The organism is Candidatus Saccharibacteria bacterium oral taxon 488 (assembly GCA_005697215.1).
GTDB lineage: Bacteria > Patescibacteriota > Saccharimonadia > Saccharimonadales > Saccharimonadaceae > Nanosynbacter.
Genome location: CP040003.1, coordinates 1 through 115,343, shown reverse-complemented (window position 1 = coordinate 115,343; position 115,343 = coordinate 1). Strand labels below are relative to the sequence as shown.

107 protein-coding genes and 6 tRNA genes (1 of these 113 running past the window's edge) are annotated in these 115,343 nt (G+C 50.4%); 39 read left to right on the top strand and 74 right to left on the bottom strand.

Annotation, left to right across the window (positions count from 1 at the left end):
* Nucleotides 1–138: the 3' portion of a hypothetical protein gene (locus FBF24_00565; GenBank protein QCT40399.1), read on the top strand. 783 nt of this gene lie to the left of the window's left edge; the window shows 138 of its 921 coding nt (coding positions 784–921); the start codon falls outside the window, past its left edge; it ends in the stop codon at nt 136–138.
* Between the two features lie 12 nt (nt 139–150).
* Here the strand turns inward: FBF24_00565 and FBF24_00560 are convergent, their stop codons facing one another.
* From FBF24_00560 to FBF24_00485, 16 genes are all read right to left on the bottom strand, one after another.
* Nucleotides 151–1,305, bottom strand: a complete 1,155-nt coding sequence (locus FBF24_00560) for a hypothetical protein (GenBank protein ID QCT40398.1) — start codon at nt 1,303–1,305, stop codon at nt 151–153.
* Nucleotides 1,298–2,032 (bottom strand): prepilin-type N-terminal cleavage/methylation domain-containing protein, encoded by a 735-nt coding sequence (locus FBF24_00555; protein ID QCT40397.1) that lies wholly within the window; start codon nt 2,030–2,032, stop codon nt 1,298–1,300. The genes FBF24_00560 and FBF24_00555 overlap by 8 nt, the downstream gene beginning before the upstream one ends.
* Nucleotides 2,016–2,576, bottom strand: a complete 561-nt coding sequence (locus tag FBF24_00550; protein ID QCT40396.1) for a hypothetical protein — start codon at nt 2,574–2,576, stop codon at nt 2,016–2,018. The genes FBF24_00555 and FBF24_00550 overlap by 17 nt, the downstream gene beginning before the upstream one ends.
* On the bottom strand, nt 2,560–3,297 hold the full coding sequence (locus FBF24_00545) for a type II secretion system protein (protein ID QCT40395.1): 738 nt from the start codon (nt 3,295–3,297) through the stop codon (nt 2,560–2,562). Before FBF24_00545 ends, FBF24_00550 begins: the two co-directional genes overlap by 17 nt.
* Nucleotides 3,298–3,324: 27 nt before the next feature.
* A complete protein-coding gene (locus FBF24_00540; GenBank protein ID QCT40394.1) occupies nt 3,325–4,191 on the bottom strand; it encodes a hypothetical protein in 867 nt (288 codons plus the stop codon).
* 79 nt (nt 4,192–4,270) lie between these two features.
* Nucleotides 4,271–4,744, bottom strand: a complete 474-nt coding sequence (locus FBF24_00535) for a type II secretion system protein (GenBank protein QCT40393.1) — start codon at nt 4,742–4,744, stop codon at nt 4,271–4,273.
* 65 nt (nt 4,745–4,809) lie between these two features.
* Nucleotides 4,810–6,021, bottom strand: coding sequence for a type II secretion system F family protein (locus FBF24_00530; protein ID QCT40392.1), 1,212 nt, complete (start codon nt 6,019–6,021; stop codon nt 4,810–4,812).
* A gap of 3 nt (nt 6,022–6,024) precedes the next feature.
* Nucleotides 6,025–7,095, bottom strand: coding sequence for a type IV pilus twitching motility protein PilT (locus FBF24_00525; GenBank protein QCT40391.1), 1,071 nt, complete (start codon nt 7,093–7,095; stop codon nt 6,025–6,027).
* 18 nt (nt 7,096–7,113) lie between these two features.
* Complete coding sequence (locus tag FBF24_00520; GenBank protein QCT40390.1) at nt 7,114–8,877, bottom strand: type II/IV secretion system protein; 1,764 nt, start codon at nt 8,875–8,877, stop codon at nt 7,114–7,116.
* Between the two features lie 12 nt (nt 8,878–8,889).
* Nucleotides 8,890–9,120 carry a hypothetical protein gene (locus FBF24_00515; protein ID QCT40389.1) on the bottom strand — a complete coding sequence of 77 codons (231 nt, stop codon included), beginning with the start codon at nt 9,118–9,120 and terminating at the stop codon, nt 8,890–8,892.
* Entirely contained in the window at nt 9,117–9,794 is a 678-nt protein-coding gene (locus FBF24_00510) for a hypothetical protein (GenBank protein QCT40388.1), read from the bottom strand. Before FBF24_00510 ends, FBF24_00515 begins: the two co-directional genes overlap by 4 nt.
* Nucleotides 9,794–10,525, bottom strand: coding sequence for a hypothetical protein (locus FBF24_00505; GenBank protein QCT40387.1), 732 nt, complete (start codon nt 10,523–10,525; stop codon nt 9,794–9,796). Before FBF24_00505 ends, FBF24_00510 begins: the two co-directional genes overlap by 1 nt.
* Nucleotides 10,522–11,568 (bottom strand): type IV pilus assembly protein PilM, encoded by a 1,047-nt coding sequence (gene pilM, locus FBF24_00500; GenBank protein ID QCT40386.1) that lies wholly within the window; start codon nt 11,566–11,568, stop codon nt 10,522–10,524. The genes FBF24_00505 and pilM overlap by 4 nt, the downstream gene beginning before the upstream one ends.
* Before the next feature lie 40 nt (nt 11,569–11,608).
* Nucleotides 11,609–13,618 carry a hypothetical protein gene (locus FBF24_00495; protein ID QCT40385.1) on the bottom strand — a complete coding sequence of 670 codons (2,010 nt, stop codon included), beginning with the start codon at nt 13,616–13,618 and terminating at the stop codon, nt 11,609–11,611.
* A complete protein-coding gene (locus FBF24_00490; GenBank protein QCT40384.1) occupies nt 13,619–15,277 on the bottom strand; it encodes a hypothetical protein in 1,659 nt (552 codons plus the stop codon).
* Nucleotides 15,255–15,749 carry a hypothetical protein gene (locus FBF24_00485; protein ID QCT40383.1) on the bottom strand — a complete coding sequence of 165 codons (495 nt, stop codon included), beginning with the start codon at nt 15,747–15,749 and terminating at the stop codon, nt 15,255–15,257. Before FBF24_00485 ends, FBF24_00490 begins: the two co-directional genes overlap by 23 nt.
* Before the next feature lie 64 nt (nt 15,750–15,813).
* Here FBF24_00485 and ychF point away from each other — a divergent pair, with 64 nt between their 5' ends.
* Entirely contained in the window at nt 15,814–16,893 is a 1,080-nt protein-coding gene (gene ychF / locus FBF24_00480; GenBank protein ID QCT40382.1) for a redox-regulated ATPase YchF, read from the top strand.
* Nucleotides 16,894–16,910: 17 nt separating this feature from the next.
* Here the strand turns inward: ychF and FBF24_00475 are convergent, their stop codons facing one another.
* The 5 genes from FBF24_00475 to rpsF all read right to left on the bottom strand — a co-directional run bounded on the left by FBF24_00475 (nt 16,911) and on the right by rpsF (nt 20,021).
* Entirely contained in the window at nt 16,911–17,693 is a 783-nt protein-coding gene (locus FBF24_00475; protein ID QCT40381.1) for a TlyA family RNA methyltransferase, read from the bottom strand.
* A gap of 432 nt (nt 17,694–18,125) precedes the next feature.
* Nucleotides 18,126–18,686, bottom strand: a complete 561-nt coding sequence (gene efp, locus FBF24_00470) for an elongation factor P (GenBank protein QCT40380.1) — start codon at nt 18,684–18,686, stop codon at nt 18,126–18,128.
* Nucleotides 18,687–18,959: 273 nt separating this feature from the next.
* Nucleotides 18,960–19,163 carry a 30S ribosomal protein S18 gene (gene rpsR / locus FBF24_00465; protein ID QCT40379.1) on the bottom strand — a complete coding sequence of 68 codons (204 nt, stop codon included), beginning with the start codon at nt 19,161–19,163 and terminating at the stop codon, nt 18,960–18,962.
* An 11-nt stretch (nt 19,164–19,174) separates the two neighbouring features.
* The gene (locus FBF24_00460) at nt 19,175–19,603 is read right to left on the bottom strand and encodes a single-stranded DNA-binding protein (protein ID QCT40378.1); all 429 of its coding nucleotides are present in this window, start codon (nt 19,601–19,603) and stop codon (nt 19,175–19,177) included.
* 37 nt (nt 19,604–19,640) lie between these two features.
* Complete coding sequence (gene rpsF, locus FBF24_00455) at nt 19,641–20,021, bottom strand: 30S ribosomal protein S6 (GenBank protein QCT40377.1); 381 nt, start codon at nt 20,019–20,021, stop codon at nt 19,641–19,643.
* 115 nt (nt 20,022–20,136) lie between these two features.
* On the opposite strand from rpsF, the gene FBF24_00450 reads away from it, so the two are divergent.
* A complete protein-coding gene (locus FBF24_00450) occupies nt 20,137–20,946 on the top strand; it encodes a chorismate mutase (protein ID QCT40376.1) in 810 nt (269 codons plus the stop codon).
* Nucleotide 20,947: 1 nt separating this feature from the next.
* Here FBF24_00450 and FBF24_00445 read toward each other — a convergent pair whose 3' ends face one another.
* The 8 genes from FBF24_00445 to FBF24_00410 form a co-directional block, all read right to left on the bottom strand.
* Nucleotides 20,948–21,637 (bottom strand): hypothetical protein, encoded by a 690-nt coding sequence (locus FBF24_00445; GenBank protein ID QCT40375.1) that lies wholly within the window; start codon nt 21,635–21,637, stop codon nt 20,948–20,950.
* Nucleotides 21,638–21,928: 291 nt separating this feature from the next.
* Entirely contained in the window at nt 21,929–24,148 is a 2,220-nt protein-coding gene (locus FBF24_00440) for a hypothetical protein (protein QCT40374.1), read from the bottom strand.
* A 70-nt stretch (nt 24,149–24,218) separates the two neighbouring features.
* On the bottom strand, nt 24,219–26,387 hold the full coding sequence (locus FBF24_00435) for a ribonuclease J (GenBank protein QCT40373.1): 2,169 nt from the start codon (nt 26,385–26,387) through the stop codon (nt 24,219–24,221).
* Nucleotides 26,388–26,530: 143 nt separating this feature from the next.
* Nucleotides 26,531–27,109, bottom strand: a complete 579-nt coding sequence (locus FBF24_00430) for a uracil-DNA glycosylase (GenBank protein ID QCT40372.1) — start codon at nt 27,107–27,109, stop codon at nt 26,531–26,533.
* Between the two features lie 63 nt (nt 27,110–27,172).
* Nucleotides 27,173–28,051, bottom strand: coding sequence for a hypothetical protein (locus FBF24_00425; protein ID QCT40371.1), 879 nt, complete (start codon nt 28,049–28,051; stop codon nt 27,173–27,175).
* Nucleotides 28,052–28,109: 58 nt separating this feature from the next.
* Nucleotides 28,110–30,227: a polyribonucleotide nucleotidyltransferase gene (pnp, locus tag FBF24_00420; GenBank protein ID QCT40370.1), complete on the bottom strand. Its 2,118-nt coding sequence runs from the start codon at nt 30,225–30,227 to the stop codon at nt 28,110–28,112.
* A gap of 127 nt (nt 30,228–30,354) precedes the next feature.
* Nucleotides 30,355–31,146 (bottom strand): hypothetical protein, encoded by a 792-nt coding sequence (locus FBF24_00415; protein QCT40369.1) that lies wholly within the window; start codon nt 31,144–31,146, stop codon nt 30,355–30,357.
* Nucleotides 31,147–31,155: 9 nt separating this feature from the next.
* Complete coding sequence (locus tag FBF24_00410; GenBank protein ID QCT40368.1) at nt 31,156–31,782, bottom strand: hypothetical protein; 627 nt, start codon at nt 31,780–31,782, stop codon at nt 31,156–31,158.
* Between the two features lie 123 nt (nt 31,783–31,905).
* Between FBF24_00410 and FBF24_00405 the strand changes: the two genes are divergently transcribed.
* Nucleotides 31,906–32,499: a sortase gene (locus tag FBF24_00405; protein QCT40367.1), complete on the top strand. Its 594-nt coding sequence runs from the start codon at nt 31,906–31,908 to the stop codon at nt 32,497–32,499.
* Nucleotides 32,500–32,559: 60 nt separating this feature from the next.
* On the opposite strand, the gene rpsO is transcribed toward FBF24_00405, so the two are convergent.
* Genes rpsO through FBF24_00385 form a run of 4 tightly spaced genes read right to left on the bottom strand, consistent with a single transcriptional unit; the run spans nt 32,560 to nt 35,819 of the window.
* Complete coding sequence (gene rpsO, locus FBF24_00400) at nt 32,560–32,826, bottom strand: 30S ribosomal protein S15 (protein ID QCT40366.1); 267 nt, start codon at nt 32,824–32,826, stop codon at nt 32,560–32,562.
* Between the two features lie 51 nt (nt 32,827–32,877).
* Nucleotides 32,878–33,372, bottom strand: coding sequence for a prepilin-type N-terminal cleavage/methylation domain-containing protein (locus FBF24_00395; GenBank protein ID QCT40365.1), 495 nt, complete (start codon nt 33,370–33,372; stop codon nt 32,878–32,880).
* Nucleotides 33,373–33,389: 17 nt separating this feature from the next.
* Nucleotides 33,390–34,046 carry a tRNA pseudouridine(55) synthase TruB gene (truB, locus tag FBF24_00390; protein QCT40364.1) on the bottom strand — a complete coding sequence of 219 codons (657 nt, stop codon included), beginning with the start codon at nt 34,044–34,046 and terminating at the stop codon, nt 33,390–33,392.
* A gap of 3 nt (nt 34,047–34,049) precedes the next feature.
* Nucleotides 34,050–35,819, bottom strand: coding sequence for a hypothetical protein (locus FBF24_00385; protein QCT40363.1), 1,770 nt, complete (start codon nt 35,817–35,819; stop codon nt 34,050–34,052).
* Between the two features lie 170 nt (nt 35,820–35,989).
* On the opposite strand from FBF24_00385, the gene rpsT reads away from it, so the two are divergent.
* The gene (gene rpsT, locus FBF24_00380) at nt 35,990–36,358 is read left to right on the top strand and encodes a 30S ribosomal protein S20 (GenBank protein ID QCT40362.1); all 369 of its coding nucleotides are present in this window, start codon (nt 35,990–35,992) and stop codon (nt 36,356–36,358) included.
* Nucleotides 36,359–36,413: 55 nt separating this feature from the next.
* Here the strand turns inward: rpsT and holA are convergent, their stop codons facing one another.
* Genes holA through polA form a run of 5 tightly spaced genes read right to left on the bottom strand, consistent with a single transcriptional unit; the run spans nt 36,414 to nt 42,491 of the window.
* Nucleotides 36,414–37,319, bottom strand: coding sequence for a DNA polymerase III subunit delta (gene holA / locus FBF24_00375; protein ID QCT40361.1), 906 nt, complete (start codon nt 37,317–37,319; stop codon nt 36,414–36,416).
* Between the two features lie 51 nt (nt 37,320–37,370).
* Nucleotides 37,371–38,249 (bottom strand): hypothetical protein, encoded by an 879-nt coding sequence (locus tag FBF24_00370; protein QCT40360.1) that lies wholly within the window; start codon nt 38,247–38,249, stop codon nt 37,371–37,373.
* 26 nt (nt 38,250–38,275) lie between these two features.
* Nucleotides 38,276–39,253, bottom strand: a complete 978-nt coding sequence (gene mutM / locus FBF24_00365) for a bifunctional DNA-formamidopyrimidine glycosylase/DNA-(apurinic or apyrimidinic site) lyase (GenBank protein QCT40359.1) — start codon at nt 39,251–39,253, stop codon at nt 38,276–38,278.
* Between the two features lie 9 nt (nt 39,254–39,262).
* Nucleotides 39,263–39,910 (bottom strand): hypothetical protein, encoded by a 648-nt coding sequence (locus FBF24_00360; GenBank protein QCT40358.1) that lies wholly within the window; start codon nt 39,908–39,910, stop codon nt 39,263–39,265.
* A gap of 46 nt (nt 39,911–39,956) precedes the next feature.
* Nucleotides 39,957–42,491 (bottom strand): DNA polymerase I, encoded by a 2,535-nt coding sequence (polA, locus tag FBF24_00355; GenBank protein ID QCT40357.1) that lies wholly within the window; start codon nt 42,489–42,491, stop codon nt 39,957–39,959.
* Between the two features lie 191 nt (nt 42,492–42,682).
* On the opposite strand from polA, the gene FBF24_00350 reads away from it, so the two are divergent.
* Complete coding sequence (locus FBF24_00350) at nt 42,683–43,312, top strand: hypothetical protein (GenBank protein QCT40356.1); 630 nt, start codon at nt 42,683–42,685, stop codon at nt 43,310–43,312.
* A 138-nt stretch (nt 43,313–43,450) separates the two neighbouring features.
* Nucleotides 43,451–44,044, top strand: coding sequence for a dephospho-CoA kinase (locus FBF24_00345; GenBank protein ID QCT40355.1), 594 nt, complete (start codon nt 43,451–43,453; stop codon nt 44,042–44,044).
* A 63-nt stretch (nt 44,045–44,107) separates the two neighbouring features.
* Here the strand turns inward: FBF24_00345 and rpoD are convergent, their stop codons facing one another.
* On the bottom strand, nt 44,108–45,073 hold the full coding sequence (gene rpoD / locus FBF24_00340) for an RNA polymerase sigma factor RpoD (GenBank protein QCT40354.1): 966 nt from the start codon (nt 45,071–45,073) through the stop codon (nt 44,108–44,110).
* Nucleotides 45,070–46,803: a DNA primase gene (dnaG, locus tag FBF24_00335; GenBank protein ID QCT40353.1), complete on the bottom strand. Its 1,734-nt coding sequence runs from the start codon at nt 46,801–46,803 to the stop codon at nt 45,070–45,072. The genes rpoD and dnaG overlap by 4 nt, the downstream gene beginning before the upstream one ends.
* A 54-nt stretch (nt 46,804–46,857) precedes the next feature.
* On the opposite strand from dnaG, the gene FBF24_00330 reads away from it, so the two are divergent.
* The gene (locus FBF24_00330) at nt 46,858–47,478 is read left to right on the top strand and encodes a hypothetical protein (GenBank protein QCT40352.1); all 621 of its coding nucleotides are present in this window, start codon (nt 46,858–46,860) and stop codon (nt 47,476–47,478) included.
* A gap of 7 nt (nt 47,479–47,485) precedes the next feature.
* Here FBF24_00330 and FBF24_00325 read toward each other — a convergent pair whose 3' ends face one another.
* Entirely contained in the window at nt 47,486–47,821 is a 336-nt protein-coding gene (locus FBF24_00325; protein QCT40351.1) for an MmcQ/YjbR family DNA-binding protein, read from the bottom strand.
* Entirely contained in the window at nt 47,818–48,369 is a 552-nt protein-coding gene (locus tag FBF24_00320) for an oligoribonuclease (GenBank protein ID QCT40350.1), read from the bottom strand. Before FBF24_00320 ends, FBF24_00325 begins: the two co-directional genes overlap by 4 nt.
* Before the next feature lie 43 nt (nt 48,370–48,412).
* Here FBF24_00320 and pyrH point away from each other — a divergent pair, with 43 nt between their 5' ends.
* On the top strand, nt 48,413–49,117 hold the full coding sequence (gene pyrH / locus FBF24_00315) for a UMP kinase (protein QCT40349.1): 705 nt from the start codon (nt 48,413–48,415) through the stop codon (nt 49,115–49,117).
* A 93-nt stretch (nt 49,118–49,210) separates the two neighbouring features.
* Here the strand turns inward: pyrH and FBF24_00310 are convergent, their stop codons facing one another.
* From FBF24_00310 to FBF24_00270, 9 genes are all read right to left on the bottom strand, one after another.
* Complete coding sequence (locus FBF24_00310; protein ID QCT40348.1) at nt 49,211–49,645, bottom strand: hypothetical protein; 435 nt, start codon at nt 49,643–49,645, stop codon at nt 49,211–49,213.
* Between the two features lie 46 nt (nt 49,646–49,691).
* Nucleotides 49,692–50,762 carry a hypothetical protein gene (locus FBF24_00305; GenBank protein ID QCT40347.1) on the bottom strand — a complete coding sequence of 357 codons (1,071 nt, stop codon included), beginning with the start codon at nt 50,760–50,762 and terminating at the stop codon, nt 49,692–49,694.
* A 32-nt stretch (nt 50,763–50,794) separates the two neighbouring features.
* Nucleotides 50,795–52,426 carry an arginine--tRNA ligase gene (gene argS / locus FBF24_00300; protein QCT40346.1) on the bottom strand — a complete coding sequence of 544 codons (1,632 nt, stop codon included), beginning with the start codon at nt 52,424–52,426 and terminating at the stop codon, nt 50,795–50,797.
* A gap of 239 nt (nt 52,427–52,665) precedes the next feature.
* Entirely contained in the window at nt 52,666–54,267 is a 1,602-nt protein-coding gene (locus FBF24_00295) for a CTP synthase (protein QCT40345.1), read from the bottom strand.
* Nucleotides 54,268–54,316: 49 nt separating this feature from the next.
* Nucleotides 54,317–54,718, bottom strand: coding sequence for a hypothetical protein (locus FBF24_00290; GenBank protein ID QCT40344.1), 402 nt, complete (start codon nt 54,716–54,718; stop codon nt 54,317–54,319).
* Nucleotides 54,708–57,191 (bottom strand): SGNH/GDSL hydrolase family protein, encoded by a 2,484-nt coding sequence (locus FBF24_00285; GenBank protein QCT40343.1) that lies wholly within the window; start codon nt 57,189–57,191, stop codon nt 54,708–54,710. The genes FBF24_00290 and FBF24_00285 overlap by 11 nt, the downstream gene beginning before the upstream one ends.
* Before the next feature lie 293 nt (nt 57,192–57,484).
* Nucleotides 57,485–57,883 carry a hypothetical protein gene (locus FBF24_00280; protein QCT40342.1) on the bottom strand — a complete coding sequence of 133 codons (399 nt, stop codon included), beginning with the start codon at nt 57,881–57,883 and terminating at the stop codon, nt 57,485–57,487.
* Between the two features lie 5 nt (nt 57,884–57,888).
* Nucleotides 57,889–58,866, bottom strand: a complete 978-nt coding sequence (locus FBF24_00275) for a ribonucleotide-diphosphate reductase subunit beta (GenBank protein ID QCT40341.1) — start codon at nt 58,864–58,866, stop codon at nt 57,889–57,891.
* A 124-nt stretch (nt 58,867–58,990) separates the two neighbouring features.
* The gene (locus FBF24_00270) at nt 58,991–61,375 is read right to left on the bottom strand and encodes a ribonucleoside-diphosphate reductase subunit alpha (protein ID QCT41160.1); all 2,385 of its coding nucleotides are present in this window, start codon (nt 61,373–61,375) and stop codon (nt 58,991–58,993) included.
* Between the two features lie 173 nt (nt 61,376–61,548).
* Here FBF24_00270 and FBF24_00265 point away from each other — a divergent pair, with 173 nt between their 5' ends.
* Nucleotides 61,549–62,598 carry a hypothetical protein gene (locus FBF24_00265; protein ID QCT40340.1) on the top strand — a complete coding sequence of 350 codons (1,050 nt, stop codon included), beginning with the start codon at nt 61,549–61,551 and terminating at the stop codon, nt 62,596–62,598.
* A 13-nt stretch (nt 62,599–62,611) separates the two neighbouring features.
* Here the strand turns inward: FBF24_00265 and FBF24_00260 are convergent, their stop codons facing one another.
* Together FBF24_00260 and FBF24_00255 are read right to left on the bottom strand one after the other, a co-directional pair.
* Nucleotides 62,612–63,052, bottom strand: coding sequence for an NUDIX domain-containing protein (locus tag FBF24_00260; protein QCT40339.1), 441 nt, complete (start codon nt 63,050–63,052; stop codon nt 62,612–62,614).
* Between the two features lie 13 nt (nt 63,053–63,065).
* Nucleotides 63,066–63,157, bottom strand: a tRNA-Ser gene (locus FBF24_00255).
* Nucleotides 63,158–63,231: 74 nt separating this feature from the next.
* On the opposite strand from FBF24_00255, the gene FBF24_00250 reads away from it, so the two are divergent.
* Together FBF24_00250 and FBF24_00245 are read left to right on the top strand one after the other, a co-directional pair.
* Nucleotides 63,232–64,377, top strand: a complete 1,146-nt coding sequence (locus FBF24_00250; protein ID QCT41159.1) for an ATP-binding cassette domain-containing protein — start codon at nt 63,232–63,234, stop codon at nt 64,375–64,377.
* Nucleotides 64,374–65,591 (top strand): ABC transporter permease, encoded by a 1,218-nt coding sequence (locus FBF24_00245; GenBank protein ID QCT40338.1) that lies wholly within the window; start codon nt 64,374–64,376, stop codon nt 65,589–65,591. The genes FBF24_00250 and FBF24_00245 overlap by 4 nt, the downstream gene beginning before the upstream one ends.
* A gap of 95 nt (nt 65,592–65,686) precedes the next feature.
* Here FBF24_00245 and FBF24_00240 read toward each other — a convergent pair whose 3' ends face one another.
* Nucleotides 65,687–66,724 (bottom strand): SIS domain-containing protein, encoded by a 1,038-nt coding sequence (locus tag FBF24_00240; protein ID QCT40337.1) that lies wholly within the window; start codon nt 66,722–66,724, stop codon nt 65,687–65,689.
* Between the two features lie 77 nt (nt 66,725–66,801).
* Here FBF24_00240 and FBF24_00235 point away from each other — a divergent pair, with 77 nt between their 5' ends.
* From FBF24_00235 to FBF24_00225, 3 genes are all read left to right on the top strand, one after another.
* Entirely contained in the window at nt 66,802–67,272 is a 471-nt protein-coding gene (locus FBF24_00235; protein ID QCT40336.1) for a hypothetical protein, read from the top strand.
* A 56-nt stretch (nt 67,273–67,328) separates the two neighbouring features.
* A complete protein-coding gene (locus FBF24_00230) occupies nt 67,329–69,254 on the top strand; it encodes a hypothetical protein (GenBank protein QCT40335.1) in 1,926 nt (641 codons plus the stop codon).
* 118 nt (nt 69,255–69,372) lie between these two features.
* Nucleotides 69,373–70,515, top strand: coding sequence for a hypothetical protein (locus FBF24_00225; GenBank protein ID QCT40334.1), 1,143 nt, complete (start codon nt 69,373–69,375; stop codon nt 70,513–70,515).
* A gap of 63 nt (nt 70,516–70,578) precedes the next feature.
* Here FBF24_00225 and groL read toward each other — a convergent pair whose 3' ends face one another.
* Together groL and FBF24_00215 are read right to left on the bottom strand one after the other, a co-directional pair.
* Nucleotides 70,579–72,222 carry a chaperonin GroEL gene (groL, locus tag FBF24_00220; protein QCT40333.1) on the bottom strand — a complete coding sequence of 548 codons (1,644 nt, stop codon included), beginning with the start codon at nt 72,220–72,222 and terminating at the stop codon, nt 70,579–70,581.
* Between the two features lie 19 nt (nt 72,223–72,241).
* Nucleotides 72,242–72,508: a co-chaperone GroES gene (locus tag FBF24_00215; protein QCT40332.1), complete on the bottom strand. Its 267-nt coding sequence runs from the start codon at nt 72,506–72,508 to the stop codon at nt 72,242–72,244.
* A gap of 113 nt (nt 72,509–72,621) precedes the next feature.
* On the opposite strand from FBF24_00215, the gene FBF24_00210 reads away from it, so the two are divergent.
* Together FBF24_00210 and FBF24_00205 are read left to right on the top strand one after the other, a co-directional pair.
* Entirely contained in the window at nt 72,622–73,908 is a 1,287-nt protein-coding gene (locus FBF24_00210) for a UDP-N-acetylmuramoyl-tripeptide--D-alanyl-D-alanine ligase (GenBank protein ID QCT40331.1), read from the top strand.
* Complete coding sequence (locus tag FBF24_00205; GenBank protein ID QCT40330.1) at nt 73,908–74,438, top strand: hypothetical protein; 531 nt, start codon at nt 73,908–73,910, stop codon at nt 74,436–74,438. Before FBF24_00210 ends, FBF24_00205 begins: the two co-directional genes overlap by 1 nt.
* Here the strand turns inward: FBF24_00205 and FBF24_00200 are convergent.
* From FBF24_00200 to FBF24_00170, 7 genes are all read right to left on the bottom strand, one after another.
* Nucleotides 74,427–74,726, bottom strand: a complete 300-nt coding sequence (locus FBF24_00200; protein QCT40329.1) for a hypothetical protein — start codon at nt 74,724–74,726, stop codon at nt 74,427–74,429. The two genes, FBF24_00205 and FBF24_00200, sit on opposite strands and share 12 nt — an antisense overlap.
* Nucleotides 74,727–74,814: 88 nt before the next feature.
* Nucleotides 74,815–75,126 carry a hypothetical protein gene (locus tag FBF24_00195; GenBank protein ID QCT40328.1) on the bottom strand — a complete coding sequence of 104 codons (312 nt, stop codon included), beginning with the start codon at nt 75,124–75,126 and terminating at the stop codon, nt 74,815–74,817.
* A 98-nt stretch (nt 75,127–75,224) separates the two neighbouring features.
* Nucleotides 75,225–75,566, bottom strand: a complete 342-nt coding sequence (locus tag FBF24_00190; protein QCT40327.1) for a hypothetical protein — start codon at nt 75,564–75,566, stop codon at nt 75,225–75,227.
* A gap of 1,523 nt (nt 75,567–77,089) precedes the next feature.
* Nucleotides 77,090–77,389 (bottom strand): hypothetical protein, encoded by a 300-nt coding sequence (locus tag FBF24_00185; GenBank protein ID QCT40326.1) that lies wholly within the window; start codon nt 77,387–77,389, stop codon nt 77,090–77,092.
* Nucleotides 77,379–80,537, bottom strand: coding sequence for an SGNH/GDSL hydrolase family protein (locus FBF24_00180; GenBank protein QCT40325.1), 3,159 nt, complete (start codon nt 80,535–80,537; stop codon nt 77,379–77,381). Before FBF24_00180 ends, FBF24_00185 begins: the two co-directional genes overlap by 11 nt.
* 75 nt (nt 80,538–80,612) lie before the next feature.
* Nucleotides 80,613–82,769 carry a hypothetical protein gene (locus FBF24_00175; GenBank protein ID QCT40324.1) on the bottom strand — a complete coding sequence of 719 codons (2,157 nt, stop codon included), beginning with the start codon at nt 82,767–82,769 and terminating at the stop codon, nt 80,613–80,615.
* Between the two features lie 3 nt (nt 82,770–82,772).
* The gene (locus FBF24_00170; protein QCT40323.1) at nt 82,773–84,071 is read right to left on the bottom strand and encodes a UDP-N-acetylmuramoyl-L-alanyl-D-glutamate--2,6-diaminopimelate ligase; all 1,299 of its coding nucleotides are present in this window, start codon (nt 84,069–84,071) and stop codon (nt 82,773–82,775) included.
* A gap of 40 nt (nt 84,072–84,111) precedes the next feature.
* Here FBF24_00170 and FBF24_00165 point away from each other — a divergent pair, with 40 nt between their 5' ends.
* From FBF24_00165 to FBF24_00155, 3 genes are all read left to right on the top strand, one after another.
* The gene (locus tag FBF24_00165) at nt 84,112–85,356 is read left to right on the top strand and encodes a tRNA (adenosine(37)-N6)-threonylcarbamoyltransferase complex transferase subunit TsaD (GenBank protein ID QCT40322.1); all 1,245 of its coding nucleotides are present in this window, start codon (nt 84,112–84,114) and stop codon (nt 85,354–85,356) included.
* An 18-nt stretch (nt 85,357–85,374) separates the two neighbouring features.
* Nucleotides 85,375–86,298 (top strand): peptidoglycan bridge formation glycyltransferase FemA/FemB family protein, encoded by a 924-nt coding sequence (locus FBF24_00160; GenBank protein QCT40321.1) that lies wholly within the window; start codon nt 85,375–85,377, stop codon nt 86,296–86,298.
* Nucleotides 86,299–86,472: 174 nt separating this feature from the next.
* Nucleotides 86,473–89,028 (top strand): valine--tRNA ligase, encoded by a 2,556-nt coding sequence (locus FBF24_00155; GenBank protein ID QCT40320.1) that lies wholly within the window; start codon nt 86,473–86,475, stop codon nt 89,026–89,028.
* Here the strand turns inward: FBF24_00155 and FBF24_00150 are convergent.
* Nucleotides 89,015–89,368: a hypothetical protein gene (locus tag FBF24_00150; GenBank protein QCT40319.1), complete on the bottom strand. Its 354-nt coding sequence runs from the start codon at nt 89,366–89,368 to the stop codon at nt 89,015–89,017. The genes FBF24_00155 and FBF24_00150 overlap by 14 nt on opposite strands.
* Nucleotides 89,369–89,562: 194 nt before the next feature.
* Nucleotides 89,563–89,655: transfer RNA gene (locus tag FBF24_00145), tRNA-Ser, on the bottom strand.
* A gap of 108 nt (nt 89,656–89,763) precedes the next feature.
* Between FBF24_00145 and FBF24_00140 the strand changes: the two genes are divergently transcribed.
* From FBF24_00140 to FBF24_00110, 7 genes are all read left to right on the top strand, one after another.
* A complete protein-coding gene (locus tag FBF24_00140) occupies nt 89,764–90,171 on the top strand; it encodes a hypothetical protein (protein QCT40318.1) in 408 nt (135 codons plus the stop codon).
* Between the two features lie 31 nt (nt 90,172–90,202).
* On the top strand, nt 90,203–90,733 hold the full coding sequence (locus FBF24_00135) for a hypothetical protein (protein ID QCT40317.1): 531 nt from the start codon (nt 90,203–90,205) through the stop codon (nt 90,731–90,733).
* Between the two features lie 107 nt (nt 90,734–90,840).
* Nucleotides 90,841–90,917, top strand: a tRNA-Arg gene (locus FBF24_00130).
* A gap of 9 nt (nt 90,918–90,926) precedes the next feature.
* Nucleotides 90,927–91,014 (top strand) — tRNA-Ser (locus FBF24_00125).
* 22 nt (nt 91,015–91,036) lie between these two features.
* Nucleotides 91,037–91,126 (top strand) — tRNA-Ser (locus FBF24_00120).
* 11 nt (nt 91,127–91,137) lie between these two features.
* Nucleotides 91,138–92,010: an SGNH/GDSL hydrolase family protein gene (locus FBF24_00115; protein QCT40316.1), complete on the top strand. Its 873-nt coding sequence runs from the start codon at nt 91,138–91,140 to the stop codon at nt 92,008–92,010.
* Nucleotides 92,007–92,459, top strand: coding sequence for a 23S rRNA (pseudouridine(1915)-N(3))-methyltransferase RlmH (locus FBF24_00110; GenBank protein QCT40315.1), 453 nt, complete (start codon nt 92,007–92,009; stop codon nt 92,457–92,459). The genes FBF24_00115 and FBF24_00110 overlap by 4 nt, the downstream gene beginning before the upstream one ends.
* Here FBF24_00110 and FBF24_00105 read toward each other — a convergent pair.
* Nucleotides 92,392–93,156, bottom strand: a complete 765-nt coding sequence (locus FBF24_00105) for a ComF family protein (protein ID QCT40314.1) — start codon at nt 93,154–93,156, stop codon at nt 92,392–92,394. The two genes, FBF24_00110 and FBF24_00105, sit on opposite strands and share 68 nt — an antisense overlap.
* Before the next feature lie 95 nt (nt 93,157–93,251).
* Here FBF24_00105 and FBF24_00100 point away from each other — a divergent pair, with 95 nt between their 5' ends.
* A complete protein-coding gene (locus tag FBF24_00100) occupies nt 93,252–93,740 on the top strand; it encodes an Hsp20/alpha crystallin family protein (protein ID QCT40313.1) in 489 nt (162 codons plus the stop codon).
* A gap of 90 nt (nt 93,741–93,830) precedes the next feature.
* Here the strand turns inward: FBF24_00100 and FBF24_00095 are convergent, their stop codons facing one another.
* The 6 genes from FBF24_00095 to FBF24_00070 are packed head-to-tail and all read right to left on the bottom strand — an operon-like array spanning nt 93,831 to nt 96,155.
* On the bottom strand, nt 93,831–94,211 hold the full coding sequence (locus FBF24_00095; GenBank protein ID QCT40312.1) for a hypothetical protein: 381 nt from the start codon (nt 94,209–94,211) through the stop codon (nt 93,831–93,833).
* A gap of 58 nt (nt 94,212–94,269) precedes the next feature.
* Nucleotides 94,270–94,644: a hypothetical protein gene (locus tag FBF24_00090; protein ID QCT40311.1), complete on the bottom strand. Its 375-nt coding sequence runs from the start codon at nt 94,642–94,644 to the stop codon at nt 94,270–94,272.
* Between the two features lie 17 nt (nt 94,645–94,661).
* Complete coding sequence (locus FBF24_00085) at nt 94,662–95,027, bottom strand: hypothetical protein (GenBank protein ID QCT40310.1); 366 nt, start codon at nt 95,025–95,027, stop codon at nt 94,662–94,664.
* Nucleotides 95,024–95,323, bottom strand: a complete 300-nt coding sequence (locus FBF24_00080; protein QCT40309.1) for a hypothetical protein — start codon at nt 95,321–95,323, stop codon at nt 95,024–95,026. Before FBF24_00080 ends, FBF24_00085 begins: the two co-directional genes overlap by 4 nt.
* Complete coding sequence (locus tag FBF24_00075; protein ID QCT40308.1) at nt 95,320–95,778, bottom strand: hypothetical protein; 459 nt, start codon at nt 95,776–95,778, stop codon at nt 95,320–95,322. The genes FBF24_00080 and FBF24_00075 overlap by 4 nt, the downstream gene beginning before the upstream one ends.
* Nucleotides 95,778–96,155, bottom strand: coding sequence for a hypothetical protein (locus tag FBF24_00070; GenBank protein QCT40307.1), 378 nt, complete (start codon nt 96,153–96,155; stop codon nt 95,778–95,780). The genes FBF24_00075 and FBF24_00070 overlap by 1 nt, the downstream gene beginning before the upstream one ends.
* A gap of 97 nt (nt 96,156–96,252) precedes the next feature.
* Between FBF24_00070 and FBF24_00065 the strand changes: the two genes are divergently transcribed.
* From FBF24_00065 to FBF24_00015, 11 genes are all read left to right on the top strand, one after another.
* Nucleotides 96,253–96,330: transfer RNA gene (locus tag FBF24_00065), tRNA-Asp, on the top strand.
* Nucleotides 96,331–96,526: 196 nt separating this feature from the next.
* Complete coding sequence (locus FBF24_00060; protein QCT40306.1) at nt 96,527–97,534, top strand: hypothetical protein; 1,008 nt, start codon at nt 96,527–96,529, stop codon at nt 97,532–97,534.
* A gap of 86 nt (nt 97,535–97,620) precedes the next feature.
* Nucleotides 97,621–100,710, top strand: a complete 3,090-nt coding sequence (locus FBF24_00055; protein QCT40305.1) for a type IV secretion system protein — start codon at nt 97,621–97,623, stop codon at nt 100,708–100,710.
* Between the two features lie 42 nt (nt 100,711–100,752).
* Complete coding sequence (locus FBF24_00050; protein QCT40304.1) at nt 100,753–103,365, top strand: hypothetical protein; 2,613 nt, start codon at nt 100,753–100,755, stop codon at nt 103,363–103,365.
* Between the two features lie 24 nt (nt 103,366–103,389).
* Nucleotides 103,390–104,289 carry a PrgI family protein gene (locus FBF24_00045; GenBank protein ID QCT40303.1) on the top strand — a complete coding sequence of 300 codons (900 nt, stop codon included), beginning with the start codon at nt 103,390–103,392 and terminating at the stop codon, nt 104,287–104,289.
* Between the two features lie 647 nt (nt 104,290–104,936).
* A complete protein-coding gene (locus FBF24_00040) occupies nt 104,937–105,374 on the top strand; it encodes a hypothetical protein (GenBank protein ID QCT41158.1) in 438 nt (145 codons plus the stop codon).
* Nucleotides 105,367–107,229, top strand: coding sequence for a DUF87 domain-containing protein (locus FBF24_00035; protein QCT40302.1), 1,863 nt, complete (start codon nt 105,367–105,369; stop codon nt 107,227–107,229). The genes FBF24_00040 and FBF24_00035 overlap by 8 nt, the downstream gene beginning before the upstream one ends.
* Nucleotides 107,230–107,244: 15 nt before the next feature.
* Nucleotides 107,245–110,337 (top strand): M23 family metallopeptidase, encoded by a 3,093-nt coding sequence (locus FBF24_00030; GenBank protein ID QCT40301.1) that lies wholly within the window; start codon nt 107,245–107,247, stop codon nt 110,335–110,337.
* Nucleotides 110,338–110,340: 3 nt separating this feature from the next.
* Nucleotides 110,341–110,793, top strand: coding sequence for a hypothetical protein (locus FBF24_00025; protein QCT40300.1), 453 nt, complete (start codon nt 110,341–110,343; stop codon nt 110,791–110,793).
* Nucleotides 110,790–112,118 carry a hypothetical protein gene (locus FBF24_00020; protein QCT40299.1) on the top strand — a complete coding sequence of 443 codons (1,329 nt, stop codon included), beginning with the start codon at nt 110,790–110,792 and terminating at the stop codon, nt 112,116–112,118. Before FBF24_00025 ends, FBF24_00020 begins: the two co-directional genes overlap by 4 nt.
* Nucleotides 112,108–112,632, top strand: coding sequence for a hypothetical protein (locus tag FBF24_00015; protein QCT40298.1), 525 nt, complete (start codon nt 112,108–112,110; stop codon nt 112,630–112,632). Before FBF24_00020 ends, FBF24_00015 begins: the two co-directional genes overlap by 11 nt.
* Before the next feature lie 3 nt (nt 112,633–112,635).
* Here the strand turns inward: FBF24_00015 and dnaN are convergent, their stop codons facing one another.
* Nucleotides 112,636–113,736, bottom strand: coding sequence for a DNA polymerase III subunit beta (gene dnaN / locus FBF24_00010; GenBank protein QCT40297.1), 1,101 nt, complete (start codon nt 113,734–113,736; stop codon nt 112,636–112,638).
* Between the two features lie 260 nt (nt 113,737–113,996).
* The gene (gene dnaA, locus FBF24_00005) at nt 113,997–115,343 is read right to left on the bottom strand and encodes a chromosomal replication initiator protein DnaA (protein QCT40296.1); all 1,347 of its coding nucleotides are present in this window, start codon (nt 115,341–115,343) and stop codon (nt 113,997–113,999) included.

Below are 115,343 nucleotides of genomic sequence, written 5' to 3'. Positions count from 1 at the left end.
CTGATGAATGGAGCGGACCTACGGGCGGTACAATCAATGCTTGGTCATAGCAATATCGCCACGACCCAGATTTACACACACGTCACCGACCAGCACCTCAAAGACGTCCACGAACGCTTTCACAGTGATACGAGATAGGTCCCTAAGACACTACGGCCGACAGTTACCCGGCGTTACGCTGCCTTCGGTCACCGAAAAGTCTTTACAGAGGCTGTTCTCAAGGTCAATAGCATTTTCAGGATACGGGAAATCGTCACCTATCTGGAGACGCGCCTCAACCCGTCGAAACACATTACTGGCACGACCAGTCGCATCGACCGCCGGCTGAACACCATCAAACTTGACCGGTTCTGCACCATTATATAGGGCAATTCGCACGTGTGACATGCGATATAGCGGTGTCAGACGCAAGAATGAATTAACGCTGGCGGCGGCCGTAACAGGTGATATATCAATTATGGCTCGGCACGAATAGCCACTATTCGCAAAATCTGGAGAACAGCTCACCGGTGTCGGAGCATTGTTAAATTGCCCACCACCACCCGCTCGCGGTAGATTAATTGCCGATACACCTCCGTTCGTCGGCCCGGGGACACTCAGCGTCCGTGGATAGAGGAACATCGTCGCAACGCGAGAGCTATCAAGACTAGCAAGGTCGAATGTATCGCCTGGAAAAATCATCTGAGTGCGTAGTAGCGCGGGTGCGGGACGGGACGGCGACTCATCCCAGTCACTGTACGCTGGCAGCGAGGTTGACGCCGAAGCAGCATTTTTTACTCGCCCAGCGGCCACATTGCCATTCGCATCCTCTTTAGTAAACCACTCGAGGACAATTTTATTAAATTCAGCTTTGGCTTTCAGTGGTACGAGACGAGATGATCCTTCGGGTATGCTAACCAGGAAATCTTCCGTATCCATCGTAATATTGACACAGGTATAGGCTTGGTTGAACTCTTTACCGTCCCCTGAGCGACGCGATTGAATCAGTGTCTCGTTAGCGGTCACACTACCGGCAACGCCCGCACGTGCGACTACTTTGCAATCATTAGGCAATCGTAACTGCTCACAGGCCTTGCCACCGTTATCTCCTTTTTGACAGGCGCGCACGATTCGCTTAGCGTCTTCAATACCAGACAGGGCCGCATCGTACGCACTTTGTGACAGTTCATTGTTCAGAGCCTGTCGCTGATCAACCATTATGAGCCGCATGAAGCCGAGCATCAAAACCGTTAGTAACAGTGTCGCAAAAATCACTGCAAATAACGACACCGCACCTGATTGATTATTTCTCGCTATTTTATCCATTTGTCCTCACAATCATCTCAAAACTATTTACCGCGCAAAAATCGAGATTCTCACTGTTATCCGCCGGTGGCTTACAGGTACCGTTAGCTGTATTGACCGCCTCAAGCTGGCTGGTTCCAAGGACAAACTCCAAACGATACAGACTGTCTGCCCCACTACCACCCGCCACTCGCGCTGCTTTCATTTGATGAATTGCCAGCACCACATCATTCGACCCGGCTGGCTTGAGAAGATGCGTCACTTTATCCGTCGCGACCGTTGACATATACGCCCCCGTTGTTTCATTTTTTTGGCACAGCATACCATCTGGGTCAATCACTCGAGCAAAATTAATCGGACGACCAGAATGCGGCCCGCCAACCTCGGTAATAATACCCGCGCCGGACTTCACTTCTCCAGAGACAACCTTTGGCACATTCCAGACATATGAATAGTCACCGAGGCACAGTCGGCCGCTCCGATCAGCGCCACCCGCCTGCACCATGACAACGGCCGAACTAGCACTACCACTTATCTTGCCAGCATTAGCCTGCAAAAAGTCGCGCCGCAAGCTATCGCTAATTTCGCGGCCGGACTGATTGATACTTTTGAGCGTGAGACCTCGATTATACAGCTTGCCAGCCTGGATCGCTATCGTAGCAATCGCCAGTAGCAACACCGACACAAATGCCATCGCCAGCATCAGTTCAATCAAGGTAAACCCGTATCGTCTATACCGCTGTGTCATACATCCTCACAATCGTCCCCGTGGTCATTGGCCGGTCAGTCCCCACACTCATCCAGCAGGCCTGAATATACGCATCATAGGCGCGGCCGCCTTCAACACGCACCAGCTGAATTGAAATACCTAAAGAAATTGGATTTCGGGCAGTTGAAATCTTGGCATATGTCGGCGATAATTCATACTTATTAGTAATCAACTGAAAGGTATTTTTGCTGGGCGCTAGGGCAAATCCCCCACTCGGCATTGCCTCTGGACATCGATTAACATTCAATAGCGAATTAGCGTGGTCAATAGTCCGACCTTTCATCGCGTCCCAGAGGGTAGCAAATGAGCTACCGGCCTGAGACGACTTGTCGTGAATGTAGCGCAGCATTTCTGCTTGACTATCAATCTGTTGCCGCACAAGCGTCAACTCTAATGATCGCTGCGCCATAGCAATACCGCTGTTCATGAGTGCCATGATACCGATCGCCAGCATGCTAAACATTGCTACCGCCATTACCACTTCAATGATCGTATCGCCCCGCGCGCTATGCCGTCGCTTCATTATCGCACCCCTTTGTCGCATGACCGACCGTCACTGCCTCGCTCGAGCCGGCCTTTGCCCCCAGAAAGACTGACAGCCTCTGGCCAACTGACCAGCCAGTATCATAGATACAAAACTCTCGCTGCCGCAGCTGTAAATCGGCCGTATACATACCGCCATTCGGCTGCATATTGCGAATAAAATTATTAATATTAGCTGGTGAATACGGCGCGTCATTCGTGCGTACGACAACCTGCCCGCTATCTGGATCGCGGTATATTAATAGAGCCAGTTCTCTACCAATGGTATTAGTTGCCGTGAGCGAGCGTACCTGTGCACCCCAGCCAACCGTATAGGTATTTGCCTCACTTTCACTATAGCTATATGTCCACACTCCCGAGCGCTTCAGGGCGTACAGCGGATAGGCGGTAAATGAACGTGCCTCGGAATTCGCTGACTTGACATAGCGACCAACGACAACGCAATTCGACTGGCCCCGAGCTCCGTCGTTTGTTGCACCCTTAACAGGACATGTGTCGCGATCGCCTCGATCATTCTCGATGCTAATCACTCGGCTATACTGATCACGAATAAAGCCGGCAAACGATTGAACAGCGTCATGATATTGTTGTTGGCGCAGTGCAGCACTCACGCCAGCTAACAAGCCAACGGTCAACAGGCCAGTGATCGCCAAGAACAACACCACTTCAACGATTGTAAACCCGGATTGCCACCGCTTCATATGCTCATTATTATAGCATAAGCACTATCAAATCACGATAAGCCAATCCACGATCCTCACGCCAAAAAACCACGAAATAAGAAAGCCAACGATTAGTAGCGGCCCGAATGGGATTCGTGCTCCACGCTGCACTGTGCCTCGAAGCATCCCCGGCAGTACCAGTAGCGTGCCGAGTAAATTTGCTAAAAAGAGCGCGAGAAATGCTAGCCGCCAATCCATCAAAAAGAGGGCGAGACCGAGCGTCAGCTTGACATCACCAAACCCTATCCAGCGACCACTCGACACAACGTAGAGCAATGCGTATACGCCGCTAAGAATAATAGCCGCCGCTACCAACCCCAGCACCCCACTTGGCAACTGACCAGTCGCCACATGAATCCCAGCAAATAGTGCTCCCAACATCACGAACGGCCAATTTGCCACGTCCGGGAGCAAAAACCACCGCTTATCATACACGAACAGAAACGCTAGATATGATAGCCCCATCAGCATAATCGCGACCTTCGTTATCATTAGTGGCGCCGTAAACGTCATCATGCCATGCCACGTCACTGCCATAAACAACCCGGCCATCGCCACTTCGAGCCCCAGCTCCATCCAGCCAATCGGTGCCTGGCAATACCGACAGCGACCTCTAGCAGCCAGCCAGCTCACCACTGGCAGCAAATCATACCAGCGTAGCTCGTGCCCACAGGAAAGACACTGCGATCGATCTTTCTTGAGAGGTTTGAGCAGCAGCTTCAGGCGGCGTAGCTCCAGCGTATCAACCGGTTCGCCGGCCTGCTTGTCTTCAACGAGCTGCCGAGCACGGACTCGCCACACCTGAGCACCGATAAAACTTCCCATCACTGCGCCAAGAATCGCTACACCCACCAGTATTGTCACTACCATCATACTGTTAATGGTAACAAGAAATCATGAAAAAAGCAGCCCCCTGATAGTTAGGGGGCTGCTAATAATTTGTCGTCTCTGGTTAGTTCTGGTTGTCTTTACAAAACGCACCGCTTCCTTCTAGCTGCACCTTGACGGCGAACGAGCGCGGCGAACCACTTTTGGCAACAATATTTTCACCATCACATTGAGCGCTCGTGGCATATACCATCTTCTCGGTCGTTGCCGAACCCTGTTGGGCGACGCCAGTTACAACGCTGTAATTGTTGCCGGTCTGTGGGTCCTTGAATTCACCGTTGCCACGCTTCATATACGAATCGAGGAAACTATTAATCGACCCCGTATCGGTTTTCGGGATACTTCCCTTGTTATTTGTCGCATAACTATTTACCTGCGAGACAAACCTGGTCACATCACTCCGTCGTTGTGTATCGCGCTGACTGCGCTGCAAGGCCGGCCATGCCAAGAATACCATCAAGAATATCAGCCCAGCGATTGCCAGCACCAACACGACCTCGATGATTGTAAATCCTTTATTTGCTTTTTGCTGAGCCATGAAGTTGCCCACCTTTCTGTGACTTAACTTTCTCTTGCTATTATACTGTACTGCTTATGGATTGTCTAGAGGCTAATGTCTCCGACCAGATTATAAATTGGAAAGATTATTGCACCCACCATCACGCCGGCCACGACCGCCAAGACCACCATCAGCACCGGTTCAATCGTTGTCGTGATCGCCTTGATCTCCTCATCCAGCTCTTCTTCGTAAATCTGCGCGCACTTGCCCATCATCTCGTCGATTTTACCCGACTGTTCGCCAATCTTGATCATCTGCGGCACCATCGGCAAGATATAATCCTCATTTTTTAAGGACACCGACAGCGCCTTGCCACCCTTCACCTTCTCGCTAGCATGCTCAATGCCTTGACGGATAACTGAATTATTGACCGCCCGAGCGGTAATACGCAGCATGTCCAACATCGCCACCCCGCTATTAAGGAGCGTTTGACCGGTACGAGTAAAACGAGCCATGTACAGCTTGCGGAACATGGCGTCAAACACTGGTATGTTCAGCTTGAACGTATCTTTAGCGCGAATACCAGCCTCGGTTTTGAGATACTGCTGAAAGAAATATAAACCGATGCCAAGTAAAATCACCAACGCCCACCAAAACTGCGCCAAAAAACCAGCGACGCTGACCATGGCCTTCGTTGTGAACGGTAGCTCTTTGTGTAAGCTGCCATACAGTCCTTCGACCTGCGGCACTACCATCACGAGCATGAACACCACTACCGCGATGATCACCAGCAGCACAATCGCCGGATAGACCATGGCGCCACGCACCTTGCTAAGCATCGCTGCATCTTTTTCTTGCTGTGACGCGATGCGCTTAAGCGCTTCGTCCAACGTTCCTGACGCCTCACCGGCCGCCACCAACGCCACGTATACATTGTCAAATACTTCTGGATGCTTCTCGAACGCACTTGACAGTTGCCGACCGCCCTCAATATCAGAAATTATCTCCTGAATGATACTCTGCATCTGTTTATTCTGAGTTTGCTCCAGCACCGTATGCATGCTCTGCGCCAGCGGCAACCCCGCACCAATCAACGTCGCTAACTGCCGCGTAAAGACGATCTTGTCCTTGGACGATATTTTATTTGACAATCGCTGAAAGAAGCCCTCACGCTCATCTTGAAGCTCAATTTTCAGCGGCACGAAGCCCTGAGCGCTCAACAACTTCGCCGCGGCGACCTCGCTCTCAGCCTGCACAACCGACTTGGTAATCTTTTGCGTGGCTGAATCCCTGGCCTCATAGTAATATTTTTTCATGCGCTATCCCCTGATAAGCCGCTCAAACTCCGCTAGATCAACCGCAAACTCACGGGCACTATCATACGTAATCGTACCGTTTTGTACCAGATTGACCAATGTCCGATCCATCGTCTGCATGCCCTGATCAGCACCCGTCTGAATGACGGCATCCAGCTGATGACTCTTGCCCTCGCGAATAATGTTACGCACCGCTGGATTAGCAATCATGATCTCGGCCGCCACCACCCGACCGCCACCGATAGACGGCACCAGCCTCTGCGAACAAATTGCCATCAAAATGTTCGATAGCTGCGCCCGGATTTGCGGCTGTTGGTGCGGCGGAAAGACGTCAATCATACGGTCAATCGACTGCGCCGCCGAGTTGGTGTGCAGCGTCGCAAACACCAAGTGCCCGGTCTCGGCAATGGTAATCGCCGCCGATATTGTCTCGAGGTCGCGCATCTCACCGATCAGCACCACGTCTGGGTCTTGACGGAGGCTAGAACGCAGCGCCGCTGAGAACGAGTAGGTATCATAATGAACCTCACGCTGCACCACCACTGATTTTTTTGACTTGTGCGTAAACTCAATCGGATCTTCGATGGTAATGATGTGCTGCGACTTTTCGGCGTTAATTTTGTCGACCAGCGCCGCCAGCGTCGTCGACTTGCCAGAGCCAGTCGGCCCAGTCACCAGCACCAAACCGCGTGGAAAATCAGCAAATGTATTGACAATCGGCGGCATGCCCAGCTCCTGCGCAGTCTTGATCTCGTTTGGAATTAAGCGCAGCGCCGCTGCCAGGTTACCCCTCTCATGAAAGGCATTTACCCGGAATCGTCCTAGTGTACCGAACGCAAACGAAAAGTCAAACTCCTTATCTTTGAGCAGAATTTGCCGCTGATCCTCATCAAGAATCTGAAATACCAGCCGCTCCACGGTCGCCTCATCAAGCGGCTGCGTGCCCGTTGCTGCGACCAACGTTCCGTCAATACGCAGCATCGGTGGCAGGCCCACTTGAATGTGAAGGTCTGAGGCTCGCTTTTTGACCACCTCTTCTAGTAAAATCTCGATGCGTAATTCTTGATTGTTCATAATCGTCCCCCTTTTCTTTTATGCTGTATCGGCTGCTACCCGATTTACTTCCTCTAATGTTGTCACGCCACTGAGCGCCTTGAGATAACCGTCTTGACGCATCGTTATCATGCCCTGCTGAATGGCAAGCCGCTGAATCTCGGCGCTCGTCGCCCGCTTGACAATCAGGTTTTGAACTTCCTCAGTGACGTCCATCACCTCGTACAAACCACATCGTCCTGAGTAACCTTGCGGCGTCTGCGGCATATCGCGGCCCCTGACTAAAGTATAAGCGGCTTGACCAGATAATGGCAAGGCCTTGTAGCCCAAATCCTGCGAAACGGTCGATATGTCAGCCTGAGTTTTTGGCAGGAGGTGGCCAACCGTTGACTGAATAGTCTCCGTTTCAAGTGGTGACGATTGATATGAATCATACTTTGGCGCCACCCGCCTGACCAGCCGTTGACCAATAATGGTGTTCACGGTACTAGCAATCAAGAACGGTTCAATCCCCATATCCAACAGCCGCGGCAGCACACCCGCCGCCGAATTGGTATGCAGCGTCGAGAAGACTAAGTGTCCGGTCAATGCCGCCTGCACCGCCAAATTCGCTGTCTCGGTATCGCGGATTTCACCGACCATCACCACGTCTGGATCCTGCCGGAGAATTGACCGTAAGCCTGATGCAAACGTCAGTCCAACATCAGCGTGCACCTGAATCTGATTAACGCCGTCAATCTTGTACTCCACCGGATCCTCCAGCGTCACAATATTGATCGAGTCGTCCTTGATTTCCTTGATTAGCGCATACAGGCTAGTCGACTTACCCGAACCGGTCGGCCCAGATGTCAAAATCATTCCGCTTGGCCGCTTGATGCCTTTTTGGATGGCTCTCAGTGCGCGCCCGGCATACCCCATATCAGTCAGATCAAACGAGTTACCCGTCTTATCCAGCAGACGAATCACTACCTGCTCTCCCCATACCACCGGCGAAATCGCAATACGCAGATCGACGTCCTTGCCGGCCACGTTGACCGCGAACTGACCATCCTGCGGAATCCGATGCTCATCAATTTTGAGATTTGATAGAATTTTAATACGGCTGACCAGCGCCGGCTCAATACTCTTTGGTAGCTGCATAATTTCCCGCAACACGCCATCAACACGACAGCGAATTTTCAAGGCCTTTTCTAATGGCTCAATGTGTACGTCCGAGGCATGGCTCTTTACTGCATACTCTAGGATCGTACTAAGCGCCCGCGAAATCGGTGAATCTTGAACGATTGTCACAATGTTCTGCGACGACTCATCCAGTGCTTCGCGCTGCGAGTCCTCCGCTGCTTCATTGACCGATGATAAGTCTGTTCTGTACTGACCAAGGACGTGACGGATACTTTCTTCGGAGGCCATAAATACCTTGAGCGGTCGCTGGATACGATTTGCTAGGTAGTCAACCGCTTGGACATTATTGGCGTCAATCATCGCCACCGCCAAGCGCCCCTGCACCTCGGCCAGTGGTACCGCCATAAATCGCTCGGCAACATCCTCCGGCAGTAGGTTCAAGATGTGCTGCTCAATCACGCTGCTTGCGAGATTAACATACGGCACACCAGATAGTTGCGCCACCGCATGCACTAATAATTCATTCTCCAAAAGGTGCTCCTCAGTTAGCAGTGACAGTAGCGGCTTACCCGATTCGCTGGCGCGTTTTTGCGCCTCCTTAACAACCGACCGCTCAATCAAGCCCTCGCTCGTCAGCAAGCCAATCAATTTTCCCTGCATATCATCCGTCAGTAGCGCCATATCACCTCCGCGCTAACTACCAGTCGCTTTACCAACAATTGCTTCCACCGTTGGGTTAATAGCATCACGATTAAATACTGTCTTATCCGGCTGCTCAATATCTGGACTAATTTTTGATATCGTCTGCACTTCCACACCCGATGATGGTACGCGCAAGAATGGAATGCTGCTGGCAACGAAATATGCTACCACAACGCCGAGGCTGGCTATCAATACAACCATCGCTATATCGCTCTTCTTCATGGCTTGATCACCTTCTTTCCTAATCCAACTTTTTGCGCCGGCTCAAAATAGGCCTTGCCAGAGATATCCATCGTCATCTTGCCGTCCTCGCTGGCCTGCATCTCAATCTCGGTAATATTGATAACCCGAATTGATTTTTCAAAGCGCGTTAACAGCTCCTTGAGGCTTGACGACGTACCGCTCACTGTCATGGTGAAACTCACCGCCGAGCGACCATCACCAGCATCCTCTTGCTCCGCACCCGACTCATTTGCCGTATAGTGCACCGAGATGCTTTCCAGCGACAGACCGGCGATGCCATTGACAAACTTCTTCTGGATGGACGCACCAAGCGCATCGGCATTCGCACTAGCCGGCAGCGCATCAAGAATTGTCTGCAATGGACTACTACTATCCGTTAACTTCACTGAGTTAAGCGCCTCATTCGCCTCTAGTGAACGCACATTATCTTTGAGCGACTCGGCCGCCTTTTTATTATTCTCCAGCGTATTGATAGTGTCTTGCTTCGCGAGCACCACTGCGCCATGAAACAAAATCTGCCGCACGAGGAAGAACGACACCACAATTGCCACGCCACTCACAAATGCCGCACCCGCCACGAACAGAAACATGGTTTTTTTCGAGGAGTCAATCTGCTGGCGCTTACGGATGGCAACGTCTTTATTTTCAGGCATTAGTTTTTCTCCTTATTTGAAGCGTCTTTTGGCTTCTTGGCAAATAGGCTCTCTGGCACCCCCAGCCGCGAATCAGTCACATCAACTTTACCGTTTGGCGTCGCAATCACCACTGAGCCGCTCGTTTTCGAGAACAATTCTGCCGGATAGGTAAACGTGAACGAGAAGCGCAACACCTTCTTACCGTTGGCATCTTCACCAAAGCTAGCCTCACCCGCCTGTAGATTCTCAGCCAGCGGTTGTTTAACCTCTTGCCCATTTTGTGTTGTCTGCACAGTCGTATTAGTAATCGTCTTCTTAAATATCTCCAGCGCGATATAGCCATTCTCGGCTGATCCCTCAATAGTAATTGTCCGTGACTCTGGTTTGAGCTTTAGCGTCGCAATTTTAATACTATTTGGCGCCACCGGATTGACCGCCGTCATCACGTCAAATAGTCGTGAATCGGCCTGACGCTCACTTGATAGTTTGTTAATTGTCGCCAGCTGATGCTGAATGGTCACTAGCTTATCGAGATCTTCAATCGACGTCAGCTCACGTGTCTTGCTCTTAATTGTCCCATCATGCAGCGCCTCCAGGGCTACTTGACCGCCAAAGATCAAGCCAAGCGCAACTGCCACTCCGACCGCAATCATGCCAACGGTTATTGACATCGCTGTCACAGCATTGCGCATCATTTTTGCCCGAAGTAACTCGCGCTTGACATCAGGAATCAAGTTAATCTCAATCACGATCCGTTCCTCCGCTGCGCTAGACCAACAACCGTCGCAAACTCCGAGGCAATTGGTGCTAATTTTTGCTGATCGGCCTGCCCAAGACTGACATGCTGCCACGGATCAGCCGTAGTCGCTGGTATACCAGTCTTGTTAGCAATGTAATTATCCATCATCGGTATCGCTGCGCCAAAGCCCGACAGCAGAATTCCTGACACGGAAATGCTCGGATAGCGCGTCTGAAAGAACTTGATTGATTTGGTCAGCTCGGTCGCAAAATTATCCAGCACGCCGTCAATCGCCCTGAGGACTTGCCCCTCTAGCCGGTCAGGCGCCAAGCCAAACTTAATAATAAACTGGCGAGCCTGATCATCCTGCACGTTGAGGTTTTGTACCGCCGCTCGCACCAGCGCCTGCAGTCCGCTCGGCACCGTGCGCACCAACCGCGGCATATCGCCATAAATGACCGCCAAGTCAGTCGAGTGTTCGCCCATATCCAGCACTAGCTTTGCGGTCGCTCCATCAGTCGGTGCTAATGCCCGAAGCATCGCAATTGGATCCGGCTCCTCAGCGACCACATTAAAGCCGAGTCCTTCAATAAACTCGAGCCGCTCCTCGACATAACTGATCGCCGCACTCGTCAATAACACCTCATACTGACCCTGCTCACGCAAGCTGTCGCCGAGCAGCGCCCAGTCAACCTTGGCATCTTCAATCGCCATAGGAATGTACTGATCGACCTGGTATTTCATGGTCGCTTTTAACTCTTGGTCTGACACTTTTGGTACATCAATAATCGCCGTAAAGGTCTTGCTCGACGGTAAGCCAATCGCTACATTTTGCGTCTTGATACCGCTCTGTCCGACAGCGGTCATGATTACTTCACCAAGCTTACGCTGCGCCTCTGGCGAATCACTACCTGTAATCTTCGGGTCGACAGGCGCATAACCATAGTGCAGCAGATTCCATCCGTTGCTCGTTCGCGCCAGCTGAACGACACGCACCGCATTCGTCCCGATGTCTAATCCGAAAAAGTCGCCCAGCCCTTTTGCTATTTTCATACTATTCTATTATACATAAGCATATTAAAATGTAAAACCCTTAAAAACGTGGCGGCAATTCCTTTAGATGCATCGTTTTGATAGCCCCCGATTCTTTCGACCGCTCATTTCCCCATAAATATGCATCGGCACGCAAATTCAATATTTCCGCCGGCTCGCCCGGATTATTGCCAGAGGTATCGCCACCCTTGGTAAAGGTACGACGCAAAAAGAGGTGCTTCGCGATAATCGGACCGTTAATCCGCAGCTGTTTTTCGCAGGTTTTTGCATCCAGCCCCGACAGCCACTGACGACTATCACGAACTATGGTATCACAGGTGTTAATTGTACCATTCTTGGCCACCAGCCAAGCATCAAGCTGCGTCACATTCGGCTCAATGATAATATGCCGAGCGCTGATAATCAACTGCGGCAAATCCCGAGCCGCCGAATAGTTACCACCCTCCTGTTTTACGTCACCCTTGATAGTTACCACGCCGCCCGATTTAATAACAATTTGCCGGCCACGCTTAATTTCTCCACCGGTAATCGTCAGGTTGCCAGCCTGATACACGCCACCAGCCACGTCGCTCATAGACACCGCCCCAGACAAATTTCCCTTGTTCGTAAAATAGGCATCAGGTGTGCGTACGGTCGGCATCTTGTCGCGAAAATTACCAAACGGGGTGTTAGTGTTTTGAAATGTCAGATCATTATATTGCCGTGCCTCAATCGCCCCCGTTCGCCCTGTCGGCGTAGATGACAAGCCTGCCCCTGAGGAAGAAATAATTTGTCCAGGCGCACTAATGGCATATTCCGCCCACGATCCGTACAGCCGCGGCTCCCCCGGCACTGGCTGCCAACCCTTTGGCGCATACACACCGAGCAGCCACCGAGCAGCCGCATTAGCATTGGCGAGGCTAGCTGGAGCAACCGCATCTTGCACCTCTAAAGCAATCACATTATCACCAGCTCGTAAATAATCCGCGATGATTCTCTTCATCTCGACATCAGACGACGCTTTCGGATTGGCAAAGACTGGCTTGCCATTAATGTATACCGCGGCATAATCATCAACCGCCAAACGTAAGTATAGTCCCGATCGTCCGTCGTTCAACAAATCCAGCTGACGAATCTCTTCAAGCTGCTGGCTCGTCATCCGGAATTTCTGCCGAAATAGTGTTACGCCAGACGACTTCACGTAATTTTCACCATTGGTATCAGTTTGCGGCGCATTGTGACGCCGGGTCAGTGCCTCTTTCAGCTTTGTCTCGTCCTTGCAGCGTGCGCCCCAGAGCGGCTTCGACTGGCCACCTTGATCATATATCGACTGCCGAAACGCTCCATCAGTTGCCCACGTAGATGTTCCTGACTCTTTGATGACCCCGCCGCATTCGGCAAACTCGGCCGCCCCAGCCGCGCCCGATCGCTGGGCGGGCACACCAAACGGCACTTTCGTCGTGGCATTAGCATCCGTCGCCCAGCCACCATACGCTCGTGGATTAACATATGCTCCGCCCGCCAGACCACCGCTATTGGCCGCTACCACGTCGTCAAACCAACTCGGTGCTGGCGTTGCCGAAGATGTGCTATTTTCACCGTCCGGTGCCGTCCATGTTGACACCGATCCGCTACACTTATCCTGACCGACTGTCCGATTGCCGGACATCGGTGATGGCATCATCATAAACCCACCATAATTAAATGTCCCGCCAACACCATCGACCACTGTCGTGGCATTTGCGTTCACACGACAGTCAGATCCACCATCCCCGGCCGTTGGCCAACTACTAATCCGTTCTGGCATCCCACCGATCTGCTCTCTCTCGCCAACCGGATATTTCTCCCACGGCATGTGATACGACGTGGCTGGGTCATAACTACTGCCGCCCGGTGGCGTTGTCGTACTTGCTGCTAGCACCGCCCTCTCGACGTGAGTTACGTCAGGTGCTACTTGCGCCGTTACGCTGATATAATGACGCCAGATATACACTCCAAGGCTTCCGAATACCACTAGCCCAACGGCACCGACTCCGATCCACCACCTTCGGGTTTTTAACTGTAGCGCCATCTATCGCCTCACTCTAGTCAGTGATGTCCTGACTTCTGCATTATTGTTACCCGCGCTGCCGTCTATCCCGACACCAACTCGCACATCCGCCCCCCAAAACTGAACTTTTGGCCGTCCGGCAACCTTTGCACAATCTACCGCATAGCGAAACGTACTGGTATTCACATGTTGGTTGTATGTACTTACAATAGTCATATAGCACAACTGGTCACCAGTCGTCATCGTCACTCCGCTCAAGTTATCCTTGCCAAGCGGAATTTCCAGCCCACCTCGCTGGATAATTGTTCCCGCGCCATTACGTGCCAAATTATTTGATGTACAATCTGCCACCTGCAAACCCGGTCGACTATTTTTAATCGTGTTCTTGGCGATATAACAATCCCAATCGCCCACTAAATTACCCGGCGAACGTCTATCATGCGGCACAACAACTCCCTCACCGCCCGGCACGGTATAATTTCCACCACCCCTTAACACAAACCGCACTACAGCATAATTTGCCCGATTTGACCGTGTCGATCCTGTATGATTAATTCGCGCGGTCACGCCACTCACCTCAATCGTTCCTTCATTAATATAATCTGGCGCCTGCACCTCCGGCCGCAACTCATAATCATACGGCACCGATGCACAGGCATTTGATGAAACCCCCCAGCCGTCAGTATTCCACGCACCCGGCAGCCATAAAATCTTTTGACATACTGTTTTACCGACATCATCCTGCGTCACGATCCCCTCAGCCCCAAAGACATTATTATATGGCTTAACATCGCTCGGCTCATAAAACGTATTCCACGGGCTAGCACTACGCGTATACGGCGACGCCCACGCATGATGGGTTGTCGTGCCATTAACATCCTGATTAATACCTATGCGCTTTAGAGTATAGGGAGGAATTGTATATGAAGAATTATTTCTCAAGTAATGAAAAAATCGTATGCGCTGTCCTGGCGCAGCGGTCGCGTTTTGCACTAAACTACCACCATTGATTGACACTCGCGATTGCCCTTCAACAGTCCATTGATTTGGCGCCTGCTCACGCTTAATCCATACCTCGACATCTTGTGTCGCACAAGCACCGCTACCGCCTGGACTACTATAGAAACAGCGCCGCACCTGCAAAATGATACGGCCGGAGCTTCCTGGTGCAATTACGCCAGATATATCAATTCCATTTACTCGAATGCTACTACCGCCATCAACCCAGTGGTACGCGCCCGACGGATGCGTCCCACGATCAAGCGTACCGCCAGATAGTAATGTCCGACCATTCTGACTAACCGTTACATTTGTTGCCCACACCCGTGCTCGCGACTGACCATTACCATTCACTGACCCTCTCAAGTCAAGTGATAATGACGTCGCATTCCAGCTAACGGTGTTAATAACATCATTCGTATATGACGTCCCAGGCGACGACATCCACATCGCACCGCACCGCGTTCCACCGCCCTTACAGATATATTGTACCGCAAACCGTTCACCATCATTGCGTGCATTAATACACATCAAACGTCGTCGGCCGCTCAAACCGCTACAGTCCACCGCCTCTGCTTTATCCGCACCAATAATCGCCAACGTCGATGCGACAACCACAAGTGCCAGCATATAGCCAATAACAAGCCGTAGTCCGACCCTAACCCTGACCCGGTGTATCATCCTTATTCCCCGCACCCGCATCAGCCTTACCGATTTCGACTAGTGCTTTTACCGTATCCTGATTAATACCCAGTCGATAAAACGGCTCGACCGCCTGACGCATCTTCATCGAGTTGATCAACCCTTGATGAATCTGATCAATCCGCTGGCGATCATTCCGTAGCGATGCATCGTGAAGCACAATATAGTGACACACCGTATCGTCACCCGGGCCGCCACGTTCTGAGATCTTCTTCACCAGCCCTTCAAGCGCTGTCGGACCATACCCATTTGGCGCAGCGATAATTGACCGATATTCTTTTATCATATCCTCGCCACATATCATCTTAGCGGTTGGCGCGATATCTTGACTCGGCTCTTTTAGTCCAACATGCAATCGTCCCATCACCATCATGATAACGGCGACTATCGCCCCGACACTCAACATGATACCCACTATCATAAATATTCGCGAGACAATAACCTTATTCATACTGCTTATTCTAATACATATTATATACTGAGGCAAGTTTGTGTAATTTGTTATAATACACGATATGAGTCTATCAATCGGAATCGTCGGCCTGCCAAATGTCGGTAAGTCGACCATATTTAATGCACTTACTAACAATAATATTCTAGCGGCTAATTACCCGTTTGCCACCATTGAACCGAATACTGGCATCGTACCGGTTCCCGACGAGCGGCTCAATGTACTCGCAAAACTGTATGATACGCAAAAAATTATCCCCGCGACCGTAACGTTCGTCGACATCGCTGGATTGGTAGCTGGCGCCTCAAAAGGAGAAGGGCTTGGCAATAAATTCCTGCACAATATTCGTGAATGCGACGCCATTATCCACATCGTTCGCGCCTTTGAAAACTCAGATATATTACGACACGACAATACTCCGATTAACCCTCAGGCCGACATTGACATCATCAATACCGAACTTATCCTTGCCGACATCCAAACCATAGAACATCGTCTACCTCGTCTCCAGAAAGAAGCCAAAGCCAAGCCGGAGGCACGACAGGTGGCTACATACCTTGAAACGCTCCTGACGTCACTTAATTCAGGTATGCCGATAGCATCCATAGAAAATATCAAATATGAGATAATTAATGATCTTCATTTACTCACTGCCAAGCCAATTATTTATACATTTAATGTTGACGAGGCGGGACTCGGCGACCATGCCCTGCAGGAAAAGCTTGCCAAACTCGTCGCGCCAGCCCGAGTATTATTTATTTGTGCCAAGCTTGAAGAAGAGCTCAGAGAATTATCAAATAATGACGCCTTGGAGCTACTTGATAGCTACGGGGCTTCCGAAACCGGATTGTCGCAGCTTATCCATGCCGCGTACGACACACTTGGTCTACAAAGCTATCTCACGGCAGGTCAGAAGGAAGTCAGGGCATGGACAATACATAAAGGCTGGACGGCGCCACAGGCTGCTGGCGTCATCCACTCAGACTTTGAGCGCGGATTCATCGCCGCACAAGTCATTAGCTACCACGACCTTGCTGCCGCAGGTTCAGAAGCTAAGGCCCGTGAAGCGGGTAAAATACGTACTGAAGGTAAAAATTACATCATGCAGCCTAACGATGTTGTCGAATTTCGGTTCAATGTCTAACATTATTGTATATTATACTACGTTGATTTAAGTACAACGATGCCCTTTTTACTACAGCTATTACCTCTGTTATTTTTCAGTTGTAACTTATAAAAGCGCTCAACGTTGCCCTTACTGCCAGCGATGGTGCTATCCTTTTTATCAAGAACTACGAAGTACTGTCTTGCCCATTGTTCAAAATCGGTCAGGATCTTTCGTCGTATAGCAGCATTTTTTACAACACCCTTTTGTACCAAATGACGCCCTACCTCGAACTGCGGTTTTACCATCGCTACAAGCACCGTCGCACTGCCCATCAGCCGTTTTGCAACGTGTGGTAGAATGTCGCGCAGACTAATAAATGACACGTCTCCCACGATAATGTCTGGTGGACAATCAAGCTCAAAGTCACGAATGTCTGTCTTTTCGTGTAATATTATGCGCCGATCGTCACGCAGTCGATGGTGCAACTGATTCGTGCCCACATCAACAGCATACACACGTCGGGCGCCATGACGCAACGCAAAATCAGTAAATCCACCAGTACTCGACCCTATGTCCAGCACTGTTTTCCCCTGAAAGTCCAACTGAAAACTATCCGCCACACTCGCTAGCTTGAGGCCTGCACGCGAAACGTACCGCTCACGAGTCAGCAATGTAATGTCTGCTGTCTCGTTAACGAAACATCCGGAACGCGTCGCCACCCTACCATTGACCATGACTTGCCCTAAGCCTATCCAATTCTCTGCTTCTGAACGCGATTCAACCAACCCGCGTTCTAGTATCATTTTATCTAATCGCTGCTTCATGTCACTTCTCATTGTAGCCTGAATACATATTTTTCTCAATAACTAACGACCTACTGCGATAGCGAAACTGCTGTTATAAATACATCAATAGCTATTCTTGTTTTTACCTATTAGCCGATCTTTTCTATCGTTAATTCTACGTTAACTAAAATACAACGTTGTATACTACGCATCAGTGTAATTTATACATCAATAGTTATATTTACCCCTGTAGTGGCCAAGAAAACTCTCACCATTATCACAAATAGGCTCATATTTTTCATGAAAACAATTATTATATGTATCACCAAAAACACCCTACCAGCTATACATACATTACGTTGTATTTTTAGCATCAATACCTAAAATCTCGTTCCATTCTTTGTCGTTATTTGATGTATTCATGACAACAAAAAGCGTCGCCCGAACACCCTGGGCGACGCTTCCGGCAAGAAGGCCCTTTTGTTATTTTTTGCGCTCTCGATATTCACCCGTCGCTGTGTCAACACTGACAATATCGCCCTGTTTAATGAATGCTGGTACCTTAATAACAAGGCCCGTCTCAAGCGTCGCATCCTTAAGTACGCTTGAGGTTGTATCGCCCTTCACGACATCTTCGGTATATGTAACTTCGAGATAAAGATTTTTTGGTAGTTCAACATTAATCACTCGCCCGTCAAACACCTGGAGATTCAGCTCACAACCTTCTTTCAAATATTTTTTTGCCTCATCTACCACATCGTTAGACAGTTCAAATTGTTCAAAACTTCCTGGATCCATGAAGCAGAACATATCTCCGTCATGATATAAATATTGAACAGTCTTGCTAGTCACCTCAGCTGGCTCTATTTTGTCTTGACCCTTAAAGGTCTTCGGGATGACACTTCCATCCAGTAAGTTTTTCAATTTAACGTTCACAATAGAGCCTCCACGCCCCATAACCTTCTGTCCATATTCAATAACGCGATATGGCTTACCGTCAATCTGACAAACCGTACCCTTTTTAAGATCTGTAGGCTGATACATATTGTTTTTCCTTTCCTATAACTTTTAAGCTACCGTACCTAATTCTAACATTCTTTCGGACGGTAGAGTATTTCTTGTCGGCTGAACATATTTTTTACTCAAACATCCCACAGTGGGCTTGGCATTATAATACTATCCTGCATCAAAAATAAAAACGCGCTGTACAGCAGCCCACAAGCAATAGTGGCCTGTGCCTTACCCCTGCACAGACCACTCGACTTTCTCTCCTATCTATAAATACGTTTGGGATTAGAGAGTTCTCTCAACGTATACTTATTGCCCTTGCGACACAAACGGCAGCAGTGCTAAGTGCCGAGCACGCTTGATCGCCACTGCCAAGCTACGCTGCTGCTTGACACTGAGACCCGTCTTCGCTATCGGCTCAATTTGACCATACGCATTAACATAGCGCATTAATGTTTTGACATCCTTATAGTCAAAAACCGTTGGGGTATCTTTCTTTAATCGTTTTGCCATTTTGTTCTCCTTTAGAACGGTATCTCGCTAAGATCGATCGGCTTATCATCAATATCCGCTACGGTCTCAGCCTGCTTGGTATTAGTATTACGTGATGCGGTTGTATTCGCGCTATCACCGCTTGGAGCGTCAAGGAATGTTACGTCGGTCGCCGTCACTTCAATACGCGAGCGGCGCTTGCCGGTTTCTTTATCATCCCAGCTGTCCTGTCGCAACCGACCCTGCACCAACACGCGGCGGCCTTTTGACAGGTACTGCATCACCAGTTCGCCCAATTTTTCCCACGCGGTAACGTCGAAAAAATCAGCTTGATCATCCTGTCCGGCGCGATCAACCGCGATACTAAAGCTAACAACTGTCCGACCTGATGGCGTTGTCCGCTGTTCTGGATCGCGCGTTAACCGTCCCAGTAAAATAACTTGGTTGATACTTCGTGCCATGATGACCCTCCTTTTTTATTATGTATCGCGTCGAATATTAGGCTTCTTTATCAGCCGCCTCGGTAGCGGCCTTAGCTTCGCGCTCTTTCTGCTCAGCAAGCGCCTGGCGTGTTTTCTCGTCGGTCTTAACCAACAAATAACGAAGTACCTCGTCGGTGATATTTAGAACATTTGATATCTTGAGCGGTGCACTGCTTGGCAACTTCACCTCAAAGTAAACATACACCGCAAAGTCTTCACGGCGAATTGCATAGGCTAGTTTTTTCTTGCCCCAATTATCTTCTTTGGTAATTTCGCCACCATTGGTAGTGACGAGCGACCGGACCTTGTCTAGGGCCGCGTCCAGATTTGCTTCCAAATCTGGATGGACTAGAACGGTCAGTTCATATTCGTTCATGTTTCCTCCTTTGGAATCCATTACGGATGGTTATGTTATCGCACATAACCTTAGGTTATTATTCCTTCGTATTATACGGTAATCTAATGCAAAAGTCCAGTGATGCACCCCGCCAGACCATGCTACAATAGGGTTCATGCGTATCGCCATTCAAGGACAAGCTGGATCATTTCACGAACAAGCAGCAAAACAATGGTACGGACCTGACGCTACCATTGTTCCGTGCATGACCTTTGGCGACGTCTTTCAAGCCTATGCCCGCAATAAAGCCGACGCCGTTATCGTGGCAGTGGAAAATACCATTTACGGCACCATCAACGAAACCTACCGTCACATCGAATCTTGTAGCGCTCCCGTCGTCGGTGAAGTGACGCTTACCATTCAACAAACCCTCATCACCAATCCAGGCACAAAACTTGAAGATATCACTACTGTCTATTCACATCCTGTCGCTCTGTCGCAATGCCATCAATTTCTCCGAGAACACCTACCACAAGCCACACAAATTGAATATTTTGATACCGCTGGCGCTGTCGAATTTATCAAACAACAGGATTCACCACACCTGGCAGCCATCGCTAGCGAAGCCGCTGCCCAACTATACAATATGCCAATTCTCAAACACCACATCCAAGATGCCCAGGACAACATCACGCGTTTCCTGGTCCTCGACCAGATAACGACAGTGACTGATGCCAATCGAGCAACGCTCGTAGTGACCACCGCCCATCAGCCAGGCAGCCTCCTTGAAATACTCCACACATTCGCCGATCAGTCCATTAACCTCACCAGCCTCCAATCCCAGCCCATCGTCGGCCAACCGTGGAACTACAAATTCTTTATGACCGTTGACGCTGCCGGCCCGTCATTACACCGCGCCATCAATAAAATTACCTCAACTGGCCACAAAATAACATTACTTGGTGAATATCTGGCGGCACGTTAGTTTACTGAGAGGGCAAGATATCGGATATATCACCATCGGTCGCGAGCCGATCAAATAGGCTTTTTGCCGCATCATATACCTTAGCACTCTCCACGGCCCGACCATTAATCTCTCCCTTAGCCGGTACCGCCGCTATGCTTTCATAATCTGGTCTCGATGGCGAGACAGACTTTAGTGAAACGATTGTAATTTCCTTAGTCTCCGACCAACCATCAGCAGTCTGTCTGTGCGACCATTCCACTTTCGTCGGTAACACGCCTTCTAGAGCCGGTAGTAGTGCTTCTGGAGATTCGATATGCTGATGTGCCACAGGTTCTGGAGACAAAAAATCCAACCGCCACGTTATCCGATCCGTCTGTCTACTCTTTGCGCCGACCTCAATTATATCAGTGGTAACTTCTACTGCGATCTCACTTTCACCAAACCTTTTGTCGCCTTGAGCAACATCAACCGATACCACGTGTCCCTTATCATCTGTAATTGTTATTGACTGCTGTTTAGGCCTATTGTGATCATCATAATAATCTTGGCGAACGAGTCGAGCAGCATTACTATCAACCGACTTCCCTGCAGCAGTAAGCACTCGTCCAGCAACATCGCGCGCAGACTGGACTATATTGGGATCCTTTAAAAAGACCTCTGCCTCTCGACGGCCTTCGGTGTATGGTAGCGTAAATGTAATTTCTTCCACTCTCGAACTATCATTGGACTCTTTGGATGTTCCACCATCGGTATTTTCTACTGATGGTGCGGGCGGAACATCGTGTGACCGGCCAAGACTATACCCAAGTATACCCGATACGGCTAACGTGACTGCAGCAACCCCCAGCACAAGAAGCTTCCTTAACTTGTCGCCTTTACTATCAGGAGATAATTCTCCATTATTTCTACAACTTATGTGCGCCATGTAGCCATCCTTCCACATACAAATCAACTTCTCACTTAGAATATTATAACCTATAAAATAATTATGTCAAGCTAGCTATTGCCCTAGCTCGTCGACACTTGAAACCAAAACATCACGAGCTTTCGAGCCGTTCGCCGGGCCAACAATGCCACGCTCTTCCATCTCTTCAATCAGTCGCGCCGCCTTGCCGTAGCCAATCCGTAGCCGCCGCTGCAGATAGCTGGTAGAGGCCTTGCCGCCCTCGATCACCACCCGTACCGCGTCCATAAATGCTTCGTCTTCACTATTGCCGCTAAAATCAACTGCTATGCCACCCTTACCATTTAGTTGTACTGGCTGCGCCACCACCTCATCATTGTACTGCGGTGCTGACTGCATCCGCAGGTGATCAGTAATTTTATTGACCTCGTCATCGGTCACCCACGCACCTTGAATGCGCTTTGGCTTGCTCATACTCGGCGTATACAGCAGCATATCACCCTGGCCAAGTAGTTTCTCGGCGCCAATTTGATCAAGAATGGTCCGCGAGTCAACCTGCGACGCCACGGTAAAGCCGATACGCGCCGGCACGTTCGCCTTGATCAAACCAGTGATCACGTCAACACTTGGCCGCTGCGTTGCCAAGACCAGGTGGATACCCACCGCCCGCGCTTTCTGCGCCAAGCGAACGATCAGCGCCTCGACGTCGCGTGCTGCCACCATCATCAAATCGGCTAGCTCATCAATTACAATAACGATGTACGGCATCGCCCCGTCTTCGTGCTGTTGAATGTTGCCATCGGCGTCCGCTACCGGGATTTTTTTAGCTCGCGTGGCGAGGCGCTGATTATACCCCTTGATATCGCGAATCTTCTCGGCCGCCAACAGCTTATAGCGCCGCTCCATCTCATTGACCGCCCATTTCAAGGCCGAAATAGTCTTTTCTGGCTCAGTAATCACCGGAGTCAGCAAATGTGGGATGTCTTCGTACGGTGCCATTTCCACCTGCTTCGGGTCAACCAAAATCAACTTCATATCGCTTGGACTGTTGCGGTATAGCAAACTAGTCAGCAGGGTATTAATCATCACCGACTTACCAGAACCGGTCTGACCAGCGATCAACATGTGTGGCATTTTGTTGAGCTCACCGACCACTGCTTCACCAGAAATATCTTTACCGATAGCGAAACTCAACGGTTCACGAGCGTGTTTCCACTGCTTAGAGTCCAACACGCCATATAGTCGCACATCAGCGGCTCGGCGGTTCGGCACTTCAATACCAACGGCTTTTTGCCCAGGAATTGGCGCTTCAATCCGCAGGCTCTGCGCCGCTAGATTAAGCGCGATATTCGTCTCCAGTGCCGTGATCCGCGTCAATTTCACACCACTCGGCGGCCGCAAGGTATATTGCGTCACCTTTGGTCCAATATTTGCGTCTTCCATCTCTACATCAATGTTAAATTCCGCCAGCGTATCGTGAATGATCTGTGCGTTTTGCCGAATATCACCAGCGTCGGCCGGACTTTGCTTCTTCTCCAGTAGATCAAGGCTCGGTGCCTGCCAATTCGGGTCGTGTGCCGCCACTAGTGCTGCTTGCTCCTCAGCTGCCTTATCCCGCGCCACGCTACCGCGCAGACTGCTCAGCGGTGACGTCCTTCTATCTTTTGGTATGACGGGATCAACGGTCGGGACGCCGGCATTGAGCTTGATATCACTCGATGACTTGGCGCTGGCTGCATCTTCACGAGCCACCTTTTTCATCACCGCCGCATTGTTATCCTCCTCGGAATGGTCACGCTTGAACGCTTCGGCTACTTTCTTGATCACCGTGAACGGCGACGTCTGGGTAATAAATAGCGCCGTGATGATGATGAGCACCACATATATCAAAGCAGCGATGCCCGGGTCGACCATGGCACTCATCGCTCGATTAGCCGTATCGCCGATGAACCCACCAGCCTCCGGGCGGGCCGGTGTTTTTACTAGACCAAACAGCCCTGATAGCCACACTACCTCGAGGATGGCTGCTAATTTCATCGCCAGCGGTAACCGATTATTCTCCGCGCGGAAAATCTCCACAGCAATATATATCAGCAAGATCGGTAGCCCATACATCGCGTAACCAAGCATGCTCATGGTTGCTTTGTGTAGCCACCCCAGCACCGGACCACCAACACCAAACCACGCTACCACCAATAGAAGCGACAACACAACGAGAAGTACCGCGCCAACTTGCGCCCAAAAGCCACTCGGCACATCATGCTTTGGAGCTGTGGAAACTGATTTCTTGCGGGTAGATTTTCGTTTTTTTGGCATAACTATTTTTATTATATCACTTTACCGACATTCACATTGTAGCATATTTTACAACAAATAGCAAGCGTGGCTAGTATGCGCGCACTCGGCCGACCTCTCGAGCCTTGGTATCATTCGCCTCGGTGTCTGGCACCTGGCGGCGCGGGAAGCGGCGGCGCGGCATAGTTGACAGAGTCATTTTTGGCTCTTCCGCTGAAGCGGTGGCAGATTTTTTGCTGCGCACTGGTGTCTTTATAGTAGAGGTACTCGAAGCAGCAGTCGATTTTACCGTTTTTAGACCGCCAACCTCGTTAATGACTGGGATGACAATTGGCGTCCGGCGCGTCTGATCGTACAGAATGTGCGTAACTTCGTCCTTAATTTCCTTCTTCACCACATCGAGGTCGTACTTGCCAGCAAAACTCCGCGCTGCCTTCTGTTTCAAGTACTGGCGGATCATGTTCATCAATTCCTCGGAATCACGCAGATAGATGAAACCGCGGGAAATAATGTCTGGGCTAGTCAACAACCGACCCGTGCCGCGTTGCACTGTCAATACCACCACAAACATTCCCTCTTGAGACATATGAATGCGGTCTTTCAATACCACCTCAGACACAATAGCACCCGTATCGTCATACATCACGCCGCCAGCCTGAATTCGACCGGCTTTCTTAGCCTGCCGTTCAATATCAATTTCAATAATATCGCCAGCGTCGCACACAAAGATATTCTTCCTAGGAATGCCGCACTCTTTTTCTGCCAGCCGAGCATTATAGACCAGCATATGGAATTCGCCGTGAATTGGCATATAATATGTCGGATTCAAGGCGTTAATCAACTTGACGTGGTCATCATAATAACCATGTCCCGACAAGTGTAGCGGCCCAATCCCTGTCAAGTGCGTTTTACCGTTCTGAATCACATCAGAACCTTCGCGCATCAAGCCGTCAACCGTTCGCACCACGTTTTTCTCATTGCCCGGAATCGGATTGGAACTAAACACCACCACGTCAGAGCCTTTGATCTTCATGTATTTATGCGCGCCAGTCGCCATACGGCTCAGCACGGCATTAAACTCACCCTGCGAACCAGTACAAACCACGGTGATTTGGCTATCCGGCAGCTTGATGATATCTTCCATCTTCATGACGGTATTTTTCGGGATCTTGATAGTGCCTGAGCGCAGCGCCACTTCCAAGTTCTGAATCATCGAAAAGCCGGCAAATGCTACCTTGCGCCCGTGCTTATGCGCTTCTTCCAAAATCAATTGCAAACGGTGCACCTGTGATGAAAAGCAGCTTAAAATCACTCGGCTGTTACTAAATTTATCCATCACCTGACCGATGGAATATTGAATATCAAACTCGGTGTGGGTGTGCGTACCAGCCGATTCACAGTTGGTCGATTCGTTCATGAACATCAATACGCCCTCTTTGGCGGCGATTTCTGTCATACGCTCAAGATCAAACTTTTGGCCGTCAACCGGACTTTCCTCAAACCGCCAGTCGCCAGAGTCAATCACCACACCCAGCGGCGTCCGGATCACCACCGCCGTTGAATCTGGAATAGAGTGGTTCACCCGCACCAATTCCACGGAAAAATGCTTAGAAACCTGAACGATTTCGTGGCTCAATGGGTCCATTACCCGAAAGTCCGGCTGGAAATCAGTGTCGGCGTCAGCCAGCGACTTGTCCAGCATGCCGATGGTAAATTTCGACGCATAGACCGGTGCTGGAATCCGGTGAATAAAGTGCCGGAAAGAACCAATGTGGTCAAGGTGCCCGTGAGTGAACACGTGCGCCTTAATCTTATGTTTATTCTCCTCCAGCCAGGTGATATCTGGTGTGATGTAATTGATACCTGGATAATCGCTACCCGGAAATAGGAAACCCATATCCACAACGATAATTTCATCGTCATACTCAATGGCGTTCATATTTTTACCGATGCCCATTTCGCCGACACCACCGATTGGGATGATTCGTAGTTTTGGCTTGCCACCGCGAGTGCGCTTTGGCTGCATTTTGGCGCTAAATTGTTCGCCACCATAGCCGTTGTAAACTGATTTATTGACCGGAATATCGATCACGTGCTGCGACGCCCTGAGGTTAACATTCTCGCTCGTCCGCCGCTGCGCCCGAAACACTTCGCCTTTGCGAGTGGTGGTGCTATTCATCACCGCTGTGTTACTTTTTTTTGTAGCTGGTCGTTTTGACTGATCATCGCCCTTCGGCGTCGCAAGTCGTCTCTGGCCCATGCGTATTGTTCTCCTTTTATAAAAATAAATACCTTGCAAAATTAGAATGACAGGTGATAGACACGGGGGCAACGTACGACAAATCTATCCCCTAACAATTGTGTTCATTATAGCACGGGGCGCCAGCTCTTGTCAAAAATAGCTCAGGCGCTCGCCTGGGCGGCCAATTGCGCCGCCCGCACAAAATCATCAATTAACGTCTGTCGCAATGCCCCGTTATACAGCGCTGCTGCCGGATGATACAGTGGGATCACCAAGAACTTCAAACCGTTGAACTGTGCCCAGCGCGGATTACCATGATCACGCGAGATCGCCAAGTCAGGAATAAATGCCATGCCGCTATGCCGACCCAATGTGATGACTACCTTTGGCTGAATAATTTGCAGTTGACGCATCAAATACGGCCAAAAAGCGCGCTTCTCTTCTGGCAGCGGATCACGGTTGTTTGGCGGGCGATACTTAACGATATTGGTAATGTAGACATCTTGACGGCGCAACTGGGCTGCGGCTAACATCTCGTCAAGAAATGTACCAGCTGCCCCAACGAATGGTTTGCCCTGAAGGTCTTCGTTTTTTCCTGGTGCTTCACCGATAAATACAATGTCCGCGTCAGCTCGGCCGTCGCCCATCACCAGCTGCGTTGCCTGCAGCGCCAAGTCATGACAAATATCACCAGCGACAATCTCTGCCGCCAAAACCTCCAGTCGCGCTGCCTCATCCATATTTCTATTATACAAAACACCTCGTCACTATGCGAGGTGTTTTGCTTGATGCCGAGGCGAAAATTACTTTTCAGCTTTTTCTTTCACCAGGTTGACGAAGTCTTTCTCGTGCTTCTGCAAATTTGATTCTTGGATTTTCTTGGCAAAATTGGATAGCGGGTTTGACCTGCCTGACGACAGGCGCGGTGCCTGAACACTGTAATCTTTATTGGCGCGTGCTACAAAGAAATCACCTAACGCCTTGTAATACTCTTTCATCTGCTTACCAAAGTCCTGCACTTCTTTTTGCTCTGATTTGATAATGTTATCGAGTAACTGATAGCAGCCGCTCATTTTTTCATCGTAGAGCTTCCTAACTTCATCTGCTGGCTTACCGATATAGCTAAAATAGCTCGGTGAACACTTCTTGGAGAAGTCTTTCATATCTCCTATCAGACTGGCAATGGCAAGCATATTTGGGCGCACCTTCTCATAGGCAGTCTTGTACTCGCCAAAGGATTTTTTGGTCTCCTCGTCGCGCATAATCTTCGATGAATCAAGCTTCTTCATCATCAAATCAGCACGTCCCACCGCCTCTTCAATCAGCTTCTTTGCGTTATCAGCATTTGACGACTTGAGTGCCGAGTTGAGGCTGTTGCCGTCAAACTCCTTCAGTGTCTTAGCAGCTTCTTGGTAGTCGGCTTTTGATGGCCCACCAAGGAATATAACAGCCAGCACGATGCCAACCACGATAACTATCAAACCTATTGAACCGCCAATGATACCCCATAGCGCGCCCTTGCTCAACCCTTTCTTGGGCTGCATCGGTACACCTTGCTGCAGTGGCTGCTGTGGCTGCGGCACCGGTGGTACTGGCTGCGAGGGCGCCGGAGCAGTCTGCTCGGTCGCCACGGGCGATGTTGCTGTCGGTTGTGGTACGTTCTTATTATTCTTGTCGTCCATAATCCCCCTCAATTACTCTTACGTTCTCATTGTATCGTATTTTGCTAAAAAGCAAAAGTTACAACCCGATCATCGTCAAGTTAATCTTACCGCGCTCATCAATGCCGGTGATTTTTACGCGAACGGTTTGTCCTTCCTTGACCACATCAGTCACCTTAGCCACGCGGTGATCGGCCAGCTTCGAGATATGCACCATCCCGTCAACTCCCGGCAGAATATTCACGAACGCTCCGAAATCTTTGATACTGACCACCTTACCCTCGTAGATTTTGCCAACTTCTGGCTCTTCGACCAGGCTCTTGATCCAGTTTAGCGCTTTCTCGATCGATACACCGTCTGGACTGGCGATGGTAATCAAGCCGTCTTCCTTGATATCAACCTCAGCACCAGTTTCGCTAGTAATCTTGTTAATCACCTCGCCGCCCTTGCCGATGACGGCGCCGATTTTATCTGGATCAATTTTTAGCTTTTCAATCCGCGGCGCGTACGGACTAAGTGCTTCACGCGGCGCTGGCAGCACACTCAGCATATGCTCCAAAATATGCGCCCGGCCCGCCTTGCTCTGTTCAATCGCTTGGCGCAGCACTGCCACTGGCAAACCATGCACCTTCATGTCCATCTGCAGCGCCGTGATGCCCTTGGCTGTACCAGTCACCTTGAAATCCATATCACCAGCGAAATCCTCAGCATCAGCGATATCGCTCAGCACATACGGCGTCTCGCCGTCCATCATGAGACCCATAGCGATACCGCTGACCGGTGCTTTCAGCGGCACGCCAGCATCCATCAGCGCCAGACAGCTCGAACAGGTCGCTGCCATCGACGTCGAACCGTTCTGGCTCATGATTTCGGTGACACTACGGATGGCGTATGGGAAGTCTTCTTCACTCGGCAGCACCGGCGTCAAGGCGCGCTCCGCCAAGTAGCCGTGGCCAATCTCGCGCCGGCCTGGGCTGCCCATCCGCTTAACCTCGCCAACCGTATAGCCTGGCGCATTATAATGGTGCATGTAGCGCCGTTCGCCGTCGTTAACCTCCATGGTATCAACCAGCTGCGCGTAACTCAGCGGCGCCAAGGTGACAATATTCATACCCTGCGTCACGCCGCGGGTAAACAAGCTTGAACCGTGTGCTCGTGGCAGCAAACCAACTTCTGAACTTAACGGGCGAATTTCAGTTAGTTTGCGGCCGTCTGGACGCATATTATCCTCGACGATACCGCGGCGAACATCTTTATGCAACGCCAAGGTGAATGCTTCATCGTACTCGTCGCGTACTTCGTCGTATTCCTCAGCACCCAAGCCCAGCTTTTCGGCCATCGCTTCGTGGAATGCCCAGCGAATCTCATTGACCACCTCGTTGCGCTCTGGATACGGCCGGCGGATTTTCTCGCCTAATTTACCGTCAACCCATTCGTCAGCCGTCTGCTGAATTGCTTCATCAGGTAAAACTAATTCATATTCTTGTGCGGCTGGCGCAACTTTGGCAGCTAGCTCACGCTGCAGCTGAATCGCTGGTTGCATCATCTGGTGCGCCCAGGCCATGGCATCGACGATCACCTCTTCTGATACCTCCTTAGCGCCAGCTTCCACCATGGTAATGCCACTCTCAATGCCAGCTACTACCAAATCCAAATCAGATTGCTCACGTTCCTCTGGCGTCAAAAAGGCCTTAAACTCACCATTCACGCGGCCCACCCGCAAGCCCGCCACCGGTCCGTCAAACGGCGTGCCGGTCAGCATCAAGGCGCTCGACGCCGCAATCATCGCCACCACATCCGGACGGAAATCCGGATCCATGCTCAGCACTGTCGCCACGACTTGCACCTCTTGACGGTAGCCCTTTGGAAACAGCGGCCGAATCGGACGGTCAATCAACCGACCGATCAGCACTGCTTCGTCGCTCGGCCGGCCCTCGCGCTTGATAAATCGCGAACCAGAAATTTTACCCGCCGCATAAAACCGCTCTTCATAATCAATCGACAGCGGGAAATAATCCAACTGCACTGGCCGGCTGCCCACCTGCGCGCTACCCAAAACCACCGTATCGCCGTAGCGCACCAGCACGCTGCCCGTCGTCCGAAAGCCAACCCGGTTAACTTCCAGCGTCAGCGGCCGGCCGCACAGCTCGGTGGTAACGCTAAAAATCTCCTTGCCGCTCGGGTTAATAATTACCATAGATCCTCTCTTTCTCGCAAAGACAGTAACAGGTGTATGCATGCTGGTTTACTATCAACACACCACACATCCATCACCGTCTGCGGGTTATATTCGCACTTTCTATTATATCACAGGGCCGCATGCTTTATAGGAAGCCGGCCCGACCAAACGCATCCCGAACCGCAGCGAGCTGCTCACTTACTCGGTCCAAAACCTTTGGCGTTGGTAACAACACTTCCGGTGAGCTACCGCCAGCCGCACCAATGACTTGTTGTATCACATTAAAACTCTCCATTCCCGGCAGCATAGCAGTCCACTCATACGGCTGCTCACTAGTTGGCGCTGTCGGTTGCCTCTGAGATACTGGCACAAAGGATAGCATCAGCTCTTCCGGATCAATTTCATACAGTATATCCCGAAAGGCACGTTCTGTCGGTAACCCTCGCCTCGATACTCCCCAAACCGCCATCAGCTCAGCAATCTTAGCTTCGGGCTTACCTGCCAACAATTCAAACGCGACGGCCACGCGCACCCTACTATCATCACCCAAATCCGAAGAGACTCCCGTGCCTATCACTGCTCGCTCAGAATGACCGGCCTTACGCAGTAGCGCACTCCCCGTCATAAAACCGCGCTTACCCCCGCCTCGAGAGACAGATACCGATGCGGGTGGTGGTAATATCGGCGGCATTTCGCTCGTAAACACAGGCGCACCCTCAATACATCGCCGAAACATGTCACGGGCTTGACCATATATCTCATACGCCCCTTCAAGGTCAAGCTTCAAGGCATTCGTCTCTACCGATAGTATCCGTTGACTTTCATCGCCACGGTTCATAAGCAGCCCACCAGCCGTAGCCGCCACTGCTCCAGCCGCACCAAACAACAGACCGCGCCGACTTATCCTTGATGGCTCTGCATTTATGTTTCTTACCATACCGAACTCCTATTTGCACAAATACTCATGCGCACTTGAGCACTCAGCCTCAATAACATTTTGTTGAGTAACCGTACGCAGTGCCAGCTCATAGAGTATAAACATTGCCTCCTTAAGATCGGTAAGGTGCTCCTCACCAGCTGCTGACTCCAAGGCAGCAAGTTTGTGACTATCAATATTGGTATCCTTAAATAACATCCCAAACAGCCGCTGAACCGATGCGAGGAGTTCTCCTCCTGTTTCTTTAAGCAGCTTTCGCGGCGGTTTATTCAGGACCGTTGGCCCCAACAAGTCATCCTTAAACATTTCATCCGGAAAAAAGTACTGCCAAAAATTATTAACAAATTTACTCGGCAGTTTTTCAGATGTATCAGATTCGTCTTGCGACGAATTTGCTTGCGACGGATCCATGCCGTTTTCCCAAAAATCATCCGCATTCGTAAATCTAGAACCATGATCATTAGCGCGTAATTCTGAGTCTGGCTGCCCCTCGATATGCACTAAGTTATTGCTCAACCATTCACCAGACGGACCAACTTGCTCCCTAACAGCAATCATAATATCGCTAATATTCGCAATCTGTTCAGCCACATCTAGCGGTGGTAGTTTATCAGCCCGCGGTGCGTATTCATTCATACTCTGTAATTTAGCATAAAAACTATAAAAAGTCAATCAGCACCCCATCGAACAGATCGGCTCACCCCGATAAAACAACGGCCCATGCTGCTAGGCTGACCCCGCCCATGCTACAATTAACAAGTGAAGCAGATAACCCACGCCAAAAACCGCCGCCGATGGCTCAGTATGAGTCTGGCTATTATCATGCTCGCTGGTGGCGGCTACACGCTCATCACGGCGTTTAGTCCATTCTTTCGCGCTCAGCTCATTGATCCAACGCGTAACGAAACCACCCAGCTTCTCGCCGCTACGCCAGAAACCAAGATCACCGAGGACCGCCTCTACATCCCCAAAATTGACATTAGCGTACCGTACGCTACTGGCGGCGCCGAAACTATGGAGCGAGGTGCATGGTGGCGTCGGCCAGAGAATGGCAATCCAGTCGACGGCGGCAACTTCGTCTTGTCGGCCCATCGATTTATCATGGGCCTGACGCCGCAGCAAACCATCCAAAAATCACCATTCTACAATATTGATAAACTACGCATTGGCGATGAAATAATCATTGACTACCGTGGCAGGCGCTATACCTACGTCATATCCCGGCTATTTGATGTCAAGCCGGATGCCGTTCACATCGAAAACCGAACCAACAAGCCACAGCTCACCCTCTATTCATGCACGCTTGGCGGCGCAGCCGACGGCCGGACGGTTTTTGTAGCTACGCCACGTTAAATCAAAATATCCACCTCGTGATATATCAAGGTGGATATACGTACAACTACCGAGGCGCGACTATTTACGCAGACCCAGGGCAGCCACAACCGCTTTATAACTCTCAAAATCAGTTCGCTCCAGGTATTTGAGCAGGCGCTTACGCTTGCCAACCATCTGGATTAAGCCACGGCGTGCCATGAAGTCGTGCTTATTCGCCTTCAGGTGCTTGGTGACCTCTTTGATACGAGCCGTCAAGATCGACACCTGCGCCTGCGGGCTGCCAACGTCGTCCTTGTTGACCTGAGTCAAAGCAATTGCTTTCGCTTTATCGTCTTTGCTAATCATAGCCTCGTCATTATACCAATGCTACGCTAAAAACGCAAATCAGCTGCACTACTAAAAGGTCTGCACGTAGTTATAGGCTGGTCTACCCGTAGTCGGCACAGCTGCACCCGGAATGTTGCAGGTCGCCTTGACCGCATTAACCTGAGCCGACTCCTGCGGCTTGGCGGAATTAAGGGCCGCAAATACCGCAATACCTGTTATCTTACCAGAGGTATCTTTGCATGGATACCAGACAAAAATATCGTCTGGACTAGACGCGTTCTTGCTGCTGACACCCTCACGATACCCCGGCTGGATATACTGTGGTACAAGCGAGTCAACACCATTAGCGTTATTGAACGTCCCCTGTCCTGACGGCAGTGTTCGCTTCTGTGTATCATATATCTGCAGCGCATCCCCAGCGATCTTGACGATGGAACGAATCTTGGTATCGGTAGCGTCCTGGCGCACGCCCGAATACGCCACAATACCGATGGTCGCCAAAATCGCGATCACGACCATCACAATTAATAGTTCAACGATTGTAAAACCTGTCTGCCTACCCATGATTTGATAATAGCACTTCAAGACAAAATCCCAAAATCCGCTAATGGTTTTGCCTGAGCGACGTCATATTCAGCGATAGCCTGGCGGCGCAGCTGGCGGCAGTAGGCCCCTGTTTCCAGCTTCTGACCAATATCAACCGCTAAGCTCCGAATATACGTACCACTCGAAACATGCGCTCGAATTACCAAGCGAGGATACTCATAGGCGACAAGCTCCAAGGTGTAAATCGACACGGTGCGCTCCGGCATATCGACCGGCTGACCCTGACGTGCCAGCTGATAGGCCCGACGGCCATTGATCTTGATGGCGCTAAATATCGGTGGGCGCTGTTTAATTTCACCCACAAACGTACCGAGTACCGCTTCAACCTCACTGCGAGGCGGCTGCCGCTCCGACACGCGAGTCAGTTCACCCTCAGGATCACCGGTCGTCGATACCTCGCCAAGCATGATTTCTGCTTCATACCACTTATCAAGCTTCGTAAAGGTATCAGCCTCACGGCACTTCTTGCCGGTGACAATGATCATCAGACCGGTGGCAAATGGATCGAGCGTACCAGTATGGCCAACTTTCACTTTCTTGCCCACTGCCTGGCTGAGCACTCGCCGCAACCGCGCCACTACCCCGAAACTCGTCATACCAGCCGGCTTATCAATGAGCAGCACCTCGTCCATGGGCTATTTTTGCCCCGGGATCTGGAATTGGGACGGGTTAAAGGTGCGCGGCGGCGCCGGGGCGGACGGTGCTGAAGGTGATGTGTTCAACGCTGGCAGTCCACCATCGGCAGCACCAACCGGAGCTGGTGGCAGCGGTGGCAAGCCTGATCCTGAAAAGTCAGAGAAATCAGGCAGCGGCGGCAAGCCATGCATCACATTAGACTCAATGTCAGCGAGCGTAGCCGGAGCGGACGACACTGTCGGTAGCGGCGAAGAGGAGACTACCGGAGCAGGCGAAGCCGCGGGTTCAAGCGGCGGTGCAGCAGCCAGCGCCTCGGTAATTGCCGCGCGGGCGTCGCGCTCAGAATCTGGCGGCGATGGCGGAGCGGTAGATTGAGTCTGCTTGTCAGCCAGCGCCTGCGTTTCCTCCTTCAGCGCGGCAATGACCGCTTCGTCTTTGTTGGTGGTCGCAAACGGGTCAACGCTCGGCGGTTCATCAGACTTCCCCATGGCGGCATTCAACGGCGATTCGCCGAGGGCCGGCCGCGACGCACCGACATAGGTGCCGTGATGCAAGATAGTCTTGTTTTGATCAGTGTCAAGATCGCGGCGCTTATCCTCAGCCGCCCGCTCCGTCGTTGCGTTCAACGTTCCACCTAGTAGTGGCGTGGCCGTTTCTGGCTCAGCCGACACCGACGCACTGATTGGTTGCGATGTCGATGTCGCACTGCTCCGCCCGCTCGTCACTGACGCCGCTCGAAGGCGATCAAGCTGCGCCGTGGCCACACGAGCCGCTGCATCCTGCTCTTCGGCCCGAGTCTGTTTGGCCACATCATCAAGGCTACCCCGCCGCTCGTGGCTAATCGACAACGCGCCATCATCTCTTTTTGACTCAGCTGGCTTCGAGCGTTTTCCCCGTTCAACCTTAAAATTAGAGCCATCCTGGCCGTCATTATCCTGCGTCTCATCATCAGCTGCATCGGCCGCCTGCTTTGATTGCTCTGGCTCTGAGTGCTCCTCGGCTTTAATCGCCTGCCCCTCAGCCAACTTGGTAGCAATCAATTGCTGGTTCGCGCCAACCGCCATCAGCTCTGCCGCCAACGTCATCACCCGCGACGAGGTTAGGTTATTACTGAACCGCTCCGTCGCCGCCACAACACCGGTCAGCAGTGCTGTTGCGATCTGCTCATCCATGGTCACTTTCGGTGTTCGTAACTCATCAATCAGGTCAACCAGCATCTCGCTGACGCCTGACGCCTTATCGTCATGCCAATCAACCGTTCCGAGACTACTCCTCACCATACCGGCGGTCACCGTCGATACCACTGCATCATGTAAAATCTTGCCGTGGGCCGTCAGCGCCTTGTCGAGATGATCCTGGCTCTCAACATTCAATGCGAGCACCAGTTCAATGTTATAATCGCCCTGCGAAAACTCTAGATCAGCCTCGGTAATTGTCGCCCGGTATGGCGTGATAAAAATCTTCACTGCATCATCAACCACCTTGTAGCGCAGATGATCAGCCTTTTCCTTATCAAGCGCGATGATAAAATCACGCAGGCTGTCCGCCGTGGCTTCAAACGTCTCGTCAGGCTCGAGGAACGAAATCGCCGGCGGGACTTTGCCACTAAAAACAGCCGTGGCGTGCTTGCCCAGTTTATTTAGGAAAATTGTCAGCCCCAGTGCCGCCGACAGCTCGTCCACCGATGGATCAGCGCTTACCGTCACCAAGATATTAGTCACATCTTTGATGCTCTGAATGATCTGCTGCTTTTGTGACTGGCTCGCCATTGTTGTGTCCCTGTTTATTTTTGTTTATACCGTTGAATCACATTATACATAAGCATTTCAGGAAAGTCAATAGATTATCGTCAATACGAACCACTCTTTACTTTTATCGGGTTTTTCTGTATAATCCATCCTTGATTAGCGAAACAAATTTATAGAGGTAAAGGAAATCTATGCCAATCATCAAATCCGCCATCAAACGGGCCAAACAAACCCTAAAGCGCCGCGAGCGCAATATCGGCATCAAGCGCGACATCAAGTCAGCCGTCAAAGCTTTCATGGCTGAGCCGAGTGCTGAGGCGCTAGCCGCTGCTCACAGTGAGCTCGACACCGCTGTCAAGAAGAACCTGCTCAAGAAAAATACTGCCGCTCGGCGCAAGAGTGCCCTCTCAGCTATCGCGAAAAAAGCCGGTGTTAAGCTTGAAGCGACCAAAAAGCCAGCCGCCAAAGCCCCAGCAAAGACGACAGCAAAAACCACTGCGAAGTCAACTGCTACCAAAAAACCAGCCGCAAAAAAGCCAGCTACCAAAGAAGCTAAATAGCCATTCAGTTTGCATCAACAATACTCCCGTCGGTTGGCGGGAGTATTTTATTATGTTAATGTCTGGCAATATCAACCAGCGCTGCCTCGACCAACAGCCACGGCGACACACGAGTCGTTTTCATCTGTTCATCAGCCTGCGCCAAGGCAGAGTTAATTACCGCGAGCTGCGCTGGTGTCGTCCGCGCTGCATACGGCGCCACCTTTCGCAGTGCATACGGATGGGCCGCAAAATCACGAGCCACCGCCCCCGTGTTACCACCAGATAGCACCAACGCGTTCAGCTGCACCAATTGTGAAACTAGTAGCCCCAGCGTCTGGTACGCCCCATCATCACCGCTCTCCGCCTCAAGATAGGCAATGATCGCGCGCACTTTTCCCCGGTCGCCATCCAGCATTGCCGCAAACAACTCAAACGCACTTTCAGCCGGAGCCAGCGGCACCAGTGCATTAATTAGCTCATCATTCAGTTCGCCAGCCAACGCCAACTGCTGCAACGCCAAATCAAGCCGTAGCTGATCAAACCCCAGCCGATCGATCAGTGCCGTCGCCTGCGCCGCTGTCAACACTGCCCCATGCACCTTGGCCCGCTCAACACACCACGCACTCAGCTGCGGCTTTTGGTGTTCAGTGAAATGAGCGTATTCCCTTACCTCGGCATGACTTTTCAGCCACTTATACGTTTTTGTGCGCTTATCAAGCTTTGCCTCCAGAAGGACAACCGTGGTCGCCGTCTCACCAAGCAGCTCCGGCAACTCACGCCACAGCGCCACATTCTGACTCGCATCAGTAATGACCACTGCCTGCTCTAGCATGAACAAACTCTGCCCCATCACCACCTCACAGACCTCGGTGGCCGTCAGTTCTTCACCGTCGCGCCGCACCACCTCCATATCACCAACCAGCGCCGCAAGCGCCGCCCGTTTCTTAAATTCGTTGTCGCCGTAGAGGAGATAGATCACGACTTAATTATACCAAATACCCCCTTAAGCCATGCCTTTCGGTATACTGACTTATTCTTCCGCGTTATTCGGCTTTTGCATAATCTCTTTATGTGCAGCTATTAGCTCAGTGATTTGCTGATCGGATAAGCCAATACTCTTCAGTTCTGCCATATAATTTGAGTATAAGAGCCTCTCTTTATGATCCTGACCGCCCATCTCTTCTATCGTTGCAAGGCTGGTCACACTGCCTGCCACAGACAGCATCTGATCGTCAGAGAGCCCGCCACCAGTCTCCATAAATATACCGTCAAGAAGCTTGAGAAATTTAGCATCCTGATCCCCTGTCTTGTTGGCGGCAGCTTGAGCATTCATTTCCTTCTCTACCTGTCCTGACGAAACACCCTCACCACCAAGTGCTTCATTGAGAAACTTAAACCAAGGCGAGCTGGGTGTCTCCTTAAGGTCAAGCAGACGCTCTGTGATCACGACTATTTTCCTCATCGGTTCAATCGTATCACCTGTTATTGTACGAGAAGCCATTTCAACTAACGACACACCTATAGCAGACCTCTCCATAAAGACACGCTCGAGAATTTGATACATTATCACTTGTCGAGCAATTGTCCTCTTCAGCTCTAGATCATCATTGCGATAGCCTTCATAAGCTGATAAATCCAACATGCTAAAATCATTACTTTCTAAGCGTCGTAGACCACTATTAAGAACGCCCCTCCCTCGCTCAAGCAACTCTTCTCCGCTCAATCCTGGCCGATAAATTGTGTCCACTTCATGCTTGTCTAGCATGCTATTGACCCTCAGATTAGCCTCTCTAAGCCCGGGGGACTGCTCTTCTTCCCCTAGTGCTATCAGGTAGTTTACCCACTCTTGATCCAAGTTGCTACTTGGCCGATAAAATTCACCATGTAATGGGGGCTCTCTTCTTGTCATAATATTGTATTCTACACTATAAGCTACTATTTGTCAAATATCGGTGGCTTCTGACACACCGGACAAATATGCGTACCGCGGCCACCAACTTTTAGCTTAATGACCTCTTGGTCGGGGTGGTGGTGGCAGGCCTGACCTTCGCGGCGAAATACACGAGCAAATGTCAGATAATTGCCTTTCCGGCCCTCAGCATCAACATAATTTTTATCCGTCGAGCCGCCCTGGTCAATACTCAATTGCAAGATTTGCCGCAACTCGTTAAATAATGTATTCAGCTGCTGATCGCTGATGTTTTTTACCCGCGTTTGTGGATGGATCCGCGCCGCCCACAACGCCTCGTCAGCATAAATATTACCAACCCCGGCGATCACTGTCTGGTCAAGAAAAGCTGGCTTGATCATCGAATTCTGGCGGCGGCGAATCCGCTGGATGAAATCCTCGGCGCGTGTATTGGGATCAAGCGGCTCCGGCCCAACTTTTTGCATGAACGGCAAGTTCTTCACCTCATCAGTCGGCAGCAATTTTACCCAGCCAAACTTGCGCTGATCATTAAAAAACAGCCGCGACCCGTCCACAAAATCAATCTGCACCCGCGTCGACCGATCCGGCAGCTCGCCGATTAAGCTATCGTTCGGATGGCCGCCAGCGAAGTCGTCGATCTCGCGAGCGGTATCCGCAGAAAAATTACGGGCAAGGTTACGTGGGCCCCGAGATTTTTTTGGGGATACCCGAGCGCCATGGCTAGAACCTTGGCGAAAAACTAGCTGCCCCGTCATCTTCAAATGCACCACCAGCGAATAGCGCGTATCCAAATCAATCATCAGCACCTTTGCCCGCCGCCGCACCGCCGTCACGCGCGCGCCATACAAAAATTGTTCGACATCAGCCGGCGCATTCGGAAAACTCTTCGGCGAGTCAAACACTGCCACTCGCGCCACCACTCGGCCCGGCAGTAACTCTGCCAACCCGCGGCGAACCGTCTCGACTTCGGGAAGTTCCGGCATAAGACGCTCCTAAAACTTGAACAGCGTATCCCGCTGGTACAGCCCGATAGAGGTGGCCATTTTGCTACCGTCAGGGATTTGCTTGATAAACATATCGACGATTTCCTCGACATTAGCAACCGCCGAGCCTTTAGAACCACTACAATCCGACGTCCACAGCGCCTTGATCGATGTTCCATTCATCAACAATTCAAATTTATACACCTTGCCCGTCGCACAAATACCGCGCAGGTCATTCTGCTCATCGCTCAGTTGCCGGCCCTCCATCATCTTGCGCTTGTCCAGTGCGTACACCAACTCCTCATAAGCCTTGGCGTTATTATTCAGCTGCTTGGTATTCAGCTGCTTCTCGACATACCCCTCATACGTCGTCATCACCCGCGACGACGGCGCAATAGTTATTTGATACGAACGGAATTTCTCATTGGCGACAATCGGGCCACGCACTGTCAGCCTGACCGCTCGGCTCTCGTCGGTTTGTAGCAAGTCGCTTTTTTTCTGCTCAGTCGTCTCCTGCTGCTGTTTTTGCTCGTCGCCACCAAATATCGACCGGCTGATGCTGATAATTGCTACAATCGTCACGATAGTGATAATGATGACTAGTAAAATCGGCACAAACCGAGAAAAGGAATTAAAAGAATTATACGTACGCCTCATGGGTTGATTATACCATATTCTGTCAGTTTTGCACTCACCGCCCCGGCTACACCTCGTCCCAGTGTAGCCCCACGCCGACGTCCACTTTTAGCGCAATCGGTAGTTCCGGACAAATGCCTTCCATTTCTCTGCGCATGATTTCACCGACTCGCTCGGCATCTGCTGCCCGGCACTCCACTAAAATTGAGTCGTGAACCTGCAGAACCGGCTCAGCCAACCCGGCCAACTTATCCTCCAGCCGAATCATCGCCAGCTTCATCAAATCCGCCTCCGTGCCCTGAATTGGCATATTCATGGCTGCCCGCTCGGCCGCCGAACGCACCATAAAATTACTCGACTTGACGTCGGGCGTTGGTCGGCGCCGACCAAAATAGGTCTCGACAAAACCCTGTTCGCGCGCTTGAACTAAAATTGTATCCAGATAGTGGCGGATTGGCTGGCGCACCGCAAAATAGTGTTCAATAAACCGCTTCGCCTCAGTAAACGTCATGCCAGTGGCCGCCGCCAAGCCATGTGGGCTCATACCGTATAACACGCCAAAGTTAATCACCTTGGCCGCGCGGCGCTGTAATTTCGTCACCTCGGCCATCGGTACGCCATAGGTCTCGGCCGCCGTCTTGGTATGAATATCAACGTCACTGTTAAAATCGTCAATCAACTGCTCATCGCCCGCCAGTACCGCCGCCAACCGCAGTTCAAATTGTGAATAATCCGCACCAACGAAGACCTTGCCCTCGCTCGGCACAAACGCTTGGCGAATTTTCCGACCCAATTCCGTGCGCACCGGAATATTCTGTAGGTTGGGATTGGTGCTGCTCAGCCGCCCAGTGCTGGTGACGTCTTGGTTAAACGTGGTGTGAATCCGCCCGTCCTCGGCCACCAATTTCGGCAGCGCTTCAATGTAGGTGCTGATCAATTTAGTCAGCTCCCGATACCGCTCAATCAGCTCAATGATTGGGTGTTGCCCACGCAGTTTATCCAGCTCTTTCTGTCCCGTCGAATAGCCAGTTTTACCCTTTTTGATACCGGTCGTCGGCAGCTGCAACTTGGTAAATAACACCTCAGACAGCTGTGCTGGACTAGCAGCGTTGAACTCGCGCTCAGCCATCGCATACATTTGTTGTTCAAGCTGACTCACCTCCGTCCTCAGCTCCTGGCCCATCTGTTCAAGCAGCGCCGTGTCCAGCTTCATGCCGCGCTTTTCCATCTGAAACAGCGGCCAAATCACTGGAAAATCAAAGTCGCGAAGTACCCTGGCAATCTGCTGATGCGCCGCCATATAATCCTGCTGCTGGCGATAAATTTGACGGAGCCGTGCCAGCTGCCGCGCTGGGGAGTTGTCCTCAGAAAAATCACCCGCCAGCGCCATCAAACTACGGTCACGCCTCAGCGGATCGATCAAAAACGCCGCCTGCCCAACATCCCAGACCTCATGAAACCGCACCGTCACGTTATGGGCGTCTAGCGTGTGATACAGTACCTTGACATCCGCCGCGATCACCACACCCTGCGCCAACAATTGCCAAACCGACCAGCCAATTTCACTAACCTTTGCGCGCCACGCCACGTCAGATTTGGAATGGATATACACCATATCTGGCTCTAAGGGATCAATATAGATACTATTTTCCGCCTCAAACAGCGGCTCAGCCGGTAAATCTTCGACGCGCGGCAGCTCCAATTCCGCCGTCTTTACTGCCTCGTCCACCGCTTGCATTGTCCGCGGCAACCGCCCAATCAGCGAATGAAACTCCAATTTCCGCAAAATCTCCGCCACCCGCGCAAAGTCGCAGTCGTTAACATCAGCCACCTCCCAGTCTAGCTCCACCGGTGCATCTGTCCAGATTTCTGCCACCTGCTTGGTCAAATACGCCGACTCGCGGCCGTTCTCTAGCTTCGTCCGTAGAGCGCCTGTTTGCTCATCCACATGCGCATACACGCCGTCCAATGTGTCATATGCTTGCAATAATTTGACCGCCGTCTTTTCACCAACGCCCGGCACACCCGGCAAATTGTCGCTGGAATCGCCTTTTAGCGCCTTCAAATCTAAAAACTGGTCCGTCCGAATACCATATTTTTGTTCAAAATATTCTGCCGTAAATTCCTCGATGTTCCTCAGGCCATTTTTCATGGCGTAGACTTTGGTCAGCGGCGACACCAATTGCAGCGCATCCAAATCCGACGTCAGCAGACAGGTTTGCACGCCGCGCGCTTCCGCTTGCCTGGCAAACGCGCCCATGATATCGTCCGCCTCATAATCATCCAGCTCATACAGCGGCCAGCCAAAGGCATCCAGCAACTCCATCAAAATCGGAATTTGCTGATAAAAATCGTCAGGCGCTGGCTTGCGACCCGCCTTGTACTCTGGGTATAATTCCCGCCGCTTGCGGATATTGGTGCCGCGCTTATCCCACGCCACCGCCACATAATCCGGCTCCAATTTCTTGATCAGCTCAATCGCCAAACTGACAAACCCATACACCCCGCCAGTCGGCGTACCGTCCGCCGTACTGAGCCCTGGCATGGCATAATACCCTCGGTAAAACACTGATTTTCCGTCGATGACCGCCAAACGCTTCATATATTTAGTATAGCACTTGTACCAAGCGATGAATAACAACCATACCGCCCACCCACCTCGTCCGCCCCGATAGCATATCTGCTACCGACCAGTATCGCAAAGAGTCCAAGCAGGCTACATTATAATGCTATAATGAGGATATCGTGCGAGCCGCTAAAAGACAGTGGGGCCAATAAATCACGGTGGTAAGTATGTTTGAAGGCAAGACATTTGAATACGATCCGGGTTATGATCCGGAACGACTTGACGGTGGTGGCGAGAACACCGAATCTACACCAGAGCGCAACCGCGAAGTGACACCGCTCATCGTTAACGTTGATTGCCCAGAGTATAGCGTTACGCCCGAAAATCCATATCGTTACGATGCCAATCCACCCCGCCCACTTGACACTATAGCCGCTACAATCGAAGCACCAATTCGCCAACATTTTATGGGTCGGAATATACTGCTGCGTGGCATCCAATCGACACACTTTGACACAAGCGATCGCCAGCAACTCATCAAGGAAATAGTCGCAAGAGGAGGCGATATCTTCACAGTACGATCTACTGATCCAACCTATGACATGCATGCTCGGCGATGTGACAACTATAACGGCGAGGAAATTCTCACCCTGCTACAGGCGTTTCATACCTACAAACCCAAGTGCGATGAGCTACCGCTCGCTCCTGTTGATATCTGGCAGGTATTTGCCGCTGAGAGTTACGAAGAAATCGAGTATCTCCACCCTCGGCACAAGGTGTCTACACGCGACCGCTATAAACTGCGACCCGGTCTCAGCCCTCAGGATGCCCTGCTGGCAATCGTCGTGGTAAATTAACCGGGGGTCTAGCCGAGGCCGGCTGTTTCAGGTTGAAGTCAAAAGACACCCAGAACAAACTGCTCGCAGAAATCAACACAACCAACCGGCAGCTACACCCGTTTGCCAGCCGACTAAGAAGTTGTTACAATAATCCCCATGAGTATAAGCGAGCATAGCTGCAAAATCATCGCCCTGGTCGGTCTAGCTGGTAGCGGCAAAAGTTCGGCGGTCGAATATTTCACCAAAAAGGGCATTCCAAAAATTTACTTTGGTGGCATCATCTACAAAGCCATGGAAGAAGCTGGCATCGAACCAACCTGGGATAATCAGCAAAAATTCCGCGAGGAAATTCGCCGTCGCGAAGGCAAAGATTTCGTCGTCAAACGCGTCGTCAAATCAGCACATGACTTGATTGACGCTGGCCAAAAGCTCATCGTCCTGGACGGTTTGTATACCTGGAGTGAATATAAAATTCTCAAACACGAATTCCCTGGCCAAATGTCTGTCATCGCCGTCGTCACACCAAAACATCTGCGCTATCAACGTATGGCCAAACGCCCCGAACGGCCGATGCGGCCGCGCGAAGTTGACCAGCGCGATTGGTCGGAAATTGAAAATCTAGAAAAAGGCGGACCAATTGCTATCGCCGACTATTTCGTGATGAACGACCACGGACTGGACGAACTATATACACAGCTGGAGGCCGTCACTCACCACGAACATTTTTGTAAAGCACCTGAGCAGTGCTAAACACAACGCATCAAAAAAGCCGGGCACACATCCGCCTGGCTTTTTTGATTATTGCTTGCTCATTTAGCTCAAATACTCATATAACTTCTTGGCGTCTTTGTGCTTCCTCAGCTTCGCCAAAGCCTTGGCTTCAATCTGGCGAATTCGTTCGCGCGTCACGGCAAATTGTTGGCCGACTTCCTCAAGCGTATGGCTTTTGCCGCCATTGTCCAGCCCGAACCGCATGCGCACAATTTTTTGCTCGCGATCAGACAGGCTCGACAGCACCTCGGCGACCTTTTCTTTCAGCAGCTGATTGGTCGCTGATTCTTCTGGTGAAATCGTATCTTCATCCTCGATGAAATCACCCAGCACCGAATCTTCCTCGTCGCCATCACGCCCGATGCCAGCATCCAAACTCGACGTTTCCTGCCGAATTTTGTTGATGTACTCAATTTTTTCCGGCTCCATGTCCATTTCCTTGGACAGCTCTTCCATCGTCGGCTCGCGGTTCAGCTCTTGGGTGAGCCGTCGCTGCGTCCGCACCAGCTTATTAATTGTCTCAATCATATGCACGGGGATGCGAATCGTCCGCGCCTGATCAGCGATCGCCCGGGTAATCGCCTGGCGAATCCACCACGTCGCGTAGGTCGAAAACTTAAAGCCCTTGTCCGGATCGAATTTCTCCACCGCGCGCAGCAAGCCAGTATTTCCCTCCTGAATCAGGTCCAGAAAATCCAACCCACGGCCCGAATACCGCTTAGCAATCGACACCACCAAACGCATGTTCGCCTCGGCCATCTTGTCCTTGGCTTTCTTGTCGCCCTCGATGATCCGCCGCGCCAGCTCCATTTCCTCGTCCGAACTTAACAGCGGGATTTTACCAATCTCACGCAGATACAACCGCACCGAATCGTCCGAAATGTCATCCAGATACTGACCAGCGCTCAACGCCTCTAGGTCTTCTATCTCCTCGTCATCATGTACCGCCGTCAGATCTGGCTCGAGTGGATCGTCATTGGTCGGGGTATATTGCTGGTCGTTGTTCACGCATTCTCCTTAATCAGTGCGTTCAGCTGCTGTCGCAAGATGCGCGCCCGCGCCTCATCGCTGAGCTCCTCAGCCTCACGCAAATCTTCTAATAATTGTTGTTTTTTTGTGTCGCGGTGTTTACGTATCAGTTGCTTTACCAAACGCGCCATTTCACTGTCCAGAGCTTCTGGTTCCCAGTCCATGTAGCGGCGTTCACTTTTTAACTGTACTATTTTCACATACTGCTCAAATTTTTGCAAGGGGCGTGGCAATTTTTCTATGTCAAGTAGCGGCTCAGCCTGCAGCGCCGTCACCACTGCTCGAGCTGGCTCGTCCAAGCTTGCCGCCTCAAGCGCCCCGACCCAGCGCCGCGTCGATGGTTGACTAAGCGCCAGACCGACGATGATGTTCGCTAATTCGTCACGAGGTTTACTCGGAGTCGCCTTTTCAATCTTTGGTTTTTTAAGCTGAGCGGGCGGCGTTGATCTCTCAGCGCCCAGCTTCGCCCGCAAGGCCGCGAGACTGGCGCCAGTTTCTTTAGAAATTACCGCCAAGTAATGCTCTTGCTCCACCGGATCTTTCAAGCCGCGCACAATTCTCAATGCAGTTGTCGAAAATCGCCGCTTGCCCTCGGCCGTCGCCAAATCTTCCATTTCGGCGTGCCGAGCGATCACCCAATCCACCGCCGGCTGCGCCCGCTCAACCACTGCCTGCCACAACGCCGCATCCTTTTGGATCAATTCATCCGGATCTTTCACGCCGTCCGGCAGACTCACCACCTCTAGTTCCACGCCAATTTCCTGCGCCAAATTGATCGCCCGCTCCGTTGCGCTCACGCCCGCCCGATCGCCATCAAACGCCACACGAATCCGCCCTGCCAGCCGGCTCAGCGCCTTCAGATGTTGCAGTGTCATCGCTGTCCCCGCCGTCGCCACCACGTTTTTAATGCCAGCTTGGTGGCTGCTAACCACGTCCAAATTCCCCTCGACAATCACCGCCGCGTCGCTTTTACGAATCGCCTCTTTCGCCTGATACAGCCCAAAAATATGGCGCGATTTATCAAATAGCAATGTCTGTGGCGTATTCAGATACTTTGGCGCCCTGGGGTCATCACGAATAATTCGCCCTGTAAAGCCGACCACCTCGCCGCTGCCGTCGCTCAAGGCTACCATCATCCGCCCCCGAAACAAGTCGCCGCCAAACCGATTCACCAGCCCCGCGTCAGCCAGCTCCCGGCGCGAAAACCCCCGCTTCTCCAGCGCTTTCGTCAGCGCATCGCCCTGATCTGGCGCATAGCCAATGACAAAATCACCGATCGTCTGCCGATTCAGCCGCCGTTTTTTCACCGCGTATTCTAGCGCTGCCGGATTTTTTACCAAATTTTGCTGATAAAAATTCGCGGCCAATTTCAGCGCCTCCCGCGCTCTAGCTCGCCGCTTGGCCGTGCGCCCATCACCACCAGAAAACAAGCTCAAATCTACGCCCGCCTTGCGCGCCAAATGCTCCAGCGCCTGGCGAAAATCCATCCCCTCCACCAGCATCACGAACGTAAAAATATCGCCGCCCTTGCCCGAAGAAAAATCATGCCAAATCTGCTTTTCCGGACTCACCATAAAACTTGGCGTCCGCTCATCAGTAAACGGGCTGAACCCCTTCAGATTACGACCCGCCCGCTTCAGCTGAACATATTCACCGATCACATCCTCAATATTCAGCCGCGCCCGCACTTCTTCCTTGGCATCATTCATGATTTTTATTATATCACTCTTTACCTCTGTTGTTGTTTATGCTTTAATGGGTATATGCAGCCACACAATGACTATGACGTGCCAACCGGTATCGATTATCTCAATCAAATTTCTGCACCGCCAGCGCCGCAAGGCTTTGATAAAAAGTCAAAGATTATCTTGCTCGTTCTCGGTATCATCGGACTGCTCGGTCTGGTCTTTATCATCAACGCCGCCCAAAACGCCTCCCGCGGCCCCTCATTAAATAATCTCATTGCTCGTCTACAAAAACTCCAAACCGTCTCCGAGAAATTTACTTCCCGCCTCAAATCCAGCCAGCTCCAAGATGCTAATAGCTCGCTCACTGCCGTTCTCACCACTGCTAATAAGTCTATCGAGACACCGGCCGCTGCCCAGAATATCGACGTCAAAAAAGACCTCAAAAACATCACCGCGCTCGACCCACCAACAAAGCTCGAGGAAAAATTTGAGGAGGCCTATCTCAACGCTGACCTCGACAACACTTATGCTTACACCATGAATACCGAACTGGCCGACACGTTGTTGATGATGAATCGTATCAAAGAGGGCTCGCGCAGCAAAAGCACAATTGACTTTCTCGAAAAAACTATTTCCGACCTCACCAACGTACGCAAGCAGCTCATGGCGATCACCGGTGATTCGGAAAAGTCATAAGTTTTATTCACTCTGTCACCAGCCGATAGCTTAGCCGCACCAAGTCAAAAATTTCCTCATCACTCAGTTGCCCCGAGCAAATGATAGTGTTCCAGTGTTTCTTATTCAGATGATACCCCGGCAGGACCGTCTCGTACTTCTCGCGGAGATTCTCAGCCAGCAACGGGTCGCACTTCAGACTGACCCGCAAGGGCTTCGAGCCCTCGGTCACTAGTGCCACCATCTTCCCTGCGCCGTTATTGCTCTTGCCAAATTTATACACCGCAACATCCTCGCCAAACGGATAATCCAGCCACACACCGGGCAAACTTAGGATAAACTCTTCAAATTGTTTATGGGTCATGGTTTTACCTTTTCCAAATAATACTGAAGCTCCATGATACTACCGCGGATGTCCTCCAGCGCCCGATGGTCCTCTGGTTTGGCAAATTTCTTGCCATATTTGCCCTCAAATACCACTTTCCAAGCGCTGACATCCAGCATCCGATAATATAGTTTTTTTGACAACATAGGCCACCACTGATCAATAAACCGCCGGTCTTGGTGGATTGAATTACCGCCCAGTAAAATCCGTGGCTCATCCGCAAAATGTTCATCGCAAAATGCCAGCAATTCACGCTCCACTTCGGCTAGCGGCTTACCAGAGGCGTTTTGTTCCTCCAAACCACGCCGCGCTGCTGGATGTTCATTCCAAAAGCTGGCGTTTCGGTCCAGTAATTTCCTCAGCTTCTCTGAGTCGTGTTGTACAATTCCTTCATACGTCGCAATCTCTTTAAAGTCCCAATCCGTGACGATCGCCGCCACCTCCAAAATCTCATCATGCACCGGATCCAGCCCGGTCATCTCCAAATCCATCCATAAAATCTTTTTCGGCTTAAAACTGGCTTTCATGTTTCTATTTTACCACTTCCTTGCGGCGTGCTACACTAAAACCATGACCAAACGTATCCTTCTCAAACTCTCCGGCGAGCAGCTCCAGGGCGAGTTCACCAGCGGCTTCGATCCCAGGCGCGCCCGCTGGATTGCCGAACAAATCAAACCAGCGCTAGAAACTGGCGCTGAAATCGTCATTATGGTTGGCGGCGGCAATTACGTCCGCGGCAACCAAATCATTGGTCACGGCATTCAGCCCGTCTCAGCCCACAATATCGGCATGCTCTCAACCCTGATGAATGCCATTGCCTTGGCTGATGTCTTCAATGACACCGACCTACCGACCCGCGCTCTCTCTACTGTCGAGATTAATCAATTTATCGACCACTACACCTTTCGCCGGGCGCTCAGCCACATTCAAAAAGGCCGGGTGGTCATCGTTGCCTGCGGTACTGGCCGACCCTTCCTGACTACCGACACCGCTGCCTTGAATCTAGCTTTGGAAATGCAATGTGATGTTGTGATTAAAACAACGAAAGTTGATGGCGTCTACGACAAAGACCCAGCTAAATTCCCTGATGCCGCCAAATTTGATAAGCTCAGCTATCACGACGCTCTAACCAACCCCGATATCACCGTCATGGACAAAGCTGCCATCGGCCTAGCTATGGACGAGCACATCCCAGTTGTCATCTGCGACCTGCTCACCGACGGCAACATCGCCCGGGCCGCTCGCGGCGAGACAGTCGGTACACTGATTTCCTAGCCTGCTGAGTACGGTACGCATCTTGTTCCAGCATGAATCGTTTTACAAAAAAATCCGCCGTATTTATCCGGCGGATCTGTTTTTAAGGCCCAATTAGTCTTTTTTCTTGTCTAATTTATCCAGCTTCAAAAAGTGAATAATCGCATACACCACAAACGCCACCGCTAACAAAGTGATCAGCGAGCTAACAAACGCACCGTACAGGAATTCACCCTTGTGACCAGCAATCTCAACAGAGAATGATGCTGCCTGCAGGCCTTCCTGCGAGCCGACAATCAGCTGCACCAGCGGGTCGATGAACGCCGTCACCAACTTTTTCACGGTATCGCCAGCCGCTGTACCGATCGCCAGACCTACAGCCAGGCCAACCACACCTTGCTCACGGATAAAGGTCATAAAACCGCCGCCATGGCCCTTGACCGCCGCTGCCTTTTCTTTCAGCGCTGCCACGCTTGGTTTTTTCACAATCGATTTCTTAGTAGTCGTCTGTTTGGTAGTCGCCTTCTTGGCTACTTTCTTCTCTGCCATAAAAACTCCTTTACGTTAAGTAACATCTTGATTGTAGCATAAAACTTTACAAATTATTTAAAAGTTTTCTGGCTGCAGCAAGCTTACCGTTGCGCAGGCTATTTGGTGGATTCTCCCCGTATAGTTTAATAGCCCGCCAGGCAAGCTCCTTGTTTCCTGTCTGTTTGGCAATTTTTCGTATGATATCTGGCAAAAATAGCTTATTTTTCGATTTGTCGTCTGGGACCAAGCTCTCGTCCACCATAGTCGCTAACTCAATTGCTTCGTCATATTTTCCCGCCGATATTAGCCGACGACACAACTCATCGACTTCCTTCAGACCATTTCGCGAATCAACATCAAGATATATCCCTGATAATTCCGACAGTTCTTCGCTCGCTGCTTCAATGCTGCCCAACCCCGCTCGTCGGACGGCATTGTACTGCTGAATCAACAACATACGCCCCGGTACTGAGGGTAATGTTAAGAACTGTAATATCCGATTTCGGGGCTTATGTTCATGAGACTGTGCCGCATCAATAGCATCAAACGACAGCCATGGCCTTGAGCTCATAAACTTTTGCCTATCAATCGACGGTGGTAGTCGTTTCAAGAGTTCCTCTGAAAAAAATGAATTCACCGCCCGCAACTCACCCATCGCTAGCTGGTCAAGCGGGTTGGGCGCACCGCTGCCAAGCACGCCGGTCATATCACAACATAGCTCCTCCGTCGCCACATCGAGCAAAAAGGCTCGCTCACTGCCCCGATCAAATAGTGTCACCATGGCGTGCTGATTCGCATAACTGACAAAATGCTCAATTCCAAGCTGCTCCAGACACTCTGACGCAATAATGACATGGCCAAAACAATTTGTCGCCTCACAACCAGCAACTTCAACTGCATCCAGTAGCGGTGAATCAGCCGAAGTCGGAGCAAAATCCACCGTTTGTCGCACCACCTGTGCTATATTAACTGCCGCCTTCGTTGCAGCATCATACGTCTGCGGAGACTGTTCATACACCGCACGAATCAACTTCAGCTGCTGCGAGTCTAATAAAAGTTCACGTCGTAGTCCTGGCTCAGCCTTAACTAATCGCCGTTTAGGCGTCATCAAATTAGCAGAAAGATGCTCGTCCATCTCTGCTGTATCATACAATATTTACTAATATTTTACAATTTATCAGGGGCAACGATACCAAGAATGGTGAGTCCCGCCTTCAAAATATCAGCATACACCGCCACCAGACCGACGCGGTGCGCTTCTTTATCGCTGCCAACAACTTGATTTTTCTCATAGTAACGATTGAACTCCTGCGCCAACTCAAACAGGTAGGCGCAGACATGATGCGGCTCCAGACTTTCAGTAGCGCGATTAACCGCCCCCGCATATTCACTCATTTTCCTGACTAACAACCGGTCTTCGTCAAATAATTCCGTCGGGAACGTGGCTGCTTGCTCAGATTTTGCCAAAATACCCCGCGCTCGAGCGTGCGCGTATTGCAAATAGCTACCGGTATTACCGGTGAGACTCACCGCATCATTGATATCAAATACTACGTCGCTACCGATTTTTACCTTCAGGAATTGATAGCGCAGCGCGCCCGCCACTACTTCGTCGGTCGGCTCGCCGCCAGCTTGTGTGATGGCTTTCTTGAACTCGTTAAACAGCCAGTCAATGGTAATCACCTCGCCGGTACGCGAACTCATCTTGCCAGTCGTTAGTTTAACGAGGCCAGTCGCATAATTAAACAATTTACCTTTCAATTCTGGAATTGCTAATTCACTAGCCGCGATCACCCCGCGGAAATACGCCGCCTGCTCTTCGCCGTTGACGGTAATCGACAAGTCCAAGTTCGGATAATCCTGATGCTTCAGCTGAATTAACCCCATGTCGTGCGCGCCGTACAAACCGTTGCCGTGCGAACCAATGAATACGTTATCAAACGCACCGTACTGGCTGCCCTTGAAAATATACGCACCGTCGGACTTCGTAAAGACCTCTGGGGTTTTTGCTTTGATCAAGGCTTTGCCTGGCACTTCAGTCTCGCTCTCGACATAGCGCCGTTCAATTGGCACATTGCCCAGCCGCGCCACATTGGCATCAATTTCATCAAAGCTCCAGGCCTTACAAATCTCGTACACCTGCTTATACAGCGGATCGTCCAGCACGAAAGATTGCTTGGCCAGCTCATCAATTTCCGCTCGTGCCTTTGGCGATTCTTTGGCTGCCCGTGCGCCTTCAACGTACATACGGCTCATAAATTCGTTGCGCTTATCAGCCAGAATAGCCTCTAGTTTGCTGACATCACCATCAATTTCGCGAAGAATTGCCCACATACTCTTGCCGACGTGCGTGCCGACATCGCCGTGGTAACTCACCCGGTGTACCGCCGCGCCATCAACCGCCAGCAAATTCGCCATAGTATCCGCCAAAATCGCATTCAAAGCGTGGCCAATGTGCATGGCCTTAAACGGATTTGGACAATTGGTCTCAATGACCACTGTTTTTCCTGCACGATTAGTCGCTGGCCGCACTTTCAGCAATTCCAACACCGCTTGGTCGCTTAACGTCACGTTGATAAAGCCCGGCCCAGCCACGCTAACCTCGCTAAACTCCTGGCGGCCGCGCAGCTCTTCGGCAATCGCCTCAGCAATCTCGCGCGGGTTTTTACCCAAGGGTTTTGCTAACTGCAGCGCCACGTTCGTCGCAAAGTCGCCGAACTTCGGGTCGGGGCGCGTCAATTGCACCGATACATCTTGATCAAAAAGTTGCTTCACCGCCTGAGAAATAATCTGTTCCATACCTTCCAGTATAGCAGACGGCAAGCAGTTTTACTCCTGACCCATTTCCTCCAGCTGCAACAGCGTCACCGAGCTCGGACTCGAACCCTTGACGTGACGCAAAACATACCCAAGCGCCGAGGCATCATCATGACTCAGCGTCGTCTTATCAAGCGGATCATGTGTTTCAATTGTTTCTTCAGCCATTTTTATTCCTTTTTGTTTTAGGTACTATCTGGTCGTATGTTAGCATAAGTTTTTTACTTTGTCAAGGCAGCTCGAATCAGCCCGTCAAAGAGCGGATGCGGTCGGAATGGGCGCGACTTAAATTCAGGGTGAGCTTGCGTAGCCACGAAATACCGATGATGCGGCGCTTCGACAAACTCCACCAGCTGGCCATCCGGCGACGTACCGGAAATTACCAAACCACCCTTCTCAATTGCTTGAACAAAATCTTGATTCACCTCGTAGCGATGGCGATGGCGCTCAGCTACCTCTGTCTTGCCGTACATCTTAGCAACGAACGAACCAGATTTCAGCACCGCCGGATAATCACCGAGGCGCATCGTCCCACCAGTTGACTGCTTGCCCTGCTGGCCGTCCATGATGTACACCACATTTGCGCCAGGCTCAGCGCCGAACTCTTCGCTGTTAGCATTCGCTACGCCGCCCAAACGCGCCGCCGCAATCACCGCCGCCTGCAAACCCAGGCAAATTCCTAGATATGGCTTGTTGTTTTTTATACAATACTCTGCCGCTTTAATCTTCCCTTCAACGCCACGCGATCCGAAACCGCCCGGCACCACAATAGCGTCAACGCTGGCAAAATCAGCCTCACCAGCTGTCTCGGCATTAATCCACTTGATAGAAATTTCGCTTTTGTTCGCCCAAGCGGCGGACTTCAGCGCCTCGGTCACTGACAAGTAGGTATCAGAATTATCAATGTATTTAGCCACCAAGCCGACGGTCACCCGCTTGGCATATTCAGTAGTATCGCGCTGAGCTAGACGTTTCCATCGCTGTAAATTTGGCTCCACTGAATTGTCGGTAAATTCGCCCAATAACTTGCCCAAATCACGGTACACCGTCAATGGCACTTCATATACCGTATCGACATTTGGCATCATAATAATTCCCTCCTGGCGCACGCCAGACGAAATAGCAATTTTTTCGCCGATACTGCGCGGCGGCTTGTCATGGCCCTCCGTCCGGACTGCCACCACATCCGGCATAATGCCAAAACCGCGAAGATCCGCCAGCGCATTCTGAGCCGGCTTGGTCTTATACTCGTGCGACGCCTCCAAAAACGGCACATACACCACGTGCACGAACAGGCAATTTTCCCGCCCCACATCCAGCGCAAAACCGCGAATCGCCTCGATAAAACTTAGGCCTTCGTAGTCGCCGACCGTACCGCCAATTTCCACGATGTGGACGTCGCCTTCGGCCGCCTCGCAGATAGCCGCCTTGATAGAGTTAGTCAAATGCGGCACCATCTGTACCGTCTGGCCGCCAAACTTACCAGCCCGCTCATCGGCGATCAAATCGCGCAGCAATCGGCCTGACAGCGTGGTGTTTTTCCGCGTCAGTTCCAAATCCAAAAACCGCTCATAGTGTCCCAAATCCAAATCGGTCTCGGCACCGTCTTTGGTCACAAAACACTCGCCGTGTTCTTTTGGATTCAATAATCCAGCGTCAACATTCAGGTACGGATCACACTTTTGTACGGACACTGACAATCCTTTGGCTTGCAACACCGCACCGATACTTGCCGCCGTGATGCCCTTGCCAACGCCTGACAGCACACCGCCGGTTACGAAAATAAATTTTTGTTTTTTCCTCACAGTTTTATTCGCCTCCATGAGGCCCTATTGTAACACTTTTTGGTATAAAGCAGAAGATATTTAGCCATCACCGCTGCTGGCGCCGCCGCCACATATCAGCTTTTTCTTCCGGAGTTAAATGCGGAAAATCTGGCTTATTTGGATTCGCCGAATAGCCGGCCAGTTCAGCTTCATGGGGTGTACAGAAAAATTCAATAGAATTCAACAGAGATTTACTCCCGATAAAAGGGCCGCTGACGGTATAATAATCAACCTTTGTGGTAACGTAAAAAGACTGTCCTACGTACGGTCGCCTTCCGCACTGAACCCATTTCGTGTACAACTGAACATTGTTTGCGCCGAAAGGAGAAGCGTCCACGAGCAAGATGATGAACAGAAGTATACCAAATCCTAAGCATATCTTTTTCTTGTGCTTAGCTAGTTTTTTGAATAGTTGTTTATCTTTTTCTGAGATAATTTTAAAATGCATATAACAATCCCCCGATTACCATTATTATCAACGCTACGATTGAGCCATAGAAATATACTGCGCCCCGATAACCACCCTTTGTGATGACCGCAGCCCATAACCTTGTCTCAAGCCCGTCTCTGGAGCTATCCTTGTTTGTCTTACTTTGGACTACGCCACTGTCGGTTTGTCGCTCAACTGTAACAAAATCATAGTATGTAACTCTCTTTCCATCAGGAAGCATCCCCACAAGCACCAGTGTATGTCTTCCCGGCTGCACTCCATTAGGCAAATTCATTGTCAGGTCCAACTGACCACTCGCACTAACCATATGAGCACCTAGGTCGGTAGGCGTGGAATAAAGCGTCGCCCGTACAGTACTGTACGGCATGAGTTGATCATCCACTGAAGATATGCGTAACTTCTCGCCTAACTTTACACGTACAGGCGAAGCATTATTGATACGCCGCGTTATCGGTGCCGCCTGATAAAAATTTCCTTCCTTGGCGGCATTAACCACGTCTCCCCCAAAAGCTTTTTTCACACCTCCGACCTTTTCAGATATTTGTCTGGCAATTCTTAGATGTCCATTTGGATTCGGATGATAGAGATTTTGCTTTTGCTCATTAAGACGCGATAAAGAAATATTGTGAAGACCCGTCATATACTTATCACCACCACATAACCGACCACCAGATAGAGCATTTGTAATATCAACAAAGGGCACCCCGCTATCTGTCACCGCCCTCCAAAGTACTTCGTTCATTTCTTTCGTCATATCAAATATGGCTGCTCGTTCACGCTGGTTAAGAAGACCGCCATTAAGAAAACAATTCTGCTCCCCTTTTTCAATAAACTGCGGGTATCCAACAACGTAAATCTTACTCCCCGGTGAAGCCTCCTTTAACTTTTTAACCAATAGCTTCGTGACACCATACTGATTATGAATGCTGTCTTTCAGTAGTTGCTTCACACGATCATCCGCCGCGTATGAGCAAGTATCCGTATCATTACACGTCGCTAGTATATCGCCAAAGCCCACATCGTTACCACCACCAGTCAACGTGATAACTTTAGGCTTGTATTCTCTAACAAACTCTATCTGCGGTATATAGCCTGGCAGGAAGTTACTTTTTGTATTTTTAATAATTTCATCTCTATTTCCCTCAGTAAACTTCTTCTTTGTAACGGTATTCTGCCCAGAATAATACTTTAACCGAAAAATATAGTCGTGTATTACCCTTGCGCCGCTACATGCTATCGTATTAAATTTACCATCCGGAACGTTCCAAGCCTTAGCGAGCAGAAATGGATATGAGCGACTGCTGAGATGACAGTCCTCCTTACCTCCAGTTTCGCGAATATAATGACTTGACACCCCATTCTGAATATCCCCCTCCCCACTCGAATACGAATCGCCCATTGCGAGATAGTCGAGCCGAGAGGCTTGAGGTTCATCCTTGGTTATAGATATCGTCACCACTTCGTTGATCGCCTGACCCCGTAACGCCCGATGTTGATACGTTAATTCTGTAAAGTCATCGTTCGCAGATATTCGCTCATGTGACGCCTCAATATTTTTCCACTGATCACCATAAAACTTCGGGTATATCATCCTCGTCGGACACGGGTCACGAAACTCGTCCTTCATCGCATCACGATCAATAAGGCACTCGGGCGTAATCCGCCATACTTTGAATATCGCCGTGCCACCGATAACCACCTGCGTTCCATCATTTGACACCGCCACGCTCGGCTGCGGCTCTACGTTGTGCGTGTGATCATAATATCCTCTGCCGAATACCTTCCGCTCGCCCGTTTCTAGATCAATACGCGAGAATATATCATAGGCATTAACGTGTCTTGCGCTACCAGAATAGACGAGATATCGCCCGTTGTTAGAAATTCCCCAACTGATGGCGTACATAGGTTTTCCTTTATAATCAAGTGAAAATGCTGGATTTGACATATCAAAGTCAAAATATTTTTTATTACTACTCATCGTGAGGCGCTTGGTGAAATTATGGTATTTCTTTAGATGAGAGATTTCATCATAGTCAAACGCATACCCGCGGTGCATGCCGATAATTGTATCCGTCCCCCTGAACCAATGAACTGCGCTAAGATTGTTCACCTTATAAAAGAGACCGCCATTTGATGCATACACATCATACCACCCATTTGCCTGCCCAAACCGCCAGCCATTAAATTCATTCAGACAGAGCGTCAGCTTCATTGTCGGATCTTTATCATCATATGTCTTTACTACCGTTACCGCTTCCAATTTGCAGTGGCCGCGCACATTAGCATTTGGATCAACCGCCGAATCAAGCGGTCGCACGTGTTTTATCACCGGATCATTGTCCATCCAATTAGCCCCAGCAGCAGAAGCTGTCAACTGATGTAATAAAAACGACACTCCAATGAGTGCCGTCATGGCTACCAAGCCGATAGTTTGCAGGTTACTGTGTCGCTTTTTGATTGTTAGCCCCATACACCCCTTTACGTTGCCTTAAGTATAACATATCAACAACAAAGTATATTTTTGATCGCTTTATTCACAACCATCGCAAATCGTCAGACTCGCCGGATCAATGGGTGCAGCGACACCCCCGCTCGCCTTAGCCTGCTCATCAGCCACCGCCTGCGCTGCCTGCATCGCCGCATCGATGGCATTCAATTTTTCTTCCAATGTCATGTCGTCAGAAATAATTTGACTTGCGTTCATGTTCCTGTCTTTCTATATATTTAGTATCGCTTACGCTTATATTACGCTATATATAGCGCTTATGCAATATAGTGCAGCCAATTTCCTGTTGTAGTTTTTTCATCAATTTGACCGATTGGCATGATGTAAATTTGCCTATGTTCCACCCGCGGCATGAAGTCGCCCAGCTTGTTGGCATACACCTCCAAGGCCGCCGCCTCCTCTTCCTCTGGTAGCTCTCGCACCTTTGTTGTCAAAAATACAGCACTCTTTTGATCATTCCAAACGACAAATTCTACAACACCGCTGCGATAGGCGTTAACAGCATGGCGGGACTGTCGGTCAGAGATCCAAATAATGTTGTCATTTTTATAACGGACGAAGTGAAGTGGCGTAATCAAAGGTGTTCTATCACGATTGACGGTCGCCAAAGCGCCAACTTCCACGGTGTCTAAGATATCTGTTGTAATTTTGTCCATAGTGGTTACTTCGTGGTATTTACTTCATAGCTAGTATTAGTACTCTCAAAGAAATTAACCAATTCCAAAGTGTCATTTGCGGTGGCCATCCATTTGGCTGGGTTGGCTACGTTGTACTCCGGCTCAAATCCAAGTTCAACCAAGCGCCGGTCAGTCATGTGCATGACGTATTGATTGACATAATCAGCGTTTAGGCCCAAGATGCCCTTTGGCAGCATATCCTTGTTGTATTCTTTCTCCAGCTCAACTGCCTGCAGGATGAGGTTGCGGATTTCCTCAGCAAATTCCTGGGTTTGCAGTTCTGGGTTTTCGTCCAAGATGGTGAGCAGCAAGTTAATACCAAAGGTTAAGTGCAAATTCTCATCCTTGGTGATCCAGTCTAGCAACGTACCGACATTACGCAGCAAGTTACGCTGACGGAAACTCATGCCGACCATAAAGCCCGAATAGAACCAAATGCCCTCCAGCACAATATTATACGCCACCAGCGAGCGGACAAAATCTTTCTTACCCTCCAAAGAGTAAATATCCAAGTTTGGATCCAGCATCACATCCAGGTGCTTGTTCTGGAAATCTGCCTTGTCGGCCAGCGATTTTTTGCCAAAGCCCGCTGCATAAATCTCCTCACGATCAAACGGAAAGGTCTCAATAATATATTCAAATGTCATGAAGTGGTTAGCCTCTTCCCACATCTGCTTTGAAAGATAGAGCTGCGCTTCAGCGGCGTTGACATACGGGTAAATACCAAATGCCAGCGACTTGTTAATCAGTAGCTCGTTTGGGTTAAGATAACTAATGACCGTTTTGAGCGCATGCTTTTCCTCGTTGCTGAGTTTCTCAAAATCCGCCAAATCTTGCACCAACTGCACCTCGTTAGGAAACCAGGTATTAGCCACTGCTTGGTTGTATAAATCGTATGCCCATGGGTAGCGAATTGGATGCAGTGATAAGCCGTCGCGCAGCCCTGAACCTAAAATTCCCATTTAGTTGTCCTCCTCTATGGTGATGGCAAATAGCGCTTCCTGACCGATAGCTCGCTGCGCCGCCTCCTTCGCCAACAGATCAATTCCCGGTAATGTATCTTGATATTCCATATCGTTCCTCCTTTTATTTATTAACCTTAGCAAAGCCAAAACCGCGCGTTTTAGCGCCAGTTCGGATCTTCTGTTCTGCTAGTTTTTCTACCGACACGGTGGTCTGCTCTGATTGATGACGCGGCTTAACATGCAGATAATAAGTCGTTTTCAGACCGCGCCGCCACGCTTCAGAATAAATCTCCACGTATTCATCAATATCGCGAGTTTCCAGGTACATGTTGCGGCTAATCGCCTGGTCAACCCACTTTTGCGCCCGCGCTGCCACCTCGATAAAGGCATAAGGACTAAGCTGGAAGCTGGTTTTATAGACATCTTTCAGTTTCTGAGGAATGGCATCAATATTTTGAATGTCACCCTGATTAGCAAAAACCTCTTCTTTAATGTCATCCCACAGGTTCAATTGCTTAAGGTCGCGTACTAAATTATTGTTTACCTCCAGAAACTTACCATTCAAGGTCGAACGGCTAAAAATCTGGGCAAATTGCGGATCAATCCCCGGCGTTGTCCCCGCCACATGACCGATGTTGGCGGTCGGTGCAATGGCCATCAGTGTGGCGTTACGCATACCTTTTTTAACTTTTTTACGTAATTTCTCCCAATCTAGACGGGTTTTGCTGTCAATTTTCACCTTAACCTTTCGATTATTCGACAATTCCGCCACTGTATCAATCGGCAAAACGCCCTTACTCCAGCCGCTGCCTTTATATGTCGGATAGCTGCCTAGCTTGACTGCCAAATCCGCTGACTGGTCGATGGCGTGGTAACTGATAAACTCCGTCAATTGGTCAATCAGCTCATAGGCTTCGCTCGATTCATAGCAATAACCGAGTTTTTCCAATACATCCGAAAAACCCATCATGCCCAGGCCAACAGCCCTCGTCTGCTGGTTGGCGTGCATCGCCTCTTTGACTGGCGTCTCAGTAATATCGATCAGATTATCCAATTGCCGAATCGCCGCCCGTGAAGCCTCTTGTAAACGGTCCCAGTCCCACGTCTTATCCTCACGCAAAAACGCCGACAGATTGATACTAACCAAGTTACAGGTGGCGATATTATCCTTGTCTTGAGGCAGGGTAATTTCCGTACACAGGTTGGACAAATGAATTGTACCGGTGTTATTATTCAGCGCCCGCACATTAATGGTATCCTTCCAGGTGAGCCATGGGTGGCTAGTGGCCTGCAGGCTAGTCAAAATCTGCTTGAATTGCTGGCGAGCTGACATCTTTTCAAAGACCCGCAGTTTGCCAGCCTCCGCTAATTTGACATACTCTTTATAGCGCGCCGAAAACTCCTCACCGTATAACTCTGGCAAATCTGGCGTTTCCGCTGGGTCGAACAGATACCAATCTTGGTCTTTCTGCACCCGCTTCATAAATTCATCAGAGATAAATACCGCGGTGTTGGCAAAGCGCGTGCGCATATACGGGTCGCCAGAGTTAGAACGCAGATCAATAAATTGCCCGAAATTAAGGTGCCAGTTCTCCATATAAATGGCGGCTGCGCCAGCTTTCTTGCCCTTACGGCTAACCGCAAACAGTGCGGTATCAATCATTTTCATAAAGGGAATCGGGCCGGTTGACTCAGTGTTAGTGGTTTTAACCGGGCTGCCAGCTGCCCGCAACTTAGTAAAACCGATGCCGATACCGCCAGTACCCTTAGCGATAAACATCGTATCGCGCACACTCTTGGCAATTGACTCCATATCATCGTCGACATTTAGTAAAAAGCAGTTGCTGAGCTGCGGGAAGGAGCCGCCAGCATTAACCCGTGTCGAACCGCCCGGCAGGTACTCCAATTGGCTCATGTGTTCATAAAATTCAATCGCGGCCGCAGTTGGATCTGGCTCATTGTAGCTAAGTCCCATAGCGATACGCATATGAGTAAATTGCGGCGTTTCCAGCGGGTCGCCGCTTTGTTTGCGCAAGGCGTAGCGGTTTTTATTAGTCATCACACCGAGGTATTTACTGAGATCGTCGCGTTCTGGCCGTAATGCTTCGCCCAATTTTTTCAAATCAAATCGCCCGTCGCTCATCCGCTCATCAAGCAGACCGTCCTTGACCGCCGCTTTAACAAACTTCGGAAACTCCCGGGCATGCAATTTCTTTAACTCGTCTGCCGTCTCGTAATCGCCCAAAATACTCTTATAAATAGTCTTCAGTAGCAAGCGAGCTGCGATTTTATCATAATCTGGATCATCCTTAACATTCTGCAGCGTTGTCTGAATAACCGCCTCGTCCAGCTGCTCGGTCGTAATCCCATTGAACAGCGTCAGCTGCAACTCGGTCGCCACCTGTACCACTTTAGAAACCTGATCTGGCAGCCCGTCGCAAGCCTTCAAAATCGCCGCGTTAATTTTATTGGCATCAAACAGCTCTTTCGTACCGTCGCGCTTGATGACGTTGATTTGTTGCATGTACCCTCCTTAATTTGCCCTGCTAAAAATCAGCCGCCAGTCCCCTATCTGGTGGCCCTATGGAATAATTTGCCTTTTTGTTTATTTATGGGTTCGCTACATATATAGCGTACAACACTAACTATAGCCGCTACATATAGTGTTTTTCAAGACATTTGGTAAATTTTACAACCTATTTTTGCTATAATCAGATATGGTATGAAATTTGCCTCAATGCGCGACGTCACTTATTTTTTGAACGAGCTAAGCGCCCGAACAAGAATATCTGCATTACTTCCAAAAGTTCACCGACTTCTACGAGGCGAACAAAACTACACTTGTCATATTTTGAATTTTTGACGATTTTTAGTTTTTGGCTATTTAAGGAAATGGGAGTTGATTATATCATAATTGAGGTTGGAATTGGCGGACGGCTGGACACGACCAACGTGATTTTCCGTTCGCCAACTGTACGCGTCATCACTGATATCGGACTGGACCATACGGAATTATTAGGCAATACTCTGACAGAAATCGCCCAAGAAAAAGCTGGCATTATCCATCAAAGCGATTCAGTCGTGATGAACCGACAAGCTTCTGAGATTGAAATGATTGTTCGGCAACATGCAGAGTCACAGTTCTCGCAGTTTTCAATTGCTTCGCCAATTATTGACGATTTTCTGAAAATACTGCCGGATTTTCAGCAGCGGAATTGGGCATTGGCATACCGCGCCGTTGAAAAGCGGCTGGCACTAGATAAAAAGCCGCCTTTGTCAAAAGAGGTTCTGGAAAAATCCGTGCATATCGCTATTCCCGGACGATTAGAGAAACGTATCATTGATGGAGTTAACATCATATTTGACGTTGCGCATAATCCCCAGAAAATCCGCGCTTTGATTGATTCATTGCGGAAATTATATCCGGATAAAAAGCCTATCTTCGTAGTAGCATTCGGGCAAAATAAGCGGTCATCAATGGCAGAATCAATTGCCATAATTGACGGTCTGGCACAGCTGGCTTACGCCACCACATTTAGCGCCAATTACGGCAAAAACCACCGCAACGTACCGCCAGAAACCATCCAGCACCTCATGAAATCTGCAGTCGAGATTGAATATAATACAGACAAGGCCCTCGCGAAAGCCATCAAAAAAGCCCGGCAGCTTGATACTTACGTCGTTGTTACCGGGTCGTTTTATTTAGTGAGTGAATTCGCGGCAAGCTAAACCGCTACTATAACTAAATTATCTTGTGTTCGATTACGTGCTGAATTGCTCGATTGAAAAAAGGACGCATATCAGTGTTATGTAACTCAGCGGCAGATACCCACTTATAATCGCTATGCTCCCAGCTTAGCGTCACCGCCGGCGTATTATCCAAATGTGTGATATATAACAACTTTGTGACTGATTTATTCTCTTTTTTATCGTACGCAGTTTCGGTATATGCTAATTGTATTTTTGCTGGATCTAAGTCTATTCCGCATTCTTCCTGTACCTCGCGAATCACTCCCAGATGCTCCGGCTCGCCCGCATCCACGATTCCACCCGGTAAATCCGGCTGATATGACTTCTCTGGATGTTTTAAGTGTTCGCTCAAAGTCAAAGTTAAAATATTACTGCCACCATTGATGATTAGGATTTTTGCAATTGATTCTAATCTCGTGTTCTGCTTTGACATGAATTAATCCCTCTGGCGGAAGGACGGGGATTCGAACCCCGGAGGCCCCGTGAAGAGCCTACACACTTTCCAGGCGTGCCAGTTCAACCACTCCTGCATCCTTCCATGATGCATATTATAACAGAAAGTCCGCTAGCGGTTGCAACCGGAGCGGCTTTTTGTCTATAATAAAGGCAATGATGAACGATCCTTCAACGCGAATTAAACTTACTAATGTAACGAAACGATTTGGCTTCGGTGACGCCGAGCAGGTGGCGCTGGACAATGTCAATCTCGAGGTCAAAAAGGGCGAGTTCATTGCCATCGTCGGCCCGTCCGGCTGCGGCAAGACGACCCTGCTTAATATCCTCGGATTACTCGACCACCCGTCAGAGGGTGAGTATTACCTCGACAATAAATCAGTCGAGGACCTGACGGCAACCCACCACGCCACAATTCGTTCGCGCGATATCGGCTTTATTTTTCAACATTTCAATCTCATCCCGCGCCTGACGGTGATCGATAACGTTGCCCTGCCGCTCACCTACAAAGGCATCAGCAAAACCAAGCGCCTCCAAGAAGCCAGCCGGATTTTACGCAACTTCCATCTGGGCGAGCGCGAATATTATCTGCCACATCAATTATCCGGCGGTCAAGTTCAGCGTGTAGCGATCGCCCGAGCACTAGTCAACAGTCCATCAATCATCCTAGCCGACGAGCCGACCGGCAACCTCGATTCCAAGTCTAGCCACATCATCATGGAGGAACTGTCCGACATTCACCGCCGAGGCAACACGATTATCATGGTGACGCACAATCCAGAGCTGCTGTCCTATGCCAGCCGCGTGATTTCTATGCTTGATGGGCGCATTGATACCGATACGCACCACATCAAGAAGATCTTTAAGCAAAAGCTGGGCGGTGATGACCAACCAGCAACCCCAGTGAGTTCAACGCCGACACACACCGCAACTACCAAAGCTGAAAAAGCTGAGCCAGACGAGAAAACTGAGCCAGTAAAAGCCCCAGCTGAGAAACAGACACCCGAAGAGGCGACCCCGCCTGCTGCCACCAATAAGCCAGCCGACCCGATAAAGTCCCCAGACGATCTCCCACCAAAGCGGCCGCTTGGCGCCACCTCAGCCAAGACAACCGCAAAGACCACGAAAACCGATACCGAACAGAGTAAAAAATCAGCTGACCCTGATACTGCAAAAAGTTCTAGCACGCCAACCGAAAAGAAACCCGCCCCTAAGTCCGATAAAGCCGACGACGCAAAAACTGATGCCGCCAAATCAACGAAGAAACCAGTCAAAAAAGAACGGAAAGCTACGAAAAAGTCATGAAAATGCTCCTCAATAATCACTTCGAGAACGCGGTCGAGTCGCTCAAGTCAAATAAAGTCCGCACCTATCTGTCGATTTTTGGCATCATGGTCGGCATCGCCAGCATTACTATTATCCTGTCATTACTGACCGGCACGAGCCGCCTGTTTGGCGATCAGTCCGCCAAGATTTCTGACACCACCGCGCTAATTCGGTCTGGCAGCGAGGCGCGGCCAGATTCATTGCTGTCACTCAGCTCCGGACACGCCGCCCAGATGGTGAATACACTGACCGAGCAGGACGCCCGAGAAATTGCCAAGGCGACCAACAACAGCGCCGCACCACTGGCAACGTTTCGCACAAATATATCAACACCGGACGGCAAGACTAAACTAGAGCGCACCACCGTTATCGGTAGCTCGGGCGAACTGGCCAAACTCGCCGGCCTCAAGTTGCGCGAGGGACAATTCATCGACGAGGCCAACGGCGTCGTGATCGGTAAGCAGCTGTCAATTGACCTATTCGGCACCGAAAAATCCCTCGGTAGCGTCCTCAAGCTCCGCGGCGAAACGCTCACGGTGGTCGGCGTCCTCGACGAGCCGGAAACTGCGCCTAGTTACCTCGGTGTTGATTTTAATCGCTCCATCATCTTGCCGCTGGCCGTCAGCAAAAAGTTCACCCAAAACACCGCCCAGATCCAGCAAATCCTCATCACCGCCGACAATGGTACGGCGCTGCAAGCCAAAATTGATGCCGCCAAAAAAGTCCTCGCCCAGCAGCATCAAGGCGATACCGACTACCACACCTTGGTCGGCCAAGCCATCACCGCACCAAATTCACACCTAGTGAACGCGCTCTCAACAGCTATGGCGGTCATCGCCGGCATCTCGCTACTGGTCGGCGGCATCGGCATCACTAACATCATGCTGGTTTCGGTCGCCGAACGCCAGCGCGAAGTCGGTATCCGTAAAGCCGTCGGTGCCACCAACCGCACCATCGTCGCCCAATTCCTCATCGAATCAGCCATCATCGGTCTATTTGGCGGCATTCTCGGCTACGTTATCGGTCTCGGCGCGTCATTCCTCCTCGGTATGTACCTACCTTTCACTCCGGTTCTTGAATGGCAAGCAGCCGCCCTAACCATCGGCGGAGCGCTAATCATCGGTATGCTCTTTGGCATCTATCCAGCCAGCCGCGCTGCTGGTAAAGACCCAATCGAGAGCTTGCGCCACTAATTCGCACAAATCGACCACGGCCCTTAGTGGGCCCTTAAATAAAAGCGGTGCCCTCTCCCCGGGCGCCACTTTTTTATTCTCCGGCCCAAATGAGCCTACGACAATTCTTTCTTTAGCTGCTCCACCAGCGCCACCGGCTCTGGATTAACACCGTTGAGAATGCCCGCATAAATACTGACAATCTCGCCCAGCGCCAACCCCCACAGCAGCTGCTCAACCAGTGTCTCGCCTTGTAGCTCGACTACTTCGGCCTTCGGGCGCATACCCGATAATAACCGATCAGTTAACTCCATTCGCTCCCGAATTCGCGGACGCTCAAGGCTGCTCCGAAAATCCACAACCTTATACGGCTTATCGACCGGATGTGATGACCAGCCGATGAATTCATTGTGGCTGAACTCCGGATATTGATTCCAAAACGCCACGTTTTTCGCTGACTCGTTAAAGCTAATCTTCCACTTATACGCCAGCGGCCATGTCAATTCGCCCGCATAAAACACCTGTGTCGAGCCAACCAACTTGAGCGCCAGTTGCTTGGCATAATTATCCGCCGTCGGTACATCTTCAGCCCACTGGCTCAGCTGGTCCTTCAGCCACGTACCACTAGCTGCCACTGCTTGGTACAGACTATCGTCAATCACCTCAAACTGACTGAGCAGCTTTAGCAACCCGCGCAAATGATAAATCGTTGACATCCGCGGCTGACCGCCCGACGGAACGCGCACCCGCGGCAGATTATCTGTCTCGGCCGCCGCAAACAATTTTCCGCCCGTCGCCATCACCGCCAACTGACAGCCGCGCTGACGAGCCTGCTGATAGCAACTAATCGTCTCCTCGGTGTTTCCCGAGTGGCTGATAGCAATAACTAGTGTTTTTTCATTCACAAAATTCGGCAACTGATAACCCTTCGTCACTTCAAGTGGCACCGTGACCTGATCCGCCGCCAGCACCTTGACCATATCCGCCGCCAGCGCCGAGCCGCCCATGCCAGCCAGCACCACACTGGTTACTTCACCAGGGATCGCCGGTGACTCTACTTCGGCCGCAAAGTCCGTCTGTGTCGTCACTGCCACTGCACTCGTTCGTGTATTACCCGGGTCGCGCTGCGCTAAAAGATTTTTGTCGTCAAGCATCTTGAAATTCCTCCTTTTCCTGTGTTACAGTATAGCATAGAAAGCAAGCATAATCGTAATGTGAAAAGAGGTGGGGTATGACAATTCAAGACAGCGGACAAGTCAACAGCGATCAAGATCTAGCTAGCGTGCTGGCGGGCGTCTCTGGTGGCAGTGATGACAATTTACGATTTGAAGAAACCGGCGCTCAGGACGCTGACACGACCAGCCGCCCGACCAAGCCACAAACCAGCACCGCATCCGGGCCAGCCGCACCAGCACCGCGGCCAACCACCGACAGCACTAGTCGGTCATATGCCACGCCGACCGATATGTCGCTTGATGATATCAAGCAAAATGCTCTCAGCGAGCTTCGGCCACTGGTCGGCAAACTCAACGTCTCGCCCGAGGAAAAGTTCGACACCTACCTCCTGCTACTGCGCTCGACTGACGACACCTCGCTAATCGCCCCAGCACACGAAGCTGCCGTCGCCATCCCCGACGAAACCCGCAAAGCCCAGGCACTACTTGATATTATCAAGGAAATTGATTTCTTGTCGCAAAGCTGAGACTCATCATTCGTGTATAATTTGCTAATTTATTAGTTTTATTGTAAAATTCAGACATGTCTTTAGTTGCATCGGAGCGTAGCGACAGGTATTGTCCTATTTCTGAAACATCAAGCGTCAGTCCAGAAACTGTGCGGAATGTCGCTGCGGCAAAACTCCAGCTCTATGAAGAAACACTCCATGGCCTCCTCAACCAGCAATCCCCAGACCAATTATCAGGCCTGTATGACATGCCAAGTTACGACGCCCCCTTTGTTCACGACACACTAGGATTACGCGGCGGCGGTATCAAAGATTTTTCAGATATTGCCAAAACTTCCGCTGATCATACAGCCATCCGCAATGCAGCTCTCAAGCTGGGCTTTCTTCACAAAGAACTTGACAAAAAGCTAGAACATAGTGGTAGACAGCTCGATGTTGCACTGCCCCGCGACATGCAACCCATCGGTGGTGTATCTGCAATCATTGTACCAGGTGGAGCTGGCGCCACTAATGGTATCCGCCTACTCGGTGCTCTCACGGCAATACAAGAAGGTAAAATCAACACCTCAGAAATTATCCTCACCACCTGTGACCGTCCAACCACTGAAGCAGAGCGCGAGCGAGCCGAAGCACAGGGTTTTAAAAGCGATACAACTGAATTTGAACTATGTCTTGGCGCTGCAGCATCCCTTTTGGGGGACATTTCTTGGGAAGAAAGCACACTCCCAACTCCATACGAAAGTAATGATTTGACCAAAGTACATCAGGGGTGGGCAAGAATATCGACGCCACACGGCACGCAAATTATCAGTCTCAGTGTATTGTCAGCTCCAATTGACAGCAACCGTACCATGCCCGATGGCAGTAAGCCGCGTCGTGCCAATACTCAAGAAACCTTTAGGGCCGCCTTTCCTCTGCTCGACGAGGGCGGCAAGGTGGCGATCGTCTCTCACGATACTTGGATACCGTATCAAGAACTAGCGGGACTGGATACCTTTCTGCTCGAAAACAACACGGATGTTGTTGCATTTGGCCCACAAAAAACCGATCGCCTCGCGGATGGTGCTATCCGGCAGCCCGAGCAAGTCATCGATGAAATTGTCAAAGTATACACTTATTATGTCAATCTTTTAGTCAAGGCCGAGACCCGTATCGAGAACCAGCGCCGTACACAGCAATACGCCGAAACCGCCATCCCAGACATGACCGAACTACGCGACGCCAAAATGCGTATCGGCTATCGCGATATTCCATTTGCAGCGAGCAGTGGCTTACTTCATGAACTACGTCAAGAACCGTTGGTTGACCTAGCCAGCCATGGTATTGCCGGCCAATCTTATTATTCTCGGCGCAACGCCACGACCGGCGCACGTGTTCCTGGCGTCAACAAATCGATCTATATCCGAGAGTCAGTTGCAAGAAAACTGGCGGACATTAACACCTTTCTCCAAAGCCCCGAAGTTACCAAATTTTTTGGTAGTGCCGTGGAGGTATATGTTGAGGAGGGGCTACGCTCCACTGACATGCAGTCATCATTATATCACCAGCTCATACCAAATAGCATTCGACGCCATAACTCTGACCTCCAGGAAGATGATATCTATAAACGGCGCGACGAGATCATAGCCAAACCTTCGACTGCCGACAACCCGTCGCCACACGCAACGGGCGGAGCGATTGACATCCGCCTGCGCGTCAAGCCGAGCCCCTGGACACCAGACTTTGTAGCAGACAGCTTTATTGACATGGGTCATGTAGATGGCGACACCGGGCCGCGCAATAATCCTGATTATTTTGAGCAAGTAACGCCACTGGCGGACGAGGATATAACCGCTCAGCGAAATCGTCGCTTTCTGTATAATCTGCTGACCGCCTATGGGTTTACGGTCAATCCCCATGAATGGTGGCACTTCGACTACGGCAACCAGCTGTGGGCATTTGTGCAGAATTACCAGTTGGGCGAAAAAGCCATGCAGGCACTATTTGGAGCCGTGGAATAGTCATAAACGACACTTACGAGGTAATTCAGATATCTGTTAATTGACTTTTTATATTACTTATGCTATCGTAATACTATGCTTACTAACCAGAGAATTACTCTGGAAGAATTTTACAAACATGTCAGTATCAAAAATAGGCAGCATCTCAAAGGGGTTTAATCACCAAAGAACGAACCCAGAATCATCTAGCGGACGAGAGAGTCGCAGACTAGGCGCACAGACGCTCAGTAATGCTGGCATATCAATCGACGTAGACCCGACAGATAGCCCAGAGCAGCTTGGTAGTAATACTCTTATTTTTACCAAAATATTGGATCTTGATATTGCCATCAAGGAGCAGCTGGCTGATTTAGCCAATGATCCATCAATGGAGCTGATGGATAATGGCGCAGATAAATATGGAACCATCCTTCTAAAGGGGGCTGATAAGCTTACAAAAAATTTTGAGGAAATCTTTTCTTGTATTGACCACCTGCCCATAACAGAGAGTAACGACATAGTTACTAGTTTGAGGGCCAAGGTGAGCGAACTTGCTTTAGGGCTTAAAGGTGACGTGATAAAAGCAGGGCTAGACTGGCAACTCCTCCGATCAACCTATGCTAACGATGTCACCGCCATGAGTGCTGATTATGTACGTCGAGTTGCCGATACCATATATAGTTTTATGGACATGAGTGATGCCAATATCCAAAGCATACGGGAGCTTATTCACGATAGTCACTCTTTTAACGAACTGCTGCATCTAACCCATTCATACATCATGAATAACGATGAGCTAAGAGACGCATTGGAGTTGTGGTCAGATAGTAATAACGAGGGGCATTATATTCGCGGTCTCGGCAGGAGAAATGAAATAGCAGAAGATATATACCAAAAATTTTTAGAAGCATGGCGACTCGGAGATAACTACGCAAGAGAGGGCTGGAGACACAAGGCTCCAATCGCAGTGGATATTGTATTAGCAGGAAATATTCTACATATTGTTGTGCGAGACTATGGCCATTCTTTAAATTTGGTTATGAATACTGTTCCAGACCAGCAAGATAATATCCTCATACAATATCACATGTCAAAAGTACCAAATAAAGCTATGGCCTATCAGCTGCCGGGTATTAGTACGGTGCGACACGCCTACGCCGGTGGTCAATGGCTCGCCAGTAGTAAGAATCTCGGAGACGAAATCATCAATTTTGTCAAGCAAGTTCCCACGGATATCGACTCACCAATAACTCAGGCCATCCTTCACCCAAGGAATAAATAATTAGCGCCCTAAAACTCCCCGCCGTTTCCAGCGAGGAGTTCCATTCTTGATGAGATAGGAATACTACATCATCCCCATACCTGGCATGCCGCCAGGTGCAGCTGGAGCTTCTGGCTCTGGCACGTCGACGACCAGTGCACCCATGGTCGCTGCAGTTGAAGCGATAGATACCGCGTTCTGCACCGCTTCCTTGGTGACGCGCGCCGGGTCAATGACACCAGCTTTTTTGACATCCACCAATTCGTTCTCAGGCTTCATCACGTTAACGCCAAATCCAGCCTTGCCCGCCTCAACTTGTGCCAAAAGCGCGTCGGCGTTCAAGCCGGCATTGCGCATAATCTGTAGGAACGGCTGCTTTAGGGCGTCCTTCAGAATCTGCCGGCCGGCCGCGATGCTGTCTGCGCCAGTCACCTTCAGGCCGCCAGCCAAATTCACCAAGGTCACGCCACCGCCAGCGACAATTCCCTCGGCCAAGGCTGCTTTGGTAGCTGCCACGGCGTCGTCCACGCGGAACTTCTTTTCGTCAATTTCTGTCTCGGTCGCGCCGCCGACTTTGATGACGGCTACCTTGCCGCTCAGAGCAGCTGCTCGCTTGTCGAACTGTTCTTTTTCGTATTCGCTGGAGGCGTTGTCGGACAGAGACTTAATCTCAGCAATTCGCTCCTTAACACCAGATGGCTTGCCCGCGCCCTCAATGATAGTGGTTTCGTCTTTACCGACAATCACCTTGCGCGCCGAACCTAAGACCTCCAGACCAGTATTCTCAAACGTCAAACCGTGATCTTCAGAAATCACCGTTGCACCGGTCAAAACCGCGATATCGCGCAAAATTTCCTTACGACGGTCGCCAAAGCTTGGCGCCTTGACCGCCACGGTATTAAATACGCCCTTAAGCTTGTTCAGCACCAAAATACTCAGCGCTTCACCTTCAACTTCATCAGCGATCAGCACCACGTCCTTCTTGCCGCTTTGTGCCAATTTCTCCAGCATTGGTAGGAACTCTTGCACGCTAGAAATTTTCTTATCGGTAATCAAAATCGCTGGCTTTTCATAAACCGCCTCTTGCCGACCAGTGTCGGTAACGAAGAATGGACTGACCCAGCCCTTGTCCAAGCTAAAGCCTTCAACGACCTCAGCCTCCAGCTCCAAACCTTGGCCAGCTTCAACTGTTACCACGCCGTCTTTGCCAACTTTCTCTATGACACCAGCGATCAATTTGCCAATTTCCGCGTCGCCCGCCGAAATGGTTGCTACCTCTGCCACGCGCTCAGACTTACCCTCAATTGGCTCAGCTAATTTATTCAGCTCTTTGACGATTTCCGCGCCAGCCTGCTCGATACCCTTGCGCAGCTCCATCGGGTTGTGTCCCGCCGCAATTAACCGGTTAGCTTCCTTCAAAATCGAATACGTCAGCACCGTCACCGTCGTCGTACCATCACCGGCTTGCTTGTTCAAGTTCTTGGCCGCCTGCTTGATCAGGTCAGCGCCAACCTTGTAGCCTAGCGTCTCGTCGTCATTCTCTGGCAGTTCAATGCCTTCCGCCACCGTTACGCCGTCGTGCGTCACTGTTGGCCCGCCAAAACCCTTAGCGATCACCACATTGCGACCCTTTGGCCCGTAGGTTACCTTAACTGCGTTATATAGCGCTTCAGCGCCGCCCAACACGCGAGCACGCGCATCATCATCGTAAAAAACTTTTTTTGCCATAACGTAAACTCCTCTTTTCTCAAACAACCGTTGCTAAAATATCTTCCTCGCGGACGATCAAATATTCCGTGCCGTCAATCTTTAGATCCGTAGTCGAATATTCCTTATACACAATCTTATCGCCCACTTGCACATTCTTGACGTCGCCGCCAACTGCTTTAACCTCGGCCACCACCGGCTTCTCCTTGGCGTTGTCCGGCAAATAAATCCCGCTAGCCGTCTGCGTCTTCGCCTCCTCGCGCACCGCTACCACGCGGTCACCGAGAGGCTTGATGGGTGTATCCATATCATCCTCCATTTCGTTAACAATACACCCATTGTACCGCACTAAATTAGCACTCGTCAAGGGCGAGTGCTAGAAGATATGACTAACCCCACGGTCAATGCTATACTATATCCATGAGACTCTTCAAAACCCTCATCTCGCGCATTCTCGCCCGCTCTGTCACTACGTTCTTCCTGCATAATCCGCACATCAAGCTCGTTGCCGTCGTCGGCAGCGTCGGTAAAACCACTACCAAGTCAACCCTCGTCGGCGTCCTAAACTCCAGCTATAAAGTCCGCACCAACCGCGGCAACTTCAATGCCGAGTTTAGCGCGCCACTAGAAATCCTCGGTGTTGACTCACCGCAGAACCCCCGCTCGGTATGGAATTGGTTATCGGTCTTGGGCCGAGCCCGCCGCGCTGCCCGCCGCCAGCATGACATCGACGTTGTCGTCCAGGAATTTGGCATTGACCATCCCGGCGAAATGACTGCGTTTGGTCGCTATATTCGCCCTGACATCACCATCGTCACCGCCATCGCACCCGAGCACATGGAGTTTTTCGGCTCACTAGAAACCGTCGCCCGCGAGGAATTTGCGCTCGCTGAATATAGCGAAAAAGTGATCTACAACCGCGATGACATTCGCCCCGAGTTCGTGGACTTCGCCGATTGCGGCCAAATCATTTCCTACGGCACCGAGCCGGGCGCCGACTACCAGATGGCTATCGGTAAATTTACCAGTGGCAAGGGCTTTCAGTGCCGGCTCATCCACGCCGACCAAACCTCGCGTCCATTCATCATCCCCGTTGTCGGCGTGCATCAGCTCCGCGTTGCTGCTGGCGCGGCGGCGGTGGCGTTAGAGCTTGGACTTGACATTGAATGCGTGATGACCATGCTCGAGAATTTCACGCCAGTCAGCGGCCGCATGAATATCTTGCCCGGCATCAACGACGCAACCATCATCGACGACTCGTATAATTCCAGTCCCCTTGCCGTAAAATCTGCCTTGACGACGCTTTACCAGCTGCCCGCCAAAACTAAAATCGCTGTCCTCGGCGACATGAACGAGCTGGGCGAAACCACGGCTGACGAACACGCTGCCATTGGCGCGCTATGCGACCCAAAGCAGCTCGATCACGTCATCACCGTTGGTCGCTTGGCCGAGCAATTTCTCGCTCCAGTTGCTCAGCAAAACGGCTGTACCGTCACTTCGTTTACCAAGGCCACCGACGCTGCCAAGCTCCTCGCTCGCCTGGCCAATAAAGACACAATTTTACTCTTCAAGGGCTCCCAGGGCGGCATCTACCTCGAGGAGGCCATCAAGCCACTCCTCAAAAACCCCGCCGACCGCCAAAAACTCGTCCGCCAATCAGACGCGTGGCTCGAAAAGAAACGGCAGTTTTTTGAAAGTGACCATTGATGACCGAAAATGCTACATCAAAAAAATCAATTGCCACCCGCATTATACGTTGGCTTATTTACGGTCTGACAATTCTCGTTTTTGTGCTTGCAACTGCCCATAATGACCACCTACACAAGCTCAACTCCGACCAATTTGGTCCGCCTGACTATTATTATGATTACTATTTGCACGACTCAATGTGGTTCATTGTGGCCATGCTTATCACTTTGCTGATGATAGGGATAACGGACCGGTCAATCACCGCCGCCCGCCACCAGAATCTACGCAATCGCTGGCCGCTCGTCATAACGGGTATTCTGTTTTACCTCGCAATACTGATACTGCTTCTCGATGTGACAATCGGCGGGTGGGGTATTCCCGGGCACTGCGGCAGCGGATTTTCTACAGGTAACTGCTTTCTGGCTGATGGACTCGGGGAATTTGTATACCTGTTCTGTATGCCACCGCTTTTCATCTGCGGAACATCTCTTATGACTATCAATCGCCGCACCAAGTACCGCCAGAGTCATAAAAAATCACTGCGATAGCTTATAGAGGAACGCCAGCCAGAACAACGCCGCTACCGCGAGGCTGCTCAGCGCACAGAGTTTATATACACCCCGCAGCCACACCACCATCCACACTCCCGCCGCCGATAACAGCATCGGCAGCGCCATTGCTGCTATCTCAGTAACATGATATTCACGAATCCACCACGTATCCCACCTCGCCACAACAAAGAGCAGCACGCACAAAGCTACCGGTGCGACTACCAGTAAAATCACAACCGTATCGCTCAAATATGGCTTGTCCGTCGTCGCTACATTGTCTTTCATAACCTACCACCCTTTATGATAAATCGGCTACACTAGTTAATCAACCTATCACCGCGACCAAGCAGCCGCCAAATCATTGCACCTAAATTTATTTCTCACAGTTCACCCCCTTCGGTAGTCTATTTAATTTTATTAATCCTCGTGGTTTGTAACCGTTTGATCCTGGTTTGAGTGCTGGCGATAGGTAGTCTTCTGGTTTTAGGGCGTAGCACTTCTCGTTTATGTCTTTTACCAAAACTATAGGCATGCCTTTTGAAATATTATTCTCTTTATCGTCTTCTTCATCTTTGTTAAACTCTGATTTACCATTGCGATCGACATAGAGAATTGGGTCGGTGATTTCAGGGTCGCAGGCGTCGTCAATGCCGTCAAGGTCTTCGTCTTTTCCCGAAGCCTTCAAGAAGGCTCAGCGGAGTTGATTTTTATCTGGTGTACCGTTTTCGTCAATATCCTGGGATTTTGAGACCATAGCCATATATTCTCCTCTTTTTCCCACCGCTAAAAACGTATATCGCTATATAAGTCCCAGCCAATCCAATAAGTTAAGATTGCGACAAAAATAAGAACAATAAACACCCAGATAAGTCGTTGCCACCATTTTTTAAGTAGGAGGACATTTACAAGCGAGCACAAAATTACTACTCCTGCTATAATTTTATAGAACATAGAGGTTTGGTCACTTATTAGATTCGCTACCATCCAGCTATATAACCAGAATACGACTAGAAGTCCGGTGAACGTTTGAATATACAGACCAGCAACCCGTCTTTTTTTATTGACAGATTTTTTATTTATTAACTTACCAGATATATTATCATTAACCATTTCTTTATTCTTCACAATTAACCCCGTCAAGCTCCATCAACGATTCACTCTGAACAGCTGAATACTTGTCAATATTATAGCGACGATACCAATTATGACTCCGGTCCTCGCCCAATTAAAAAGCCCTTCAAAACCACTCCCAAACAAGGATGTTTGCAGTAGAAACAAAAATGACACGGGGACAAATAGCCACAAAATAGCCGCCAGATGTGAAAGTGGAAAATTCTTTCTTCTATTCGCAGAAGTAAACAATAATAACAGACTAATCACGGCGGCAATACATTCTATAATCAGCCCTATCTGATATGTATCACCTCGCACCACGAGTAACGGCATGGTAGCCATAACGGCCGTCAATAATATATTCTGCGTTATCTTTTTATTCTTTTTCACAACCAACCCCCTTCGGTAGTTTGTTTAACTTTATCAATCCTCGTGGTTTATAGTCTTTTGATCCTGGTTTTAGTGCTGGTGATAGATGGTCTTCTGGTTTTGGGACGTAGTAGCCTACGATAACTTCAGTATCGTTAACCCCAGAGCTTAGAACTGAAATTCCCTCAGCCCAATAGCTATGATGTAAGCTAATACCGCAATAATCCCAACAAGTATCCCAGGAATACACCATAATTTTACCTTGCCTCGACAACAAACTAGGATAGCTCCCCCGATGACAAAGGCTCCAATTCCTATGAGTAGATAACCGAAATGAGCTTCGGAGTAATGTGGAAATATGAATTTTTCAGCTATTATTTGATAGATTACGAGCGTGGGGATGGGAATTATCCCTATAATTATAGTGATTATGTTTTGACACGTTTGTCTATTCTTTTTCACAACTAACCCCCTTCGGTAGCTTATTTAGTTTTATTAATCTTCATAGTGTGATTAGCCATGTGCTACTTTACCGTCCCCCTGCGAATGGCTGTGAAAACCAAAAATAATGAAAACATCCTTCTGCCAGTGCAAATGTGCATACGATGAGCAGCACTACGGCAATGGAGCGTAGACTTTTTATAAAAATTACCGTGAGCAGGTTTATAGCTATACCGATCACACTTGCCCACACAAGAATGATCCCTAACAGTGAGTTAACTTGCCTCGGATTCATGTCTAGATTCAGTATTCCTACGAATAAGCAAAATGCCATTACCGCCAATAGACATGTATAAGTTGTCGTGGCGTATTTTACAATCTTATTTTTCTTCACAGCCCACCTTGTTGAGCATAACACATTTTACTTTCCAAGCTCACTAGAACCGTATCTCTTTTACAGCCTCGGACAAAAAATATCCAAAAACGAGTAATAAGCTGGCGACGATACTGGGTACACAACAAAATTTATAACCCCCAGAAGCTCTCACTAAAATGACAATGCCCGCTATCATAAATATAACACTCAAAGCTAGCAACGAGCATTGTGCAACAAATATACTGACACCATCAGCCAATAGCGGACCGATTATGTAGTATTCTAGCAACAATATTAACATTGGGACAATAATTGATAATCCCACAATTATTTTCTTATTCTTCACGGATCAACCCCATTTCCAGTTGATTGCTAAATAATAATGAAAACCACCGACCAAGCCAAACACGATGCACAACATTAGCAGGACAATGGCCAAGATCCTCAATGCCTTAAACCTTATCGCAATAATCGCATTTATAATAACTCCGGCCACACCTAACCACCATATAGTCGCTCCCAGCAACATCCTGTCGTGTCTTGAAGCTGTATCAAGGTTTGGTATGCCTAGAAACTGGCACAATCCTAAAACCGACAGTATACCAGTATACAGCATGATTGAGTACTTTATAACTTTCTTATTCTTCACAACTTGCCCCCTTCGGTAGTTTACTTAATTTTATTAATCCTCGTAGCTTGTAGTCTTTTGCTCCAGGTTTGAGTGCTGGTGATAGGTAATCTTCTGGTTTTAGAGCGTAGCACTTCTCGTTTACGTCTTTGGCGAGGATAATCGGCGTTCCTTTTTTGATGTCACCGTCAGCTTCTTTCATAACGACCAGCTTATTGAATGCAAGCCCGCGCGTCTCTTCGCTTAAAGTATGCCCAACCAGTGCATCAGCGTTATTCTGGTTTTTTGACTTGTCAACGTAATCGTTTGTGACGCCAGTCAGGTTGGCTGCTCGCGTATTGCGAAAGAGATAAATCCGATCCTCATCTTCGCCAAGTGATGACTTGCCGTTGCGAGCAGTATACAGGATGGGATCGGTGATCTCAGGGTCGCAGGCGTCGTCGATGCCGTCAAGGTCTTCGTCTTTGTTGGCGGCTTGGATAAATGCACCACAGGGTTGATTTTTATCTGGTGTGCCGTTTTCGTCGATATCGTCCGGGTTTGGACCTTTGATGAGAATGGTTTGGTAAAGATTAAGTTTGTGCCCTTTTTCGTCAACTCCAGACAACTCGAGGGTATGATAACCAGCCGGTATGGTAGCTGGAATAGTTACGGAACTATCTATTTTTCCATCAGCTCCCGCGAATACCTCACCTAGCTTTATTGGATTTGAATATAGGGTTATTTTTATCGGCGATAGTGATTTGTACGGTATTTCGTGTGTCTTAATAGTTAAAATCTCTTTTTTAACAACTTGACCACTAGCAGATTGATAATGTACCACTCGCATATCCTCATCTTCATTCTGCACGGTAAAATACTCTGTGTCAGGAATTGATTTTTTAGTAGCAGAGTCGTCTGGACAATATAACTTCCCAGTTCCGGGACAATTTTCGTAATGCAAAGGATTTTCGCCTCTTAATTCCTCTTTAAACCGTGCTGCTATCGCAGAGTGTCCTTTGGCATTTGGGTGGAAACTTTCTTGAAGTTCACTGCCGCTAAACGCTAAATCCCGAAGACTGGCCACACCGTTGACGTAACTATCAGTCTGGTCACACAGACGATGATTACCTAGTGCCGTTTCGGTATCAATATATTTCACCCCAGCAGCCCTGGCGGCCTGCTTTATGACACTGTTATAATACGTTACTGCATTTGTAATCATCTCTCGTTCTCTATTGTCAAGATTTAGAGTACTTTTACACTTTGCGTTTGGATCGCCATTTACAAATTGGGGGTACCCTAAGACATATATTTTGGCCTTATGACTAGAGGCCGACTTAAGCTCATCATAGAAGTTCTTAAGTTTGTCAAATTGATTTCGCAGATCATTTTTGAGCTCATTCCGCTTTGATGAAGTTGCCCAATTACACGATACGGGATATATGGCACAGTTCGCCAGTTTACCGCCAAAATCCACATCATTCCCGCCCGCCGTCAGCGTGATTACCTTTGGCTGGTATTTCTTCACGAACTCGATTTGCTTGACGCGCCCTGGGATCATCTCGTTGAGTGCCATCTTCTGCAACACTCCTTTATTGTCATAACCATGCAGCCGTCCGAGTGGGCTGCCCTGCCCCTCGTAGCCGCCCGAATTGTCCCAATTCATGTCGTACACCGTCGCCCCACTACACGCAACCGACGCCCACACCGCCGACGGGCCGCTACCCAGCCCCATCCAGTTCGCTAGCTTGTACGGATACGAACGCGTGCTGACATGGCACTTTTCCCTTGGCGCACCCTTCGCCTTATCTTCATTCACATCCGTCCACTGGCGATAATACTTCCGGTCAGTCGCCGGATTTTTGTCAGTATCACCCTCGCCGCTGGAGAAGGAATCGCCGAGAGCGAGGTACTTGATATTGCGTCGATCGCCAGGAATCGGCTTACCCCTGTAGCCATCTGGATACTCGACGTCGAAGGTTGAAGTGAAGATTTTCATATTATTGCCGCCGTACCACGGCATATACGACTCGTTGAACTGGGCAATGGGTACAGCGTTGTTACTATAATTCCCTTGTAAAAACTCAACCTCACAACCACCCTGATCCCAGAAAGGTTTGACACTACCGGCAAACATACCGTATAGTTTAGCATTGCTTCCCCATTTATGCGTGATGGTAGCTGTTCGATACGGGGCGTCACCATAAAACTTAATATGGAAATCTTTTCTATTTTCCGACCAATATACAATTATATACCGAGGGCCGCTAGGCTCAGCGCTATAGGCAACAGCGTACGCACCAGTTGCCATCGCCCGCTCAAGGCTCGTCATATAGTCCTTATGATAGAAATGGCCTTTCGCCATAGAAACATTTGCTCGTCTCAATGCTGTAAACCAACTATTTGAGTGGTCGGCCGGTGCACAAAATTTCTTATTACGATTTACGTAACTCACCAAATCCTTTGTCGTTATCTTCTCCGTAAAATCATCGTATTGAGACGAGTCTGGCCACCATCCGATCGCCGAACGATTATCTGGAAACTTGGGGCCTGCATAGCCACTTGGATAATCAACAGGAAACGTAGACGTGAAGAGTTTTTTATTTGATTCTGCAGATATATTCAGGTCAGATACAAAAGCCCGTGACTGTTTATGTCCCCATAAGTATTCGGGAGCACAATTGCTACCCCCTAAAACCAATTTAGGACTGGCAATAGTAGCCACATAAAGTTTTGTCCGACTACCCTCCTTTCTCGCTAGAGCAATCCCGCTTGTCTGATGATTTTTATAAAAACGATAAACATAATCGTCCTTACCATCTTCTGTCCAAAAGACTTTTATAAGGTACGCTGTGCCGTTATGTTTTTTATTCTGCTCATAAACAACCGCGTACGCACCCTTTGGTGACGACATAGCACGCTCTAAACTTTCTACCGCCGCCTGGTGGTCTTTGGGGTCGCCTGAATAATATCTCTTTTGCTTAAAGGCAAACAGCCACTTCTTCGCGTAATCGTCATCGGGACTTCCACAGGTTTTACCCGAATAATTATCAATGTGATGAATCAATGTTTTCGTTGATACTTTATCGATAATATCATCGTACTCAGAAGCAGCTCCAGCCGTCGCCGGCACCGCGATGCACGCCGCTAACGTAGCCCCAATAACACTAATAATAAGTTTCCACATAAGCGCCCCCTCCGTTATGCTTATGTCAAAATTGTACCAGACCGCCCTGCGTAGAACAAGAAACCAACCACTCGCCTACTCAAACCGTCGCCGCAGCGCGATAATGTCCATCCGCGCTAAGTCCTCGGCGGGTAGCTGCCGCATATATTCAATCACCCGGGCTGCCAGCGCCGGATCAGGACAATCGGGCCTCGTTGATGGCCGCCGACCAGCCTGCAGTGCCTCCAGCGCTGTTCGCATCTGCCGCCAAAAGGTATAATAATCAAGCTTGACCTTGACATGATGACCACCAGCATCTTCGAGCACAAAGCCCTCAATCCACTCGCCCCGCCACTGATACATCATGCCTTGAAGCTGATCGAGCCACGCCGCAAACTCCCTCCACGACGAAAACTCCGCCGCCAGACGCTTGCTGTTCGCCCCGATCTCACGCGCAAATCGCTCCCGCTCCTGCCGGTCGACCGCCTCGTATGCAACCTGCCGCTTGACGATATCGAGCAGCACCAGCTGATCCGACTCATACGCGATAATATGCGGATCAAATCGCGGCAACACGACCTCAAACAATAGGCACGCATTATGACGGCGCAGATAGTCACTGATATGCGGTAGCTTGGCTCGAAATTGCTCCAAAAACTCTCGCCGAAAGGCCGCCGCATAGTCACCCTCGGTCGTTGACTTTGACGCCATCACCAGCCCACCCGCTGCCGAATCATACCCGACCAACCCCAAAAAGCCATTCTCCTTCACCCACGCCCGCACCGGAAAGGCCATCGTCTGCTCCAGCGCCGCTAGTTCAGTATCGCGCCGCTCGCCAATGTTAAAAAACTTATCATAAGCCCGAATCACGATCTCGTTCGTCAGCGTATTGAGAAACAGTCCGCGCGCCCGCATCGTCTGCGTCGTCCATGCTTGGCGATAAAACGCCTCGGGTTTGAAATTAAACGAGCTGATGTCCCCCGGCAGAATTGATTCACGAATGTAGCGATTCTGCCGCAGCTGGCTTAGGAACGCTGCGTTTTCTGGATACAGCCGCGCTGCTGCCTGTTGGTTTTGAATAACGATCGGCATCATACCGCTCTCGTCCAGCCGCACCGTTCGCAGCTCGCCGCCAAACTCAACCTTTCCCTCCAAATTGTAGCACCGTTCGTTATATCGCGTGGGGTAATTCTGCCTGTTGCGATGTCCGTGAATCTGAAACGTCGCGTCATCAGTCTGCGCCATAAATGCATCATCCGCCGCCCCAACCTCATCATAGGCCCCCGCGCCGTGGATCAGCTGGCTGGTCGCCACCAATGGTAACCGCTCCGGCAATGTACTAAGCCCGCCATGCGTCACCAAGACGGTTTGACCTCGAAATTGGTACAAAATATATTGATCCATCCGCCGCATCAGCCGCGCTACCTTGCGCTTATCGATGCCCGCCGCCTCCAGCTGCGGCTGTGTTTGTTCGCTAAATACCCGCGCCGCAACCGGCTGCTCAGTCGCCCACTGCCAGAGATACAGCTCATGATTGCCCTCGACGAACCGTACGTTTGGTCGGTCAAGTAACTCGTCACACACAAATCGCATCACCGCATCATTCTCCGTACCGCGATCCAACAGGTCACCGACAAAAATATACAGCTCATCATCCCGAAGCGGATACCGCCCGAAATATTCCTTGAGCGGCGTAAAACACCCCTGCACATCGCCGATATGATGAACCGCCCGATACCTATCAACGTTCTCTGGCTGACTAGTAAGTAATTGATTCACCTCCTCAGCCGTCCTTACCACCGTCACCCACTTCGGCAGTGAACTCTGCTGCAGCCGCCGATGCATACGCTCAAGTACGCTACTTGGCACGACCTTATAGCTCGGCCGCTCTTTATTACGCTGCTGACATACCGCCAGCGGCACATCAGCAAAATCAATCACCACCAGCCGGTAGCGATATTTCCGACACAGCTCGCCATACGTCTTGAAATAATTTGGCGTCGTGTGTGTTGCATCAACCACCGTCGTCTCACCCCGCGTCATCCGCTGCTCCAGCATCTCGTGTAGCAACCGCCACACCATTGCGTCTTGACGCGACGGCATAGTCGTCTGTCCGTCAATCATCAATTGCGGCGACGCCAGCATCAATCGTATCGCGTCCGGCGACAACGTATAATTATCAAGCCCCTGCTCCGCAAGAAACGTCGACTTACCAGAGCCGGGAATCCCTCTGGTTACCAATAGTAGTCGCATACCTCACGCCGCCCGTTCCCGACCAACGATCTCGCGCACCACCTGGCCATCATTCCACGGCAGCCGTTGACCATTGACGATCCGATACTGCTCGTGGCCCATACCGGTGATCAGCACCATATCGCCCTTCTTGGCGCAGCCGAGCGCCCGCTCAATCGCCTGGCGCCGGTCGGCAATTTCCGTCGTTTTTGCGTCGCCGCGACCGCGCTCAATTCCCTCCATCAACATTCGCCGGATCTGCTCCGGATCTTCGTTATAGCTTTCCTCGTCAGTCAGGAAAATCCGATCCGCTCCACGCGCCGCGATCTCGCCCATAATCGGTCGCTTGCCCTGATCACGATCGCCACACGCGCCGAACACCAAAATCACCCGCTGCTTGGTGATGCCGCGGGCCGCCGCCAACAGTTTTTCCAGCGCATCCGGCGTATGAGCATAATCAACGATCACATCATAGCCCAGGCCCTCGACCGCTCGCTCAAACCGCCCCGGCACAGCCTCGACATTAGCCACCCCCTCTTGGATATCCTCCAGCTTGACACCCAAGAGATACGCTAGCGTCGTCGCGGCTGTCATATTCATCACGTTGAACTCGCCCGGCAAATTCGTTGCCAACTCCAAGTGCGTCTGATGATCCAGCACTACGTCGGCCTCGGTGCCCTTGCGGTACAGCTTGACATGGGTAATTTTTGCCTCAGCCTCGGCGCTTCGGCCATACGTCATCTTTTGCTCGCTGGCGACAAACTGATTGAAATAGTCATACCACTCATCGTCGCGGTTGAGCACGATAAACCGCGGGCGCAGCTGAAACAGCTTGCTCTTGGCCGCTGCGTACTCTTCCATTGTCTTGTGATAATCAAGGTGATCCTGCGTCAGATTCGTCATCACTGCCGCCTCGATCGGCACGCCGTCCAGCTTGTGCTGATCCAGCGCATGACTCGTCACCTCCAGCACCACGTAGTCAGCGTTCGCCCGCTTGGCGTCGCGGAAAAACCGCTGCATCCGCGCCGTACTCGCCACCGTGGCATTGAGGTCGTTAAGTTTTCGCTCACCCGCCACCTCGATCACCGCTGTGGTAAACATCGCGGTCGTGAAATGAGCTTCTTTCAAAATCTCATTGATATAGCACGACGTTGTCGTCTTGCCATTTGTCCCCGTCACCGCGATCACCCTGAGGTGCTTTGACGGATTACCATACCGCGCGCTAACCAGCTTGACACGCAACCGCCGATACCCATTTTCTAACCGCCGCAGCATCCCGCCCGGCAGCACCTTCCTCACAAATTTCACCAATGTGGCTTTCATGTCCCTATTTTACCACTTATATTTGCTATAATAAAAGCAAATGAGGATTTTGGGAATCGAGTCTAGCTGCGACGAAACGGCAGCGGCGGTCGTTGAAGATGGCGAACGCTTGCTGTCTAATGTGGTCAATTCCCAAATTGACATCCATGCTGAATACGGCGGCGTTATCCCGGAAATTGCCGCCCGCAGCCACCTGGAAGTTATCAACCCGGTCATCAAAAAAGCCCTGTCTGACGCTGATTGCACCTGGGATGATATCGACGCCGTCGCCGTCACCTATGCGCCTGGCCTGATCGGCTCGCTGCTCATCGGCACCCTCGCCGCCCGCACCCTCGCCATCATTCACAATAAGCCGCTCTACAAAATACATCATGTCGAGGCGCATGTGTATGCTAATTTTATCACCGAACAGAAAAAGAGAGGCTCAAAACATGCCAAATTGCTGGAATTAACAACATCTGCACAAACCCGAGAGGCGAGCTTGTCAGATTCCTTGCGAGACGAGGACTGTTTGAGCAAAGCGAGTCCCGCAGTCGCCAAAGAATTTGACAAACTCGCCTCTCGGCGTGCGGAAGCCGTTGTTAATTCTAGCGATTTGGCGCTGTCTTTACCGCATTATCAACCTGCCTTCCCCCTCCTCGCCCTCATCGTCTCTGGCGGACATTCACAGCTGGTCCTATTCCAAAATCACGGCGACTACCAACTAATCGGCCAAACCCAGGACGACGCCGTCGGCGAGGCGTTCGACAAGGTCGCTAAAATCATTGGCCTGCCCTACCCTGGCGGCCCTGCCATCGCCAAAGCAGCCGAGCTCGGCGATCCCCACGCTTTTCACCTGCCCATCGCCAAGCTTGATGGCGAGTACGATTTCTCCTTCTCTGGCCTCAAGACAGCCGTTCTGAGGACCGTTCAGCGCGAGGTGGGCAAAGACTTCACCTTTCCGTCGCACGAGCTTCCTGCCCTAGTAAACGATGAACTAAGACATAATATGGCAGCCAGTTTCCAGTACACCGCCGTTAAAACCTTGGTCGATAAGACTAAGAAAGCTTACGACAATTTCCAGCCTGCCTCCGTTGTCATCGCCGGCGGCGTCGCCGCCAACCAAGAATTACGCCGCCAACTGCGTGAGGCCTTGCCTATCGACATTGAATACGCGCCCATCCAACTCTGCACCGACAACGCCGCCATGATCGCCGCGCTCGGTTATTTCCGCGCCCACATCGACCAGCCCGCCGACCCGTACGACCTGGAGGTCCAGCCAAGTTTATCAATGACAGCAATCTAACGTTGTGAGGATTACAACATGAACCAACATTTTTTACAATCAACCGCCTGGCAAGCCTTTCAAGAATCACTCGGCCGCACCACCTTTCGCGATAGCGGCCCAAGTTGGGAATATCTGGCTATTTTGGAGCGCAGCACCGGCAATTCCCGCCTGTATTGCCCGTACGGTCCTACTGCCAATGACGAGCATTCGCTCGCAGCAGCCCTTGATTCCCTAGCTCAGCTTGGTAAAACACACCGCGTCACTTTCCTGCGCGTTGAGCCAACCAACCTCGACTTTGCTGCTTATCTCCAAGCTCACGGCTGGAAAAAGGTTACCTACCAAAAGCTCCAGCCCGAGCACTCGCACGTCATCGACCTGACCCAGCCGCAAGACCAGCTGATCGCCCATATGGCACAGCCAGTTCGTAATGTGTACCGCAATTATCATAAAAAAGGCGTCTCTGTCCACCACTCGACCAACCCGCATGACATTGATATCTTACTGAAATTTGTCCACCAGGTCGCTCAGCAGCGCGGCATTACGCCGCATCCTGATAGTTATTTCCGCCAACAAGCCGCCACCCTCTTCCCACTCGGCGCCGCCACGCTGTACTACGCCGCGCTTGATGATCAACCCATCGCTGCCGCCCTGTTTTATCACAGCAGCGACACGCTATATTACGCCCATGCTGGCGCCTCGTCAGACCCAGCTCACCGCAAGCTCAACGCCGGCACTGCCCTGCTGGCCGAGGCAATCATTGACGCTCAGCAGCGCGGATTAGCCAAAGCCGACCTCTACGGCATTGCCCCCGACGGTGCCGACAAAAACCATCCATGGACTGGCTTCACCAAGTTCAAACGCTCATTTGGCGGACGCGACGTTACTTTTGCCGGAGCTTGGGATTTACCATTGCAGCGCAGCCGCTACTGGCTGTACCGCGCCTATCAAACACTGCGTTAAAACGCCCCAGCCAGATATTATCCGCGATTTTGCCGCCCCTTTTTCTGTGGTATAATTAGCCTGGTAATATAACCGCGTGGAGAGATAACGTTCCCCTATCGCCCGTCGGGTTTTCACGTGAAAAATCTTGACGGTAGCGATGCTCGCTTTTCACGTGAAAAGTAGGAATTATTCATGCAACTAGCCAAACAATACACCCCAAACGATTACGAACCAAACATTTACGCCATGTGGGAAACCAGCGGCGCATTAGAGCCGACCGGCGCCGGTAAACCGTATTCCATTGTCATGCCGCCGCCCAATGCCAATGGCAACTTGCACATTGGTCATGCTCTAGACATGAATTTGAAAGATATTATGATCCGCTATCACCGCATGAAGGGCGATGACGCGGTATTTATTCCTGGAGCAGATCATGCCGGCTTTGAGACATGGGTAGTTTATGAAAAAGAACTGGCAAAACAGGGAAAAAGCCGCTTCGACTTTTCACGTGAACAACTGTACGACCAGGTTTGGCAATTTGTTGAAGAAAAACGCGGTAACATGGAGTTGCAGCTGCGCGCTCTAGGCGTCAGCGCCTCTTGGCAGCATTTGACCTTTACGTTGGACGATAAAGTCATCGCTACGGTGTACGAGACGTTCAAAAAAATGTGGGATGATGGGCTAGTTTACCGCGGCGAGCGGATTGTTAATTATTGTACCAAACACCAAACCAGCTTCGCCGACATCGAGGTTGAACATAAAAATGAAACAGGGAAGTTGTGGCAAATCGCTTACCCGACGCTGGATAAAATCGGCGAAATCGTAGTCGCCACCACGCGGCCGGAGACCATGCTAGGCGACGTAGCAGTAGCCGTCCATCCGGACGATGAACGTTACAAACATCTCATCGGCACACGAATTTTATTGCCAATCACCGACGAGGAAATCCCGATTATCGCCGACGAGTACGTCGATATGAATTACGGTACTGGCGCGGTGAAAATTACACCGGCGCACGACCCGAACGACTTCGAGATGGCCCAGCGCCACAACTTGCCGCTCAAACAAATCATCAGCCAAGAGGGTACAATGGTCAACGTACCGCCGCAATTCTTAGGCCTGACGCCAGCAGAAGCCCGCACTCGTGTATTAGCAGCTCTGGAATCTTTGGAGCTGCGCCGCGGCGAAACAGACATTGAACATGCCGTCGGACATTGTTACAAGTGCGGCAGCGTCATTGAGCCGATGGTTAAGGAGCAGTGGTTTATTAAAATGCAGCCGTTGGCTCAGCCAGCCATTGAAGCCTTAGAGAGGGAAGAGATTACCTTTTATCCAGCCGCCAAACGCAAAGAACTCATCGCTTATCTTAAACAACTGAAAGACTGGAATATCTCCCGGCAAATCCCATGGGGTATCCCGATTCCCGCATTCGTCAATGAAAGCGACCCGCGCGACTGGATATTTAACATCCGCACTGACGAACGAAAGATAGTTGTAAATGGCACAACATATATCAGGGAAGAGGACACCTTTGATACTTGGTTCTCATCTGGACAGTGGCCATACATCGTTACCGATTACCTAAACGGCGGGGAACTAGCCAAATACTTCCCAACCAGCCTGATGGAAACCGGCATGGACATTATGCGGGCATGGGTAGCGCGGATGATTATGCTCAGCCTGTACCGCACTGGTAAACTACCGTTCAAGGACGTCTATTTGCACGGTATGGTCAACGACGAACATAATCAAAAAATGTCCAAATCCAAAGGCAATGTCATCAATCCAATGGAGCTAGTGTCAGAATTTGGCTCGGACGCCACTCGCATGGGCATCATTGCTGGCCGCGCGCCGGCACAGCACCAGGCATTTAACAAGGGCGCGGTCATCGCTGCTCGCAATTTCTGTAATAAGCTGTGGAATATCGCTCGTTTCGTCGAGGCGCAAATCGGCGATGAACATCAAATCGTTGACCTGGAGCCGCAAACGCCGGCCGACCACTGGATTATCCGCCAGCTGAACGACGCCGCCAATAACGTTGCTGTCCGCTTGGAGCAATACCGCTTTTCTGAAGCTGCGGACACGGTCTATCACGCTATTTGGGACGACTTAGCTGATTGGTACATCGAATCGTCAAAAACCGCTATCAACCGCCCGCTATTATCATGGGCGCTGGCAACCAGTCTGAAAATCGCCCATCCATTCGCGCCATTCGTCACCGAGACAATTTGGCAGACGCTTAATTATACCGACGGTATCTTGATGCGTGACCACTGGCCAACCCCAGAAAAATTCGACCCTATCGCTGCCGAGCAGTTTGAACAGCTGAAAACACTGGTCGCTGAAGGCCGCTGGGTGATCGCTGAGTTGCCGGGTAATAAAAAATACCGCTTGTTATACGGTAATGACGGCCTCATCGCCGATAATCAAGACACCATCAAACACCTCATGCGCCTGGAGTCAATTGCACACACCGACCAGCCACGGGGCCTTAGGTTAGCGGCAGCAAACAGGGAAGCGTGGCTGGATATTGACGAGAAGACGCTCTATCAGCACCAGACCGATCTGGAAGTACGGCTAAGCGAGGCGCGGCGAACCCTGGCTAACCTCCAAGCACGACTGGATAACCCAACCTACATCGAAAAGGCACCAGCCCATCTCGTTGAGGAAACTCGCCAGCAGCTAGCCGAGCAGGAAAAGCTCATCCAGCGCTTTATCAGCGAACTCGACGTTATCAGCTCACGCTAACTGGATCGACCATCAGTCGATGCCCGTCAATGTCACCATCGCCACCGCGACTGACGAGCTTGGTGTGCAGATGCTTGCGGTCAGCGCTGCGCGGTGTCGTCCGCGGGTGGGTTTGCCCGTCTTTTAGCGCCCCCGAAAAGTCATGATGGTCAGAGTGAGTATGCGGTGAGGAATGCGGCTTAGCGTGGTGGTCGTCATCGACCTGATATGCATCTTTCATAACCCGCCACGCAGAAATAACTGCTTTGTCAACATTCGTGTCATGCAAAAACACGCCGAGGCTGGTCGATAGGCCGAGTGCCATGGTGGCAGTAGTGAGAATGTGTGATAAATATTTCATATTCTTTTTATGTTTATCTCTATGGACCTAACCATAGCAATGTTAGGATAATAGCATAAGGTTTTTAATTTGTCAATAATATTTCCTGATTTAGATGGTGCCGTCGGCCCAAAATTCTATCCGATACCCACTCCGCATGCCAACAAAACAATAAAATAAGTCCCGGATAAACCGAGACCTCGCTAACGTAACTCTGGCGGAGGAGGGGAGATTCGAACTCCCGCTACAGGTCTCCCCGTACTAACGATTTAGCAAACCGTCCCCTTCAGCCACTTGGGTACTCCTCCATGAGCCAAAAATAGTGTATCATAGAAGTAGTGGCCTGGCTAGCCCTGCGGCTGGCAGGCGGGCCGCAAAACTTGACAATAAACCCAAGAAAGAGGATAATAACGCGCATGAAGAGGTTTTTCGCAAGTATCGTTAGTATCATGTTGACCATCGGTGTCGGCACGGTAGTTTTGAGCACTCCAGCGTTCGCGCTCGGCGAGGGCGGTGTTACTCGTGGCATCAATGATGCGCGTGGCGACGGCGTGCCAACCAACTTAACTAACGGTGACAGCTCGTTGGTGAAAAAAATTATCAACATCATGCTCTATTTCATCGGCATCCTCGCTGTAGTAATGCTGATTTTTGGTGGTTTTCGCTACGTTGTCTCTAGCGGCAACAAAGACGCCGTCACCTCGGCAAAGAACACCATTCTCTATGCCGTCATTGGTCTACTCGTCGCCCTATTTGCTTACGCCATCATTCAATTTGTCCTCAATACAGTAATTGGTCTTGGCGGTAATTCTACCGACGTATAGCAGATCATACCGCTCGTGGTATACTAGACATATGGAAGAGCAGCCACACGCAACCGACACTGAAAACACCCAGCAAGACGCAGCCCAGCCGATGACTGACTTATCGCAGCCCATCGCTTGGCAGGCCCCCGAGGGCGTACAGGCTCACCGCACGACCGGCTGGTATGTCGCTGTTAGTTTCGTGGTGCTTGCCCTGATGGCGCTGGCAATTTTTGTTTTTGATAGTTGGACGTTCGCGATTTTGCTGCCGATTATGGCGGTGGCGCTCGTACTACTTCGATCCAAGCCATCAGTGATGGTCAATTACGCCATCAGCCCCAAAGGTGTCTACGTCGCTGACCGTTTGTATGATTTCAGTGAGTTTCGGGCCTTTGGGCTAGGGCAAGACGGCGATCAGCACTCGGCAATTTTACTGCCGGTCAAGCGGTTCTCACCGGCACTGACCATCTATTTTTCTGAGGCCGAGGGCGAGACCATCGTCGACATGCTGGGGGCGCGGCTACCGATGCAGGAAATCGCACCGGATGCGCTGGAGAAGCTCATTCGGATCATCAGGCTATAGCTTGCCCCGAGTTAACAGGTGTGCTAGAATACAAAAGTTCATTGCCACTGGCATTGAAAGTTCTTTATATTTTTGTTATAGCCAATCGGATTTCCGAAAGGCTGTATGCACCCGTAGCTCAGCTGGATAGAGCGTTGGCTTGCGGAGCCAAAGGTCGTACGTTCGAATCGTGCCGGGTGTACCATTTTTATTTGGAGAGGTGCAGGAGTGGTTGAACTGGCCGCTCTCGAAAAGCGGTATGGGGCAACCCATCGAGGGTTCGAATCCCTCTCTCTCCGCCAGAATCCAATCACGATAATAATTGGAAGGGTGACCGAGTGGTTGAAGGTACCGGTCTTGAAAACCGGCGTGCGCTAACACGTACCGAGGGTTCGAATCCCTCCCCTTCCGCCAGACACGACATCATGAAAGAAAGATTAGAAACATTAGCCAAACGGGGGGTCGCTACGATAGCGGCCCTCGCTTCATTAGCGCTATCAGCGTCCAGCCACCCAAACATCTCGCCCGAGCAAGCAAAGCACACCTACGTCGTCGGCATGGGCGATTCAGTCGCCAGCGGGGCAGGGCTGGGAAATTACGACGACACAACAAAGGAGTGCCGGCGCTCACCCGAAGCTTACGCGCGGCAACTCGAAGCGTTTGGCATTCCCCCGGGTAACATTACCCTCGTGGCCTGCCGTGGCGCCGGGCCAGAGCATATCTCTAACCAGCAGTTTGACGACCAGCCACCGCAAATCAACGCCCTTAGCCCCGAAACTGATATTGTCACGCTGACGCTTGGCACCAACATGGTTGACCTCAACGTAGTGTTCGACGCCTGTTTGCACGGACGATGTGGTACGCGCAGCGAGATGTATATCGACGTTTTTCGCCGACTGTACTCAGACGAATATCGTCAGTCGCTCGAGCAAGCCTACCGCTCTATCCTTGAACATGCCCCCAACGCCCAGCTATACATCAACCTCTATACCACGCCCATCCAGCCACGCGACATCTGTCCAACGATTATCAATAACGACACTGATCACTTTGTCGCCAGCTTTATCGAGACGGTCAATCAAGCTATCCGCGACGTTGTGGCCAGCATGCACGAACCGCGCATCACCCTGGTCGAGCCGCCAAAGGACGTCGATGCTTGCGCTACATTCGGCCTTGGTGTGGTAACTGGAGGTGATGACGTGGGCCATCCGACCGCCCATGTCCACCACCAAATCGCCAAGGCAACCGCCGAAGCCATCCTGCATGATAATAACGCTCCACCGAAAGCCCGCACATGAAAATTACCATCCTCACCATTGGCAAGCGGCACGAGCCCTGGGTAGAGCCAGGCATCACGCGCTTTTTAGAGCGCCTCAGAGCGCCATTCGCCGCAGAAATGATCATCATCCCACATTCCGGCCAAATCGGCGACAGGGCGCGCCAGGACGAGTCAGAGCGCCTGATATCTCGCCTCAGGCCGCACGATTTCATCATCCTCCTCGACGAGCGCGGTCGCAACCTGAGCTCGCCAGAACTATCGCAGCTCATTCTCGATCATACCGATCAGCACATCGTTATCATCATTGGCGGGGCCTATGGCGTCACCGAGACGCTTCACCGGCGAGCCGACATCGTTTGGTCGCTATCACGCCTGGTATTTCCGCACCAGCTGGTACGGCTCATTCTCGCCGAGCAGCTGTACCGCGCCCAAGAGATCGCTCGCGGCAGTTCGTATCATCACGACTAGGGTTTGGCGGCGTCTTTGCAGCAGCCTTTTTATCATTCCCATGGCGAGCGATAATCCCCACGCGAATGTCCCGCGCACCAGCCACTTGTAGCGTTTGGGCTGCCGCTGCAATCGTTGAGCCAGTGGTGAAAATATCATCCAAGATCAGATAGGGAACATCTGCCCGAGCGCCACGCGCCCGGAAAAACTGCTGCGCCTGCTTTCGACGCTCAGCCGCCGAGCGAGCATAATGCTGCGTCACATTCGTCTGTCTGACCAAGGGTCGCTCGACCCTCAGTCCCCGCCGCCGGGCAAATTGCCGAGCAACCAGCAACATATGATCATAACCGCGCTTACGAATATTGGCAGAGGCCGTCGGCACCGGTACAACCACCGTCGAGACCTCGTATTCTGGGAGCAGTTCGTCTAGGATCCTAGCCAACACCCTACTGGCGGCACGTACGCGGTGAAACTTATAATCATCAATCAGCCGCGCCACCGCACCTCGCCGCCACAGCACACAGTCTAGCGCCTCGTAGGGCAGGGCATGTCGCCGACACACGTTGCCACCGGCGCACGGCTGTCCACAAATAACGCAGACCTGACAATGATGCCGCTTCATCGCCTCAAGACACGACCGACACAAAAGCGAGCCAGTCGCACCACAACCATAACAATAATGCGGCGCGATATATGATAATAGCGTATCAATAGGCATTTTTCGCTTTTTCGCCTTTCACTCTTGATTATAGCGCACATAACCGTTATACTAATAGATGATATTGTCAATCAGCCTATAAAGGCGGAGGAAACATGGCACGCAAAAATGACGATTTGTTAATTGAGGATGAGCTAACTGCAGCTTTCTTGAATGATGATCTGGCTAATGACGCGCCGCAACCAGCCGCACCCGCAGCAGCACCGGCTACCGCAGCGCCCACTCCCGAGGATGACTGGGAGGATGAGGCCGATGATCTGATGGGGCAGCTGGCGGTCGATGTATTTGAGTCAGAAACCGAACTTATTATCAAAGCCCGAACGGCTGGTGTTGATCGTAACGACCTAGACGTTAGTATCTCCGACGGCATTCTCACGATCAGCGGCACCCTATCAAGTGGCGACGAGACCGACGTCAAGAACTGGCACATCCAAGAATGCTACTGGGGCGAATTTAGCCGCACCCTGGCGCTACCCGTCGCGGTCAACGAAGAAGGCGTCAAGGCCGAACTCAAAGACGGCGTACTCACCATCACTTTTGAGAAAATTAAACAAGAACGTGCCAAGAAAATCCAGGTTCTCTAATTCAAAAGACGAACTAGCGTTTAATTGTTAAAACCGCAATAAAAACTAAACCCCCGGAAGCGCCGGGGGTTTATAAAGACCTAACGATCCCTACGAGCCAACGCCAGTGGAAGTAACCAGTACGAAGTTAACGATAGCATAAGCAAAGATCGCCACCACCAGACCAATCACCGCGTACATGATAGTATTTTTGGCAGTAGTCACCTTATTCGAGTCACCAGATGAAGTCGTGTAAAGGATGCCGCCCCAGATCAACATAATCACCGACAGAATACCAACAAAGTAGAGGATGCCATTGACAACATTCTTAACAAGATCATTTGGCCTATCAACACCGTTAGCGGCACCGTCGCCCTTGGCGGCATCTGCGCCATTTCTAAGGTTATATTGTGCGTTCGCCACCGGCACTGTCGCAAATGCCAGCACCGTCACAGTGAGCACACCAGCGATGATAACTTTGAGTTTATTCATTTATTGCTTCCTTGTTTAGGGTTAATGTCATTTCAGCTGTTATTCTATCATCATTTGGCTACTTAAACAAGCCAAAAACCCAGTTAACAATAGCATACGACATGACCACCACAACGATACCAATCACCGCGTACATGATGGTGTTTTTGGCAGTGGTTGCCTTTTGGCTATCGCCTGACGAGGTGATGTACTGAAAGCCGCCCCAGATCACAACAATAACCGCCACCGCACCGACAAAGTAAAGAAAGATATTAACCACCTCGCCAATGGTGGTACCGATAGGCTTCGTGCTCATCTCCTGTGTTCGAGCTGCATCCAAACCGCTCTTAAATTGGGCCGACGCGGATGGCAGGGCGATCGGCATGACGACAGCCACGGCAGCAACCGCTAATGACAAGACGGCGGCTACGAGGGTTTTTCTATATCGTTTCATACATTTCTCCTTTTTTCTTATATTTTGCCAAACACAAAATCAACAATGGCATACGATAGAAGCGCTACGGCGACACCAATCACCGCGTACATGATGGTCGACTTGGCAGTTTTAACCTTATTAGAGTCGCCGGCCGAGGTCACATACTGAAAGCCGCCGATGATGATCATGATGACAGAGATGGCGCCGAGGATGAGCAAGATAGCATTGATGAGATTCTTGAACAGCGGCTGCACCGTCGCGCCACGGTTTTTACAGACTTCACCACTGGAGCCCGAGCAAGCACCGTAAATGTCGACACTCTGGGCGGATACACTTGAGGTGACTACCAACGGGGCAATGAGCGCCGCTATCACGCCGATAATGACTACGAGTTTTTTCATATTGCCGATCCTTTCATGCCACTGATGACAAAGTTAGTAATGAGAAATGCGGAGAGGATGATAATGATGCCGATAATGGTACCGAGAATGGTGTTTTTCGCCTTGGTGAGCTTGTTGGTGTCGCCGCCCGAATTGGCGTAATTGATACCGGCCAGCACCAACATCAAAATCGCGATCGCCCCGGCAAAGAAATACACCGTATTGAGAATGTTACCCAGTGCATCCGCCGAAGCACTGTTCGTCGGAATGCCCAGCGAATCTGGCGACCCCAATACACCGGCTACAAATCGCATCATGACCGTGGCAACCCCAATCCGTCAGCCACGACATTCACCAGCGCCACTGAGGCAATAGCAATCACTAGGCCGATCGCCGCATTAATCACCGTCTTCATACCATTAGCCATCTGATTCGCATCACCGCTACTGGTCAGATATAGAAAGCCGCCGTATATCACAAAGCCAACCGTCACAAAGCCCGCCAGCTGCAATAGATCCTCGACAACATTCAATATCGCCCGCCAGATAAAGCCGTTGAGCGTGGCGTAATTACCCGGGTCGTTTTGGGCGCGCTTATCGTTATTGTCGACGATCGCCTTGAGATTACAATCCGACTTGGTCAGCCCGTCGTACCACGGCTTGAGTGTCAAGATGTTGCCGCCACAAGCTGCGCTGGCCGGTGTTGCCTGAACCACCGACAACATCAACGACCCCGCGATCATCAGCCCCAGCGCGATCACAATGTGCTTCATCAGAACACCCCCCCAGGGATCAGGAAATTAGTGATGGCTACAAAAAATGCAAAGATAAGAAGACCGATAGCAGTGTTAACCCAGAGCTCTTTGGCCTTTTTGATATTGTCTGGGCTACCGCCAGACGCAGAGTAGAGAATACCGCCATATATCACCGTACCGACCGCCAAGATGCCAATACCAGCAGTCATGATCTGGATAACCATTTTGATGATACCGAGAATAGCAGCATCACCAGTCGCACCGCTACAATTAATGATCGAGGTCTTTGCGCCGCCGCATTCAGTATCAGCGAACGCAGGCATACCAGACAGCACGACGCCGCAGATAATGGTTGCGAGAAAGATAGCGGTGATGAAAATATTTCTTTTTGTCATAACGGATCTCTTACCCTAAATTGTAAAATAGTGGCAGGAAAAATGCAAACGATTTCTTGAAAAAGCCATAAAAGTTTGCTATCATACGGAAAGTTATGCGCCCGTAGTGAAGTTGGCCTATCACGCCTCCCTGTCACGGAGGAGATCGCCGGTTCGAATCCGGTCGGGCGCGCCAGGATTAGATTTTTGTTATCCAACAACCCGTTTTTTCTAAAGCATAAGGGTTGTTTTGTTTATTTTGTTGCCGCGGGGGTATTGCTAAATATTCATAATGTGTTACAATGATGTTATTCAGAGTTCATTACCTACTCTGAGGTGGATTAAAACTACTCTATGACTGGCCACCGGCCAGAGAAAGGACTCCAAGCGTTATGGAAAGACACGACCATGACCCAAGTAGTTCATTAGGTGACAGGCCGTCTCTTCTTGAGAGGGCTAAGGATAAGTTTAAGGTCTGGGGAGCCGGTGTTGCTCTCGGCGCTACAGTTGTAATGGGCCTTGCAGGCTGCGGTAGGGGCGATCGTATAGCAGTACCGGAGCAAAGCCCATCATCAAGCGCCTCACTAGACCCATCAGAGTCACCATCTGCCTCACCATCACCGTCTGAGACTGTTGATCCAGAAGTGGCAGCACGAATGCGGGCCAGAGAAGAATACGACGAACAAGTAAAAAAAATTGATAAAATACCGTACGACGAATTCATTAAGCTACCGCCAGAGGAGAGAAACAAGATTCTCCAAGCAGAAATCAACTACTTGGAGAAGTCTGGCCGTGCGGAAGGTAAGACGGATCCCATACTCTACCCGAAAGATAGTCTACCCTTTGGTGACTACTATAAGAAGTCACCTGCGGACCGAGATCCAAAAAAGATGCTCACTGATCCGTTTCTTGCTGTCCAAGCTGCTCTCTACGGGAGGTTTACTTACACGAATAGTGACGTAGAGCGAAACTACGAGGAGTATGCTAAAAAGTTAGTATCAGAAGCCTTTTTGAATCCCCAAATGGACATGGACACACTGCTTGAGGAGATGCAAGCCGGCAAAGTCTCGGATGAAGAGTATTTCGCTAAACGTAAAGTAATGGAGCTCATTCATAAAAGAGCAGAGCAGATTAGGTCTAACTCCGGTAGTTCCGAAGACGATGTCGAGCTCTGGAAAATGAAAGATATTGAGGTCTTTCCTGCCAGCCAGTCGGACGTGGTGTTTGACCCCAAAACGGGCAAGTCACTCGAAACGTATACCACGCACTTCTATTCCTACGACGGGAATAAAAGAGGCTCTACACCAGATGGCCAATTCTACAAAATTGCTTCGGATCCAACAGTGAACAGGTGGAAGATTGCAGGATCTTCACACTCAGGCCCTATTCTTTCTAAATAGCGTCAATGACGCATCTGATAAAAGAAGAGCTAGTTTTTAGCTCTTCTTTTGAATTACTAGCAATAGCGTGGTAATATATTCTCATAATGCTTACGCAAAAAAAGACCCCGCATCAACGTATTCGCATTACCTTGGTTGGGCTGGCCGCACTGTTAGTCGTTCCGATGCTCATGACGTTTTTTGCATTGTCACCGACCGCTAACGCGGCTCGGGCGCGTCTTGATCATTCTCCATATCTCGCTCAAGTCAAACAGCTCCTACTCGCACGCGCCATGCATGGTTGTATCGTTGGCGGTGCCGGGTTTGACGGAAATCTTACCTCCGCAAAGGTTGCGAGTGGCGACTGGGGTGGTGCCATTACTACCACTGTCGGTCCAATTCTTGACGGCGATGATGACGGGCTATTTGATTGTAAGCAAGTGGTATCTGCTGCGCGAAACGCATTCGGCTACGGTTCTTTTACTGATATGTTCTGTGCGCTAAAAGGTGAATGGCGAGATAACGCCAACCTTGACTGTACCAGCAATATTACCAAGGGCGAGTACAGCGGCGATAAGTGGAATATACCGAGAGACAGAGGAGTATATGCGATCCAAGTCCTTGAAAAAAAGGCCGGCAAAAGCCTGAAATTCGACTCAGCATTAGTCAACTACTCTATGGCAATGGCGGCGCTCTTGTCGGGCCAAAAGATTGGCTGTAAAGCCGAATGGCGAGGATACGATAGCGGAGATGACGCCGCAAGTAATGACATAAAGGCCGATCAGCGTAACAAAAAAATAGCCGTTGCCCTAGCTGATGGTACGGTAGCTTATGGATACTATTATATACCCGACGCAAATAAAAGTGTCCCCCTATTTAGCGGGGCAGGAGCGCCTTATACCGCTCCTGGCGGCATAGACACAAAAATGTCATGTGGGCGAATCGCGCAATGGGCATCAGACAACGCTGAAGCAGCCGCAAAATCAGCAAAAACCGAGGCCGCCGATAATACCCGCAAGGCCGTTTATGACGCCCTCCTAAAAAAATGTATTGAGAAAAGTGGCGGAGGCGCCGGAGGGCCAGCGGAGCAAATATGTAAACAACAAGTTGACAGCTGGATGAACGCTTGTAAGGATAAGATGCCATCAAGTGGCGCTGTGGCGAGTTCTAAGGAGTATGTCAAATGTATTGCTGAGCAATCAAAGTATGACGAAAAAGAAATCAGCGGTGCCCTCTCTGGTATCTCCGCCGACACCCCCTCTGGCCAGAGCGGGGGCGACGAGAAAAAGCCAGAGTGTGCCGTCAAAGACCTCGGTTGGCTCATCTGTCCGGTTATTAATTTCTTGGCTGATATTTCAGACGCGGCTTTCGCTATGATCGCCGACAACTTCCTAAAGATTGAGCCGGGCCTTGCCTCTGGGAGTGAAGTACAGGCAGCCTGGGGAATTATGCGCAACATTGCCAATGGTGCGTTCATCATTATGTTCTTAGCGATCATTATCTCTCAGCTCACCGGCTTTGGCATCTCAAACTACGGCATCAAAAAGATGCTGCCACGGCTCATCATCGCCGCAATCCTAGTGAATGTATCAATTTACATCTGTCAAATTGCCGTTGACCTGTCTAACATCCTCGGCTATGGCCTGCGTGCTGGTATTGGCGGTATTGGCGACGAGATTACCCGGGCAAATGAAATTTTTCGATCAGGTCAAGGACGCGGTGAGTGGGGGGGCTTTGCCCTAACCGTCCTCGCCGCAGGCACCGCCGGGATCCTCGCCCTCGCGGTTTTGATTGGAGCGCTTGTTTCTGGGCTGGTTGTTATGGCGACCATTGCTGTACTACTCATCGCCCGTAAAGCACTCATCGTCATTCTCATTGTTATCTCACCGCTGGCTTTCGTTGCCTTTCTGCTACCAAATACCGAAAAATTCTTTAGTAAATGGCGCTCAATCTTTGTGGGGCTACTCATGGTCTTTCCGACAATCGGCCTGCTGTTCGGCGGTGGCATACTAGCGGGGGCCATCGTTAAGGCCGGGGGTGGAAACGACATGATCATGCAGATTGTTGGCGAGCTAATCAAAGTCCTACCGCTCATCGCCGTGTGGAGTGTCCTTAAGAAAGCCATCGACGTCGCCGGGTCAATCAGCCAGCACATCAACAACGCCGGTGGTCGCCTCGGTGGCGGCGCCAAAAACTGGGCAAAAGATAGGTATGCCAATTCACGACTTGGTCAGATGCAAGATTTTCGCAAGAAGCAAGTAGCACGCCGCAAACAGCTCATGCGGGCCGGGGCCTGGAAGGGCGACGGACTTATGGATCACATATGGAGAAATCGGATGTCTGATCTTAGTGATAAAATCAACAGGAGTAAATTGGCAAATAATAAAATCCTCGGAGCGGGCAAAAACGTAAATTACGGCATCCGGAGTGCAGCCGCGGGTCAAGATGCCGTGGACAAAGAAGAGCTCGAGGCAGCAGAGGATCTGCTTGCCTACCAGTTCAATGGTGATGCCGCCGCTGCACTGAGAAACGCCGGGGACAATGAGATACTTAAACATGTTGCCTTTAAGAAATTAGAGTCAACTGGTAAGCACGGTGCCGAACAAATGTACGAGTATCTCCAGGGCGGTGGAACTATCAGCAACCGCCGCATGGCAGAAACCCTTACTAGGATGAAAGATGACCACGCCGGCCTGTTTGAAATGGGTAGAACGGCCATCGACCAGATGGAGCAGGACGGAGCAACCTCGGTCAGCTTTAGTCAGCAACAAATGGCCGAGTTGACCGCCAAGGGGGTTAATGGGTTAAGCGATGAAAAACTGGCGCGACAGGCATCCAGTGCAATTAAGGTTGCTGGTGAAACTGAATTCACCAAAGGTGGCCAGAAAATGGTCGGTGTTTCCGCCGACAGGGCAGCCTCAGTGCTTGACAATAAGCGCATCAACACCTCGATATCAGGCAGCGCCCGTAGGGAGCTCGAGAGTATACGAAACAACAGCGTAGGAACCGAAGAAATCAGAATACCCCACGACACTGCATCGTCAAACAATATTACCGAAGCAATTCCGTCAGATACCCCGATGGGGCGGACATTCGTCGCCGGAACAGGGAGGGGGCCAGCTCCACCGCAATCCCCGCCTTCAACACCGCCAAATAATCAAAATAATCGCAACAACAATCCACCTGCCGCTAGCTAAACCCATTGACTTTTCTCTATAAAAATGCTACCATTACCAGTAATGGAGTGGTTACGTTCACAAAAGCGATCGTCGATGCGATGGTTGCAATGGTTTATATTGCTGGCGGTGGGCCTCCTAGTCAGTGTTTTTTTGAGTACGGTCGTAACCTCGGGCCAGGCGTTGGCGGCGGACGCAAAGTGGGATAGTAGCAAAATATCTTACGACAACGAAACCTTTGAGCGAGTTTCCGACGTCGACAAACTAAAGGCCCTTAACTTAGGGTCTGACCAAGTGGTCTACATGTCAAAGAAAACTGTGGCCAATAATCAAGACGTTCGCGTAATTCACTTTCCATCAACAGGCGATCTCGGATCAATGACCTCAGTGTCCCTAACAACATTCACGTACACTTCGCCAAACACTTACACAAAGAAAGAATCGACCACACTATCAATTGACCCTCCGAGCCAAAACTCTGCGTCTTCGTGTGAAGTTGCTGGCGGCATCGGCTGGATCCTTTGTCCCGTTTCGGCGTGGTTAGCTAGCTCCATCGACTGGATGTTTGGGGTGCTTAAAAGCTTTCTCGTGGTGCCGCCGCTTCAGACGGGTAATCAGACCAGTGGCATCTTTCTGGCTTGGAATATCGTTCGCAATATCGCCAACGGTATCTTTATCGTCATGTTCATAGTCATTATTTATTCACAAGTTACTTCTATGGGCATCTCCAATTATGGCATCAAAAAGATGTTGCCTCGCTTAATTGTCGCGGCGGTACTAGTCAATTTGTCGTTCCACGTCTGCGCCATACTCCTCGACCTGTCAAACATCGCCGGAAGTGCACTCCAAGATATGTTTATGAATATTCGTAACACAGTCGCCACCCTGGGCGGATCTGCACCAGCATCTGAACCAATGACCTGGCAAGAGGTCACCTTCCAGATTTTGGGAGGCGCTGCCGGCGGTGCGGCGCTGGCTGCCGGAATCGTCATGCGGGCCGAGCTACTTCCTTTTATTGTGCCGCTTTTATGTGGCATTGGACTCGTTATTCTTCTCGTTGTTATCATTATGGCCGCCCGTCAGGCGTTAATTGTTATTTTGATTATCATTTCACCGCTGGCTTTTGTGGCTTACTTGTTGCCAGGCACAGAAAAGTGGTTTGATAAGTGGAAGGATATCTTCTTGACGATGCTGATATTCTTCCCGGGGTTTGCGGCAGCCTTCGGTGGGGCACAGCTGGCAGGCTCAGTCATTATGCAAAATGCCGCGGGCCCGAACGGGGCAGTGATGTATATCCTCGGTATGGCAGTCCAGATCGCGCCACTCGCCCTGACGCCGTTGATGATCAAGTTGGGCGGCGGACTCCTCGGCAAATTCACCGGTCTCGTCAATGACCGCAGTAAGGGATTATTCGACCGATCTAAGAACTGGGCAAAAGAGCAGAGCGAGATTACGAAACGTAAAAAACTCAACAAACGTCCAGATAGCAAATTCACCCCAACAGCATGGCGACGCAGACTGGCGCAATCATCGCAAAACCGTAAGGATAGGCTCAAAGAGTTGCAAGATGAATCTGATGTTATACGAAAGGGGACTGGTTCCTATGCTAAGATTGATCAATACCGACGGATGGTTAACGAAGACAAAAAGGCTATCGAGGGTCGGCTAGAGGCCGCTTGGGGCAATCATCTGATGTCTAATTCCGCCGCCTTTGACCGATACGCACAAGCACAATCATGGTCTGAGCAGGCTGAGGCTTCTAAGGGAGCGGCTGACACTTATTATAAGTCGATGCGGGCACTCAAGCCTACCCAGACTAATGAGTTGTCTTCGTCGTTCCAAGAAAGCTTGGAGCGTGCCCGAGGAGCGGCGCAGCAAGTGGCTCTCCAGGGCCTGCAGAACGCTTCATCGCAGCGTGTTGCCGATGATCGATGGGCAAATGAACTGAAAGAAAACGAGACGATGCGCAATCTGGCTGGACAAGTCGAACAAATATACTTCGGTGACAGTCGCGGTGCCGATCGAGCAATTGCCATGGCAGAACAAACGCTCAGCAATGCCTACAACGAAGGCGTCGAGAGCGCAAATCGCTTGCTTGATCGATACAATGCCGATGAGTTTGATATGGTAGATATGGCTCTTGGCGCTATCGGTAGCGAAGTCAAGGGCATCACCGTTACCAGGGATGTCAAGGCTGCGTCACTTCGTCGTGTTCTTGGCGGTAAGAATATTAAGGCTATCAAGTCGTTGACCAGCCAGCTTGACTTTGCCCACCTTGACGATGCCCTTGCCCAGGAAGCTGGCGACGCTCTCAAGAACAACCCGGCACGACCGTTCTGGATCGGATCTTCAATTGCTAATAAGATTAAGATTAATAATATGCCATGGTCTGGCCAAGAATTTATCACCCAAACGACCATCAAGGCGCTTAGCGAGGATAAATTGTCGACCGAGGGCCTGGTCACACAAGACGCCGTCTATCTTAACACCCTGGCCGATATGATTGAAAATTCGAACTTCCGAGGACAAATTTCACAACAGCATCTTCAGATTCTGCGCGATCGAATAAATGAAGTACGGACGACTCCGCAGTACAGTGGTCGTATTGGCGAAAGTATCGGTGCAATTAAGCGAATGGAGGCGGCCCTTTCGTATCTGCCGCCAACAGAAACCTAAGCTAATCTGCTATAATAATACCTAATGGCCGTCTACAAAGTTCCCCAAGATGTGGAAGCTGAAGACAAGCTGCTCGGGCCGTTTAGCTTCAAGCAGTTTATTTTCTTGATCGTCGCGATCGGCATGATTGCGCTGGCGTGGGGACTGTTCTCGGTGCTGCCGCCGCTGGCGATTATACCGGTGCCGGTTGCACTGTTTTTCGGAGCGTTAGCCTTGCCGCTGCGCAAGGATCAGCCGATGGAGGTTTACCTCGCAGCGGTTATTTCGTTCATCCTTAAGCCCAAGCAGCGACTGTGGCGAGCTGATGGCATTGAGCGAATGGTCGAGGTGATCGCCCCGCGGGTTGAGGAAAAGCAATACGGCAAGGGGTATGACCAGGCCGAGGTCAATCGCCGGCTGTCATATCTGGCGACGCTGGTGGACACGCACGGTTGGTCGGTGCGCGGCGTCGATAATCCAAACAGCTCGGTGATGAACAGCTCGATGCAGGCGGATTGGTACAACGAGGCCCAGACTGCCCAAGACCCGCTTGATCCAAGCAGTAAGACAGCCCGCGCCTTTGAAACACTCATTGAGCGGGCCGACGAAAAGCGTCATGATGACATTGTCCAGCAAATGCAGCGAGCCCAAACCACCCCGACTACCCAGACCGCCCAAGACAGCCAAGACGACCAAGCCCTCTCGCCGCAACCCTCGACCTTCGACCCCTATCCAACTATGCAGCAGTCCATCATCACGCCCATCAGCGAGCAGACGACCGCGACGGCCCACGCCGACCAGACGCCCCCTAGCACAGCACCCGTCTCGCCTGCTATAATGGACTTAGCGCGTAATCACAGCGATCTATCGGTCGCCTCGCTCCAACGAGAGGCCGGTCGCATCCAAAAAGAACATGATAAGGAAGTCGTGATTTCGCTTCACTAGGTGGGATGTCTATGCAACCAGATCAGCAGCAGCAACCATATCACTATCCACCAGATGCAGCCACTGCACCACAGTTTGGTGCACCGTCAAATCCGCCGACCATGCCAGGGGTCATTGCCTCTGGGCCTGACCCAGTCTCCGCAGAACCAACCTCACCGTATGCTCAGTATCCTGATCAGTTCAGCCCGCTGCCACCATCGCAATCGCAAACACAAGCACCAACCCAGCCGACGCCAAGCACGCAACCCGCGGCACAACCAACCCCCAACTTGCCGCCCGCACCCGAGCCCAACCAGCCACAGCCAGCCCCGCAACAGCCCGCCAAGCAGCCAACTAACCAGGCAAAACCTCAACAAAAAGGCCCGACCAGTACTCAGAACACGCTGCTATTTTCTGAGATGCGCGAGAATATGATTATCATGAATGACGGCAGCTTTCGGGCGATTGTTCAGTGTCAGTCAATCAACTTCGATCTGATGAGTGGCCGCGAGCGTGAGGGAATTGAGTTTAGCTACCAAAACTTCCTTAATTCGTTATATTTTCCGGTTCAAGTGCTCATTCGCTCGCGTCGCGTTGACATCGGGCCGTATATCGACCGCCTGATTGACATCCGCCGCAACCAAGACAATATGCTCCTGAACGTGCTGATGGATGACTACATCAACTTCATCGATGTCCTCGCCCAAGAAGCCAATATTATGGACAAGGATTTTTATATCGTGGTGCCGTATTATCAGAGTGGCGACATGCAAGTTATCAAGCAGCAGGCCAAGGGTCTGTTCGATAGTTTTTTTGGCGGCAAGAAAGACAACACCGTCACCAAGATTGAACAAACCGCCTACGAGAAGGCCAAGGATGAAATTAAGAACCGAGTTGATTCAGTAATGAGCGGACTGTTTCAGATGGGCGTGAAGAGTTCGCAGCTTAATACCAAACAGCTGGGCGAATTATTCTATAGTTCATATAACCCTGACGTGGCGCCGCAGCAGCCACTCAGTGTTGGTGCCGATGAACTGGCGACAACCTATGTCCGCAAGGGACAGGGCGAGTCGCCACATGGATATGGAGGAGCACGACATGGCTAGGAAAAAGAAGCTGGACGCCATTGATATCGCCGCCCAACAGCGGGCCCGCGAGCAGGCCGAGGTTGAGCAGGCCTTTCTCACCGGTGTGAGAACCCTGCGTGACTTCATCGCCCCGAGCAGTCTCGAGCTCAAATCCGACCACTTCCGCCTCGGCTCAAAGTATGGGCGCACCATGTACGTCTACGGCTATCCGCGCGAGTTATACACCGGTTGGCTCAGCTCGGTGATCAACATCGACGAGGTGCTGGATATTAGCATGTTCATTTATCCAGTTGACACCCAGGTGGTGCTCAACAACTTACGCAAGAAAGTGACTCAGCTTGAGGCCAGCCTCAGCATCAATTCCGAGAAGGGCAAGGTGCGCGACCCAGCGATGGAAGCGGCATTGCAGGACGCCGAGGAACTACGCAATCAGTTACAGATCGGCTCGGAAAAGTTCTTCCGCTTTGGCCTTTACATCACGATTTATGCCGACAGTATTGATGAGCTCAACTTTATCCAGCACAAGATCGAGACAATTTTTGGCCAGCAGCTGGTGTTCTCTAAGGTTGCCTCGGCCCAACAGGAGCAGGGCCTCAATAGCACCATTCCGCAGCTGACCGACCAGCTCCAGGTTCGCCGCAACATGAATACTGGCGCTATTTCTACCAGCTTTCCGTTTACCTCGGCCGATCTGACCGATGGCAAGGGCGTGCTCTATGGTATTAATATGCACAATAACGGCTTGGTGATTTTTGATCGATTTTCCCTCGAGAATGCCAACATGGTGGTGTTCGCTAAATCTGGTGCTGGTAAGTCGTTCACGGTCAAGCTGGAGGCGCTGCGCAGCATGATGCTTGGTTCAGACATCGTGATCATCGACCCAGAAAACGAATACCAGAAGCTGTCCGACGCCGTTGGCGGTAGCTACATTCGACTCAGCCTCAACAGCGACACCCGCATCAATCCGTTTGATCTACCGCGAGTGATTGATACCGATGAGGCAGACGATGCACTGAGGGCGAATTTAGTGACGCTGCATGGCTTGCTGCGACAGATGTTGGGCGGCTCACAGACGACGGCGGGCGGGCAGATTATCGCTGGACTGACAGCCGCTGAAGAGGCTGATATTGACCAGGCGCTGATCGACACCTACGCCCGCGTCGGCATCACCGCTGACCCGTTGACCCACCATTCGACACCGCCAACTATCGCCGACCTCTACGATACGCTGCTTCATATGGGCGGCACCGGGCCAAGCCTCGCTCAGCGGCTGCGCAAATTTACCTCCGGTACTTTCGCTGGTATCTTTAGTCAGCAATCAAACATCGATATCAATAACACCATGGTGGTCTTTAATATCCGCGACCTCGAGGACGAGCTACGGCCGATCGCCATGTATATTGTGCTGAATCACATCTGGAACATTACGCGTACCGACCAAAAGCGGCGCATGCTGATCGTCGATGAGGCGTGGCAGCTGATGCGCTACGACGACTCGGCCAACTTCCTATTTTCTCTCGCCAAGCGTGCCCGCAAATACCAGCTCGGCCTCACGACCATCACCCAGGACGTCGAGGACTTTATGGGTAGCAAGATGGGCCGGGCCATCGTTGCTAACTCGTCGATGCAGCTACTACTCAAGCAGTCAACCAGCGCCGTCGACGTCCTTTCCAGCGTCTTTAAGCTAACCGAGGAAGAGCAAAAACGCCTCGCCAATTTCCCCGTGGGGCAGGGGTTATTCTTTGCCGGACAAAACCACGTTCACATCCAGATTCAGGCCAGCGATACCGAATACGAACTCATCAACACCTCGCCGATCTCTCGACATCAACTACCATCAGAAACGCCGCTCGGCGGGTACGGGGCAGTGTAGTATAATTGGAGGCATATGGCAACAAAAACAAGACCGCCGAGGATTGACTATACAACGGACGACAGAGCCGACGAGAGATTAAGCCCTGCCGAGCTGGCTAAGCTTGATCAAGCCCAGGCTGCGCTTGGAGAATCAGAATTAAATGCCGGTGATCGTGCGAAACTTGATCAGATAGAGGCGGGCTTGAAGGACGATGGCTTTGACCTCGACAATAGTCAGTTTGATAAGCAAAAAAAACAAGAAACTAGCACCAACGCTGCTCAAACGCTAGCCAATCTGGAGAATGAGTTTAACTATCCTGACGCTCAGGCTCAACAAGAGAACAAAGCATCTTCTAGAAGCAGAAACTTCATGAAAAAGCTTAAAAAAAATAAGGGTGCCTCCATCGCTGTCGTCCTCATTCTCGGGGCATTTGGTATAGCCGCACCGTTTACCGTTAACTTATTTAAGCTCAGCTCTCTAATAGAACCGATCATCGGTAAAGTATCCAAGGTCCCCGAGCACGCCGTGGAGCAACGGTTTGAGTATATCGTCACGCGCTGGTTATCCATGAGAATTATGAAAGAAGCATATCCAGGCGACAAAAACCTAGTCTTTTGCGCTGGCGGCGGTTTGTTGTGTCACCTCGGATCGACTAAATACTCTGACTGGTTCACCAAGCAACTGGACGCAAAATTCGAGAAAGAGGGTAGAAAAATCAAAACAACCCTTAACGCAACTGGTAAATCGAGCTTAGGAGGCAAGGCCACTAGTTTCACGGTATCGCTAGAAAACATCGGCAAGGATGTTGGCTCTCTCACGCGCAACGTATCAAAAGAATTAAATGGACACAAAGAAGCCAGGCGCTTTGTTAATAATATGGTCAAGCAGGCCCATGGTAAAAATTATGTCCTCCGCTATATATCAAAAAAGATCCTCATGCGTAAATATGGCATTAAGCGCTTCAATATTATCCCTGACAAAACAGCCAAAAACTTAACGGAAGTCTCCGCAAAGATTAAGGCGTCAATCATCAAGGGGCTTGTCGGTAGAGTGTCCACGAGGATGACTGCCTACATCGGCTGCCTCCAGGGGGCAAATGTCGCAACTTGTAAGCAGCTGCTCGATAAGCTAGACTTTGATATTGATAAACGAATAAAAGAGGCCGAGGATGCGGTCAACTCATCGAAGGAGGGATCCGAAGAGCGCAAGCGAGCCGAGGCACAACTCAAAAAAGCCCAAGGCAGCAAGGCATCGCTTGAATCAGCAAAAAGTGTTATTAACGGCGAGGTAGATGGTTCACTCGGAAAGGTTATCTCAAAAGAGCTCATCAAGAAGGTGCTGGGACCAATTGCGGTTGTCGGTTGGATTGATATGGCGTTTAGGGCGGTTGGTGCAATTGACGGACGAGTGCTTGAGGCTATATTTTATGATGCTATGACACAGGCGGTTACAGCATTTGCCTTTAATGAAGACTCCAGTCCAATGGTTGCCGCCGATCAGATCAAGGACGGTAGTGCAGACATGAATACTCTCGCCGTTGCAAGTAAAATGTTTGACGGAGCAGAAAGGTCACCACTATTCCAGCTATTCCAGCTTCCTTCGACAGAGGCAGCTTCGCCAATCCTTGCCAGTCTGTCGAAAGGTATTACAAGAAAGTGTACAAACGAAGCCGGAGAGGAGGTAGATACCAAGCTGCCACCGGGCGAGTCAATTTGTCCTGAGAATAAAATGGTTCGTGATTTTACAACGATAAAAAACAATCCTTGGTGGAGGGGATTGGCGTCAGTTGCCGGTTTTTGGAATAGTTCCATCGGGCAAGCTTTTAAGGCGCTGGATGACATCACCTCGACAATAACCGGCCCCCTTTGGGATCTTGTCAAACACCTTCCGGGCGTTAGTTTTGGTGTAGAAAAACTACAGCAACTCGTCCAGTGGATGATTGGTCAAATAATCCCCCTTCCGTCGCTTGGAGTTGGAGCATCAGGTGTATCAAACTATGAGGCACTTGCTGCCGCTCTACACTCAACCAGCAACGAGTCTATGGCGCACGGACAAAATAAAGACAATCCGTCCGGCAAAACCGATGGTGCTGGCGGAGCCGCTCTATCCGACCAACAGTTGGCGTCAATTGTTCAGCACAAGAACCGCCAAGAAAAAGAGGAATTCGACGCACAGCCAATGCTCGCAAAACTATTCAACCCATCTTTGCAGGGTTCTATAGCTAATCAGCTCCTGGCAAAAATACCGACTAGTGGCTCGTCGGCGCTACAATTCCTCCTTAATACCCCCTCGACTATAGTTAATAGCACCACAAAAAAAGCAAAGGCCGGCACGGCAGACATACACACCCTCAAGGCGTTCGGTATTCCAAACTACGGTTACGCCGACAGCTCAACCTTCAGTGTCGACCCGGGCACTTATACCCAAGAATACTGCACCGCTAGCGCCAAGGCCAGGGAAGACAGTCTCAGCCTCGAAGATGGTGAGCTACTCCACACCTACAAAAAAACCGACCCGTGTGCCCTTGAAAAAGTTGTCGGCGGACTACTAGCAACGGCAGCCGACGACAAGGAAAGTAATCTCTACATAGAAGAGGCTGGCAACAAAAAAGACGAGCAGTCATCAGGGCAGTCCGGGTCTAATGATAGCGGAAACCTCAGTGGCGCACCAAGCCGTGACGGGTGGGTGTGGCCGATGAATCAGAAGGTTGACCCAGGACCGTGCTGGGGTCGTAATGTCGGATCACTGGGTGTACACGCAGGAATGGATATGAACTCTACCGTGGTGCAAAACGTTTATGCCGCACACGACGGTGAGGTTATTTGGGCGAAAAACTATGGGGCAGGAGGTAATGCCGTGCGCATAAAAACCCCTGAGGGTATCTACTACACCTACCAGCACTTGACGAGTTACAGTGTGTCTGCTGGTCAATCCGTTAAAGCGGGTCAGGTGGTTGGGGTTGGTGGTCTAACTGGTAGGCTCTTTGTTGGGGGTGCAACAAAAGTTCATCTACACATGGTAGTATCACGTTCAGACGACCATCCATCATATGGATCACTCAAGAATTCCTTTAACCCGATGGATGTATTACCAAAAGAAGCACCAAATAATTATAAGTGTACATAAATCATGACCAGTAGAAATAAATTAATTACCATATCTATCATTATACTAATATGTACAACCACCATTACCTGCCTACATATACTTATATTCAGAGGACAACCAGACAAGACGGCAGTAAATATTGAAAAATCTGGCGTTAATTTAGAAATGCTCAAAACCTCTGTAAACAAAGCTATCCGAGATAATAATTATAATATACGCTCATCAGATCAAGACCGCCCCATATACACTGAACCAAACAGTATTCGATATTACTCCAATGATTGGTTTACTGCCACCATAACATTTCTTGATGAAGATCCATATTCAGATGGGCGTAGGTTTTTTTGTATATTCAAGGCTTCGTCATCATCATCATATACGCTCAAGCTTATCGCCCAGCCGGATAGGGCAATAGGTAGAGACATGCTGCCAAGTGACGTACCAAGTGATTTAGCTAAGGAGTTTCCAGAATGAAACATAGAATATATACCGCAACCATAATTATTATATATATATATATATCCCTTTTTAGTCCACTCACCGCATCATCTCTTGATGAGCGATCGTACATGAGTAATTCTATATACTTTCTCAACAAGAAAGAGGCCGCCTCATGTGCAGATACACCGAGTCAAGGAGCGTCAGCAGCCACAACAACATCTAGCTCTACATCACAAGCTCAATCGCAACTACCCGCCGAAACCATAGAGAAGCTTGACAAACTTGGGGTGAAGGAAAAATTTAAGCAGAATGGTGCAGCCTACGCCAAAGGAGAGGCAGCAACGGGCGTACCAGCAACCATGCTAGCAGCGCTTCACCTTCGCGAAGGTAGTATGGATCCGACAAGAAGTATAGCTGACGGAGAAAAACTAGGAAAGGGTTGGAGTGTTGATGGGGTGAGAATCGGTAACACCCTTGAGGAGGATGCTATATTGGCAGCAAAACATTTTCAAGAAATGGCTAAGTCGGTCTACGGAATAACCATAAATAAATCAATGAAGACTGAAGATAAGGGTCGCGCATTTCTCGCTTATAATAGGGGTTTTCTCTACAAAAAAGCTGGCCTCGACTACGATAAATCTGGATATGTTATGCAGGGCATCGATAGCGAGCATATCGGCGGTTCATGGAGGTTTCTCGACCCGTTCGGCGGACATTCCCAGGCCGGACACCTTACAAACGGAAACCCAGGGGCGTTGGCCGTACTCGCTTATCTTGGAGACAGTACGACGACAACATCATGCGAACCAGCCGCTTTTCCGGGCAACTTTGCCGCATATTCTCAGTGTGAAGGTCCGTGGAGCAGCTTACCATATTCGTCGCACAACTTCTGTACATCAGCATGTGGTGTCGTATCGGCGGCGATGATACTAACAACTCTTAAAAAACAGTCAATTACACCCGACTCAATTGTAGCAAACGTTAGAAAATACGGTGGTGAGATTATAGGGGTTGGTAGTAATACCAACAATATCCAAAAGATGATGCAGCAAGAATACGGTCTTCGTGGTGAAAATATTGATGTCGAGTCTGGCGGTGCCTCTGGTCGCAAGGACAGAATTAATGCAGCCCTTGATAGAGGGGCGATTATATACACCTCCGGGAGGGGGTCACGCCCCTTTACTAGCGGAGGCCATGTCATAGCGATCTACAAAAAACTTGACGACAATAGATGGCTTGTCGGTGATCCTGCAGGTAGCACCAAAGATGGCGCAAATCGCAAGGTGCTTGGTGAGTATAACCAAGACGACGTAGCAAAGTATATACATTTACATATAGGAGCATTGTATGCTAAATAGAAAAATATTTATTGGAGCATTTATAGCCGTTGTGGTCGTGGTAATTACTCTGCTAGTCATTGTATTGTATGCACAATACACAAATGATAACAGGGCAAGAAGTGATGAATACACCGACCAGATATCGGGAGAGGTGGTGCCGACTAAATCAACAGGTGGCGCAACAGGAGATAAGATACTCATTCTTGGAGTATCGCTTTTAACAAAAGAGGCTGTCCAAGATAGCGATATTGATTTTATCAAAGAATACATTAGTTTCGTTGCTATAAACAAGTTTGGCAAAAAAATCACCGATACAGTTAGCATCCAAAAGGGGAGTGTGCAATTTTCCATTGGTAATAACACTAATTCCACTACCTATAAGTTTAATGTATACCTCGATAACTCCCATTACATTATTGTGAAGCTGATCACACCACTAGATTTGTCGGCAGGTTATGGTAGTGCAAAAAAGGTATTGCTTTTCGAAACTACCGATGGCAAAAATATCGCCGAATACAAAAAGTTTTCCTAGTATCTAGCGCTTCAACGGCATAACAATATGCATACAATCTGGCGTAGGGGTCTGCTCGCGGATGACACATGGCGACAGTTTACCATTAAACGAGAAGGTGACAGTATCGCCATCAGTAGCGCCAAGTGACTCGATCAGATAGCGAGAATTAAGCGTAATTTCGCCGTCGCTTGACACCTCGGCGCTAGCCTCAGAGGTATTCTCGCCGAGTTCCGAAGCGATTGAATGGATTGATAATAGCGCCTGCTCATGACTAGCCGTGAGGGTAATACCGCCACCCGATTCGCGCGCAAATAGACTAGCGACCTTGGTGATGCGCAGGAAATCAGCCTTCTTAATCACTACATCGGTCTCGGCGAGTTTAGGAATCAGTTGACGATAGTCGGGAAACTTGCCATCGATCAGCCGACTCACGATCTCTAAGTGATCCGTCCGAAACCCAACCTGCGTTTCATCAAAAAACAAACTTACGTCACTTGTTTCAGTGTCGAGGCTCCGCAGCACCTCCTGGAGTGTTGATGCTGGCACGATGGCTGTAATTTCGCCGTCAAATTTCATCAGCCGTTTCTCCGCCAACCGATAACCGTCTGTGGCCGCTAGATACAACTCACTATTGTAGGTATGCCAATACACACCAGTCAACACTGCCCGTGTGGCATCACTAGACGTCGCGATAATGGTTTGCGAAACCGCCTTTTTTAGCTCATCCGCACTCATATCCAGTCGCACTGCCGTCTTCTCGTCCACCGTCGGTAGCTCTGGAAACTCATCCGCCACGACGCCATTGATAACTGACGAAAACTTGTCTGCGGTCAGGTGTAGGTGCTCGTCCTTGACCTCCAATTCGACCGTACCACTCGGCAGGCTGGCGACAAACTCGCTCACTAGTCGGGCCGGGATGGTTATCGAGCCGGGCTTTTCGACCTTGGCGCCAACATACTGGGTAGAAGCGATCTCCAGATTCGTTGCCGCTACGACCAGCCGAGAGCCATCGGTTCGTAGTAAAATATTATTCAGTATTGCTAGTTCGTTACGACTAGCGGCGATGCGTCCAACGCTGGTGAGGGCTTTGGCGAGGTTTTCTTGGGTGACGGTGAGCTTCATATTCTTATTATAAATCCTTTCTTAATTTTATTCAGCGGTTAGTAATAATAGGCGCTGTGGAAACTGGGTAAATATTGTGTTCAAACAGGGGTAATAGTAGCACTGTGTCAGTGGAAAAGACGGTGGATTTGCTGGGTATGGTGTCGTGGACAAGACGCCGATTATCCACGTGATACTGCTTGGCCCATTTGGTAGCAACCAGATTAGTGGATAGTCGTTCACACGTTTGTCGCTGGTTATACGCACGTTTTACCCAGGTTTTACACATAGAGCTTGTCTCGAATGTCGTTGATTTGTTCACGAATGTTGACGCTGATAAGCATCTCCTTGCTAATTTTGTCAACCGAGTGAATGGCGGTGGTGTGGTCTTTGCGGCCAAGCTCCTGGGCGATTTTTGGAAAGCTCATCTTGAGCTCGCTCCGCAGCAGGTACATGGCGATTTGGCGTGGCTGCATGATATATTTATCGCGCCTTGGCGAACACACATCCTTGACCTCAACACCAAAGTGGCGAGCGGTTTTGTCAATAATTTGCTTGGCGGTGATATGTTGCGGGCGAGAGCGCTTGATATTGCCGAGTAGCCCCTCGGCGGTTTCGGCGTCAGGTGTGATGTTCTGCATCTCGGCGTAGGCGAGGAGCTGATTGAGCGCCCCCTCAAGTTCGCGGATATTGGTCTTAAAATTGGTGGCGAGGTATTCGACAACGTCGGCGGATAATTCAATGTTGCTCAGGCCAGCCTTAGCAGTAACGATAGCACAGCGAGTTTCATAATCAGGCATCTGCACGTCAATCGTCATGCCCCACTCAAAACGACTGCGCAGGCGGTCGGTCAGGGTAGGGATGCTTTTGGGCGGCTTGTCAGAGCTGATAATGATCTGCTTGTCGTTTTGGTGTAGGTCGTTAAAGGTGTGGAAGAACTCGTCCTGAGTTTTTTCCTTGTTGGCGATAAACTGCATATCGTCAACAATCAAAACATCGACGTTACGATATTTGTCGGAAAATCCTTTTTTCTTGAAGCGAATCGAGTCGAGAAATTCACTAACAAAGGTCTCGGTGGTGGTATATAATACGCGGGCGGAGGGTTGGCGCTTAATAATCTCATTACCGACAGCCTGCATCAAATGGGTTTTACCAAGCCCCGAACCGCCATACAAATAGAGCGGATTGTATTTGGTGCCAGGATTAGCGGCAATCGCTTGACAAGCAGCGTGCGCCAGGTCATTACTTGAGCCAACAATAAAGTTGTCAAAGGTGTAGCGCGGGTTGAGGTTGGTTACTGATTTTTTAGACTGCTTGATGATCGGTTGGGCGGCTGCTGCTGAACTTGGTTCATCGCGATTGAGGCGCTGTCTCCGAGTGGCCACCTTTTTTGGTCGAAAATGAATCGTCGAGACCGCAAGGCCATTTCGTTTCAAACCGTCAGCGATGCGCTGATAATAGCGTTTCTCTAGTTGTGTCAACACGAAAGGGTTGGGTGACAGGACAGCCACCTCGTTATCAGATATAATGTCAAGCTCAGTCGACTTAAACCAAGTCGAAAATGACGATGGCGGAATTGAAACTTCAATTTCACCCAGCACTCCCTGCCAAATAGCTTGACTATTCAC

Bases quoted from the DNA above. Each gene is read 5' to 3' on its own strand.
- FBF24_00560 (QCT40398.1), bottom strand. From the start codon at position 1,305: ATGGATAAAATAGCGAGAAATAATCAATCAGGTGCGGTGTCGTTATTT.
- FBF24_00555 (QCT40397.1), bottom strand. From the start codon at position 2,032: ATGACACAGCGGTATAGACGATACGGGTTTACCTTGATTGAACTGATG.
- FBF24_00550 (QCT40396.1), bottom strand. From the start codon at position 2,576: ATGAAGCGACGGCATAGCGCGCGGGGCGATACGATCATTGAAGTGGTA.
- FBF24_00545 (QCT40395.1), bottom strand. From the start codon at position 3,297: ATGAAGCGGTGGCAATCCGGGTTTACAATCGTTGAAGTGGTGTTGTTC.
- FBF24_00540 (QCT40394.1), bottom strand. From the start codon at position 4,191: ATGATGGTAGTGACAATACTGGTGGGTGTAGCGATTCTTGGCGCAGTG.
- FBF24_00535 (QCT40393.1), bottom strand. From the start codon at position 4,744: ATGGCTCAGCAAAAAGCAAATAAAGGATTTACAATCATCGAGGTCGTG.
- FBF24_00530 (QCT40392.1), bottom strand. From the start codon at position 6,021: ATGAAAAAATATTACTATGAGGCCAGGGATTCAGCCACGCAAAAGATT.
- FBF24_00525 (QCT40391.1), bottom strand. From the start codon at position 7,095: ATGAACAATCAAGAATTACGCATCGAGATTTTACTAGAAGAGGTGGTC.
- FBF24_00520 (QCT40390.1), bottom strand. From the start codon at position 8,877: ATGGCGCTACTGACGGATGATATGCAGGGAAAATTGATTGGCTTGCTG.
- FBF24_00515 (QCT40389.1), bottom strand. From the start codon at position 9,120: ATGAAGAAGAGCGATATAGCGATGGTTGTATTGATAGCCAGCCTCGGC.
- FBF24_00510 (QCT40388.1), bottom strand. From the start codon at position 9,794: ATGCCTGAAAATAAAGACGTTGCCATCCGTAAGCGCCAGCAGATTGAC.
- pilM (QCT40386.1), bottom strand. From the start codon at position 11,568: ATGAAAATAGCAAAAGGGCTGGGCGACTTTTTCGGATTAGACATCGGG.
- FBF24_00495 (QCT40385.1), bottom strand. From the start codon at position 13,618: ATGGCGCTACAGTTAAAAACCCGAAGGTGGTGGATCGGAGTCGGTGCC.
- FBF24_00490 (QCT40384.1), bottom strand. From the start codon at position 15,277: ATGATACACCGGGTCAGGGTTAGGGTCGGACTACGGCTTGTTATTGGC.
- FBF24_00485 (QCT40383.1), bottom strand. From the start codon at position 15,749: ATGAATAAGGTTATTGTCTCGCGAATATTTATGATAGTGGGTATCATG.
- ychF (QCT40382.1), top strand. From the start codon at position 15,814: ATGAGTCTATCAATCGGAATCGTCGGCCTGCCAAATGTCGGTAAGTCG.
- FBF24_00475 (QCT40381.1), bottom strand. From the start codon at position 17,693: ATGAGAAGTGACATGAAGCAGCGATTAGATAAAATGATACTAGAACGC.
- efp (QCT40380.1), bottom strand. From the start codon at position 18,686: ATGTATCAGCCTACAGATCTTAAAAAGGGTACGGTTTGTCAGATTGAC.
- rpsR (QCT40379.1), bottom strand. From the start codon at position 19,163: ATGGCAAAACGATTAAAGAAAGATACCCCAACGGTTTTTGACTATAAG.
- FBF24_00460 (QCT40378.1), bottom strand. From the start codon at position 19,603: ATGGCACGAAGTATCAACCAAGTTATTTTACTGGGACGGTTAACGCGC.
- rpsF (QCT40377.1), bottom strand. From the start codon at position 20,021: ATGGATTCCAAAGGAGGAAACATGAACGAATATGAACTGACCGTTCTA.
- FBF24_00450 (QCT40376.1), top strand. From the start codon at position 20,137: ATGCGTATCGCCATTCAAGGACAAGCTGGATCATTTCACGAACAAGCA.
- FBF24_00440 (QCT40374.1), bottom strand. From the start codon at position 24,148: ATGCCAAAAAAACGAAAATCTACCCGCAAGAAATCAGTTTCCACAGCT.
- FBF24_00435 (QCT40373.1), bottom strand. From the start codon at position 26,387: ATGGGCCAGAGACGACTTGCGACGCCGAAGGGCGATGATCAGTCAAAA.
- FBF24_00430 (QCT40372.1), bottom strand. From the start codon at position 27,109: ATGGATGAGGCAGCGCGACTGGAGGTTTTGGCGGCAGAGATTGTCGCT.
- FBF24_00425 (QCT40371.1), bottom strand. From the start codon at position 28,051: ATGGACGACAAGAATAATAAGAACGTACCACAACCGACAGCAACATCG.
- pnp (QCT40370.1), bottom strand. From the start codon at position 30,227: ATGGTAATTATTAACCCGAGCGGCAAGGAGATTTTTAGCGTTACCACC.
- FBF24_00415 (QCT40369.1), bottom strand. From the start codon at position 31,146: ATGGTAAGAAACATAAATGCAGAGCCATCAAGGATAAGTCGGCGCGGT.
- FBF24_00410 (QCT40368.1), bottom strand. From the start codon at position 31,782: ATGAATGAATACGCACCGCGGGCTGATAAACTACCACCGCTAGATGTG.
- rpsO (QCT40366.1), bottom strand. From the start codon at position 32,826: ATGATTAGCAAAGACGATAAAGCGAAAGCAATTGCTTTGACTCAGGTC.
- FBF24_00395 (QCT40365.1), bottom strand. From the start codon at position 33,372: ATGGGTAGGCAGACAGGTTTTACAATCGTTGAACTATTAATTGTGATG.
- truB (QCT40364.1), bottom strand. From the start codon at position 34,046: ATGGACGAGGTGCTGCTCATTGATAAGCCGGCTGGTATGACGAGTTTC.
- FBF24_00385 (QCT40363.1), bottom strand. From the start codon at position 35,819: ATGGCGAGCCAGTCACAAAAGCAGCAGATCATTCAGAGCATCAAAGAT.
- rpsT (QCT40362.1), top strand. From the start codon at position 35,990: ATGCCAATCATCAAATCCGCCATCAAACGGGCCAAACAAACCCTAAAG.
- FBF24_00370 (QCT40360.1), bottom strand. From the start codon at position 38,249: ATGACAAGAAGAGAGCCCCCATTACATGGTGAATTTTATCGGCCAAGT.
- mutM (QCT40359.1), bottom strand. From the start codon at position 39,253: ATGCCGGAACTTCCCGAAGTCGAGACGGTTCGCCGCGGGTTGGCAGAG.
- FBF24_00360 (QCT40358.1), bottom strand. From the start codon at position 39,910: ATGAGGCGTACGTATAATTCTTTTAATTCCTTTTCTCGGTTTGTGCCG.
- polA (QCT40357.1), bottom strand. From the start codon at position 42,491: ATGAAGCGTTTGGCGGTCATCGACGGAAAATCAGTGTTTTACCGAGGG.
- FBF24_00350 (QCT40356.1), top strand. From the start codon at position 42,683: ATGTTTGAAGGCAAGACATTTGAATACGATCCGGGTTATGATCCGGAA.
- FBF24_00345 (QCT40355.1), top strand. From the start codon at position 43,451: ATGAGTATAAGCGAGCATAGCTGCAAAATCATCGCCCTGGTCGGTCTA.
- dnaG (QCT40353.1), bottom strand. From the start codon at position 46,803: ATGAATGATGCCAAGGAAGAAGTGCGGGCGCGGCTGAATATTGAGGAT.
- FBF24_00330 (QCT40352.1), top strand. From the start codon at position 46,858: ATGCAGCCACACAATGACTATGACGTGCCAACCGGTATCGATTATCTC.
- FBF24_00325 (QCT40351.1), bottom strand. From the start codon at position 47,821: ATGACCCATAAACAATTTGAAGAGTTTATCCTAAGTTTGCCCGGTGTG.
- FBF24_00320 (QCT40350.1), bottom strand. From the start codon at position 48,369: ATGAAAGCCAGTTTTAAGCCGAAAAAGATTTTATGGATGGATTTGGAG.
- pyrH (QCT40349.1), top strand. From the start codon at position 48,413: ATGACCAAACGTATCCTTCTCAAACTCTCCGGCGAGCAGCTCCAGGGC.
- FBF24_00310 (QCT40348.1), bottom strand. From the start codon at position 49,645: ATGGCAGAGAAGAAAGTAGCCAAGAAGGCGACTACCAAACAGACGACT.
- FBF24_00305 (QCT40347.1), bottom strand. From the start codon at position 50,762: ATGGACGAGCATCTTTCTGCTAATTTGATGACGCCTAAACGGCGATTA.
- argS (QCT40346.1), bottom strand. From the start codon at position 52,426: ATGGAACAGATTATTTCTCAGGCGGTGAAGCAACTTTTTGATCAAGAT.
- FBF24_00295 (QCT40345.1), bottom strand. From the start codon at position 54,267: ATGGAGGCGAATAAAACTGTGAGGAAAAAACAAAAATTTATTTTCGTA.
- FBF24_00290 (QCT40344.1), bottom strand. From the start codon at position 54,718: ATGCATTTTAAAATTATCTCAGAAAAAGATAAACAACTATTCAAAAAA.
- FBF24_00285 (QCT40343.1), bottom strand. From the start codon at position 57,191: ATGGGGCTAACAATCAAAAAGCGACACAGTAACCTGCAAACTATCGGC.
- FBF24_00280 (QCT40342.1), bottom strand. From the start codon at position 57,883: ATGGACAAAATTACAACAGATATCTTAGACACCGTGGAAGTTGGCGCT.
- FBF24_00275 (QCT40341.1), bottom strand. From the start codon at position 58,866: ATGGGAATTTTAGGTTCAGGGCTGCGCGACGGCTTATCACTGCATCCA.
- FBF24_00260 (QCT40339.1), bottom strand. From the start codon at position 63,052: ATGTCAAAGCAGAACACGAGATTAGAATCAATTGCAAAAATCCTAATC.
- FBF24_00250 (QCT41159.1), top strand. From the start codon at position 63,232: ATGAACGATCCTTCAACGCGAATTAAACTTACTAATGTAACGAAACGA.
- FBF24_00245 (QCT40338.1), top strand. From the start codon at position 64,374: ATGAAAATGCTCCTCAATAATCACTTCGAGAACGCGGTCGAGTCGCTC.
- FBF24_00240 (QCT40337.1), bottom strand. From the start codon at position 66,724: ATGCTTGACGACAAAAATCTTTTAGCGCAGCGCGACCCGGGTAATACA.
- FBF24_00235 (QCT40336.1), top strand. From the start codon at position 66,802: ATGACAATTCAAGACAGCGGACAAGTCAACAGCGATCAAGATCTAGCT.
- FBF24_00230 (QCT40335.1), top strand. From the start codon at position 67,329: ATGTCTTTAGTTGCATCGGAGCGTAGCGACAGGTATTGTCCTATTTCT.
- FBF24_00225 (QCT40334.1), top strand. From the start codon at position 69,373: ATGTCAGTATCAAAAATAGGCAGCATCTCAAAGGGGTTTAATCACCAA.
- groL (QCT40333.1), bottom strand. From the start codon at position 72,222: ATGGCAAAAAAAGTTTTTTACGATGATGATGCGCGTGCTCGCGTGTTG.
- FBF24_00215 (QCT40332.1), bottom strand. From the start codon at position 72,508: ATGGATACACCCATCAAGCCTCTCGGTGACCGCGTGGTAGCGGTGCGC.
- FBF24_00210 (QCT40331.1), top strand. From the start codon at position 72,622: ATGAGACTCTTCAAAACCCTCATCTCGCGCATTCTCGCCCGCTCTGTC.
- FBF24_00205 (QCT40330.1), top strand. From the start codon at position 73,908: ATGACCGAAAATGCTACATCAAAAAAATCAATTGCCACCCGCATTATA.
- FBF24_00200 (QCT40329.1), bottom strand. From the start codon at position 74,726: ATGAAAGACAATGTAGCGACGACGGACAAGCCATATTTGAGCGATACG.
- FBF24_00180 (QCT40325.1), bottom strand. From the start codon at position 80,537: ATGTGGAAACTTATTATTAGTGTTATTGGGGCTACGTTAGCGGCGTGC.
- FBF24_00175 (QCT40324.1), bottom strand. From the start codon at position 82,769: ATGCGACTACTATTGGTAACCAGAGGGATTCCCGGCTCTGGTAAGTCG.
- FBF24_00170 (QCT40323.1), bottom strand. From the start codon at position 84,071: ATGAAAGCCACATTGGTGAAATTTGTGAGGAAGGTGCTGCCGGGCGGG.
- FBF24_00165 (QCT40322.1), top strand. From the start codon at position 84,112: ATGAGGATTTTGGGAATCGAGTCTAGCTGCGACGAAACGGCAGCGGCG.
- FBF24_00160 (QCT40321.1), top strand. From the start codon at position 85,375: ATGAACCAACATTTTTTACAATCAACCGCCTGGCAAGCCTTTCAAGAA.
- FBF24_00155 (QCT40320.1), top strand. From the start codon at position 86,473: ATGCAACTAGCCAAACAATACACCCCAAACGATTACGAACCAAACATT.
- FBF24_00150 (QCT40319.1), bottom strand. From the start codon at position 89,368: ATGAAATATTTATCACACATTCTCACTACTGCCACCATGGCACTCGGC.
- FBF24_00140 (QCT40318.1), top strand. From the start codon at position 89,764: ATGAAGAGGTTTTTCGCAAGTATCGTTAGTATCATGTTGACCATCGGT.
- FBF24_00135 (QCT40317.1), top strand. From the start codon at position 90,203: ATGGAAGAGCAGCCACACGCAACCGACACTGAAAACACCCAGCAAGAC.
- FBF24_00115 (QCT40316.1), top strand. From the start codon at position 91,138: ATGAAAGAAAGATTAGAAACATTAGCCAAACGGGGGGTCGCTACGATA.
- FBF24_00110 (QCT40315.1), top strand. From the start codon at position 92,007: ATGAAAATTACCATCCTCACCATTGGCAAGCGGCACGAGCCCTGGGTA.
- FBF24_00105 (QCT40314.1), bottom strand. From the start codon at position 93,156: ATGCCTATTGATACGCTATTATCATATATCGCGCCGCATTATTGTTAT.
- FBF24_00100 (QCT40313.1), top strand. From the start codon at position 93,252: ATGGCACGCAAAAATGACGATTTGTTAATTGAGGATGAGCTAACTGCA.
- FBF24_00095 (QCT40312.1), bottom strand. From the start codon at position 94,211: ATGAATAAACTCAAAGTTATCATCGCTGGTGTGCTCACTGTGACGGTG.
- FBF24_00090 (QCT40311.1), bottom strand. From the start codon at position 94,644: ATGAAACGATATAGAAAAACCCTCGTAGCCGCCGTCTTGTCATTAGCG.
- FBF24_00085 (QCT40310.1), bottom strand. From the start codon at position 95,027: ATGAAAAAACTCGTAGTCATTATCGGCGTGATAGCGGCGCTCATTGCC.
- FBF24_00080 (QCT40309.1), bottom strand. From the start codon at position 95,323: ATGATGCGATTTGTAGCCGGTGTATTGGGGTCGCCAGATTCGCTGGGC.
- FBF24_00075 (QCT40308.1), bottom strand. From the start codon at position 95,778: ATGAAGCACATTGTGATCGCGCTGGGGCTGATGATCGCGGGGTCGTTG.
- FBF24_00070 (QCT40307.1), bottom strand. From the start codon at position 96,155: ATGACAAAAAGAAATATTTTCATCACCGCTATCTTTCTCGCAACCATT.
- FBF24_00060 (QCT40306.1), top strand. From the start codon at position 96,527: ATGGAAAGACACGACCATGACCCAAGTAGTTCATTAGGTGACAGGCCG.
- FBF24_00055 (QCT40305.1), top strand. From the start codon at position 97,621: ATGCTTACGCAAAAAAAGACCCCGCATCAACGTATTCGCATTACCTTG.
- FBF24_00050 (QCT40304.1), top strand. From the start codon at position 100,753: ATGGAGTGGTTACGTTCACAAAAGCGATCGTCGATGCGATGGTTGCAA.
- FBF24_00045 (QCT40303.1), top strand. From the start codon at position 103,390: ATGGCCGTCTACAAAGTTCCCCAAGATGTGGAAGCTGAAGACAAGCTG.
- FBF24_00040 (QCT41158.1), top strand. From the start codon at position 104,937: ATGGATGACTACATCAACTTCATCGATGTCCTCGCCCAAGAAGCCAAT.
- FBF24_00035 (QCT40302.1), top strand. From the start codon at position 105,367: ATGGCTAGGAAAAAGAAGCTGGACGCCATTGATATCGCCGCCCAACAG.
- FBF24_00030 (QCT40301.1), top strand. From the start codon at position 107,245: ATGGCAACAAAAACAAGACCGCCGAGGATTGACTATACAACGGACGAC.
- FBF24_00025 (QCT40300.1), top strand. From the start codon at position 110,341: ATGACCAGTAGAAATAAATTAATTACCATATCTATCATTATACTAATA.
- FBF24_00020 (QCT40299.1), top strand. From the start codon at position 110,790: ATGAAACATAGAATATATACCGCAACCATAATTATTATATATATATAT.
- FBF24_00015 (QCT40298.1), top strand. From the start codon at position 112,108: ATGCTAAATAGAAAAATATTTATTGGAGCATTTATAGCCGTTGTGGTC.
- dnaN (QCT40297.1), bottom strand. From the start codon at position 113,736: ATGAAGCTCACCGTCACCCAAGAAAACCTCGCCAAAGCCCTCACCAGC.